98 protein-coding genes, 2 tRNA genes, 5 pseudogenes and 1 other annotated feature (2 of these 106 running past the window's edge) are annotated in these 115,343 nt (G+C 51.9%); of the genes and pseudogenes, 30 read left to right on the plus strand and 75 right to left on the minus strand.

Going from position 1 to position 115,343, the window contains the following annotated elements; translation table 11 throughout:
* From PUR_RS19995 to PUR_RS20055, 13 genes are all read right to left on the minus strand, one after another.
* On the minus strand, window positions 1-758 hold the start of the coding sequence (locus PUR_RS19995; RefSeq protein WP_179036754.1) for a polysaccharide biosynthesis protein. 1,081 nt of this gene lie to the left of the window's left edge; 758 of the gene's 1,839 nt are visible here — the first part of the coding sequence; its start codon is at window positions 756-758; its stop codon lies beyond the left edge, outside the window.
* A 58-nt stretch (window positions 759-816) separates the two neighbouring features.
* Window positions 817-1,503: a CpsD/CapB family tyrosine-protein kinase gene (locus PUR_RS20000; RefSeq protein WP_179036755.1), complete on the minus strand. Its 687-nt coding sequence runs from the start codon at window positions 1,501-1,503 to the stop codon at window positions 817-819.
* A complete protein-coding gene (locus PUR_RS20005; protein WP_179036756.1) occupies window positions 1,484-2,260 on the minus strand; it encodes a YveK family protein in 777 nt (258 codons plus the stop codon). The genes PUR_RS20000 and PUR_RS20005 overlap by 20 nt, the downstream gene beginning before the upstream one ends.
* 189 nt (window positions 2,261-2,449) lie before the next feature.
* Window positions 2,450-4,462: an S-layer homology domain-containing protein gene (locus PUR_RS20010; RefSeq protein WP_179036757.1), complete on the minus strand. Its 2,013-nt coding sequence runs from the start codon at window positions 4,460-4,462 to the stop codon at window positions 2,450-2,452.
* A 113-nt stretch (window positions 4,463-4,575) separates the two neighbouring features.
* Window positions 4,576-5,424 (minus strand): tyrosine-protein phosphatase, encoded by an 849-nt coding sequence (locus tag PUR_RS20015; protein WP_232101578.1) that lies wholly within the window; start codon window positions 5,422-5,424, stop codon window positions 4,576-4,578.
* Window positions 5,425-5,460: 36 nt separating this feature from the next.
* Window positions 5,461-6,090, minus strand: coding sequence for a ribosome biogenesis GTP-binding protein YihA/YsxC (gene yihA, locus PUR_RS20020; RefSeq protein ID WP_179036759.1), 630 nt, complete (start codon window positions 6,088-6,090; stop codon window positions 5,461-5,463).
* A gap of 21 nt (window positions 6,091-6,111) precedes the next feature.
* Window positions 6,112-8,475: an endopeptidase La gene (lon, locus tag PUR_RS20025; RefSeq protein ID WP_179036760.1), complete on the minus strand. Its 2,364-nt coding sequence runs from the start codon at window positions 8,473-8,475 to the stop codon at window positions 6,112-6,114.
* 163 nt (window positions 8,476-8,638) lie between these two features.
* Window positions 8,639-10,348, minus strand: a complete 1,710-nt coding sequence (gene lonB, locus PUR_RS20030) for an ATP-dependent protease LonB (protein ID WP_179036761.1) — start codon at window positions 10,346-10,348, stop codon at window positions 8,639-8,641.
* Between the two features lie 185 nt (window positions 10,349-10,533).
* Complete coding sequence (gene ispG / locus PUR_RS20035) at window positions 10,534-11,661, minus strand: flavodoxin-dependent (E)-4-hydroxy-3-methylbut-2-enyl-diphosphate synthase (protein ID WP_179036762.1); 1,128 nt, start codon at window positions 11,659-11,661, stop codon at window positions 10,534-10,536.
* A gap of 160 nt (window positions 11,662-11,821) precedes the next feature.
* Window positions 11,822-13,078 (minus strand): ATP-dependent protease ATP-binding subunit ClpX, encoded by a 1,257-nt coding sequence (clpX, locus tag PUR_RS20040; protein ID WP_179036763.1) that lies wholly within the window; start codon window positions 13,076-13,078, stop codon window positions 11,822-11,824.
* 11 nt (window positions 13,079-13,089) lie between these two features.
* Window positions 13,090-13,680 carry an ATP-dependent Clp endopeptidase proteolytic subunit ClpP gene (gene clpP, locus PUR_RS20045; RefSeq protein ID WP_179036764.1) on the minus strand — a complete coding sequence of 197 codons (591 nt, stop codon included), beginning with the start codon at window positions 13,678-13,680 and terminating at the stop codon, window positions 13,090-13,092.
* Window positions 13,681-13,883: 203 nt separating this feature from the next.
* Window positions 13,884-15,224 (minus strand): trigger factor, encoded by a 1,341-nt coding sequence (gene tig / locus PUR_RS20050; protein ID WP_179036765.1) that lies wholly within the window; start codon window positions 15,222-15,224, stop codon window positions 13,884-13,886.
* A gap of 118 nt (window positions 15,225-15,342) precedes the next feature.
* Window positions 15,343-16,224 (minus strand): hypothetical protein, encoded by an 882-nt coding sequence (locus tag PUR_RS20055; protein WP_179036766.1) that lies wholly within the window; start codon window positions 16,222-16,224, stop codon window positions 15,343-15,345.
* Window positions 16,225-16,422: 198 nt separating this feature from the next.
* Between PUR_RS20055 and PUR_RS20060 the strand changes: the two genes are divergently transcribed.
* Window positions 16,423-16,496: transfer RNA gene (locus tag PUR_RS20060), tRNA-Arg, on the plus strand.
* A gap of 838 nt (window positions 16,497-17,334) precedes the next feature.
* On the opposite strand, the gene pstA is transcribed toward PUR_RS20060, so the two are convergent.
* The 4 genes from pstA to PUR_RS20080 all read right to left on the minus strand — a co-directional run bounded on the left by pstA (window position 17,335) and on the right by PUR_RS20080 (window position 21,601).
* Window positions 17,335-18,216 (minus strand): phosphate ABC transporter permease PstA, encoded by an 882-nt coding sequence (pstA, locus tag PUR_RS20065; RefSeq protein WP_179036767.1) that lies wholly within the window; start codon window positions 18,214-18,216, stop codon window positions 17,335-17,337.
* The gene (gene pstC, locus PUR_RS20070) at window positions 18,217-19,158 is read right to left on the minus strand and encodes a phosphate ABC transporter permease subunit PstC (RefSeq protein WP_179036768.1); all 942 of its coding nucleotides are present in this window, start codon (window positions 19,156-19,158) and stop codon (window positions 18,217-18,219) included.
* 85 nt (window positions 19,159-19,243) lie between these two features.
* Window positions 19,244-20,101 (minus strand): phosphate ABC transporter substrate-binding protein, encoded by an 858-nt coding sequence (locus tag PUR_RS20075; RefSeq protein ID WP_179036769.1) that lies wholly within the window; start codon window positions 20,099-20,101, stop codon window positions 19,244-19,246.
* Between the two features lie 63 nt (window positions 20,102-20,164).
* Window positions 20,165-21,601: a stalk domain-containing protein gene (locus PUR_RS20080; RefSeq protein WP_179036770.1), complete on the minus strand. Its 1,437-nt coding sequence runs from the start codon at window positions 21,599-21,601 to the stop codon at window positions 20,165-20,167.
* Window positions 21,602-21,843: 242 nt separating this feature from the next.
* On the opposite strand from PUR_RS20080, the gene PUR_RS20085 reads away from it, so the two are divergent.
* Genes PUR_RS20085 through PUR_RS20095 form a run of 3 tightly spaced genes read left to right on the plus strand, consistent with a single transcriptional unit; the run spans window position 21,844 to window position 24,411 of the window.
* The gene (locus PUR_RS20085; protein ID WP_179036771.1) at window positions 21,844-22,575 is read left to right on the plus strand and encodes an ABC transporter ATP-binding protein; all 732 of its coding nucleotides are present in this window, start codon (window positions 21,844-21,846) and stop codon (window positions 22,573-22,575) included.
* Window positions 22,572-23,660, plus strand: coding sequence for an ABC transporter permease (locus tag PUR_RS20090; RefSeq protein WP_179036772.1), 1,089 nt, complete (start codon window positions 22,572-22,574; stop codon window positions 23,658-23,660). Before PUR_RS20085 ends, PUR_RS20090 begins: the two co-directional genes overlap by 4 nt.
* 58 nt (window positions 23,661-23,718) lie before the next feature.
* A complete protein-coding gene (locus PUR_RS20095; protein WP_179036773.1) occupies window positions 23,719-24,411 on the plus strand; it encodes a TetR/AcrR family transcriptional regulator in 693 nt (230 codons plus the stop codon).
* A gap of 95 nt (window positions 24,412-24,506) precedes the next feature.
* Here PUR_RS20095 and PUR_RS25875 read toward each other — a convergent pair whose 3' ends face one another.
* Window positions 24,507-24,608, minus strand: coding sequence for a sporulation protein YjcZ (locus PUR_RS25875; RefSeq protein ID WP_197970100.1), 102 nt, complete (start codon window positions 24,606-24,608; stop codon window positions 24,507-24,509).
* Window positions 24,609-24,693: 85 nt separating this feature from the next.
* Window positions 24,694-24,916 (plus strand) — a binding site (T-box leader).
* A gap of 42 nt (window positions 24,917-24,958) precedes the next feature.
* On the opposite strand from PUR_RS25875, the pseudogene PUR_RS26635 reads away from it, so the two are divergent.
* Window positions 24,959-26,826: pseudogene (locus PUR_RS26635) on the plus strand (arginine--tRNA ligase).
* 779 nt (window positions 26,827-27,605) lie between these two features.
* Here PUR_RS26635 and PUR_RS20105 read toward each other — a convergent pair.
* Window positions 27,606-27,679: transfer RNA gene (locus PUR_RS20105), tRNA-Arg, on the minus strand.
* Between the two features lie 202 nt (window positions 27,680-27,881).
* Between PUR_RS20105 and PUR_RS20110 the strand changes: the two genes are divergently transcribed.
* Window positions 27,882-28,547: a LexA family protein gene (locus PUR_RS20110; RefSeq protein WP_232101579.1), complete on the plus strand. Its 666-nt coding sequence runs from the start codon at window positions 27,882-27,884 to the stop codon at window positions 28,545-28,547.
* Between the two features lie 23 nt (window positions 28,548-28,570).
* Window positions 28,571-28,906, plus strand: a complete 336-nt coding sequence (locus PUR_RS20115) for a hypothetical protein (RefSeq protein WP_179036774.1) — start codon at window positions 28,571-28,573, stop codon at window positions 28,904-28,906.
* 88 nt (window positions 28,907-28,994) lie between these two features.
* Here the strand turns inward: PUR_RS20115 and PUR_RS20120 are convergent, their stop codons facing one another.
* Window positions 28,995-29,351 carry a hypothetical protein gene (locus tag PUR_RS20120; RefSeq protein ID WP_179036775.1) on the minus strand — a complete coding sequence of 119 codons (357 nt, stop codon included), beginning with the start codon at window positions 29,349-29,351 and terminating at the stop codon, window positions 28,995-28,997.
* A 151-nt stretch (window positions 29,352-29,502) separates the two neighbouring features.
* Here PUR_RS20120 and asnB point away from each other — a divergent pair, with 151 nt between their 5' ends.
* Window positions 29,503-31,347 (plus strand): asparagine synthase (glutamine-hydrolyzing), encoded by a 1,845-nt coding sequence (gene asnB / locus PUR_RS20125; RefSeq protein ID WP_179036776.1) that lies wholly within the window; start codon window positions 29,503-29,505, stop codon window positions 31,345-31,347.
* 224 nt (window positions 31,348-31,571) lie between these two features.
* Window positions 31,572-32,396, plus strand: coding sequence for a CPBP family intramembrane glutamic endopeptidase (locus tag PUR_RS20130; protein WP_179036777.1), 825 nt, complete (start codon window positions 31,572-31,574; stop codon window positions 32,394-32,396).
* Window positions 32,397-32,470: 74 nt separating this feature from the next.
* Here the strand turns inward: PUR_RS20130 and PUR_RS20135 are convergent, their stop codons facing one another.
* From PUR_RS20135 to PUR_RS20165, 7 genes are all read right to left on the minus strand, one after another.
* Window positions 32,471-33,307, minus strand: coding sequence for an aldo/keto reductase (locus PUR_RS20135; protein ID WP_179036778.1), 837 nt, complete (start codon window positions 33,305-33,307; stop codon window positions 32,471-32,473).
* A 225-nt stretch (window positions 33,308-33,532) separates the two neighbouring features.
* On the minus strand, window positions 33,533-33,997 hold the full coding sequence (locus tag PUR_RS20140; protein WP_179036779.1) for a cupin domain-containing protein: 465 nt from the start codon (window positions 33,995-33,997) through the stop codon (window positions 33,533-33,535).
* A gap of 115 nt (window positions 33,998-34,112) precedes the next feature.
* Entirely contained in the window at window positions 34,113-35,045 is a 933-nt protein-coding gene (locus tag PUR_RS20145) for an SPFH domain-containing protein (protein WP_179036780.1), read from the minus strand.
* A 4-nt stretch (window positions 35,046-35,049) separates the two neighbouring features.
* Window positions 35,050-35,478, minus strand: a complete 429-nt coding sequence (locus PUR_RS20150) for an NfeD family protein (protein WP_179036781.1) — start codon at window positions 35,476-35,478, stop codon at window positions 35,050-35,052.
* Between the two features lie 284 nt (window positions 35,479-35,762).
* Window positions 35,763-36,410, minus strand: a complete 648-nt coding sequence (locus PUR_RS20155) for an XTP/dITP diphosphatase (protein ID WP_179036782.1) — start codon at window positions 36,408-36,410, stop codon at window positions 35,763-35,765.
* A gap of 1 nt (window position 36,411) precedes the next feature.
* Window positions 36,412-37,170: a ribonuclease PH gene (gene rph, locus PUR_RS20160; protein WP_179036783.1), complete on the minus strand. Its 759-nt coding sequence runs from the start codon at window positions 37,168-37,170 to the stop codon at window positions 36,412-36,414.
* Between the two features lie 189 nt (window positions 37,171-37,359).
* Entirely contained in the window at window positions 37,360-38,547 is a 1,188-nt protein-coding gene (locus PUR_RS20165; RefSeq protein WP_179036784.1) for a GerMN domain-containing protein, read from the minus strand.
* Window positions 38,548-38,821: 274 nt separating this feature from the next.
* Here PUR_RS20165 and PUR_RS20170 point away from each other — a divergent pair, with 274 nt between their 5' ends.
* Window positions 38,822-39,421 carry a phosphatidylglycerophosphatase A family protein gene (locus tag PUR_RS20170; protein WP_179036785.1) on the plus strand — a complete coding sequence of 200 codons (600 nt, stop codon included), beginning with the start codon at window positions 38,822-38,824 and terminating at the stop codon, window positions 39,419-39,421.
* Window positions 39,422-39,510: 89 nt separating this feature from the next.
* Here PUR_RS20170 and PUR_RS26405 read toward each other — a convergent pair whose 3' ends face one another.
* From PUR_RS26405 to nifB, 14 genes are all read right to left on the minus strand, one after another.
* A complete protein-coding gene (locus PUR_RS26405) occupies window positions 39,511-40,098 on the minus strand; it encodes an MBL fold metallo-hydrolase (RefSeq protein ID WP_332107951.1) in 588 nt (195 codons plus the stop codon).
* Entirely contained in the window at window positions 39,986-40,522 is a 537-nt protein-coding gene (locus PUR_RS26410) for an MBL fold metallo-hydrolase (RefSeq protein ID WP_332107914.1), read from the minus strand. Before PUR_RS26410 ends, PUR_RS26405 begins: the two co-directional genes overlap by 113 nt.
* Complete coding sequence (locus PUR_RS20180; protein ID WP_179036786.1) at window positions 40,523-41,257, minus strand: class I SAM-dependent methyltransferase; 735 nt, start codon at window positions 41,255-41,257, stop codon at window positions 40,523-40,525. It lies immediately after the preceding gene.
* 235 nt (window positions 41,258-41,492) lie between these two features.
* A complete protein-coding gene (locus PUR_RS20185; protein ID WP_179036787.1) occupies window positions 41,493-43,202 on the minus strand; it encodes a glycoside hydrolase family 13 protein in 1,710 nt (569 codons plus the stop codon).
* A 233-nt stretch (window positions 43,203-43,435) separates the two neighbouring features.
* On the minus strand, window positions 43,436-44,581 hold the full coding sequence (locus tag PUR_RS20190; RefSeq protein ID WP_179036788.1) for a homocitrate synthase/isopropylmalate synthase family protein: 1,146 nt from the start codon (window positions 44,579-44,581) through the stop codon (window positions 43,436-43,438).
* Window positions 44,578-45,333 (minus strand): HesA/MoeB/ThiF family protein, encoded by a 756-nt coding sequence (locus PUR_RS20195; RefSeq protein ID WP_179036789.1) that lies wholly within the window; start codon window positions 45,331-45,333, stop codon window positions 44,578-44,580. Before PUR_RS20195 ends, PUR_RS20190 begins: the two co-directional genes overlap by 4 nt.
* Before the next feature lie 79 nt (window positions 45,334-45,412).
* Complete coding sequence (locus tag PUR_RS20200; protein WP_179036790.1) at window positions 45,413-45,973, minus strand: DUF269 domain-containing protein; 561 nt, start codon at window positions 45,971-45,973, stop codon at window positions 45,413-45,415.
* Entirely contained in the window at window positions 45,957-46,358 is a 402-nt protein-coding gene (nifX, locus tag PUR_RS20205; RefSeq protein ID WP_179036791.1) for a nitrogen fixation protein NifX, read from the minus strand. Before nifX ends, PUR_RS20200 begins: the two co-directional genes overlap by 17 nt.
* On the minus strand, window positions 46,333-47,661 hold the full coding sequence (gene nifN / locus PUR_RS20210; protein WP_179036792.1) for a nitrogenase iron-molybdenum cofactor biosynthesis protein NifN: 1,329 nt from the start codon (window positions 47,659-47,661) through the stop codon (window positions 46,333-46,335). The genes nifX and nifN overlap by 26 nt, the downstream gene beginning before the upstream one ends.
* Window positions 47,651-49,012 (minus strand): nitrogenase iron-molybdenum cofactor biosynthesis protein NifE, encoded by a 1,362-nt coding sequence (gene nifE, locus PUR_RS20215; protein WP_179036793.1) that lies wholly within the window; start codon window positions 49,010-49,012, stop codon window positions 47,651-47,653. The genes nifN and nifE overlap by 11 nt, the downstream gene beginning before the upstream one ends.
* 228 nt (window positions 49,013-49,240) lie before the next feature.
* Window positions 49,241-50,794: a nitrogenase molybdenum-iron protein subunit beta gene (gene nifK / locus PUR_RS20220; RefSeq protein ID WP_179036794.1), complete on the minus strand. Its 1,554-nt coding sequence runs from the start codon at window positions 50,792-50,794 to the stop codon at window positions 49,241-49,243.
* Window positions 50,791-52,248, minus strand: coding sequence for a nitrogenase molybdenum-iron protein alpha chain (gene nifD / locus PUR_RS20225; RefSeq protein WP_179036795.1), 1,458 nt, complete (start codon window positions 52,246-52,248; stop codon window positions 50,791-50,793). Before nifD ends, nifK begins: the two co-directional genes overlap by 4 nt.
* A gap of 141 nt (window positions 52,249-52,389) precedes the next feature.
* Window positions 52,390-53,268, minus strand: a complete 879-nt coding sequence (gene nifH, locus PUR_RS20230) for a nitrogenase iron protein (protein ID WP_124695109.1) — start codon at window positions 53,266-53,268, stop codon at window positions 52,390-52,392.
* A gap of 6 nt (window positions 53,269-53,274) precedes the next feature.
* A complete protein-coding gene (nifB, locus tag PUR_RS20235) occupies window positions 53,275-54,651 on the minus strand; it encodes a nitrogenase cofactor biosynthesis protein NifB (RefSeq protein WP_179036796.1) in 1,377 nt (458 codons plus the stop codon).
* A gap of 770 nt (window positions 54,652-55,421) precedes the next feature.
* Here nifB and PUR_RS20240 point away from each other — a divergent pair.
* Complete coding sequence (locus PUR_RS20240; RefSeq protein ID WP_179036797.1) at window positions 55,422-56,252, plus strand: TerC family protein; 831 nt, start codon at window positions 55,422-55,424, stop codon at window positions 56,250-56,252.
* Between the two features lie 184 nt (window positions 56,253-56,436).
* Here the strand turns inward: PUR_RS20240 and rlmN are convergent, their stop codons facing one another.
* The gene (gene rlmN / locus PUR_RS20245; RefSeq protein ID WP_179036798.1) at window positions 56,437-57,504 is read right to left on the minus strand and encodes a dual-specificity RNA methyltransferase RlmN; all 1,068 of its coding nucleotides are present in this window, start codon (window positions 57,502-57,504) and stop codon (window positions 56,437-56,439) included.
* Between rlmN and PUR_RS20250 the strand changes: the two genes are divergently transcribed.
* Window positions 57,488-57,787, plus strand: coding sequence for a hypothetical protein (locus PUR_RS20250; RefSeq protein WP_179036799.1), 300 nt, complete (start codon window positions 57,488-57,490; stop codon window positions 57,785-57,787). The genes rlmN and PUR_RS20250 overlap by 17 nt on opposite strands.
* Window positions 57,788-57,796: 9 nt before the next feature.
* Here PUR_RS20250 and PUR_RS20255 read toward each other — a convergent pair whose 3' ends face one another.
* The 18 genes and pseudogenes from PUR_RS20255 to PUR_RS20325 all read right to left on the minus strand — a co-directional run bounded on the left by PUR_RS20255 (window position 57,797) and on the right by PUR_RS20325 (window position 78,981).
* Window positions 57,797-60,172, minus strand: a complete 2,376-nt coding sequence (locus PUR_RS20255) for an S-layer homology domain-containing protein (protein ID WP_179036800.1) — start codon at window positions 60,170-60,172, stop codon at window positions 57,797-57,799.
* A gap of 178 nt (window positions 60,173-60,350) precedes the next feature.
* Window positions 60,351-61,502 carry a HupE/UreJ family protein gene (locus PUR_RS20260; protein ID WP_179036801.1) on the minus strand — a complete coding sequence of 384 codons (1,152 nt, stop codon included), beginning with the start codon at window positions 61,500-61,502 and terminating at the stop codon, window positions 60,351-60,353.
* A 100-nt stretch (window positions 61,503-61,602) separates the two neighbouring features.
* Window positions 61,603-68,382 (minus strand): S-layer homology domain-containing protein, encoded by a 6,780-nt coding sequence (locus PUR_RS20265; RefSeq protein ID WP_179036802.1) that lies wholly within the window; start codon window positions 68,380-68,382, stop codon window positions 61,603-61,605.
* Window positions 68,383-68,595: 213 nt separating this feature from the next.
* Window positions 68,596-68,739 (minus strand): annotated as a pseudogene (locus PUR_RS26640) (LuxR C-terminal-related transcriptional regulator); the annotation flags it as partial.
* Between the two features lie 255 nt (window positions 68,740-68,994).
* Window positions 68,995-69,482 (minus strand): annotated as a pseudogene (locus PUR_RS26645) (IS630 family transposase).
* A gap of 10 nt (window positions 69,483-69,492) precedes the next feature.
* Window positions 69,493-69,714 carry a helix-turn-helix domain-containing protein gene (locus PUR_RS26650; protein WP_442953733.1) on the minus strand — a complete coding sequence of 74 codons (222 nt, stop codon included), beginning with the start codon at window positions 69,712-69,714 and terminating at the stop codon, window positions 69,493-69,495.
* A complete protein-coding gene (locus PUR_RS26655) occupies window positions 69,711-70,052 on the minus strand; it encodes a helix-turn-helix domain-containing protein (RefSeq protein ID WP_442953734.1) in 342 nt (113 codons plus the stop codon). Before PUR_RS26655 ends, PUR_RS26650 begins: the two co-directional genes overlap by 4 nt.
* Window positions 70,053-70,134: 82 nt before the next feature.
* On the minus strand, window positions 70,135-70,896 hold the full coding sequence (locus PUR_RS20280) for a zinc-binding dehydrogenase (protein WP_179038008.1): 762 nt from the start codon (window positions 70,894-70,896) through the stop codon (window positions 70,135-70,137).
* Complete coding sequence (locus PUR_RS20285; RefSeq protein ID WP_232101895.1) at window positions 70,877-71,533, minus strand: IS630 family transposase; 657 nt, start codon at window positions 71,531-71,533, stop codon at window positions 70,877-70,879. Before PUR_RS20285 ends, PUR_RS20280 begins: the two co-directional genes overlap by 20 nt.
* Before the next feature lie 13 nt (window positions 71,534-71,546).
* Window positions 71,547-72,005 (minus strand): helix-turn-helix domain-containing protein, encoded by a 459-nt coding sequence (locus tag PUR_RS20290; RefSeq protein WP_179036613.1) that lies wholly within the window; start codon window positions 72,003-72,005, stop codon window positions 71,547-71,549.
* A gap of 58 nt (window positions 72,006-72,063) precedes the next feature.
* Window positions 72,064-72,309, minus strand: a complete 246-nt coding sequence (locus tag PUR_RS20295) for an alcohol dehydrogenase catalytic domain-containing protein (RefSeq protein ID WP_179036803.1) — start codon at window positions 72,307-72,309, stop codon at window positions 72,064-72,066.
* Between the two features lie 152 nt (window positions 72,310-72,461).
* A complete protein-coding gene (locus PUR_RS20300; RefSeq protein WP_179036804.1) occupies window positions 72,462-72,959 on the minus strand; it encodes a PTS sugar transporter subunit IIA in 498 nt (165 codons plus the stop codon).
* Between the two features lie 256 nt (window positions 72,960-73,215).
* Window positions 73,216-73,932: a MurR/RpiR family transcriptional regulator gene (locus PUR_RS20305; RefSeq protein WP_197970101.1), complete on the minus strand. Its 717-nt coding sequence runs from the start codon at window positions 73,930-73,932 to the stop codon at window positions 73,216-73,218.
* A gap of 52 nt (window positions 73,933-73,984) precedes the next feature.
* A pseudogene (locus tag PUR_RS20310) lies at window positions 73,985-74,989 on the minus strand (family 4 glycosyl hydrolase); the annotation flags it as partial.
* Window positions 74,990-75,065: 76 nt separating this feature from the next.
* Window positions 75,066-76,091 carry a PTS transporter subunit EIIC gene (locus PUR_RS26125; protein ID WP_232101580.1) on the minus strand — a complete coding sequence of 342 codons (1,026 nt, stop codon included), beginning with the start codon at window positions 76,089-76,091 and terminating at the stop codon, window positions 75,066-75,068.
* Window positions 76,027-76,647, minus strand: a complete 621-nt coding sequence (locus tag PUR_RS26130; RefSeq protein ID WP_232101581.1) for a PTS transporter subunit EIIC — start codon at window positions 76,645-76,647, stop codon at window positions 76,027-76,029. The genes PUR_RS26125 and PUR_RS26130 overlap by 65 nt, the downstream gene beginning before the upstream one ends.
* Window positions 76,648-76,883: 236 nt before the next feature.
* Window positions 76,884-77,108 (minus strand): helix-turn-helix domain-containing protein, encoded by a 225-nt coding sequence (locus PUR_RS20320; protein WP_019908812.1) that lies wholly within the window; start codon window positions 77,106-77,108, stop codon window positions 76,884-76,886.
* 217 nt (window positions 77,109-77,325) lie between these two features.
* Window positions 77,326-78,981 carry a PucR family transcriptional regulator gene (locus PUR_RS20325; RefSeq protein WP_179036805.1) on the minus strand — a complete coding sequence of 552 codons (1,656 nt, stop codon included), beginning with the start codon at window positions 78,979-78,981 and terminating at the stop codon, window positions 77,326-77,328.
* Between the two features lie 306 nt (window positions 78,982-79,287).
* Here PUR_RS20325 and PUR_RS20330 point away from each other — a divergent pair, with 306 nt between their 5' ends.
* From PUR_RS20330 to nagA, 10 genes are all read left to right on the plus strand, one after another.
* Window positions 79,288-80,610 carry a cation:dicarboxylate symporter family transporter gene (locus tag PUR_RS20330; RefSeq protein WP_179036806.1) on the plus strand — a complete coding sequence of 441 codons (1,323 nt, stop codon included), beginning with the start codon at window positions 79,288-79,290 and terminating at the stop codon, window positions 80,608-80,610.
* A gap of 266 nt (window positions 80,611-80,876) precedes the next feature.
* Window positions 80,877-81,899 (plus strand): GDP-mannose 4,6-dehydratase, encoded by a 1,023-nt coding sequence (gene gmd, locus PUR_RS20335; RefSeq protein WP_179036807.1) that lies wholly within the window; start codon window positions 80,877-80,879, stop codon window positions 81,897-81,899.
* Window positions 81,900-81,979: 80 nt separating this feature from the next.
* On the plus strand, window positions 81,980-82,909 hold the full coding sequence (locus PUR_RS20340; RefSeq protein ID WP_179036808.1) for a GDP-L-fucose synthase family protein: 930 nt from the start codon (window positions 81,980-81,982) through the stop codon (window positions 82,907-82,909).
* A 57-nt stretch (window positions 82,910-82,966) separates the two neighbouring features.
* Complete coding sequence (locus PUR_RS20345) at window positions 82,967-84,046, plus strand: mannose-1-phosphate guanylyltransferase (protein ID WP_179036809.1); 1,080 nt, start codon at window positions 82,967-82,969, stop codon at window positions 84,044-84,046.
* 51 nt (window positions 84,047-84,097) lie between these two features.
* Complete coding sequence (locus PUR_RS20350; RefSeq protein WP_179036810.1) at window positions 84,098-85,276, plus strand: O-fucosyltransferase family protein; 1,179 nt, start codon at window positions 84,098-84,100, stop codon at window positions 85,274-85,276.
* Between the two features lie 38 nt (window positions 85,277-85,314).
* Window positions 85,315-86,394, plus strand: a complete 1,080-nt coding sequence (locus PUR_RS20355) for an O-fucosyltransferase family protein (RefSeq protein ID WP_179036811.1) — start codon at window positions 85,315-85,317, stop codon at window positions 86,392-86,394.
* Complete coding sequence (locus tag PUR_RS20360; protein WP_179036812.1) at window positions 86,366-87,325, plus strand: O-fucosyltransferase family protein; 960 nt, start codon at window positions 86,366-86,368, stop codon at window positions 87,323-87,325. The genes PUR_RS20355 and PUR_RS20360 overlap by 29 nt, the downstream gene beginning before the upstream one ends.
* Before the next feature lie 195 nt (window positions 87,326-87,520).
* Window positions 87,521-88,399, plus strand: coding sequence for a MurR/RpiR family transcriptional regulator (locus PUR_RS20365; protein WP_179036813.1), 879 nt, complete (start codon window positions 87,521-87,523; stop codon window positions 88,397-88,399).
* A complete protein-coding gene (gene nagB / locus PUR_RS20370; RefSeq protein WP_179036814.1) occupies window positions 88,400-89,128 on the plus strand; it encodes a glucosamine-6-phosphate deaminase in 729 nt (242 codons plus the stop codon).
* Window positions 89,116-90,303, plus strand: coding sequence for an N-acetylglucosamine-6-phosphate deacetylase (gene nagA, locus PUR_RS20375; RefSeq protein ID WP_179036815.1), 1,188 nt, complete (start codon window positions 89,116-89,118; stop codon window positions 90,301-90,303). Before nagB ends, nagA begins: the two co-directional genes overlap by 13 nt.
* Before the next feature lie 91 nt (window positions 90,304-90,394).
* On the opposite strand, the gene PUR_RS20380 is transcribed toward nagA, so the two are convergent.
* The 9 genes from PUR_RS20380 to PUR_RS20420 form a co-directional block, all read right to left on the minus strand.
* On the minus strand, window positions 90,395-91,243 hold the full coding sequence (locus PUR_RS20380; protein ID WP_179036816.1) for a YhcN/YlaJ family sporulation lipoprotein: 849 nt from the start codon (window positions 91,241-91,243) through the stop codon (window positions 90,395-90,397).
* Between the two features lie 101 nt (window positions 91,244-91,344).
* Window positions 91,345-92,067, minus strand: coding sequence for a glycosyltransferase (locus tag PUR_RS20385; protein ID WP_179036817.1), 723 nt, complete (start codon window positions 92,065-92,067; stop codon window positions 91,345-91,347).
* On the minus strand, window positions 92,064-93,071 hold the full coding sequence (locus PUR_RS20390) for an NAD-dependent epimerase/dehydratase family protein (protein ID WP_179036818.1): 1,008 nt from the start codon (window positions 93,069-93,071) through the stop codon (window positions 92,064-92,066). The genes PUR_RS20385 and PUR_RS20390 overlap by 4 nt, the downstream gene beginning before the upstream one ends.
* Window positions 93,068-93,907, minus strand: a complete 840-nt coding sequence (locus PUR_RS20395; protein ID WP_179036819.1) for a dTDP-4-dehydrorhamnose reductase family protein — start codon at window positions 93,905-93,907, stop codon at window positions 93,068-93,070. The genes PUR_RS20390 and PUR_RS20395 overlap by 4 nt, the downstream gene beginning before the upstream one ends.
* Window positions 93,904-94,890, minus strand: coding sequence for a polysaccharide biosynthesis protein (locus PUR_RS20400; protein WP_179036820.1), 987 nt, complete (start codon window positions 94,888-94,890; stop codon window positions 93,904-93,906). The genes PUR_RS20395 and PUR_RS20400 overlap by 4 nt, the downstream gene beginning before the upstream one ends.
* The gene (gene wecB / locus PUR_RS20405) at window positions 94,880-95,974 is read right to left on the minus strand and encodes a non-hydrolyzing UDP-N-acetylglucosamine 2-epimerase (protein WP_179036821.1); all 1,095 of its coding nucleotides are present in this window, start codon (window positions 95,972-95,974) and stop codon (window positions 94,880-94,882) included. Before wecB ends, PUR_RS20400 begins: the two co-directional genes overlap by 11 nt.
* Window positions 95,975-96,037: 63 nt before the next feature.
* Window positions 96,038-97,477, minus strand: coding sequence for a glycosyltransferase family 4 protein (locus PUR_RS20410; protein ID WP_179036822.1), 1,440 nt, complete (start codon window positions 97,475-97,477; stop codon window positions 96,038-96,040).
* 281 nt (window positions 97,478-97,758) lie between these two features.
* Window positions 97,759-98,892: a CgeB family protein gene (locus tag PUR_RS20415; RefSeq protein ID WP_179036823.1), complete on the minus strand. Its 1,134-nt coding sequence runs from the start codon at window positions 98,890-98,892 to the stop codon at window positions 97,759-97,761.
* A gap of 22 nt (window positions 98,893-98,914) precedes the next feature.
* Window positions 98,915-100,012, minus strand: a complete 1,098-nt coding sequence (locus PUR_RS20420) for a glycosyltransferase family protein (RefSeq protein WP_179036824.1) — start codon at window positions 100,010-100,012, stop codon at window positions 98,915-98,917.
* A gap of 158 nt (window positions 100,013-100,170) precedes the next feature.
* Here PUR_RS20420 and PUR_RS20425 point away from each other — a divergent pair.
* Window positions 100,171-100,680, plus strand: a pseudogene (locus PUR_RS20425) (AAA family ATPase); the annotation flags it as partial.
* 206 nt (window positions 100,681-100,886) lie between these two features.
* Here the strand turns inward: PUR_RS20425 and PUR_RS20430 are convergent.
* The gene (locus PUR_RS20430; protein WP_232101582.1) at window positions 100,887-101,789 is read right to left on the minus strand and encodes an IS3 family transposase; all 903 of its coding nucleotides are present in this window, start codon (window positions 101,787-101,789) and stop codon (window positions 100,887-100,889) included.
* 29 nt (window positions 101,790-101,818) lie between these two features.
* Window positions 101,819-102,139 (minus strand): helix-turn-helix domain-containing protein, encoded by a 321-nt coding sequence (locus PUR_RS20435; RefSeq protein WP_165104217.1) that lies wholly within the window; start codon window positions 102,137-102,139, stop codon window positions 101,819-101,821.
* Between the two features lie 857 nt (window positions 102,140-102,996).
* Between PUR_RS20435 and PUR_RS20440 the strand changes: the two genes are divergently transcribed.
* From PUR_RS20440 to PUR_RS20460, 5 genes are read left to right on the plus strand one after another with little or no spacing between them, the layout of a single operon-like run.
* Window positions 102,997-103,986, plus strand: coding sequence for a hypothetical protein (locus PUR_RS20440; protein WP_179036825.1), 990 nt, complete (start codon window positions 102,997-102,999; stop codon window positions 103,984-103,986).
* A 26-nt stretch (window positions 103,987-104,012) separates the two neighbouring features.
* Complete coding sequence (locus tag PUR_RS20445; protein ID WP_179036826.1) at window positions 104,013-104,993, plus strand: glycosyltransferase family protein; 981 nt, start codon at window positions 104,013-104,015, stop codon at window positions 104,991-104,993.
* Complete coding sequence (locus PUR_RS20450; RefSeq protein ID WP_179036827.1) at window positions 104,990-105,997, plus strand: glucose-1-phosphate thymidylyltransferase; 1,008 nt, start codon at window positions 104,990-104,992, stop codon at window positions 105,995-105,997. The genes PUR_RS20445 and PUR_RS20450 overlap by 4 nt, the downstream gene beginning before the upstream one ends.
* Window positions 105,994-106,557: a dTDP-4-dehydrorhamnose 3,5-epimerase gene (gene rfbC / locus PUR_RS20455; RefSeq protein ID WP_179036828.1), complete on the plus strand. Its 564-nt coding sequence runs from the start codon at window positions 105,994-105,996 to the stop codon at window positions 106,555-106,557. Before PUR_RS20450 ends, rfbC begins: the two co-directional genes overlap by 4 nt.
* Window positions 106,554-107,495 (plus strand): NAD-dependent epimerase/dehydratase family protein, encoded by a 942-nt coding sequence (locus PUR_RS20460; RefSeq protein ID WP_179036829.1) that lies wholly within the window; start codon window positions 106,554-106,556, stop codon window positions 107,493-107,495. Before rfbC ends, PUR_RS20460 begins: the two co-directional genes overlap by 4 nt.
* 594 nt (window positions 107,496-108,089) lie before the next feature.
* On the opposite strand, the gene rfbG is transcribed toward PUR_RS20460, so the two are convergent.
* Together rfbG and rfbF are read right to left on the minus strand one after the other, a co-directional pair.
* On the minus strand, window positions 108,090-109,199 hold the full coding sequence (rfbG, locus tag PUR_RS20465) for a CDP-glucose 4,6-dehydratase (protein WP_179036830.1): 1,110 nt from the start codon (window positions 109,197-109,199) through the stop codon (window positions 108,090-108,092).
* Window positions 109,166-109,936 (minus strand): glucose-1-phosphate cytidylyltransferase, encoded by a 771-nt coding sequence (rfbF, locus tag PUR_RS20470; protein WP_179036831.1) that lies wholly within the window; start codon window positions 109,934-109,936, stop codon window positions 109,166-109,168. Before rfbF ends, rfbG begins: the two co-directional genes overlap by 34 nt.
* A 286-nt stretch (window positions 109,937-110,222) precedes the next feature.
* Between rfbF and PUR_RS20475 the strand changes: the two genes are divergently transcribed.
* Both PUR_RS20475 and PUR_RS20480 read left to right on the plus strand, forming a co-directional pair.
* Window positions 110,223-111,173 (plus strand): glycosyltransferase, encoded by a 951-nt coding sequence (locus PUR_RS20475; protein ID WP_179036832.1) that lies wholly within the window; start codon window positions 110,223-110,225, stop codon window positions 111,171-111,173.
* 24 nt (window positions 111,174-111,197) lie between these two features.
* The gene (locus tag PUR_RS20480) at window positions 111,198-113,000 is read left to right on the plus strand and encodes a glycosyltransferase (protein WP_179036833.1); all 1,803 of its coding nucleotides are present in this window, start codon (window positions 111,198-111,200) and stop codon (window positions 112,998-113,000) included.
* Window positions 113,001-113,085: 85 nt separating this feature from the next.
* On the opposite strand, the gene wsfD is transcribed toward PUR_RS20480, so the two are convergent.
* On the minus strand, window positions 113,086-114,516 hold the full coding sequence (gene wsfD / locus PUR_RS20485) for a glycan biosynthesis hexose transferase WsfD (protein ID WP_179036834.1): 1,431 nt from the start codon (window positions 114,514-114,516) through the stop codon (window positions 113,086-113,088).
* Between the two features lie 52 nt (window positions 114,517-114,568).
* Window positions 114,569-115,343: the 3' portion of an LTA synthase family protein gene (locus PUR_RS20490; RefSeq protein ID WP_232101584.1), read on the minus strand. Its footprint extends 1,124 nt past the window's final position; the window shows 775 of its 1,899 coding nt (coding positions 1,125-1,899); its start codon lies off the right edge, out of view; it ends in the stop codon at window positions 114,569-114,571.

A 115,343-nucleotide genomic window follows, 5' to 3' on the forward strand; every position in this document is an offset into this window, starting at 1 on the left:
CGCAACCGTTTAACCGAGACCTTGCCGGTGATCAAGTCATTAATCGCCGGAATAATCTTCAACTTGATGCCGGTCTGCTTGGCAATGCCGATAATCTCCGATATTTCCGTTCGGGATACAGAGGGCATCGCTATGATTATTTCATTGATTTCCTGCTCACTTACAATGCGCGGGATAGAGTGCCGGTTTCCCAACACCGGAACGCCCAAAATGGACATCCGAAGTTTGTAGGGACTGTCATCTATGAATCCTACCAATTGGGTATGGGTAAAAGAAGAACTCTTCATTTCCTTAGCAATTAGCGTGCCACAATCACCGGCACCCACGATCAGCGCACGGTTCTGCTCTTCATGGCGTCCGTTCCGTTCCTTATGAACGACCACCCTCCATAAAAAGCGGGTCCCGCCGACCAGCAGCAGGGTCGTTTCGATTACCCGCGCCTCAACTCCAAGCGGAAGACGTTCATCGAACAGCAGCAAAGAAAAGATGTAAGACAATATCGCTCCAACAAGGATGGCCTTGAGAATGGCTACGATCTCGCCAATACTCGCATATTTCCATATTCTTCGGTACAAGCCGAAGTAGTAAAGACTGCCTCCAAAGGTAAACGAAGAAATTAAGCAATATTGCAGCATTTGGCGGGAATAATTATCGGGAATATCTCCATAGAACCGCAGAAGATAGGACGTTTCAATACTAAACCACACGATGATAAGATCGATCATGAATAATAGGATAAATCGTTTGTTCGCTGTCATTTTCAGTGCCTCCGAAAAATAACATATGGTGACTATTAAAGCCTGTTTCAACCTGTGGTTAATTGCCGTAATAATAGTAATAATAGCCTTCACTGGCTTTGCGTTTAACATTATTCATAACGACGCCAAGCACTCGGCCTCCTACCCGGTCCAAGTTTGCTTTGGCTTTCACTGCGATATCGCGTTTGACTCTCCCGTAGCTTACTACCATAATCACTCCGTCGCTCTTGGAAGCCATAATCTGAGCGTCCGTGACAGCGAGCAAGGGCGGAGTATCTATGAGGATGATATCGAAACGTTGTCTCAGTTCCTGCAGAACTGCGCTCATCCGGTTGGATGCAAGCATTTCGGCTGGATTCGGCGGAATCGGACCTGAGGTAATAATCGATAAATTGGGAACTTCCGAGCCCTGAATAACCTCATCCAGGTTCGCCTGCTGCGATAATAGAGAGGACAAGCCATATCGGTTGCTTAGCGAGAAGGTCCGGTGTCCGGTTGGCTTCCGCATATCTGCGTCAATTAACACTACCTTCTTGTCCGCTTGTGCATAGGCGGCGGCCAGGTTGGCGGTAACTGTTGATTTCCCTTCCTCAGGCCCTGAGGAGGTAACCATAATGACCTGAATCTTGTCATCTACTGAGGAAAAATCAATATTTGTCCGAAGAGCCCTGAACGCTTCCGAGACGGTAGAACGCGGATTGGTGACAGTAATCAAATGACGTTGTTTACTTTGCTGCTGTGACATGTTCGAGTTCTCCCGTCTTTCTGATTTGCGTTGCGGAGACTGGCTCTCCGGCTTTCACTTCTTCCGCTCCCACTCTCGTAATCATAGCCAAGGTCGGAAGTCCGAGCACTTGCTCGATATCTGCTTCAGTCTTGAGCGTGTCGTCCATATACTCCAGCAAGAAAGCAATCCCCAAACCGATCATCAGGGATACGACAAAAGCGATAGCCAGATTCAGCATGACATTCGGTTCCACCGGACCGGGAGCTTGTACTGGATCTACTTTGGCTTCGTTAAGGATCGAAACGTTCTGCACGTTGAACAAATCTGGAATCTCTTGCTTGAATACGAGCGAGATGGCGTTAACTACCTCGGCTGCCCTTGAATAGGAATTATCACGGACTACGAGGGTCATCACCTGCGTATTATTTACGGAACTGACATTGACCTTTTTCATAAGCTCATCCGTTGTCAGATTGAACTGTGGATATTTGCTGGCAACGATGTCCAATATGGCAGGAGTCTTAATGATTTCCTTATACGTGTTGATCAATTGGATATTCGTGTTGATTTGATTGAGATCCAGTTGGGCAACCGCCGTTTGGTTAGGTGTCTGATTGACAATAATCTTGGTTGAAGCCTCATATACCGGGTTCTTGATATATACGCTGTATATTCCGGCGATACCGCACGCTAAAATAACGATTCCGACGATCAGCCACAACCGTTTCCGAATAATCCGGAAATAGTCGCGAAGATCCAATTCTTGTGATAACACGTATAATTCCCTCCAAGCTCTTCTTGAAATATTTCAAGCCTTACTTCTACGAGAAACGCCTACCCCTTCCTTTAAATAGCGGCAACCGTTTCTCGTAGAAGTAGCTGACCTGTTCTAAGCGCGAAGCTTATTATTTGCATTTGTTAAAAATACCTCCTCTCACCTGCATGAGAGGAGGCCGGTAATTACTTATTTGAAATTGATTGTACGGTAGATGATGACTGCAGCTTCGGCCCGTGTAGCTGTATTATTCGGATTAAATTTGCCGGAATTACCGATAATCAAACCTTTGCTGGCTGCAAAAGCAACCCCATCCTTGAGCGAAGAATTAATCTTCGCGGAGTCCGAGAAGACGCTGAGAGCCGTTGCGGAAGTTCCGCTGTCCTTCAAATTATGAACGGATTTGAGAGCACGGGAAATCATTGTTGCCATTTCGGCCCGTGTAATCGTGGCGTTCGGATCGAACTTCGAAGCGCCGCGTCCGTTAATGATGCCCTTCTCGGCTGCAACGGCAACATATGGCGCGAACCAGTCGGTCTTCTTCACGTCACTGAAGGTGTTAACAGCCGAGCTATTATCCAGGTTCAGCGCACGGATGAGCATCTTCGCGAACTCGGCGCGGGTAACGCCATTCTTCGGAGCGAATTTGCCGCCGCCTACGCCTTCAATCGCGCCTTTAGCGGCTACTACCTGAATTTGTCTTCCTGCCCAGGCTTGGACTTTACCGATGTCGTTGAAAGATACCTTGTTTTCAACGACTACGTAGGAAGAGAAGGTATCGCGCGGCTCAACGATGAATTCACCGTCAAGTACGCCGCCTTGGAACTGGAGAGCCCCATATACGATCTTCGTTACGGACAACAGTTCTTTATCCAACCCGTCTGTATTTTTAAGCGGAAGCTTGATCGTAATTGGCTGTTTAAATGTCGATGTCGAGACACCGCCAACCGTCAGTCCGAATTCATATACATCGGATGCCAGCTTCAAGGAAGTAACGGAAGTCGCCACAGAAGGATCGGCTTTCGTAACGGTCAATGTCACGGCTGCGTCAAACTGGGATACCGGAATCGTAATAGTCACGCCGTTAAAGGTAACCGCGATATTGGCAATGCCGTTAGCTTTGGCCGCATCGATAATCGCTTTGGAGAGTGGAACTTCCACCGTTGCTGCATTCACCGTACCGAGGTTAAGAGTCAGTGTGGTTCCTGTCTTGGCAGCGGCAAGCGCCTGAATCGCTTTGATTACATCAGCGTCAACCAAAGCCACTGTCGCTTTGCCGTTAGTTACGGTAACGAGCTTGGAGGCGTCGAATACTGCTACATCGGTAGATGGTGTTGTAGTCGTTCCACCGATAATACTTCCGCCTGGAATACTACTGCCTGGAGTGCTGTCAGTACTGTCAGCAATACCAAGCCCGAATGCACGGATATAAGCTTGGGCGAGCGCCTGTGCAGCCGGTTTTGCGGAAGGGATGGCAACGTCCAGGTTATAGAGCGCCGTCTTTACATTCGTCGGGGTAATTCCGAGGCCATAAACCGCTTGGCTAACCGTTGTTGCCTGCTGGGAACCGGTCGCATGGTTAAGAACTTTGTCATAGGCTTGTTCGAATAGAGTTTCGGAAGCGGAAGGATCATTAATAATCGCTTTCAGTTCGCTTTGTGTTTTGCCGGCCAGCAGTGTGCGGAGTTCAGCCTCAACACCGGAGGTTCCAAAGAAAAACTCTACGAAATCGTCGATGCTCAAATCATTTACTTTAGCTTTTACAGCAATATCGTCCAGCAGGTTCGCATATTCGACATTCGTCTGAATTTTGTTGATCGCGGCGTAATCACCCTGATACACATCATAGACCACGCTGGTAGCGCTTTGGAACAAATGATACGAAGTTGTCGTTTGCGTTCCGTCAAGCTGAAGTTTATTCAGAATCGGAGCAAAGATTTCCTCGTATTTTGGCTGAGAAAGAGCGTTGATATCTTTGTAAAAGGCTTCAAGCTTACTCCAATCTTCGTTTTGCAAGTTAGCGTAAAGTGTAATAAGCTTCGCCTTCACCTGAGCATTGGTTACTGTGGTTGCAGCCGAAGCCACGTTAACAAATCCCAATTGCTGAGCCAATCCTTTGCCGCTGAGCGGAAGTCCCGCTACGGATGCCGCCGCCATGCTTACCGCAAGGGTCGATACGGCCAGTTTCTTCTTCAATGTCACTCTTCATCCACCTCTTATGTATTAGTATTTGATAAATCCCAGTGCCATGTACCCATTTGTGCAAAATTTAACAAAGTCATGAATCTTATTCTATCATTATATAAAAATTTTGGTTAGCTTTTTCTGAAAAATAATCCGAAAAAATTATGACGTTTTTTTCCTGGTCTCTCAACAATTCTCTGATCTATCGGAAAATTTCCGACAATATTCTGCGCATTCTTGCGAAAATAGTCTGAAGTCTCCCCCCCTAATAGTTTGTCAATCATCTCATAGGCCTGATATAGACCAAAAGACCTAGGTCCTACGTTGTGGGCATCAGAAGCCAATACATGAATCGTATTCCGGCGGCATAATTCTAGCGACAGCTTCTGCAGCTTGCCTCCGAATACGCCCGTCAAACTCTGCGCCGTCAACTGTCCAAGAGCTCCGATTTCGACCAGTCTTTGAAGGCGTTCCGGATGAGCAGCAATCTCGGCATTGCGTTCCGGGTGGGCAATAACGGGCACGTAGCCTTGAATGACCAGCTCATGGCACAGCTCTTCCATTCGGCTTGGCACCCTTGATGAAGGCATTTCCAGCAGGATATAACGCGAGGAAGCCAGCGGCAATAATATCCCACTCTCCAAGTCATCAAGCAGATTACCGTAAACCCGAATTTCCTGGCCTGGAAGAACGTTCAGCGGTATGCCCTCCAGACGGAGCTTCTCATTCATTCTTTCTACCCCATCCAATACGCTATCTGCCGGATTCAGATATTGGCCATTGGCATGATGGGGTGTTGCGACGACGGTATGAATACCGTCCTTATGGGCATCCCGGGCCATGGCAAGAGCATCTTCCCAATCGGATGCGCCATCATCTGCAAAAGGCAGGATGTGACTATGAATATCGATCATAATCATTTTATCGACCCTTTCACTTAAAATTTGTAGAGTATTAATAAAAAAAAACAACCATTTCACTTGGAAATGGTTGCCTGATATCATCCTGCACATAGCTTACTCATTTTCGGCGTTCAGGTCCGCCTCTTCCTCCGGTTCCTCCGTGGCAATCTGACTCTCGATCAGCGCCCACAGCTCGTCTTTTCCAAGACCAAGTTCCGAAGAAAATGGAATAAAGCTTTCGCCTGGAAGCACCCCGAGCGCTTCTTTCATAATCTTGATATGCCTCGGCAGCCGGGTCTTCGGGATTTTGTCCGCTTTGGTCGCGACGACGCACATCGGGATGTCATAGTGCTTCAACCATTCGTACATCATCCTGTCGTCAGCGGTCGGCGGGTGGCGAAGATCGAGGACGAGCAGCACCAGCTTGAGGGTCTCGCGTTCGGCCAAATATTTCTCCACCATCTTGCCCCAGGCCGCACGTTGGACCTTGGATACTTTGGCGTAACCGTAACCGGGAAAATCGACATAATACATAAGATCATTAATACGGTAATAGTTCATGTGCTGCGTCTTGCCCGGAGTGGAGCTGGTGCGGGCCAGATTCTTGCGGCTAATCATTCGGTTGATCAGGGACGACTTCCCCACATTGGAGCGCCCTGCCAGAGCAATCTCCGGCAAGGCGTCTTCAGGGTACTGACTCGGGCCGACGGCACTGATGATAAACTCGGCATTGGTTACTTTCATTTGACTTCCTTTCTAAAAAACCTATTGCAAACTTTGGACGGGATGATCTGCGATCTTCGCCGCCTGTTCCACAAGCGCGTGGTGCAGCACCTGGTCCATATGGGAGACAGGCACGAATTCCACGTCATTCTTCACGCTCTCTGGAATTTCTTTCAGATCCCGCTCGTTATCTTTGGGGAGCAGGATTTTTTTGTAGCCGGCGCGGTGAGCGGCAAGCGACTTCTCTTTAAGCCCGCCAATCGGCAGCACCCGACCGCGCAGCGTAATCTCGCCCGTCATCGCCACATCCTTCGAGACTTGACGCTTCGTGAGGGCGGATACTAACGCCGTTGCGATTGTAATGCCTGCCGAAGGTCCATCCTTCGGAATCGCGCCTTCAGGAATGTGAATATGAATATCGTTCTTTTCGTAAAAATCGGACGGGATGCCAAGCTCATCCGCCTTGGAACGCGTATAGCTGAATGCGGCCTGCGCCGACTCCTTCATGACATCGCCCAGTTGACCGGTCAGTATGAGCTTGCCGCTTCCCGGCAACACCGTTACTTCAATCAGCAGCGTATCTCCGCCCACCTCTGTCCAGGCCAGGCCGGTTACCGTGCCGATTTGGTCTTCCAGTTCCGCCATACCGTAACGGTATTTGGCCGTTCCGAGGTAATCCTTGACGTCATCGGGGGAAATGCTGACGTTCTCCTTCTCTCCCGATACAATCTGCTTCGCCGCCTTCCGGCATAGCGCGGCAACCTGCTGCTCCAGGTTCCGGACGCCGGATTCCCGCGTATATTCGCGGATGACGCGGAGCAGCGTACCTTCCTCGATCGTCAGTTGGCCGTCCTCCAGCCCGTGATTCTTCTTCTGCTTCGGCAGCAGATAGCGCCCTGCGATTTGCAGCTTCTCAAGCTCCGTATAGCCGGGGATATACAGCATCTCCATCCGGTCAAGCAGCGGACGCGGAATATTGTGCACGGCGTTGGCTGTGGTCACGAACATGACGCTCGACAGATCGAACGGAATCTCCACGAAGTGATCGCTGAATGTATTATTCTGTTCCGGATCGAGAACCTCCAGCAGCGCGGCGGATGGGTCGCCGCGGAAATCGGAAGCCATCTTGTCGATTTCGTCGAGCAGGAAGACGGGATTGAGCGAACCCGCCGTCTTCATGCCCTGGATGATCCGCCCAGGCATCGCGCCCACATACGTCCGGCGGTGGCCGCGGATCTCCGCTTCATCGCGCACACCGCCAAGGGAGATGCGGACGAACTTGCGGTTCAGGGAACGTGCGATCGACCGCGCCAGCGAAGTTTTACCGACGCCCGGAGGACCGACGAGACAGAGGATCGGGCCTTTCAGCTTTTTGACAAGCTTCTGAACGGCAAGGTATTCCAGCACCCGCTCTTTCGGCTTATCCAGTCCATAGTGGTCTTCGTCGAGCACCTGCTCGGCCTTGACGATATCCAGATCGTCCTCGGTCCAGTCGTTCCAGGGAAGGCTGAGCAGCATTTCCACGTAGTTGCGAATGACGCCGCCTTCTGCGGAGCTTGCAGGCATTTTCTCAAGCCGGTCGATTTCCTTGTCGATCTTTTCCCGAACCCGTTCCGGCAGATCCTTCTCCTCGACCTGGGCACGGAGCTCCTCGGCTTCGCCGGCCCGGCCTTCCTTGTCGCCAAGCTCCTTCTGGATCGCCTTCATTTGCTCGCGCAAGTAGTATTCCTTCTGGGTCTTTTCCATTTGCTTCTTGACGCGCTGGTTGATTTTGCGTTCCAGCTCCAGTACCTCGCGCTCATTGCCCAGAATATCCAGCAGCTTCTCCAGACGCTTGCGCACGTCGATCGTCTCGAGAATTTCCTGCTTCTCCTTGATCTTCAGCGCCAGGTGGCTTGTGATCACATCGGCGAGACGTCCGGGCTCTTCGATATCCGATACCGCAGCGAGCGTCTCGGGCGTTACCTTTTTGGATAATGTAATATAATGTTCGAACTGGCTCAGCACGGTGCGCATCAGAGCGTCACTCTCGGGATCTCCGTCCGGCTGCTCGGGCAGCTCGCGCGCCATAACCTCGTAATATTCTTCATTATCGGTATAGTGAATGATCTCGGCACGTTCGACGCCTTCCACAAGGACACGGATGGTGCCGTTGGGCAGCTTCAGCATTTGCCGAACATTCGCGACTGTACCGACCCGAAAAATATCTTCCTGACCCGGCTCTTCAATATTGACTTCGGATTGTGAACAGAGGAGGATCAAATTATCTTCTACCATCGCTTTTTCCAGCGCTTTAACCGACTTCTCGCGTCCCACATCCAGATGGAGGACCATGCTGGGATACACTAGAAGACCTCTGAGCGGCAATAAAGGAAAACGACGACCTTTAGTCAGTTTGGATACCATCGCTTTCGGACCTCCAATCGCTCTCGTGTGTGTCATATCGTTGTTTTTATATTTTATCAAAAGCGGCATCAAAACACCAACGGGCCGCACAAAGCGGCCGGTTGGCGCAAAATGAGTATAAACGGGCACTTAGCATATTGACCGGTTAACCTTCGGGACGGCCTTAAAGATTGGCGCTTTCTCCCGACGCGTCCGCCTTCAGCAGCGACGGTGAGGCCGCAAAGGTCTCGCCGGCAACGGCGGGCAAGCGAATATCTTCGAGATGGGCGCCGAACAAAAGGCGGAAAGCCTCTTCCACCGTCTCGATGGGAATGACTCGCAGAGGGGACAGATCGGCGAATAGCGACTGCCAATTCTCCTTGGGCACGAGCACCGTCGTGGCGCCGGCCTGCAAGGCCGCTTCCACCTTGGCAATTACGCCGCCGACCGGCTTCACTCTGCCATGAATGCCGATCTCTCCGGTCATTGCCACCGTGTTGTCCACCGGAAGGCCCCGGATCGCGGACACGATCGCGACCGCCATCGCCACGCCGGCGGAAGGTCCGTCAATCGGCGTGCCGCCGGGAAAGTTCACATGTATATCATATTGGTCGGGCGAAAGATTCATGTTCCGGAGAACGGTCAGCACATTCTCAACCGATCCTTTCGCCATGCTCTTACGGCGTATGGTACGCGAGCCGCCGCCGATTTCCTCTTCGTCGACGACCCCGGTAACGTTCAGTCTGCCGATTCCGTTAAAGGCGGGGGCCGCCGAGACTTCGATTTCAAGCAGCGTTCCCATACCTGGTCCGTAGACCGCCAGCCCGTTTACCACCCCTATTTGCGGCTCGGAAGGAATCTTGCGCTCGGTGCGCAGCGGCAGCTGGCTGCTGCCCGCAACCCATTCCACATCGGCCGCGCTCAAAGTATCGCGATTCTCCGTGAGCGCAAGGCCTGCCGCAAGCTGAATCATATTAACCGCTTCGCGTCCGTTCGTGGCATACTGCTGCACGACGGAGACGGCTTCCGGACTTGGCTTCAGCCCGATCTTCTGAATCGCGTCCCTGGCGATTACCGAGATTTCATCCGGCAGCAGAGGCCGGAAATAAATTTCCATGCAGCGCGACCGGAGCGCAGGGGAAATCTCCTGCGGCGAGCGCGTTGTGGCGCCGACCAGCCGGAAATCAGCGGGTAGGCCATTTTGAAAAATATCGTGGATATACGCCGGCGTATTCCCGTCCTCCGAGTTGTAATAGGCGCTCTCCAGCAGAACCTTGCGGTCCTCCAGGACCTTAAGCAGCTTATTCATCTGAATCGGATGCAGTTCCCCGATTTCATCCAGGAACAGAATGCCTCCATGCGCCTTCGTAACCGCCCCCGGCTTGGGCTGAGGCACACCCGCCACGCCCATCGCTCCGGCTCCCTGGTAGATCGGATCATGCACCGAGCCGATCAGCGGATCGGCGATACCCCGCTCGTCAAAACGCGCCGTCGTCGCATCGATTTCCGTAAACCTGGAGTCCGCTTTAAAGGGGGAGAGGGGATTCTTTTTCGCCTCCTCCATTACAACCCGGGCTGCCGCCGTCTTGCCCACTCCTGGCGGACCATAGATGATGACGTGTTGGGGGTTGGCGCTGCACAGCGCCGCCTTCAGCGCCCGCAGGCCGTCCTTCTGCCCGACAATATCCTTGATCGAAGCCGGGCGGGTCTTCTCGGCCAGCGGCTTGGTCAGCGAAACCGCCCGCATCTTCCGCAGCTTCTCCAGTTCCTTGCGTGATTCCCGCTCCACCGCCGTCTTGTTCGTCTTTTGTCCCCGCAGCAAATTCCAAAAGTAAACGCCGATGACCAGCGCGAAAAATAGCTGCACGACCATCAGCAATAGACTCAGTTCCATATGTCATCCTCCCTTTCATTCACTCTGCTACTAGGTAGTATAGCCGTTTCCGTAAGGGCTAAACGCATGTAGCAGATTTAAGGCGGGACAACGTGATGGATTTGAGTCCATGAAACGATAAACGCACTTTAAAAAAACGGCCCCTCCCGCACCGGGAGAGACCGCAGCCATATGATTTATAAGAATTATTTCCCCGTCCCCATGATGGACTCATAATGAGCCTTGCGGCCGGGAATTTCCCCGGTGGCTTCATAATGGACAACAATAGCGTCGATCTCTTTCTTGAGCTCGGACAGCAAATCCGTCTCAGGAACTTTGCGGATCATCTCACCGTATCGGAACAGCAGGCCTTCGCCGCGCGCTCCGGCAATGCCGATGTCGGCTTCCCGCGCTTCACCGGGACCGTTCACCGCACAGCCCAACACCGACACCTTGATCGGCACTTTGAGCTTGGAAATATACTCTTCGACTTCATTGGCAATGGAGAACAGATCGATATCAAGCCGTCCGCAGGTCGGACAGGAAATGAGTGTCGCGGCATTCGCGATCAGGCCAAAGGTCTTCAACAGCTCGCGCGCCACTCTGACTTCCTCCACTGGATCGGCGCTGAGCGAAATCCGCACAGTATTGCCGATTCCCATGGAGAGCAGGGCGCCGATTCCCGCGGAGCTCTTCACCGTACCGGCGAACAGCGTGCCCGATTCGGTAATGCCCAGATGCAGCGGGTAAGGAATCACTTCAGCCGCCTTGCGGTAGGCTTCAATCGCCATCGGAACGTCTGAAGCCTTCAGCGACACGATAATGTCGTGAAAGTCCAGTTCCTCCAGAATTCCGATATGGTACAGAGCGCTCTCCACCATCGCTTCCGGAGTCGGGTAGCCGTATTTCTCCAGCAGGTGATTCTCAAGTGAACCGGCATTGACGCCGATGCGAATCGGAATCCCCTTATCCTTGCAGGCTTGGACAACCGCCTCGACTTTCTCGCGCCGTCCGATGTTGCCGGGGTTGATTCGTACCTTGTCGATACCGTTCTCAATCGCCAGCAGGGCCAGTTTGTAATTAAAATGAATATCCGCAACGAGCGGGATATGAATCTGCTGCTTGATTTCCTTGATGGCCGCTGCAGCCTCTTCGTTATTGACTGTGACCCGTACTAGCTGACAGCCCGCTTCCTCCAGCCGAAGAATCTCGGCTACCGTCGCTTCAACATCCGCTGTCTTGGTCGTGCACATGCTTTGGATGACAACCTCATTGTTTCCGCCAATTGTGATCCCGCCTACATTGACGGGACGCGTCTGATGTCTGAGAAACATGGTTTCTTCCCCCATAACGCCAAAGCTCCACCCCCTCCGCTCCCGCTAAGACAGACGGGGGGCGGAAGAAGGTGGAGACGTAAGGCTAATATTGTAAAGGCCGCAATACGAGAAACGGATGCTCTCCTCAAAGGAGAAGGATGCAGTCGTTCCTTCGTATTTACGCACTTTCCTCTTGTTTCTTGTCTTTCTTGAGGTTCAGTTCAGGCAGCGCCTTCTCATGAACGACCTTCTCCGTGATGACACAGTCCTTGATGTCGTCGCGGGAAGGCACTTCGTACATTACATCCAGCATAATGCTCTCGATAATGGCGCGAAGTCCGCGTGCACCGGTATTGCGCTTGATCGCTTCCTTGGCGATGGCTTCCAGCGCCTGCGGTTCGAATTTCAGCGACACATTGTCCATTTCCAGCAGCTTGGCGTACTGCTTCGTCAATGCGTTCTTCGGCTCGGAAAGAATGCGCACAAGCGTCTTCTCGTCAAGCGGCTCCAGTGTCGAGATAACCGGCAGACGGCCAACAAACTCTGGAATCAGTCCGAATTTCAGCAAATCCTCAGGCAGAACCATCGACAGATATTCGCCTGCCTTCAGTTCCTTTTGGCCGCCTTCGGATGCGTTGAAGCCGATGACCTTCTTACCGACACGGCGTTTGATCAGCTGTTCCAGTCCGTCAAAAGCACCGCCGACGATGAACAGAATGTTGGTCGTATCAATTTGAATAAATTCCTGATGCGGGTGCTTCCGTCCGCCCTGCGGCGGCACCGAAGCGACTGTTCCTTCGAGAATCTTCAGCAGCGCCTGCTGAACGCCTTCGCCGGAAACGTCGCGGGTAATCGACGGGTTCTCGGATTTACGGGCCACTTTATCGATTTCATCGATGTAGATAATGCCGCGTTCCGCTTTTTCAACATCATAATCGGCAGCCTGAATCAGCTTCAGCAGAATATTCTCGACGTCTTCGCCGACATAACCAGCTTCCGTCAAAGAAGTTGCATCCGCAATCGCAAACGGCACATTGATGATCTTCGCCATCGTCTGAGCCAGCAGCGTCTTACCGGAGCCCGTCGGACCGAGCAGCAAAATATTGCTCTTCGTCAGTTCAACGTCTTCGATTTTGCTCTGGCTGTTAATGCGTTTGTAGTGATTGTACACCGCTACGGACAACGATTTCTTGGCTTGGTCTTGGCCAATAACATATTGGTCGAGAATGTCGCGGATTTCCTTCGGCTTCGGAATATCCTTCAGATCCAGCTCCTCCTCATGTCCGAGCTCTTCTTCCACGATTTCCGTGCACAATTCGATACATTCGTCACATATATAAACGCCAGGTCCGGCTACAAGCTTGCGCACTTGTTCTTGCGATTTTCCGCAGAAGGAGCACTTCAGCTGTCCTTTTTCATCATTAAATTTAAACATTTAACCACCCCTTAGGATTTGATCGGTGAAGCCAGAACCTCGTCAATCAGGCCGTAAGCCTTCGCTTCTTCCGCACTCATGAAATTGTCGCGATCCGTATCGCGCTCGATTTTTTCAAGGGGCTGTCCGGTGCGATCTACATAAATTTGATTGAGCTTCTGTCTCGTTTTGAGAATCCAGTCCGCGTGAATCCAAATATCAGACGCCTGACCTTGAACGCCGCCAAGCGGTTGGTGAATCATCACCTCGCTGTTGGTAAGCGCATATCTCTTGCCCGGCGCCCCGGCGGTTAACAGCAGCGATCCCATACTGGCCGCCATCCCAACACAAATAGTAGATACATCTGGCTTGATATATTGCATCGTATCATATATACCCATGCCGGCTGTTACAGAACCACCGGGTGAATTGATGTACAAGTTGATGTCCTTTTCAGGGTCCTCGGCTGCCAGAAAAAGCAATTGGGCAATAACCAGATTGGCAACATCATCATCAATTGCGTTGCTCAGGAAAATGATGCGGTCCTTGAGCAATCGGGAGTAGATGTCGTAAGAGCGTTCTCCTCGATTTGTCGATTCCACAACCATTGGTACCAGACTCATGCCACCAACCTCATTTCTCTATATATAATTAGTCTTGCCTTTTCAGAAGTATTTTAACACGTTCAAAGCGCAATGTCATTTTTTCACTTCCTGAAGGCTTTTCTTTCATGAAAATAAGGCACGTACCATAAATATACGTGCCTTATCGCTTGAGTATGAGGCCCGAAACAGGCCGCTCTGGTTATAACGTATTAATCGCCGATTTATTCGGCGCTTGCTTCTTCCGATTTCTCGGCCGCTTCTTCTGCAGGAGCTTCAACTTCCTGGCTGTTCTCAACGAGGAAATCGATGGTCTTGCGAAGGGAGATCTCGTCTTTCAGGCTGTCGAGCGATCCGTTCGCCGTAAGAATACCGCGAATTTCTTCAGCGGAGCGTTTGTAAGTCTCAGCCATTTTGGAGAGCTCTTCTTCAAACTCCTCATCGGAAACCTTGATGTTCTCTTCCTTGGCGATCACTTCGAGAACCAGATTGTTGCGGACGCGTTTCTCCGCATCATTCTTCATTTGTGCGCGCAGATCGTCCTGAGTTTGGCCCGAGAAGCTGAGGAACATGTCCATGTTCATGCCTTGCTGACGGAGACGCATGTCGAAATCGCGAACCATGTTCTGAACTTCGCTGTCGATCATGGCCTCAGGGATTTCCACTTCCGCATTGGCAGCGGCTTTGTCGACAACGGCGTTTTCTTTCACGCCTTTCAGCTCTTCCGCCTTGCGGGATTCCAGTTGTTTCTTCAAGTCTTCCTTGTATTCGGCCAGCGTTTCGAACTCGCTAACGTCTTTCGCGAACTCGTCGTCCAGTTCCGGAAGCTGCTTGCGTTTGATTTCATGCAGTTTCACTTTGAATACAGCCGGTTTGCCAGCAAGATTCTCGGCTTGATAGTTCTCCGGGAAAGTCACTTCCACGTCCTTCAAATCGCCGGTAGCCATACCGATCACTTGATCCTCGAAGCCCGGGATAAAGGAGTTGCTTCCCAGCTCAAGGGAGTGACGCTCCGCTTTGCCGCCTTCAAAAGCTTCACCGTCAACATATCCGTCGAAATCGATTACGGCGATGTCGCCGCTCGCTGCCGATTCGTCTTCGATAACCGCAAGCTCAGCATGACGCTCTTGCAGGCGAGTCAGTTCAGCGTTCAATTCTTCGTCCGTCACTTCGGCTTTTTGCACGGGAACTTCAATTCCTTTGTACTGGCCGAGAGTCACTTCAGGCTTAACGGTAACTTTCGCTTTGAACTTGAAGGATTGTCCCTTGCCGAACTGCTCGATATCCACTTCAGGACGGTCTACAGGGAAGATGTCGGCTTGTTCAACCGCTTCGCCGTAAGCTTCAGGCAGCAGAATGTCGATGGCGTCTTGGTAAAGGCTCTCCACGCCAAAACGGGATTCGAAAATCGGCCGCGGCACTTTTCCTTTACGGAAACCAGGTACGTTTGCTTTCTTAACGACTTTATTAAAGGCTTTGTCGAGAGCTTGCGCTACACGCTCAGCGTCTACTTCAACTTCAAGAACGCCAAGGTTCTTCTCTATTTTTTCCCAAGTTGCTTTCATGTTATACTTTCCCCTCCAAAATTGGTTCGCATATCACGCACAGAATAACCATTATATTATATAAAAGATTATTATACTTTTCAAGTAGTGTTATGCGTTTTCGCTTCGAGATACGGGGTTACAAAGGCTTTCCCGCAAAACTGTTAAGCATCCGGTAAGCCTGTTCAAATGGAAATCGCATGCTTTCGGTGATGCCATACATCGTTCTGGTCTCTTCCTCATTTCTTGTTCCGTTCAGCGTTTCGGAAACCGTCTGATGCAGCGCTCCCGCCCATAAATCCAGCACTCCGTCTTCGCCGGTCAGTATCGAATAATAGGCCTCCGAGCCGTAGATCGACATCATAAACTGCCCCCACAGCTCCTGCGCAAAATAATACAAAGTAGGCTCATGCGTCTCCGTCTGCTCCGCGACCCGTTCCAGCACCTGGGCAACCTGCGGAGGAAAATCATCGTTCTGCAAAGGAACTTGTTCGATCTCCACCACGACGTTCTCCGAGCCTCTCTTCAGCTCAACGGCCCCTTGGACGCCCCGACGGCGAAGCGTCTGCATTGTCCGGAATTGCAGAATGGGATGAATCCCCGGTTTCTGAACCCAGTCGGTCAGGGCATAATCCACCTCTTCTCCTTCAAAAAAAGACAGCTGCTCCAGAGCAAGCAGCGTCGCTTCCGACAAAGGCTCGTGCATGACCCGGTGCAAAAGCTTGTTCGCGTAGTCCGCATCCTCCTGAAGCTTGGCTTTTGCCATCTGCCGGGCCATCTCTTGTGCGCCCATATCTTCTTCGTGAGCAGGCGACTCGCCGACATATTCGCCCTGCGATGCGTAAGGAAACGCCGCCTCCAGCCAATCCAGCAGCGATTGCCACTCCTCGTAGTGCCGCTCTTCCTGCCCCTGGCACTGCAGCAAAAATCTCAGCAGTCCGATGGCTTCTCCGTAACGCTCACTTTCCAGCATGACCGTCAGTTGGATCTGATAATAGTCCAGCGTCTTTGGAAAAAGCACGATATTTTCTTTAGCGGGGGAATTGGAATTTCGAATGAGGGCACCTCCTTCCTGATTCTCCAAAACGTCTCAGTTGATGATTATAGCATACCCTGTGATTGCTTTGTAAAAACAGGTTGAACATCCACCGGTATTATGGTATTATAATTTTTGCTTGCTTTTCAGTATTATAAGTTCCACTGCTTTAATCTTTAATATGTCCCAGTAGCTCAGTTGGATAGAGCATGCGCCTTCTAAGCGCACGGTCGGGGGTTCGAATCCCTCCTGGGACGTCAAATGCCTTCCCTCTCGGGAAGGCGTTTTTTTGCGTCCGGGGTGAGAACCCCCGAATGGGTTCGTCGGAGCGACGCATCGTAAGCTTCCGCTTCGCAGTCAGACCGTAGGGCTGTACCCCTCCTGGGACGTCAAATGCCTTCCCTTTCGGGAAGGCGTTTTTGCGTCCGGGGTGAGAACCCCCAAGGGAGGCTTCAGAGCGACCAAGGTCGTGGCTATCCGTGAGGCCCATCTGGACGTAGGAGAAACGCTCGATCTCACACAGGCAGTAGAATCATAAACGGGAAAACCTCCCTTTCATTTCCGAATAATTGGGCCGGCCCGCCTCATGAACGGGAAAAACTCCACCTTATTGGCGGCATTTTCTTCGGTTTGGGCAAAAGCGCCTGATTAAGGGGGAGAAATTCCCTCCCAGGCTTGTCAAAAGGTCCATTTCATCAAAATAAAAAGGAGAAATTCCATTTCACTCTCCCTCAGGTCCCTGGCTATCCAATAATTTGCAGCTGACCACAGTTCCCAAACGTGTACTCAGGCCAACCAAGGACAACCGCACCTCTCGGTAGTTTCCGATTCTTCATATACTTGTAGCACACCCATACTTAAAACCTCACAGGCTCTCCCATAGAACCATAACTCACCAAAGTGTTAACCGCTGGAACAGGAATCTGAGGCAGGGAAACCGGTGTAACCTTCTGCTTCATAGGAAAAGGCTGTCCCCGGTTTTAAACTGAATAGCTCCCCTTTAGATCTACAGGTTTTTTTTACCTGTCTATCTAAAGGGGAGCATATTAGTGAGAGACAGCCCTTTTTTGCGTCAAGGGATAAAGATCCCGGGAATTACCGCCCGGTCCCGCGCTTGACCCACCACAGCGGCGCGCGGAACGCCAGATTGATCAGCAGCACGACGATGACGAGCACGGCTGCGGATTTGTCGGCGATCTGCCGGGCGTCCTCGACAATCGCTTCCGATTGCACATACCATAAATGCACGGCCAGCGTCTCCCCCGGGGAGAACAGATTGAAGTCCCACATTTCCCCCGAAGTGCTGAGGCCCGCCGTCAGGATAATCACGGCCGATTCCCCGAACGCCCGGCCGGCCACCAGGCAGATACCCGTAATAATGGACGGCAGCGCGACCGGCAGAACGATTTTACGGATGCAATAAAATTTGGTCAGACCCAGCGCGTAGCCCGCCTCGCGCAGTTCGTCCGGGACGGCCCGAACCGCTTCCTCCGTCACCCGCGCCAGCATTGGCAGATTCAGCAGCGCCAGACTGACGCCGCCCCCCAGAATGGTCAGACCCAATCCGAAATACTCCGCAAATATCGCCAAACCCAGGAGTCCGAATACAATGGAAGGCACGGACGACAGCGATTCCACGCAGATCCGCAGCGCTCCGGTAAAGGCGTTGTCCGGCGCATATTCCGCCATGTAGATCCCTGCACCCAGTCCGATCGGAATCGAAATGACCAGCGAGATCAGCAGGATATAAAAAGAATTGAACAGCACGGGGCCGATGCCGCCGCCGGTATCGATCTCCTCGGGCTGGCGAATGAGGAAGGAGAAATCAAACCCAGGCAACCCTTTGCTCAAGATGGTGAACAGTAGCCAAAAAATCAGCAGCATAACCAGAGCCCCGAGGCCGTAGAAGCCGTAGGTCGCCAGCTTATCGCGCCGGATGGACCGGGCGGTTTGCCGCGAACGGGAGAATCCGTCCATCTATCCTTCCCTCCTTTTGCGTCCCAAAAACCGGACAACCAGTATCAATAAAAATGAAATCAGCAGCAGTAGAAAAGCCATCATATGCAGGGCATAGTTCCAGGTGGAGTCGAATTCCACGTTGGAAATCTGCATCACGATGTTGCTTGTCAGCACCGACGCCGGGGTAAACAATGTCTTGGCCAGCTGCGGCGTGTTGCCGATCACCATAACGACGGCCATCGTCTCACCGATCGCGCGCGTCATCCCGAGAATGACCGCTGTAAGGATGCCTCTGCCGGCCGCAGGCAGCACGACGCGCATAATGACCTGCAGCCGGGTAGAGCCGAGCGCATAGGCTGCATCACGGTATTTGCGCGGCACGGCGGTGATGGCATCGTCGCTGATCCGGGCGATGGTTGGCAGCACCATCAGCGCCAGAACGAGCGCCGCGGCCAGCAAGCCGTCTCCGAGGCTTTCCCCGCTGACGCGGCGAAGAAACGGCAGGAGGACGGTCAAACCAAGATAACCGTATACAATAGAAGGAATGCCGACCAGAAGATCAAGAACCGGACGGATCAAGCGTTTGAGCCAGGACGGCGCGATTTCGGCGGTCAGCACCGCCATGCCTACCGATATGGGAACCGAAATCAGCAGCGTGAGCGCGGTAAGCGACAAGGTGTTCACAATAAAGGCCGCCGCCCCGAATCTGTCCTCCTCTGGCGTCCAGTCGAACGAGAGGAAGAATTTTGCCGGCGCGACCTGCCCGAACAGCAACAGCGCCGTTTTGCCGATAAAGAGAATGACAAGCGCCAGCACGAAGCAAAGCGCCAATATACTGAACAAGAAATAATAGCGGGCGGCGATATTCGCAATCGAATGCCGGAGATGGCGTCCGCTGGAGACCGCCTTATTCTGAAAACTTTTTACCGCAGGGTTCGGATCATAGGATCGTTGTACCATGCTATTTCCTCCTATAAAAAACCAGCCCCGCATTCGCCGGAGGCTGGCCGTATGATGACGCTCTTCCGAAATATTTTGCCTAAATCTACTTCATCGCCGAAATCGGAATGAACTTGAGCTTTTTCAGCGAACCCTGTTGGAACTTCTTGCTTTGGACGTAATCGATAAAGGCCTTAACAGCACCGGTCGGCTGTCCCTTGGTCATGTAGTAGCCGTATGCCCAAATCTTGTAGGAACCGTTAATGACGTTTCCGGTGGTAGGTTCTACGCCGTTGAACTTGACGGCTTTCACATCGCCGCTAACGTAGACCAAATCGATATACCCGATGGAGTTCGGAGTTGTTGCAACGGCTGTCTTCATATCGCCGCTGGATCCAGCTTCTTTATAGTTTTTCTCTTTCTTCACAATTTCGCCGCCCGCCAGAGCCTTGGCCTGGTAGTTGACGCGTGTGCCCGAACCGAAAGCGCGGGTAATAACGACGATGTCCGCGTCCGAGCCGCCGACTTGCTTCCAGTTCGTAATTTTGCCGGAGAAAATGCCTTTAAGCTGTTCGGTGGTCAGGTTGTCTACACCGACATTTTTATTAACAATGGTGGCAAAAGGAATGACCGCAACCTTGTTCGCTACTTGTCCGCTGAATGCTTTAAATCCGGGAACGTCGATGCTGGCATCCCAGTCGCACGCGCCGATGTCGGCGATGCCTTTCTTGACAGCTTGCGGGCCGGTAACGGAGCCTTTGCCGGAAGCGGCGATTCTGACCTTCGGATTCAGCTTTTGAAATTCCTTGGCGGCCTGCAGCGTCAGCGGCAGCAGAGCCGTCGATCCGTTAACTGTGATTTTACCGGACAGCGATCCCGCTGCAGATGCCGCTCCCGCAAAAGATGCCGTAACAGCAAACACGGCAGCCAAAGCTGTAAACGTGATTTTTTTAAACAATTTCATGATTTATTCTCCTCTCGGCTCGAAGCCGCTATAGTATGTGTCGGTCGTCCTGCAAAAAGCGTCTTATCTCGTCAGCTGTACAGCCTTGCCGTTCTCGATTTCCACCAGCTTGCCGCCTGTGATCACAGCCAGTTTGCCGCCGTCAGCCGAAACCGAGACTTCGGAAATGTCGGCCTTGGTGCGGAACAGTTCTTGTGCCGATCCGGAGACCGGAACGGAATAAATGCGGGAAGTGCCGTCCGCCGCCGTTCCTGATGCGATAATTCCGCCGCCTGCGGCTTGCGCCCAAGTTACCTCAATATCCAGCGCAATATTGGCGGCTGTGCCGTCCGGTTTAACCGTCTTCAGTGCATTGGCAGTTTTGCCTTCCGGATCAGCGCTTAAGTAGACTACCGTCCCGTCTGCCAAAATTTCAGGGTACAGCTTGTTGTCGTCCGAGGTGGTCAAAGCGGCCGGTTTGGCATCCTTTGTAGCCAGGTCGAGCTGATACAGCTGTTCTCCCGCCTTGCTGTAATCGATCGTCAGGGAATCTTCCGTGCTGTCGGCATCATTTTTGGCTGATCCGGTAATGTTGACGATGTAAACCGCTCTCTTGCCGTCCGCGGAAATGCGCAATTCGGATTTGTTCTCAACCTTATCTGCCAGCAGTTCCTTTACGGTACCGGTATCCACTGAAATCTGCGAAATCTTCTCCTGCTTGTCCCCTTGGATATAATAGATGCTCGTGCCATCAGCCGACCATGTAAGGTCTGTCTTGGTGGCGGTATCCGTTCCGAGAGGTTTCACTGCTCCCGAAGTCAAATCGATTACGTACAGCAGGCCTGTCTCATCCGTGAAAGCGCCGTAACGCCGGTCGGCCGAAACCGAGAAATCGGAGGCTCTTTCGTCGCTGGAAAATAATCCGTAGCTGCCCGGATTCGCCGCAAACTTATAAACCTGCGCCGTTTCTCCTTCCAGGTTCGCCAGAACCGTTCCGTCTGCGGCCCAGTGGAGCGTATCGAATTCGCCTTGCGGCCGCGCTGCGCCAAGAATTTGGAGCGGGCTGCCAAACAGTTCGCCGCCAAGACCGTATACAATTGCGCTAAGTTCAACGTACAATTTGCCGCCGGATACCGTCGGAGCCGTCGTGAAATTCCGCTTCTCGCCGTCCAGCGAATAGCTCTTGGAGCCGGCCTTCAATTTGATCGTATGTAATCCTGCTCTGTCTTTCAGCACCAGGCTTCCCGACTCATTAGCGATACTTGCGCCGAGAGAAGCGGCCAGCTGGCTGATTGAATATAGCTTATATCCACCGGCGTCGACCGTTTTGAATGTAGTCTGTGCGCCGTTTACCGTCCAAGCCTTTACTCCTTCTTTGACTTTTACCGCCGCCTTGGCGGATGTTTTAACGGTAGGCGTCTTTCCGCTGCCCGGGCCTGCCGCCGCGTACACGCTTGCTTCGCCTACAGATACTAGAAGCGCCGAAGCCATAAGTACGCTAAACAACTGATTTTTTTTCAAATGGATTCACCCTTTTCATATAGGTAACTACTAATGTTATTTTCCGCCCTGGTTGTAAAATCTGTTGCCGAGAAATATTTGGTAATTATGAAGTTGTCCTCATTTTTCACGTGTTATCTGCCGGAATCCGGCACTTTTGTCAACTCAGGATTAACGCAGGAAAAAGATTTACAATCGGCGGTCTCTCGTTTATTATAGTGAGTGAGTACTCACTCATTTTAATAAAGAACGGAGAGATTCATATGAACCGGGAAGTCCCAGTGATTACGGTGAATCATATTCGCAAAGCATTCGGAAGCAAAGTTGTCCTGGAAGACATCAGCCTTGAGGTCCTCAAAGCCGAGACCTTCGGCCTACTCGGACCCTCCGGCTCCGGAAAGACGACACTGGTCAGGCTGCTGACCGGAATCGATGAAGCCGACTCAGGCGAAGTACATGTGCTGGGGGTGAAAGTTCCCAAGCTTTCGCTGCTCTCGCAAATCGGCTATATGGCCCAGTCCGACGCCCTGTACAGTGAGCTGAGCGCCAAGGAGAATCTTGAATTTTTCGCTTCGCTGTACGGATTGAAGAAAGAACAGAGAAACCGTCGAATCAAGGAAGTCATGGAGATTGTGGGTCTGGAAGAGCATCTCCGCAAAAGGGTCGATCAATACTCCGGGGGGATGAAACGCCGGCTGTCGCTGGCCATCGCGCTTCTGCACGAGCCGCCGCTGCTTATTCTGGACGAACCGACGGTCGGCATCGATCCGGTGCTGCGCTTGTCCATCTGGAAGGAGCTTAAAGCTCTGAATGAACGGGGAACGACCATAGTGCTCACGACCCATGTCATGGATGAAGCCGAAAAATGCGACCGGCTCGGCATGATCCGGGAAGGCCGTCTGCTTGCGGAGGACACTCCCGCCAACTTGCTTATGGCTACAGGCTCGTCTTCCATTGAAGAAGCATTTTTATATTACGGAGGTGTCCGTTCATGAGAATCCGCGCGCTTACGCTGCGTATTTTGCGGCAATTCATTCACGACAAAAGAACGATGGCTCTCATGTTCGCCGCCCCCCTGCTCGTTCTCAGCCTGATGAGCCTGGTGTTTGGCGGCGATGCCTATAAGCCGAATATCGGCGTGTCGGGTCAAGCGGCCGTCTTTTCGGAAGCGCTGGCCAAACATGACGCCCAGGTTGTGAAGTATAACTCGGAGGAAGACGGCGCCCTGGCACTGAAGAATGGAGAAATCGACGCCCTGATCTCAATCGACAGCGGTGCTCCGAAGGTCATTTTGGAAGGAAGCAATCCGGCGGCCAATCGGGCGGTAATGCAGGCATTGGAGCAGGTGACAAGGGACCTGGGGGCAACCGGGTCAGCTCAGTCTCAGGTTCAACAGACACAGGGACAGCAGGCGCAAGGACAGAAGATGCAGCCTTCCGCCCAGCCGCAAATCAGCTATCTGTACGGCTCCGCCGACATGAAGACCATCGACCGGTTCGGACCGATTATGATCGGCGTATTCGTCTTCTTTTTCGTCTTCCTGATTGCAGGGGTCTCCTTTCTCCGGGAACGGACGACGGGAACGCTGGAGCGCCTGCTCGCCACCCCGCTTAAACGGTGGGAAATCGTCATCGGCTATGTCTGCGGCTTCGGTATTTTCACCGTGTTTCAGGCTCTGCTCATTTCCTGGATCTCCATTCAGGTACTGGGCATTATGATGGCCGGAAGCTTCGGCTATGTTCTCCTGATTACGCTGCTGCTGTCGATGACGGCCCTGACCCTCGGTACGCTGCTGTCGGCGTTTGCCGGAAACGAGCTGCAGATGATTCAGTTCATTCCGCTAGTCATCGTGCCGCAGATTTTTCTTAGCGGATTGTTTCCGCTCGACACGCTTCCAACATGGCTTCAACAGATCGGATATGCCACTCCGTTATACTATGGGGCGCAGGCGATGATGAATGTGATGATCCGCGGGAAAGGCTGGAATTCGATTGAAAATGATGTGTATGTGCTGATCGCCTTCTCGCTTTTGTTCATGATCCTGAACGTGCTTGCCCTCCGCAAACACCGTAAAATGTAACTTGGGTTCTCCTATATGGTACGATAAGCAAACAGAAAACGTCTGGAGGGTTGCCATTATGGCAGAACATTTTTCTGCTGACAAAGATACGGAGCAGTGGGCTCTGGAGCTGCTTGCCCTTGGCGGTGATGAGAAAATGACGCCGAAGCAAGTCGCGATTTTGCAGGCGGCCGTGGATGTGTTTGCGGAAAAAGGCTATGCGGGCGCGGCGACCAGCGAAATCGCACAGAAGGCTGGGGTGGCGGAAGGAACGATTTTTCGCTATTACAAGACCAAGAAAGACCTACTGCTGTCCATTGTGGGACCGACGATGAGCCGCCTGCTCGCCCCTTTTGTCATGAGAAACTTTGGGAATTTGCTGGATAAGTCTTTTGATAGCTACGAAGACTTTCTCCGCTCCCTGATCCGAAACCGGCTGGAATTCGCCCGGAAAAATTTTAAAATCCTGCAAATCCTGATTCAGGAAATCCCCTTTCATCCAAAGCTGCGCGAGCAGTTCATGGAGGATATTATGAGCAAGGTATTCGAAAGGGTTTCCGCGCAAGTTGAGCATTTTAAGCAAAAAGGGGAAATCATTGACGTTCCGGCGCCAACCGTTATCCGCTTTACCGTGTCCGCGACCGTCGGCTACATTATGACCCGTCTGCTGCTGCAGCCGGACAAGGATTGGAACGACGAGGAAGAAATCGAGCTGCTGATCCGGTTCATCTTGCATGGAATTGCAGCAGATCCGGGAACTCGGGGCGTCTGAGAGCATACCTGCAAAGGCGGCTTATACTTCCTTATATTTTCAAAAAAAAACCCGTCAGGCCCTGTGCCCGGCGGGATTTTAACGTTACGCGAAAGTTACACCCACAGAGACTTTGTGATGATGACCAGCAAAATGAACAGTACGAGAATTGCGGTTGCGGATGTAAAACCAGCGCCATATCCTCCAGCTTCGCCCATGAAAAACTCCTCCTCTCAAGTAGAGTACGTCACCAGATTATGCAGCGACTGCCACATTCGTCTGGGGGTTTCGGCAAGTAAATGAAAACAGTCGATGATCGGGAGAGTAATGAAGGGCCTCTGATGCCCAGCGAGCCGGGATGGTGGAAGCCGGCGGCAGACCTTCATGAAGCGCACCCGGGAGACGGACTTCCGAAACGAAACCCGGTAGGAAGCCCCGGCACAGATCCGTTATCCTGCAAAGCGGCCAGACCTTCCGGTCCGGCAAGTAGAGTGGTACCGCGAGAACTCAAGTCCTCGTCTCTTTTTGAGACGCGGGCTTTTTTTATTTTCTGAAGGAGGTCGTGAGGATGTTAAACCGGTTAATTCAAACAGAGATTGAGCAAAGCGTAATACGTGTTATGGAGCGTCTGGGGGCGGAGATTCCCGAAGAGCTGTCCGTGGCTGTGGAGCGGCCCGTGAACCCGGACCACGGCGATTATTCAAGCAATATTGCCATGCAGCTTGCCAAAAAATTGCGGAGACCGCCGATTGTCATTGCTGGGCTGATTCAGGAGGAATTGGAGTCCGCGGGTCTGGCGGAGGGCTTGGTGGAAAAAGCGGAAACGGCTGCCCCCGGCTTTCTAAACGTTCATATCTGCTGGAGCGCGTGGGCCGGACGCCAATTTGCGCCGCCTCCGGCGCCGGATGAAAAGGTGGTTATTGAGCATACCTCCGTCAATCCGAACAAATCCATGCATATCGGCCATCTTCGGAATTCCTGCATCGGCGATACGCTCGTGCGCATGTTAAGAAGAATCGGCTATACGGTCGAGGTCCACAATTATATAGACGATCTGGGCAACCAGCTCGCGGATACTGTCGTCGGTCTGCTGAATGTGCCTTTGAGCGGAGAGCATGTCCGTTTCGGCGATTACTGCTGGGACATTTACTCGGCAATTAATAGAGAGTATGCAGTGAATCCGGAGATGGCGGCGAAACGCGCGAAACGCTGCATGAGCTGGAAGAAGGGACGGGAAACGTCGCCTGGCTCGGGAGCCTGGCCGCCGAACGGATCGTTCGGGAACATGTGGAGGAGATGAAGCCGTTCGGCATCGAATACGATCTGCTCGTCTGGGAAAGCAGCATTGTCAGGGAAGGCTTCTGGTCGGCGGCATTTGAGCGGCTGCGGGAGACACCTTTCTTTTATCGGGAAACCGAAGGCAAGCTTGCGGGCTGTTGGGTGCTGAAGCAGGGAACGGAACAGGGAGCACAGGATTCGGAGCATATTACGGATAAGGTGCTGGTGCGCTCGAACGGGATTTTGACCTATACGGCCAAGGATATTGCCTACCATCTCTGGAAGTTCGGACTGCTGGGTAAGGATTTCACTTATAAAAAGTTTGAAGAGGGGCTGTACACGACGACGGTAACGGGAGGAGAGCGTCTGCCGCTCGGCGGAGCCGATATCGTCATTAACGTCATTGATTCCAGGCAGGAATATCCTCAGACCATGGTCAAGGAGGCGCTGCGGGCGCTGGGATATTCCGCTCAGGCTGACAAGCTCCATCATGCTGGATACGGCGTTGTATCCTTGAGTCCCGCTTCGGCTGCCGATCTTGGCATCGACATTTCGGACGGCAAAGCCTCATACGCCATGTCCGGACGCCAGGGGATCGGCATCAAGGTGAGTGATTTGATCGGACTTGTGGAGGACAGCATTGAGCGGAACCGCGCTGATAAAAGCGGACTGCCCAGCCGCACAATCGCCATCGCCGCGATCCGCTACTACCTGCTGCGCTTCAACCTCGGAACCGAGGTGGTGTTCGATCTGCGCCAGGCGACGGAAATATCCGGCAACACCGGCGTGTATTTGATGTATTCCTATGCGCGCGCGGTCAGCGTTCTGGCCAAAGCGCCGGATACGGCCCCGGATAAGGCATCGGAAGCTTGTATTTGTATGCCGGACCCTATGGAAAAAGCCGAGGCCGCGCTGCTGCGGCAAATCGCCTTTTGGCCGGATATGCTCTACACGGCGGGACGGGAGCTGGCGCCGAATGCCATCTGCAGTTATGCGCACACGCTCGCCACCCTGTTCAATAATTTTTACTCCGCCTGCCCGATCCTAAAGGCCGAGCCGGAGCGGCAGCGCTTCAGACTGTGGCTCGCCCGGAAATTCGCCGATACGCTGAAGGACGCGCTTGATTTGCTGGGCCTGCCTGCGCCGGAACGGCTGTAAGGCTGCCGCTGACTGCGAGGTGGCCGCTTCGGGTCTGGCAGAGAAGCCGATTATGCGAGAGGTTACGATCCTCTCAACAGCCCCAATCAATGGCTCCGCCCAGTGCCGTTGTCTGTTCGACTCCGGCTCACCCGGCCGTTTTACTCTAGTTCAACCGTGTGCACTGCTCAGCCTGGATCTTACCTTGTGTAAAGACCCAGATCCATCAGCGAGAGAACACTTAGGTTCTATCGTGCACACCTTACAGGCTGGGCCTAAGCTTGTGTAAAGACCCAGATCCATCGGCGACACCACTCAGGTATCTTTGCCGTCCAACTTCGGTTCCTATCGTCCCGCATTACTCAGGTTTAAACGTCTGCACGATCTGGTTCCATCGCCCGCTCCACTTTTATGTAAAAATCGGTTTTTTAGTAGACGCAGTAACTGATTTTCGCGCGGGGAGCGGACGAAGTGGAATTCCTCCCGTTAATTTGCATAAAAAGAGCCTGCAGCAGAGATAGACTGGAATTTCTCCCGTTAAATCTGCCGATTCGGCCTGAAATGAAGTGAAATAGTTTAATAAGCTGGAGGTTTTCCCTTTAAAAGGGGAAGAAATCTATTTTAAAGGGAAATAAACGGGGGGTTTTCCAGTTAAATCAAAGGTAATACGTCCCAAGAGGGATACAGCCCAGTCGGGCTGACTGCGATGCCGTTGCTAACGATGTCTATGCTCCGACGAACCTCCGGGGGGTCTCTTCCCTGTACGCAAAAAACCTTCCCGAAGGAAGGCTTTTTGCGTACGTCCCAAGAGGGATTCGAACCCCCGACCGTGCGCTTAGAAGGCGCATGCTCTATCCGGCTGAGCTATTGGGACACAAAGTATGTATTTCAACAACGTTATCTATTATATAACGGGTGTGCTGAAGAGATCAAGTTTTGACGCGTTACAATTCTTCGAAATATTGGAGACGCGACAACGGAGATAATAAGACACACGATCAAATTATTATTGATTATGTGTCTTTTTTTGGTATAATTGATTCAACAACTTACTCGTATTATTAAAAAACAAAGGCGTGAGTACAATAAACCATGCTCAGGATATTTCCCGGTTCTATGAAATTGTCGGCGGCAATATTCGCAATTATCGAAATATTGGACAGCTCAGTCTGCAAGCCCTTGGCGATGCGCTCGGTCTGACGAAGAAGACCGTCCAGCGGTATGAGACCGGAGAAATCAAAGTAGATATGGACCGGCTGGCGGAGATCGCTTCAGCTCTGAGCGTTGAGCTTGCCGCGCTGCTGGAAGGAACGGAATCTATGCTGGGCGCGGAGCCGAGGGCAGCCGAACTGGTGCGGCTGCCTGTTGCGGGCAAGGTCTCTTTTAACAACGGCGATCTCCAGTATCGCGAAATTAAAGGCTATGAAGCCACACCCAAGGCTTGGGTGAATGAAGGCGAACATTTCTATCTTCAGGCAAAAGACGACTGTATGGCCGCCGCCGGCATTATCCAAGGCGATTTGCTGCTGATTCAAAGACAAGACAAAATAGCAGACGGCGAGATTGCGGTCGTTCTGGTTAATGGTGAACCGGCGCTTCGTCGGGTGTATTGTCAGGGCGATCATTTTATTCTTTTATCCGATAACGTCAAGCTTTCCCCCATCATACGCGAAGCCGGCGCGAGTTACGGAACCGATATCAGAATAGTCGGAAAAGTCTTAAAGTCCATAGCTACCTATTAACATTTCTAAGGAGGCGGCTAACCATGAGCGAAGCAATGTTCGAACTGATTTTAAACGAACTGAAGGAGATTAATACGGTACAGCACGAGATGAGAGTACAGCAGCAGGAAGTTCGGGCAGAGCTACAGGAAATGCGGGCGGAACGGCAGCAGATGAGAGCCGAGCATCGGACCGACTATGGCGAGCTTAAGCAGGCTCTCTTCGAGACGCTTGAGACGGTAAAGCGTATTGAAGCGGCGCAGCAAGCATTTGAGCAGGCAACCGCCAAGCAGATCATTCCGCTTGAATCCGGTCTGGAGCTCCTTAACCGCCGCCAGTTTAAGCTGGAGGTTGAAATGGATATATTGAAGAGCCGCTGATTCGCAGCAATGTTTTGCACATACATCAAGGGAGTGCTCTTTTAGCCTTGCCGGCCAAACCACACTCCCTTTAATATTTTTGGTTAATTTATGAATACTCCTGAAACCGCACCCCCAGCTGTTTTTTCAAATCCCCGAATATCAGCAGCTCCCGTTGAAATTTGTCCCGCTCCTCCTCCGGGCTCATGACCGGACTGCCTGGAAATGCGCTCGATGTCACATCGACAAAGGCGTCATGCATATTATTGTCATACCAATCGGTGGCCGTATCGGCGTCATTGGTCAAAATACGGACAATTTCGTACCCCTCTTCCCGCTTGTCTTCCACAATATAGACCAAAAGCGCAGATTCGCCCACGGCCCCCGGCAGCACCCCCACTTCGGCGCAGGGCGCTCCGTCATATTTAAGCATTCTGCGTATTTTGGCATCCTTAATATAATACATCGGTCATCCTTCCTTCCAAGCCATATTTCCCCCTCTCTAGTGTTCGGATAAGGACATACATTTTATGCCTTCCTTCGGCATATATCTGTATTAATTGGCAAAAAGATAGGGACACCACACTTAGGCTACCCACAAGAGAGGATGAACCGTCATGTGCGGAATAACCGGATTTATCCAGTGGCGCGGAGATCTGACCCAACATTCCCAGCTGCTGGTCAAAATGACTGAAACATTGGCGAACCGCGGTCCGGACGCGTCGGGTACATGGATTTCGGGCCCTATCGCATTCGGACACCGCAGACTCAGCGTTATCGATCCCGAGAACGGCGCACAACCGATGATCGCCCGCCATGAAGACCAGGTTTATGCCATTGTCTACAACGGAGAATTATATAATGCCGCCGAATTAAAAAATGAGCTGAAGCTCCGGGGGCATGAGTTCCGCACCCAGTGCGACACCGAGGTGCTGCTGCATGCTTACATCGAGTGGGGTCCGGACTGCGCCGGGAGGCTGAACGGTATTTTCGCCTTTGCCGTCTGGGACGGACTTCGTGAGCAGGTATTCTTCGCGCGCGACCGGTTGGGCGTGAAGCCGCTGTTCTTCAGCAAGGCAGACGATACCCTTATCTTCGGGTCAGAGCCGAAGGCGCTGCTTCAACATCCCAAGGTCCGCCCGGTCGTTGGACCGGAAGGGCTTGCGGAGATTTTCATTGTCGGTCCGGCCCGGACGCCGGGACATGGCGTATACAAGGATCTGTCGGAGCTTCGCCCCGGCCATGCCATGATCTACAGCCGCGAGGGTCTACGGAGTTATGCCTACTGGACGCTGGAAAGCTCTCCCCACACGGACAGTCCGGAAGAAACAGCCGCCAAGGTGCGGGATCTTCTTCAGGATACACTGGAGCGCCAGTTGGTATCCGACGTACCCGTCTGCTCCTTGTTATCCGGCGGTCTGGATTCGAGCGCGTTGTCCGCGCTTGCCGTCGACTATTATAAACGGACCGGCCAAGGACAGATGGACACCTATTCCGTCGACTATGTCGACAACGACAAATACTTCAAAAGCCATTCCTTCCAGCCGGGAGCCGACGGACCCTGGATTAAACGGATGGTTGATGAGCTGGGAACCCGCCATCATTATATACAGTTCGACACGGATGAGCTGGTGGAAGCGCTTGATAATGCGCTGTTCTCCCGCGATCTGCCGGGTATGACGGATGTCGATTCGTCGCTGTATTTGTTCTGCCGGGAAATTAAAAAAGGCGCCACGGTCGCGATTTCCGGCGAAGCGGCCGACGAAATATTCGGCGGATACCCCTGGTTTCACCGCGAAGAAATGTTGTCCTCGGGAACTTTTCCATGGGCAGTCGCTCCCAAGATGCGGTCCGGTCTGCTCTCACCCGAAATTCGGGAATGGATTCGTCCGCTCGAATATTTGGGCGACAGATACAGCGATGCGGTGGCCGAGACGCCAAAGCTTGAAGGCGAGACCGGCAAACAGGCGCAAATGCGGGTGATGTCATACCTCAATATAACCCGGTTTATGCCGACTCTGCTGGACCGTAAAGACCGGATGAGCATGGGTGTCGGTCTTGAGGTGCGCGTTCCTTACTGCGATCACCGGCTAGTACAATACGTCTGGAATATTCCCTGGGAAATTAAAACCGTAGGAGGCAGGGAAAAAGGTATCCTGCGTAAAGCTCTTGAAGGGGTGCTGCCGGACGATGTGCTGTACCGTAAAAAAAGCCCCTATCCCAAAACACATAATCCCGCCTATCTGAATACCGTACGTCAGCGGGCGCTCAGCATTCTCGACGATCCTTCTTCGCCGATTCTGCCTTTGATCAATTCCGCCAAAATCCGCGAAATTGCGGCATCGCCGGAGTCCTCCAGCAATCTGCCCTGGTTCGGTCAGTTGATGTCCGGTCCGCAGCTGTTCGCTTACCTGGCCCAGGTCGATCTCTGGCTGCGCACTTACAATATTTCAATCGAGTAGAAGCGGTCAGCCGCTAAAACAACGATCCTTTTCCAATTAAACCCGCCCGCGACCCGTAAATACCATTCATTTTTCAAAAAAACAGCCTGCAGGAAGCTATCCGTCTTAGCGCCCTGCAGGCTTAATGATTTTCCCCGCAAAAGGTGACATTTGCCGTATACCTGTTAAAGACCTTGCTCCCATTATGGAGATAGAGCATCTTCTATATGAAGGAGTTGGTATTCATGAATTCCTGCTTGTCCCCAAGCCGGAAGCCCGGAAGAAACAGGCTGACTCTGTTTCTGTCTGTCGCTTTCGGTTTTACCTGGGCCTGCTGGCTCCCGCTGCTTGCGAACAGACAGTTCGAGGCCCATCTCCCCGTCCTGCCCGGACAGTTCTACCTGGGCTCGTTCGGGCCGCTCGCCGGAGCCGCAGCGGCAGAACTGCTGCCCGGCGGCAAAGGATTCTCTGCTTGGATCAAAACGGCTTTTTCCTTCTCCTTCCCCCGAAAATGGCTGCTGACTGCAGCCGGACTTCCACTCATTTACGGGTACATTGCCATTTTGGCCCATCGCCTCTTTACCGGGAGCTTTCCGGATATGCACCGGTTCGGGCTTACCTCCGATCTCCCCGCCGGCTTTAACGTCTGGGAAACCTCACTTGTCTGGATGCTCACCTTCGGCATCGGCGAAGAGAGCGGCTGGCGCGGCTTTCTTTTGCCTGAACTGCACCGCCGCCGGTCCTTATTCGCTTCCGCCCTCATTGTGGCCGCCGTCTGGATGCTCTGGCATCTGCCCGCATTCTGGTTTAACGAAAGTTATCTCGGCATGGGCTTCGGCGTCATCGGCTGGGGAATCAGCCTGACCTACGGTTCCGTTGTACTCGCCTGGATTTGCGAGGGAAGCCGGTGGAGCATCATTCCGGTCATTCTCTGGCACGGCATCTTCGATACGCTCACAGCCGGCGATCAAGCCGGACAGGTCATGGCAATGGTCTGCAGCATGCTGGTCATTGTCCAAGGGATACTCCTGATGAAAAGACTGGGACGAACCCCCAAACTTCATGACTAATTTACAAATAAAATAAAGGATGCCTCCGTAGGCCGTGTAAAACGGCTGGAGACATCCTAGAGCTGAACTGCCTGTTAGAAATCGAAATTATCCGGGTCGGGACCGTATCGGTGGTTCTTGTTCAATCCCTCAATAGCTACAACATCTTCATCGCTAAGCGTAAAGTCAAAAATACCGGCATTCTCACGGATGCGATCGGCATGAATGGATTTAGGAATCGTAATGACACCTTGCTGGATATCCCAGCGGAGAACGATTTGGGCAGGCGTCTTTCCGTATTTTTGCGCGAGATCCTGCAGCAGCGGAATATCCAGGTTGCCCTGCAGCAGCGGGCTCCACGCTTCGAGCTGAATATTCTGATCCTGGCAGTATTTGAGCAGCTCGCGCTGGGTCAGCAGCGGATGGAATTCCACTTGATTGACCACGGGCACGACGCCGGTGTCCTCGATAATGCTGTTCAAATGATGAGTCTGAAAATTGCTGACACCGATCGATTTGACAAAACCTTCTTTTTGCAAATGAACGAGCGCTTTCCATGTCTCGCGGAACTTATCCTTAACCGGCCAGTGGATCAGATACAAGTCGATGACATCCAGACCGAGCTTCTTGCGGCTGGACTCGCAGGCCTTCAAAGTCTGCTCATATCCTTGTTCATCATTGAATACTTTGGTGGTGATAAACAGTTCCTCGCGGGACACTCCGGCTTCTTTGATGGCTTGCCCTACGCCTTCTTCATTCTTGTAAGCCGAGGCCGTATCAATACTGCGGTAGCCGATTTCAATCGCCGATTTGACCGCATGGATAACTTCATCGCCGTCTTTGGTCTGCCATACTCCAAGCCCCAGCCACGGCATCGTTACGCCGTCACTCAGAGTAGGTCCGCCGGTAAAAGGTCCATTCAACTGACTCATCGTTTTTCCCTCCAGATTCGTATATGGATTGGATTCTACAAAAGTGTTTAACCGCGTATGCTGTCCTTCTAAGCAGGATTTCCAAAATCAAGTATACCAGATGGATTACCGGCAATTCAAAATTCGGTGCTTTCTTTCATTCTTTCATATAAAAAAACGGAGCTTGCGCTCCGTTCTTACCGCAACCATTTCGCTGGCCCGGCTGGTTCCAAAAGGAACCCGGCGTTATTCCTCCGGCTTGCCGATCAGCCGGAAATCATCGTAGTGGAAGCCCGGGGCCACCACACAAGATACAAGGACCGGTTCGTCGCCGAGCGGTCTTGCGGCCTGCCATACTCCGGCGGGTACGAGTGCCTGCGGCTGCTGGCCTGCGGCGATATCGAGGCCCAGTATAATTTCCTCTACTTCGCCGGGATGTTCTTCGCTGCCGCCAAGGCTTAATGCAATCGGACCGCCCGCATGCCACAGCCAATGCTCATCCGACAGGACGGCGTGCCACTGTGAAACCTCGCCCGGGTGCAGCAGAAAATAAATAGTGGATGCCGCAGGACGGGGGCCGGAGTAGTCTTTGCCCAGGAGATCCCGGGGAATTTGAACGGATGATTGCCAAATTTCCTTAAACCAGCCACCTTCGACATGGCGCTCAAGGCCGAGCAATTCCACAAAAGGCGAAAGTTCTTTTTGCGTCACGATGGTCTTCTCTCCTTATAAATAGGTCTAGGGCCAATGACCCTACTTTAGCCGAAAAAGCCGCAATTGTAAAATAGAACCCTGTAAGACCATGCCGTGTATGACCATGCCGTGATTATTTGTCCTTTCCCGCTTTAAACACTTCGGCAATCGCGCCCACACTTCCGAGGGTCCTGACGACGTCGCTCGGCAGGAATACCTTGTTGGCCGGCCCTTTGGCGATTTCCCCCAAGGCTTCGAATGATTGATACGCCAGCACCTGCTCATCCAGCCCCGCGCTTCGGATCAGCTCAATCCGCAGCTTCTCCGCCTCCGCGACCGCCTGAATGGCCTTGGCTTGGCCGAGAGCCTCCAGCTCCTGCGCTTGCCGCAGACCTTCCGCTTGATGAATCCGCGCTTCTCGGTCTCCCTCGGCTTTCAGGATTTTGCTCTGTTTATCGCCCTCCGCGCGCAGGATCATATCCTGCTTGGCCGCTTCCGCCTCCAGAACGATGGCACGCTTGTTCCGTTCCGCCTTCATCTGTTTATCCATCGCTTCCTGAATGTCCACCGGCGGCTTGATATCAATCACCTCGACCCGCTCAATCCGCACGCCCCATTTCTCCGTCGCTTCGTCGAGGGCGAGGCGGATTTCTGTCGAGATTTTTTCCCGGCCGGACAGCGTCTCGTCAAGCTCCAGCTTGCCGATAATTTGCCGCATGGTGGCCGTGCTGATGTTCCGCACGCCGTATACATAATCGGAAATGCCGTAGGTCGCTTCTTCCGGGCCCACGACCTGATAGAAAATAATCGTATCGATCTGCACTTGAACATTGTCCTTCGTAATCACCGTTTGCGGAGGCACATTCGCCTGCTGAATCCGCAGATCGTGATAAACCCGTACCTGATCGATGACCGGGATCAGAATATTCAGACCGGGCGTCAGCAGCCGGTGGAATTTCCCCAGGCGCTCAACGACGCCAACCCGCTGCTGCGGAACGATTTTGACCGTCAGCGCGATAAATGCGACCACTACAACCAAGACTACTACAATAACCGCCAATTCCATTTTTTCATACCTCCCAGCGTTCTACTTCGATAATGGCGTTTCCCCTGCCGATCACTCTAACCTTCTCATCCGCAGCCAAATTCTGCGCCGATGTAGCGCTCCATGTATCGCCTCCGACTTTGACCTGTCCGTAGCGGCCCTGCTCAATAGGCTGAATGACGATCCCCTGCTTGCCGACAATATCGGTGCCGATGTCCTTGAATCCCCGTGAAGCGCGGAAGCGCGACACCATCGGTTTCGAGAACAGAGTAAGTCCAAGCGCGACCAAAGAGCCGGTCAGCACCTGCATCAATACAGCGTCCGGTGCGGCGAGCGACACAAGACCGGCAGCGGCGGCGCCGATGCACAGCCACAGAAGGTAAAAAGTGAGCGTCAGCATTTCGGCAACCAGCAAAATGCCGGCGGCGATGAACCAGATCATCCAACTAACCAAAGCTGTCACCTTCTTTTTCGCTTTATACTAACAATAACGAAAAGAAATCTTCTGCGTTGCATCTTTTTGCATAGCAATGAACAGCTGCTATATTCATTATATTTCTGCAGATGCGGCGTTATGATGACAACGAAATTCTTCACCATTGCGACTTCCGATGACGGGCATCGGGGGAACGAAAAAAGCCTCAAGCCTGAATTTCGCGAAAGCGACAGATTCAGACTTGAGGCCTTGCTTGAAATATCAGAAAGTATAAGCTTCGCTCTTATCTTTGTTCTGATATATTATTGTCCGGCGCCGTCCTCCGGGTGTACGGCCAATTTCTCCGTCAGGAGGCGCAGCGCCATTCCCCTATGGCTGACCGACTGTTTCTCTGCCAGCGTAAGCTCGGCCATCGTCTTCTCGAACCCCGGAAGATAGAACAAGGGATCGTAGCCGAAGCCTCCTCCGCCAGCGGGCTCGGAAGTAATCCAGCCTTCCACAGCGCCTTCGGCTGTAAGTTCTATGGCCGTGGACGGGTCGTACAATGACAGGGCGCAGACGAACCTCGCCGTACTGAGCAGCGGCTGTCCGGTATCCTCGCCCTGCTTCAGCCCCTCCAGCTCGCTTAACAGCTTGAGGTTATTGTTCTCGTCCGAGGCGCCTTCGCCCGCATAGCGGGCGGAGTATACGCCGGGGCGGCCGTCAAGCGCATCCACGCAGAGGCCGGAATCGTCGGCAAGCACAGGCAGACCGAGCGCTTCGGCGATTTGCCTTGATTTCTTCAGCGCATTCTCCGCAAAGGTCGTCCCATCCTCAACAACGTCCGGCAGCTCCGGATAATCGAACATGCTTTGTATCGTCAAGCCAAACGGCGCAAAAGCATGCTGAAACTCGCGTACCTTGCCGGCATTTTTGGTTGCGACGATAAGAATACCGTTTCCGGAGATCATGCTATACCTCCTGGCCAGGCTGGCCGAAAGGAATTTTGAGCGCGATCGGTCCCAAAGCTTCTTTCTGGGCGGTGATCAGCTCGAGAATCCCTTTTTCGCCTAGACTCAGCAGATGATCCAGCTCCTTTCGCGAGAAAGGACGCTCTTCCCCGGTTCCTTGCAGCTCGACGAATTCACCGCTTCCGGTCATAACGACGTTCATGTCGACCTTCGCTTTGGAATCCTCGTCATAATTCAGATCAAGCAGCGGACGATCTCCCACGATGCCGACGCTGATCGCCGCCAGATAGTCGGTGATGGGAAACACGCTGAGACGGTGCTGCAAGGCAATTTTGTTCACGGCAAATGCCAGCGCGACAAAAGAACCCGTAATCGACGCGGTCCGCGTACCGCCGTCCGCTTGGATGACGTCACAGTCCAGCGTGATGCTCCGTTCGCCCAAAGCCTGCAAATTCACTACCGAGCGAAGCGCCCGTCCAATGAGCCGCTGGATTTCCATGGTGCGTCCGGTCAGCTTTCCGCGCGCAGCTTCGCGCTGATTGCGCGATTGCGTCGCCCGTGGAAGCATGGAATATTCCGCCGTCACCCAGCCTTTCCCCTGGCCCTTCAGAAAGGGAGGGACTTTTTCCTCTACGGTTGCCGTGCAAATGACCTTAGTGTCCCCCATTTCAATGAGTACGGAGCCTTCGGCGTATTTATTGGTTTGGGTCGTAATCTTGAGCGGCCGGAGCCCATCGTCGTTTCGCCCGTTTGATCTCATTTTGTCTGCCTCCTACATTTGTATAGCGTAAGCTTCGTTTAAGCATCCTTTATTCTACCAAAGTGCAGGCGCAAAAGCATCTTTTCGCCCTGGCGACCCGGGCGGCGGCCCGGCAGCACCGATGCCTGATTCCGCCCGTCGCTCGCAGAGCCGGAAGCCTACAGAACAAACCGAGTCTGACCTTCCTCTTTACAACGGAAGTTCATTCACATACTGCGGAGCCGAAACGGGCTTGCCGTAATCGACATTGTCGGTGCCGGTGACCGTCTGTTTGCCATTCATGCGGACCTGAACCATGGCGTCCTCCGAATTTTGGGCCACTGTGAGCACCACAGACTCCAGCAGCTCGGCGGGCACCTGACTGCCATCATCGAACATATCGTCGTTCAGCGATACGGTAACCACGCCGTTCTGCCCCTTCTCCACCGAATCCAGCGACGTCTCTGGGGTCATAACCGTTTCCAGTCCGTCCTCCGATTCGGGGCCTTGAATCAGTTCGTTCATCGCCGCTTTAAGCGGGTCCTGTCCCGGCGTCACGAACCGGGTAACGGGTACATAATATTGAACTCCGCTTGGCGAAGCAGCCGAGAAGTAGACGGTGACGGCGCTGGAATTCATCTTAGCCGGGCCCTGAGACGGCAGATTGATTCCCAGGCTACGGGTCAGCGGACGATCGAGCGGCGTTTCCTTGAGCGGCATTTCGTTCAGCTTTTTGCCGTCAACCCACAGCTGCACTCCCTTAATTCCTTCCTGCCCGGTCAGCGTCCAGGTAATGGCCTCCAGCAGCTTCCGTTCGTCTGCCGGAGCATAGGTGCCGAAATTGCCGCCAAACTCGGCGACGGCCAGATTATGGTCCACCGTCACGCTTTTGACTTCTGTGCCTTGGGGCAGGACCCCATGAAATCCGTCAGGCAGGCCCGCTGCGTAGGCTCCTTTGTCCACCAGAGCTTCGAGCGACTGTTTCAGCACTCCGTTTTGGTCTGCCGCTGGCAGACTGAGAGCGACGGGAGCAAGCAGGCCGTTATCATTCTGCAAATATACGGTCGTGCGCGGCGCATTGGAGTCGCTATCACCTTTGGCCCCCGACTTTGCGCTGCCGCTTGCGGCGTTATTCGCCGCGGTGCTTGAATCGGCTGCGCCCCCGCCTGAATCGCTGCCGGTTGAGCCGCTGTCCGCACCGTCCTCCGCAACAGGCGCGAAGACCCCGCTATCCAGCGTGTTATCGCTTGTCTGCAGCATTTGCGCCTCCACATCGCTTGGCGGCGGGTCAATGGCAGCCGATTTTTCCGAGCCGAACCAGCCGCAGCCGGACAGCGCCAGCGGAAACGCCAGCAGGCAGGCTGCGGAAACGCCAGCCAGTTTTTTCTTGTTTATCATCTTGTTTTGCCCCTTTCATAGATAATCGAACGGTTTGTACTGCTATGTATACGAGCCCCCCGGACAAAAAATAACAACGGCTTATCCAAAAATCGCTTACGCTTGCTTTTGACGGTGTCCAGCATCCCTTTTCCGCCAGGCAACCGCTTTCCGCATAAGTCTCCACTTCTGGACAAATACTTCCTGTACACGTACAATTTGACTACGGCGCAGCATGGTAGACCATGCCGCCATAGCAACGTCCAATAACGACAACTTAACGGGGTGACTGAACATGGCCGATGCAAAAATCCCTTACAGTCTGAACAGCAAAGCCGTCGCGCAGGCAACGAGAGCTTGGCTTCACAAACGCGGGGTAAAGATCGAGGAAATTGCCGAGCTAGTCATGCTGCTTCAGCAAAAATATTATCCCAATCTAACCATGGAAGAGTGCATCCACAATATCGAGATGGTGCTCAGCAAGCGGGAAGTGCAGAACGCCGTCTTGACCGGCATCCAGTTGGACCTGCTGGCAGAAGAGGGCAAGCTGTTTCCTCCGCTGCAGGATATGATCGAGCATGACGAAAGCCTTTACGGCGTAGATGAAATATTCGCCTTTTCCATTGTGAATGTATACGGAAGCATAGGCTTTACCAACTACGGCTATATCGATAAGCTGAAGCCGGGCGTCCTGGAGAGGCTGAACGACAAGGGAACCGGGAAAGTGAACACCTTCCTGGACGATATCGTAGGCGCCGTCGCCGCTGCCGCAAGCAGCCGAATCGCCCACCGGAAGCAGGCGGAGCGTGAGCATGATCTCGGACTGCCGCATGAGCCGGAGGACAGCGAAGAGGCGGCAAGACGTTTATATGCGGAGAAGATGCAGACGGAATAAGGGCAAAACCTGGAGTTTCTACAATTAAAAAGCGGGACCGGGCAAGAGTCGCTCTTGTCCGGTCCCGCTTGTTTGTCTGCCGCATGAGATCAATAACCATCCATCTTATAAAACAGAATCTCTCCGTTCTTCTCCTCCGAGACGGCCCGGCCTCTGCGTTCCAATTCAACGAGGTGAGCCAGTGTCTCGCTCATGGCAAAACGCAGTTGATGAATGCCCGGTATCCGTCCCCGGAACAGCTCTCTGCACACCTCGAATCCGCTGCGCGGACGATCCGCCAGCAGCGACTCCGCCGCGTCCAGCCGCTCTTCGTGATGGAGCAGCAGATTGTCAATCCGGCCCGCAAAATAACCGAACGGCTCACGGTGCCCCGGAAACGCCGTCTTCACCGGCAGCTGCCGGAGCATGGACAGCCCGTCCATGAACGACCGCAAAGGCTCGGGATCACTGCCCGGAAGCAGGCTGACATTCGGGGAAATCTGGGGCAGCACGGCATCCCCGCACAGCAGCTGCCCGCTGCCCGGGTGGAAGAAGGACAGATGCCCCGCCGCATGTCCGCCGGTCTCAACCGGCAGCCACTCCCGGCCGCCCATGGCAAAAGACCGCTCCGTCTCCACATGTGAAACTTCCGGCTGCGGCGAAATCACAGGCCATATCGCGGCCTGATGCTCCCTCAGCTCCGCCACCCGCTGCTCCGGCATGCCGTGCCGGGCAAAAAACTCCGGCAGCGCCGACTCCATGACGGACGCAGGCCCCCACATCATCTCCGCCTCGGCATGCGCCCGCTTCGACATCCAGACTGCAGCCGCTGCGCTCCTGCAGCCAACCTGCCAATCCGTAATGGTCCGGATGGTGATGGGTGACAACGATCTGCTTCACAGCATTCCATGATGCTCCAAGCTCCCGATCCTCCCAGACCGCCTCCGCTTCCCGGCTTCGGGGCCCAGGATCGACCACGGTAATACCGCCGTCTTCGTCCCTGAGCAGATAGCCGTTCATCAGCAGCAGCGGCGGTGCCATCGGCACAAGCACCTGAATCAATCCGCCCTCCTGAATCTTATACCGGGCGGTTTCCTCCCGCCTGCTCTTGCCGCCGTCCATTTACGGACGCTTCCCTACGAAGATCATGCGCGGCGAGGTTTCCGCCTCATATTCATCCTCCTCGTAGCTCCCATGCACCGCTTCAAGGGAAAGACCGGCAGCCGCGAGCAAATCGCGGAACTTCTCCAGCGGGTACAGCTTCACCCGCTCATGGTATTGGCGCGGCGTCCCATCGATTTTGGACGTCAAGATGATGTCCTTCTTCACGTAGCCGTCCTCGATCCGCCGCTTCTCGTCAATCAGATTGTCGCCGTCTTCCCGGTTGGAATGCGGCACGAGATGCGCAATCACATAGGATGGATTCAGGAAATCGATGATAAACTTGCCGCCCGGTTTCAGCATCCGCCGGATTTCGCGCAGCACCTTCAGATGCTCCTCATCCTCCTCAAAATATCCGAAGGAGGTGAACAGGTTGACCACCGCATCGAAGCCTCCCTCAAGCGGCAGCTCGCGCATATCGGACCGGACCCAGGTCACGCGCTCCGCGCCTTCCTGGGCGCGCGCTTCGCGCAGCAGCGCTTCCGACAGGTCGATGCCGGTGACCTCGTAACCCGCTTCCGCGAGCGCCAGCGAATGCCGGCCCATGCCGCAGCACAGATCAAGCACTTTGGCGCCCGCCGGCAGGCTAAGCCAGCCGATCATCCGCTCGACTTCCCGCCGCGCGCCTCCGAAATCCCGGTGTTTATATACGATCAGATAGTCCTCGCCAAAGCTTTTTTCATACCATTCACTCATGTCCGGTCTCCTCCCGCAGTTCCCTTTTCATTCAGCCAATCTATGTATCTGCAAATGTACCGCTTATTTTACCCCCTTTTGCCGGCAAACTCAAAGCAGCAAGTCACTCTCACTCCATGAAAAATGCTGATAATCACTGGCGCAGATCGGTTTCCACGTCAGCCGGTCTTCCAAAAAAGCAGGTCCCCGGCGCTGCCGCCACCAGAACCTGCCCTGCAAATCTTTCGGTTAATTTCTAAACTCCCTCCGGCGCCCCCGGAATGGTTTTTATATAAACCCGCGCCTCGTACGGACGCAGCGGCAGCTTGCGGAGATCCTCGGTCTTTTCCAACGGATAATTGGAGATCAGCAGTTCCATTCCGTCCGGCGACAGATCCTGCGGCATTTCAAAGACCGGATTGCGGTCAAAAAAATTCAGAATAATCAAAAGCTGCCGATCCTCCAGCGTCCGGGTGAACGCATAAATTTCAGTATGAAGCGGCAGCAGCAGCCGGTATTCGCCATAGACGATCACCTTGTGTTTTTTTCGCAGCTCAATCAGCTTTTTGTAATAATGATAAATGGAATCAGGGTCCTTAACCGCCTTGGCAGCATTGATTTCCACATAATTCGAGTTCAGGTTGATCCAGGGCACTCCGGTTGTAAATCCGGCTCCCTCGCCATCGTCCCATTGCATCGGCGTCCGGGCGTTGTCCCGGCTCTTTTTGTGGATCGCCTTCATGATTTCCTCGTCCGAGACGCCGCTGTTGCGCCGCTCCTCATAGTAGTTGAGCGTTTCGACGTCGCGGTAATCTTCAATCGACTGAAACGCGGCATTCGTCATGCCAATCTCTTCGCCTTGGTACATGTATGGCGTCCCTTCCAGCATATGCAGAAACGTAGCCAGCATTTTGGCCGAGCAGTCCCGGTAGCGAACATCGTCACCAAACCGCGATACCGCCCGCGGCTGATCGTGATTGCACAAATAATTGGCGTTCCAGCCCCGGTTATGGAGAGTCGTCTGCCAACCGCTCATGATTTTTTTTAGCGCCAACAGATTCCATGGAACGATATCCCACTTCCCGCTGCCTGCCGAGGCGGCATCCAGAAACATATGCTCGAACTGAAACGTCATGTTCAGCTCCCGGCGTCCGTCGCCCACATACTCCAGCGCCTGCTCCGGCCCGAGGCCGGAGGTCTCCCCGACCGTCATAATATCGTAATAATAAAGCACCTTGTCATTCAGGTTTTGCAGCAGGGTGTGAACATGCTCCAGGTTGGAGAACATTTCGTAGGCCCGCACCGTCGTGGTGCCTTTTGGATTCAGGGCGTCGGGGAGCCCTTCGGCCTTGACAATATGCGCGATGGCGTCGAACCGGAAGCCGTCCACGCCTTTTTTCAGCCACCAGGCTACCATTTCATGCAGCTTATCGATGACGACGGGATTTTCCCAGTTGAGATCGGGCTGGAATCTGGAATACAAATGCAGGTAGTACTCCCCCGTCCGCTCGTCGTACTCCCACACCGAGCCGCTGAAATATGACTCCCAGTTATTCGGAGGGCCGCCGTTTCTGCCTTTTCTCCATATATAGAAATCGCGTTTCGGATTATCCTTCGACTGCCGGGATTCGACAAACCAGGGATGCTGATGGGAGGTGTGATTGAGTACCAGGTCCATCATCAACTTCATGCCCCGCGCATGGATCTCCCGAAGCATCAGGTCGAAATCCGCCATCGTTCCGAACTCCTTGCTGATGTCGCAGTAATCGCTGATATCGTAGCCGTTGTCATGGCCGGGAGACTTGTAGATGGGGCACACCCAGATGACATCCACTCCGAGATCCTTCAGATAGTCCAGCTTCGAGATGATTCCCCGCAGGTCTCCCCTTCCGTCGCCGTTCGAATCCATGAAGCTCACGGGATAAATCTGGTACACGACACTTTCCTTCCACCATTTCGGGTTCATGTCCCTGCCTCCTTGTGCGGACTGTACCCCGCTTGCGAAGTACATTTAATATATCTTAACCTTTCGCACGGAGACTAATAACAGTTCTTGAAAGCATTCAAAAAGAGGCCGATTCACAAGGACAGCTATGTCCCGTGAATCAGCCCCTTATTTCCTCCGCTAATCTGCTTCGCATGATCGCTTCCGTCCAGTCCTATTTCGGGACGATGACGTTCATGTCATCACCCGGGTTCTTACACCGCGTTTGGAGCCTGCTTCCGCTCTTCCAACAGCCATTTCACCAACAAGGATTCCGGCACATTCCCTTTGCTCGCCTCGGCATAATCCCGGACACGTACCAGCAGTCTGGCCGCCATCTCGGGGTCAGCTTCAAGTCCCTGTTTGCCAAGTACATGGGCAACGCCGCCCGTCCCGGAATGCTTGCCAAGCACAAAATTGTGCTCACGGCCGACTTCCGACGGATTGAAGGTCTGGTAAGTCTCCCTATCCTTCATCAGTCCGTCCACATGTATGCCCGATTCATGTGTGAAGGCTAGCTTGCCGACAATCGGTTTAGAGTCTCCAACGCTGCGTCCCGAAGCCGCGATTACCATATCCGCGGCAAGCTTAAGCAGCTCGGCTCGAATGGCGGTGTCGCCGCCGTACAAGTAACGCCAGGCCAGCGCCACTTCCTCCATCGGCGCATTCCCGGTGCGCTCCCCAATTCCCGCGACCGTCGTACTCGCCCACGTCGCACCCGCGGCGATGCCGCTCAGCGTGTTCGCGACAGCCAGTCCGAAATCGTTATGGCAGTGCACTTCAAGTTCCACATCCGGCGGTACAGCTCCAAGCAGGGCGCTTACCCGCTGAGCCATCTGTCCGGGATGATGTGCGGATACCGTATCCGCATAACGGAACCATCTTACGCCGCATTCCTTATAAAGACAATTGACCAATTCCACCAGAAAATCCATATCCGCACGGGATGAATCTTCCATACCGACCGACACGGTCATACCCAGTCCTACTGCATATTCCGCCGCACGAAGCAGCTTCGTTAAGCCTTCAACAGGCGTAAGCCCGAGCTTGCCGCGAAGCTGAACTTCAGAGACGGGAATGGAAACATGGCACCAATTCACTCCCGTCGCCCAAGCCTTGTCAATATCGCTTTTGAGCGCACGGTTCCAGGTCATCAGCTTGATGGGAAGACCGAGCGCGGCAATAGCCGCGATGTCCTCCTGCTCCCGTACTCCCATAGCCGGAATACCAATCTCCGCCTGCTCTACACCGCACTCCGACAGCAATCTTGCGATTTCCAGCTTTTCCGCCCTCGTGAATGAAACCCCAGCCGCCTGTTCGCCGTCCCTTAGCGTCGTGTCACATAGCTTGAGACTTTTCACGGTTTACCTCCTTCTCCGCAGCAAGCGCAATTCGGATTACGGGTAAGTCGGACACTGTAAGTGGTAAAGTCGAGTGAGTTAAAGCGATGCATAATGCCGGTATAGGCCGTTCCTACCCTTGTAATCCATTTTACGGCTTCCAGCGCAGCCAGGCAACCCGCAATACCTGAGGTTGCACCCAAAACTGGAAATCCCAAGGGCTCCCACTGAGGCTTGCTATCGGGGTACAAACACTCCAGACATGGCGTTTCTCCGGGAATCATCGTTGTAAGCGATATTTCAAAGCCGTACATCGCCGCTTCCACCATCGGCTTGCCGGCGTCCACACAGAGACGGTTCAATTCGTACCGCTCCGGAAAATCATAGCGGGCGTCGATGACAATATCGGCGCTCTCAATCCAAGGTTTAGCTTTGTCGTACTCAATCTTGGAATTGTAGCCCTCGATCTCCACCTCGGGATTGAGCCGCCGCAAATGCTCCACGGCCGTGCTCATCCGCTCCATTCCCAGGTGATCGTTATCCATCAGAATCTGCCGGTTCAAGTCCGGCATAACAATTATGCCTTCGTGCGCGAGTATCAGTTTTCCGACTCCGGCGGCTGCCAAATAAATTGCTGCCGTCCCGCCCAGGCCGCCGATACCCGCGATCATTACCGTCGCTTCTTTTAGCGCCTTCTGTCCGCTCTCTCCGAGCAGTTTCAACTGCCGTGCATACCGCTGCTGCTCCACCAATCCGGCCAATGCGTGCTCCATCGTCTTCTACCTCCGTTATCGCTCATGGTTTAATAGTTTCATATAGTATAGAATCGGAGGTGTTTCCTGACAGTGAAGTTTATCCCTCCAGACTGAGCAATCCGTGCACAGCAGTCAGTTCTTTATATTTATCCAAAAAGGCAAGACCCTCTTCTATGCAAGCAACCCCATAGGCAACCGTCTTGTCCAGGGAAGTGAACGGGAACGGAAAGCCTGCGCGGAGGCTCTTCATCACAAGGATAACGCGGCCGCTATAGAGCAGCCCGCGTCCGAAACCCTCAACGTTGATTTCCGCAGAGCTTTGAATCATCAAGCCGCAGTTCTCTTCTATCACGCCGGCGATGGCCTGGAACAATACCGGTACCTGGCGGCGGACCTCATCGGATGCGGTGCAGTTGAAGTCCGACTTAGCTTTATCCTCCGCTGATGCCAAGAACAGCTTCGCAATCTTCTCATCAGGAGTAAGGGCCGCATGCCGGCCGAAATAATCGCTTGCGCTAAGGAGATCGTTCAAACGGCGGATAAGATGAGCCGCCTTTTCAGGATCGGGGGCCGGTTTGGAACGGCGCTTCGGCAATGCCGGTTGTCTTTCAGCCGGTTGTTCATTCGCAGATGCGATTTCGTTAGCCGTTTGATCCATTAACCCCAGCTCCTTCCTCTTCCTCCGCGCGAAGCACCTTGGCCAGCCACATAGGAGGCTTGCCTTGCAGCATGTCCGCAAGCCGTTTTACCTGCTCATCAATCGGACTGCCAAATTGCACTTTGACCGGCATGATTTTGCGACGGGTCACCTTTGCCGCCGCCGAGGCTCCAATCTGCATCAGAAAGATCAGCGTGCAATCGGCAATAGCCTCGATCCGGCTGTCAATCTTGCCCATTTCATCCTGGGCTGCAATGTCGGGTATTCTGCGGAGCTCCACAAGCTCACTGCTGCTCTTTGTAATGTTATAAATGGCAAACATCGAACTTTGCCCGAAGTGGGCATTTACACGAACTCCGTCATCTGTGGCGAACGCGACTTTCACGATGCTCCGCCTCCCTTCTCATCAATAGATTGCCTGCTTTATTGGTCCACTCCATCGCACCGCGATAGCCGACGGAGACATTCATATAAGATCCAAGCTCATTCCAAATCGGGAAGCCCGCAGCCAGGAAAGCCGCTCCGATACGTTCAGCTCCTGCTATTCCGTGTGAACTGCTGATCCACAGATCGGCTCCGCTTCCCAGAACTTCGGCGTCATCCAGATCGCCGACCCATACTTCACGTTCCATTTCGGCTACTACCGGAGTTTCGTAGGAAGTAATGAGCGCTTTTTGTTCAACTCCCAGTTCATCAAGCCACTCCGATACGGAACGCAGATGATCCGGCTCAAGCGCAGCAAGCGCGGAGACGCCGGCGAACTGAAAGTGTGCATCAAGCATGCAGTCAAGCAGGTTTTCCCGCTGCCAACAGTACCGGATTGGAACAGGAACTCCGCTGATTTGATGCAGAAAATTCAGCAGCTCGTCGGATGCCTTAAGTCCCATCGTTCCCTGGAACACTTTGTAGGGCGTTCCCAGAGCGTTATGCAATCTTCTTGCCGGACGCTCCATGCTGGCGCCAAAGGCGATTGTAAGTCCCGACTGCAGGCTCTGCAGCATGGAATCCAAAGGAACACCGCCTCTGGTCAGCGGCGAGAATCCCGTAAGCAGATGCCCTGACAAAGAAGTCGAAATATCAGGAAGCGCGATAACCTCGAAGCCGAAGGAAGATACGATTTCCTTTAGCTCCATTACGTCACCGGGCGTGAGATACGAACCCGGGAGCAGCGTAATTTGGCGGGAATTCACGTTTCGCTGTCCCCTGAGACCAGCCTGCTGAATCAGTTCATCGACCATCGCTTCTACGGTTACGCTGTATCCCGATTCCAGCGATCCGCGAAAATCGGGCAGCGTTACAGAGAAGGCAAGCCCGCCGCGCATATTCCGCTCTCTCTTGTATGACTTCAGCATGCTCTGGTAATCCACTCCGGCAACATCGGTCAATTCAGTCCCGATAATCCCGATAATATCGGGGCGATGCTTGGACAGCACCGCATTCAGAGCCTCTTCTAAATTTCGGTTCGCGTCAAAAATAACGTCCATTTCCTGAAGCGCGGAGGTTTGCACCGCAATCGGTTCGCGAAAATGACGGGTTAGAAGCGCTTTGGGAAAAGCGCTGCAGCCCTGCGAACCATGGACAATCGGCATCGCCCGGTAGCAGCCCTGCATAGCCAGGACGCCGCCCAAAGACTGCCCGATTTTGAGGGGATTGACCGATACCGGTTTGCTTCGTCTCTTAACGGTCATAGTTGCCCTCCTTATCCCATGGAGCAGGCGATGACGCAAGCTTCCAGATCGGATTGACCATGGAATCTACCAGTTCCTTGGCCAGCCGAAGCAGACCTTCGTATCCCGCATAGGCTTTATGCCGCTCCTGGTTGATGTCCACAAACGGTATCTGTTCTTTCATTGCAACATACATATTCCGCCCGCCGGCAATCATAATGTCGGCTTTGCGTTCCTTCACCGTCTTGATAATGCGGCTTGCTCCGCCTTCCGGAATGTATTCCGTATCATCGCCTACCCGGTCGGCAATCCGCTGCACATCTTCATCCGAGCTTTTGTTGGTGCCTACGCCCACGACTTGAATGCCAAGTTCTTTCAGCGCCGAAATGACCGACCAGCTCTTTACTCCGCCTGTATAAAGCACCGCTTTTTTTCCTTTGAGAATTTTGCGGTACGGACGCAAATCATGAGCCAGCCTGTTCTCTTCGCGCTCTGTCAACCGGTCTACCCGGCGTTCCATTTCCCTGTCGTTCAGCAGGAAGGCCATCTGGCGCAAAGAATAGGTCGTCTCTTTCGCGCCATAGAACGATCCTTCAAAATACGGTATGCCGTACTTGGATTCCATCTGCTTCGCCAGTCCAAGCAGGGCGCGGCTGCATACGACCATATTGGCTTTCGCGCGATGCGCCCAAGTAATCTCCTTGTATCTGGCGTCGCCCGTAATGCGGGATAGAAGCGTAATTCCCGCTTGGTTCATCAACTTCTCAATGTCCCACATCTCGCCGGCGATGTTATACTCACCAATCAGGTTCACACCAAGCGGAGTCTCTTGCTCCGGTTCTCCCGTACCGATAACATATTGGAGCAGCGCATCGCCCGCGAGCCGGTTGCCGAGATTTTTGCTTCCGACAAAGCCGGGGCTGTTGACAGGCACTATCGGAATAGCCAGACGATCCGACGCCTCTTTACAGACGGCATCCATATCTTCGCCGATCAGCGCCGTAACACAGGTTGAATATACAAAGATAGCCGGAGGCGCAAAACGCCCGGCAATATAGTCGATGCTGTCTTTCAGCTTTTTTTCGCCGCCAAAAATGATGTCATTATTACTTAAATCCGTCGCAAAGCCGTATTGAGAGAGGCTGGGTCCACTCGAAAGGCTTCCCCGGCTTTCCCAACTGTTGCCGGCACAAGCGACCGGTCCATGCACGAGATGCGCAGCATCCATAATCGGAAGCAATGTAATTTGCGCTCCGTCGAAGGAGCATCCTCCAGCTGCCTCGCCCGGTTTTGGCCGTGGACAAGGCTTGGATTTGGGAGCCAGGCTCCCGCAGGCCTGATCGTCTAACTCTTCCTTTCGAATAGGCTCCATCGGATTATCATCTCCTTCGCTAAGACTCAGTGCTTCAATATTCATAACACCCGGATTAAAATAACTGAAATAAATATGGAAAGAACGACACGTTGGACCCCAATCCTCATTGTCCCGACACTGTTCCAAAAACTATCATCCATACAAATTATAACATAATTCCTCTGTAAAATAGGATGAGGGAGCAGATTTATCCAAGATAAATCTGCTCCCTTTTTTACCTATTGATTAGCGAACCAAATCACCGAAACCGGACTCGTTGTTGTCCAACTGATCGAGGACAATATTGACAATCAAGGTCAGCAGATTCAGTGCTCCTTGGTAGCCGATAATCGGATTGCGATGCATATGATGACGGTCAAAGATCGGGAAGCCTACACGGACCAGCGGTACTCCCGCATCCTTGGCGGCGAATTTAACGTGCGAGCTGCCGATGGCCAGGTCAACCGGATCGTTAAGCAGCAGCGAACGCAGGTGCCAAAGGTCTTTGCCCACATAGACAGTTGCTTCGGAACCGTAAGGACTGGATGCCAGCAGTTCTTCAACTTCAAGCTTCCACTTCTTGCCGTCGAATTCAACGTCGCCGTTCGAGCACAGAATGTGTACCGGCTCAATGCCGACTTCAAGGCAGAATCCGATAAGGCCAAGCAGCAGGTCAGGGTCGCCAGCAAGCGCAACACGTTTGCCATGCAGGTAAGGATGGCTGTCAGCGTAAGCATCAACCACGCGTCCGCGTTCTTCGGTGAGCGATGCCGGAACCGGAAGTCCAGTCAGTTCGCTGATAGCTGCGAGCAGCTTATCCGTAGCTTTTACGCCGAGCGGAGTGGACAAGGAGGAAACTTGTTGTTTCCAGGTTCCGCTGATATATTCTTGAGTCTTCTTCAGAGTATATTTTTGCAGTACGAGCGAACCCAGCGCGTTAGCGGCTTTCGGAACATCGGCAAGCTTCGTTCCGCCATAGTAGTACTCATATTCGCCGGTAGCCGGGGAATCGTAGTTGCCGCTGTGATCGCCGAGAATCGTGTACTTCGTATCGAAAGCGTTCAGGATTTTGCGGATTTCAGCAAAGTTGCCTGTGTAAGGCTCGAATCCGAGCAGTACGTTCAGCTTCTCGCCTTCTTCGCCAGTACCCGGTGCGGCAGTCAGGCCGGAACGGTCAAACAGCTGGTTCAGAATGTTCTTGATCATTGCGTCATACCCAGTAATATGCGAGCCGATGAAGCTAGGCGTGTTGGCATACGTAACAGGGAAATCTTCGGCGATAGCGCCTTTTTGACGAGCATTGCCGATAAAGGCCGTCAGATCGTCACCGATAACTTCCGCCATACAAGTGGTACATACGGCTACCATCTCCGGTTTGTACAGAGCAACGGCGTTCTCCAGACCGTCGATCATGTTGCTCATGCCGCCGAATACGGCTGCATCCTCAGTCATCGAGGAAGAAACGGCTGGCGTAGGTTCTTTAAAGTGACGGCTTAAATGGCTGCGGAAGTAAGAGTTACAGCCTTGCGATCCGTGTACGAACGGCAGTGTTTTTTCGAATCCGAGTGCTGCCATAACCGATCCGAGCGGTTGGCAAGCTTTGTGAGGATTGATAACGACCGCTTTACGTTCAAAGTTCTTTTCCATATACTCCGCAGATTGGGAGTAAGCGAGCGCTTCTGCTGTTTCCTGCTCAGTGCAAGGCGCTTCAAATTGTTTCTTGTTCTCACGCTGTTGTACATAGCGTTCTTCCGTAAACAAGGTGTTGTAGTCTGGAATGTTTATTCTTTCCTTACTCATACGCTCGCCCCCTCTGGCTGTACTTTTTCTTTCTTGTCAAACAAATTCCAAATCGGGTTGTTCACAGTCATATCCATGTCCTTGGCAAAAATCTTGAAGCCGTCGAAGCCATGGTACGGACCGCTGTAATCCCAGGAGTGCATTTGACGGAACGGAATACCCATTTTGTGGTATACGTATTTTTCCTTAACACCCGATCCCATAAGGTCGATGTTCAATTTTTGAGCGAGCTCTTCCAACTCGTAAGCTGTCGGATCGTCCATGATGATCGATCCTGTCTGCATATCAGGGAAGGTTCTTTCATAGTCGTCTTTATGAGCAAATTCGTAGCCCGTAGCAACGATTTCCATGCCCAGATCTTCGTAAGCGCCGATGGTGTGGCGGGAACGCAGACCACCGATCAGCAGCATAACTTTCTTGCCTTCCAGACGAGGTCTGTATTTGCCGATGATGGCATCCATTTGCGGCTTGTATTTGGCGATAACCTTCTCGCAGTTTTCTTGGATCGTTGCGTCGAACTTGGCAGCGATCGCGCGCAGGCTCTCGTAAGTTTTCGACGGTCCGAAGAAGTTGTACTCCATCCACGGAATACCGTAAGCTTTTTCCATATGATCAACCATGTAGTTCATGGAACGGTGGCAGTGAATCAGGTTCATCTTCGCTTTGTGGGCGATTTCCAACTCGTTCAGTGTGCCGTCGCCGGACCATTGAGCGATTACGCGCAGACCCATTTCTTCCAACAGGATACGGGAAGCCCAAGCGTCGCCGCCGATGTTATAGTCACCGATGATATTTACATCGTAAGGACCCGTTTCGGCCAAATCCGCTTTACCCATTACAAAGTCGCGGATGGCATCGTTCGCGATATGGTGACCAAGTGATTGGCTGACGCCGCGGAAACCTTCGCAACGTACAGGAACGATTGGCATTTCCAGTTCTTTGGTCATTTTCTTCGATACTGCTTCAATATCGTCGCCGATCAGACCGACCGGACATTCGGATTGAACAGAGATACCTTTAGCCAGCGGGAACATTTCCTTGATCTCGCGGCAGATGATTTCCAGCTTCTTGTCGCCGCCGAAGACGATATCCGTCTCTTGGAAATCACTTGTGATTTGCATTGCAGTGAAGTTGTCGATACCAAGCGTACCGTTCGCATAGTTACGGCGAGTACCCCAGCTGTATTGTCCGCAGCCAACCGGGCCATGGGAGATGTGAACCATATCCTTGATTGGTCCCCATACCACGCCTTTGGAACCGGCATAGGAGCAACCGCGCGGCGTCATTACGCCCGGACGGGATTTAATGTTCGATTTCAGGGAGCAACTGCAGGATTCCTTGGTTTCTTCCGTGTTAATCTGAAAGTGCTTTTTACGGTCTTTTTTCGCTTTATCGGGATAGGCTTCCAGTATGTCCTCAACTAACTTTTTGTTCGCCTCAATATCCAGTCCCATTCGTTGAGCCTCCTTTTTCATATGCAGGACTTTGCCTCCTGCGTGGCATTTGATCTTTTAATTCCATCCGGTGAATGACCGTCTCTCCACTCCATTCACCGGATAATTTCTATTGTTACGCGAAGCTCGTTCGCTTTATTATTAGTGACCAGCAGCTTCCAGCTTTTTGATGGCTGTTTCTTCGTCTTCCACCACACCGAAATCGATCAGCAGTTGTTCCAGTTCGTCCATTTCGATCGGAGTCGGAATGTTCAGCATTTCGTTGTGCAGGATTTTGTCAGCCAGTTGCTTGTATTCGTTGGCTTGGTTGTGCTCAGGGTTGTACTGAGTAACCGTCATTCTTCTCAGCTCGGCATGTTGTACAACGTTGTCGCGAGGTACGAAGTGGATCATTTGCGTGTTCAAGCGACGTGCAAGTTCCATGATCAGCTCGTCTTCACGGTCGGTGTTACGGGAGTTACAGATCAGGCCGCCCAGACGAACGCTGCCGCTTTGAGCATATTTCAGGATACCGCGTGCGATGTTGTTGGCTGCGTACATAGCCATCATTTCGCCGGAACAGACGATGTAGATCTCTTGGGCTTTGTTCTCGCGGATAGGCATTGCGAAACCGCCGCACACAACGTCACCGAGTACGTCGTAAGAGATGAAGTCCATGCCGTCATAAGCGCCTTGCTCTTCCAGGAAGTTGATGGAAGTGATGATACCGCGGCCTGCGCAGCCTACGCCTGGTTCCGGACCGCCGGACTCAACGCAGAGGATGTCGCCAAAGCCAGTTGCTACTACGTCTTCCAGTTCGAGGTCTTCAACCGAACCCAATTCAGCGGCCATGTGAAGTACTGTTTGTTGAGCTTTCGTGTTCAGGATCAGACGAGTGGAGTCGGCTTTAGGGTCACAACCTACGATCATGATTTTTTGACCGAAAGTCGTTGCCAGCTGAGCCAAAGTGTTCTGGGAAGTCGTGGATTTACCGATACCGCCTTTACCGTAAAATGCGATTTGTCTTGGTTTCTTACTCATGATTAATCATCCCTTCGATATATTAATATTTTCAAAATAAGAACCGTATTTCACACTTTCAAGAATGGCTTCCTGTATTCCGCCTTTGCGGACCAGAGGCAGCACGCCTGCTTTGTTCAACGCCGCGCGGGGCGCGTCGCCGATACCGGAGCTGAGAAGAATACGACAATCGCTGAGGATTGAGGTGATCTCTTGAAGCGTTTCGCCTTTATCTCCGTTGCAATCGGCTGTGCCGTGGCAGTAGGCCTGAATCTTCCGGATACCGACGAATTCCACTTCGGCGCCGTCCGTATCGAAAATCATAAATTCCGTCGCATGTCCGAAATGCTGGTTGACCTTGTCTCCGCCTCTGGAAGCAACCGCGACTCTAGTCTTCTTATTCTCGTCAAGAATGTTCCGACGATTCTGCTTCGAGATAACACGCTGACGGATTTTGGTGTCAAGCTCCTGCTGGAATTGTTCTCTTGCGTCGAGGTCGATTACAGGATCGGCTTCCATCGTTTCCAATTGGAAATCCTGGTTCCGGTCCTGACCGAGCAGTCCCACTGCGTCTGCACGGCATTGGCGGCAGTGGCGCATAAGCTTGGTTCCGCCCTCGCTCAGCTGCTCCTGCAGCTGGTTCAATTCCCTTGGACGGGGAGCTTTGCGACCGTCTTTCTCATACTGGCTACCCGGGGCGATAATCAGCGGCGTTACGTTATGAAGCGTCGCACCGAGTTCTTTGACTTTCTTTGATACTTCAACCAGATGATGATCGTTGACCCCCGGGATCATTATCGAGTTGACTTTGACGAGAATACCCTGCTTAGCCAATGCCTCCACGCCTTGAAGCTGGCGGCTGATCAGCATAGCGGCGGCTTCTCTTCCTTCGTACCTTACTCCTTCATCGAACACCCAAGGATAAATCTCTTTGCCTACATCAGGGTCGATCGCGTTAATCGTAATGGTCACATGATTGATGCCAAGTTCTACAATCCGATCGATGTGCCGGTAAAGCGTAAGTCCGTTGGTGCTGAGGCAAAGCATCACATCAGGCACATTCTTTCTGACTCTGGCAAACGTATCGAACGTCTTATCCGCGTTGGCAAGCGGATCTCCGGGACCGGCTATGCCGACCACCGATAGCTGCATCAATTGTGCCGCCACACCTTTTACTTTCCGCTCCGCTTGTTCCGGAGTCAGCACCTCACTGACAACCCCTGGTCTGCTTTCGTTCACGCAGTCGAATTTACGGTTGCAGTAATTGCATTGGATGTTGCAGGCGGGAGCGACCGGGATATGCATCCGGGCAAAAAACCGATGGGCTTCCTCGCTGTAGCAAGGGTGGCGACTGATGTCGTCCTCTGCTGCATTTGATAAACACGACGTCGGCTGCGGCTTCATTTTTTCCCACCTCCTTAATGTAATGAGGAGTTGTACTCCTTGCGCATGCTCCACTTCGTTCTCGCGTCGGAAGCATGCGTCAGTTTTGCGGAGCGTCAGCTCCTCAGGTGTTTCGGACCCGACTTCCGTGGGTAAGGTACAAATAGGTTAAATGTTATATAACCTATATCCGACGTGTCAGTTAACCTGACTCCAACCTTTCTTGAAAAGCTTTGCTGTACACTCATCATATTTTCAATCCCCTATATCGTCAATTAGCGCAACCACGAAAAAACCCGGTATAGTCTGGTGTTTACAGTTTCGTCAAATGAAATGTCAGATTATATAACACATATGTTTCATGGTTCCGTTTTCATAACCTATTTTCATTGAAAATCAATGTCATTTTGATTTCCTTTTACAGCGGCTTTACACAAGGATTCTCCTCAGCTTCCCTCTTGCTAAGGCAAAAGAACCCCAAATCTAGCAGCCCTTGAACTTTATATAGTAGAAAGCGACCTTGAACTTCACTCTGTTGACATTGCTTATCAACTACTATATGATCTTTTATAGGAAGAAACGAGAAAACTGAATATCCCGTAAAGGGGAGTAGCTGTTAAATAAAGTCGTCAGTACGAGAGCGTTGATATGGTTCTCCGGCTTTATTGGCAATATTTTATTGTTAGCGAGACCTTTACCATTCAGATTGAGACTTTTTTGAGTCCGATCTGCTTGGTAAAGGTCTTTTTTATATAGTTTTAGGTCATTATAAACACGAGGAGGTAACAACAATGGATTTGGGATTATTATTGGAATACGGCTGGGTACTGCTTGTGCTAGTGGGGCTGGAAGGGCTGCTCGCCGCGGATAATGCGCTGGTGCTGGCAATCATGGTGAAACACCTTCCCGAGGAAGCGAGGAAAAAGGCGCTCTTTTACGGGCTGTTCGGGGCATTCATCTTCAGGTTCGGCTCGTTGTTCGTCATTTCGTTCCTTGTAGACATCTGGCAGGTGCAGGCAATCGGCGCTATTTATCTGCTGTTCATTGCAGCCAATCACATCATCCGCAAAATCGTCGCTTCCAAAAAGCCGGTAACGGAAGAAGCTTCGGAGAGCGGCACGAAGGAAGGCGCGGACAAAAAGAAATCCGGTTTCTGGCTGACCGTCTTCAAGGTGGAGCTCGCTGACATCGCTTTTGCCGTCGACTCGATTCTTGCCGCAGTCGCCCTTGCCGTCGCGCTTCCGCCAAGCGGTCTTCCCGCAATCGGCGGACTCGACGGAGGCGTGTTCCTCGTCATTTTTGCCGGGGGCTTTATCGGACTCGTTATCATGCGCTTCGCCGCTTCGTTCTTCGTCAAGCTACTCCATTCCCGTCCGGGACTTGAGGTTGCAGCCTTCATTATCGTCGGCTGGGTCGGCGTCAAGCTGGCCGTTATCACGCTCGCGCACCCCTCGCTAGGCGTATTATCCGAGGATTTTGCTCACAGCACCTGGTGGAAAGCGACATTCTATATCGTGCTCGTACTTATCGCCGCCATCGGCTGGTTCTTGAGCAAGGATACTATTGAAGAAAATAAGGGAGAAAACCCCGTCGGAGAATTGGATAAGCAACTTGGAAAATAGGAAGCTTCCTAATTAAAGCGAGTTAAAGCGAGAAAAACAGCCCGTCTGCGCGATTATGCGCGAGCGGGCTGTTTGTCTTAGAAGAACCTCATTGGGTGAGGTGTTATTCACATGGCATATCTATGTTAATTACATGTAGTGTATGTGTAACATATCTGGCAATCAGAGAGGCCGGATGGCATTGTTAACCCAGTGCCGACTCCTTAATCTGCTTGCTTCGCAGTTGGCCGCAGGCTGCATCAATATCCGATCCCTGCTCCAGACGGGTGCTGACGCTTATTCCCTGCTTTTTCAACGTATCGAAGAAGGCCCGGACCGTCTCCCTGTCACTGCGCTGATACTGGCTGTGCTCATCCACCGGATTATAAGGAATCAGATTTACGTTGATGAGCGATCTCCGTTCGCCGATCAATTCGGCCAGCTCCAGAGCATGTTCCTTTTGGTCGTTCACGTCCCGCAGCAAAATATACTCCAGCGTCGTTCTCCGCTTCGTCTTCTCCAAATAGTAGTCTATCGCGCCCATCAGCTTCTCGATTGGAATCGCGCGATTGATCTTCATGATGCGGGTGCGAAGCTCATCGTTCGGCGCATGCAAGGAAATGGCCAGATTCACCTGAAGATTTAGGTCCGCAAATTCGATGATTTTGTCCGCAAGGCCGCTGGTCGAGACGGTGATACGGCGTCCGGCGATGTTCAGCCCCTTCTGATTTTTGATAATCAGCAGAAAGTCAACCATATTCCCGAAGTTGTCGAACGGTTCCCCGATACCCATAACGACAATATGGCTCACCGCCTCACCTTTCCCGGCCCGGTCCAGATGCAACTGGACTTGCATGATCTGCTCCACGATCTCTCCGGAAGACAAGTCCCGGTCCTTGGACAAAAGCCCGCTCGCGCAGAAGCTGCACCCGATGTTGCAGCCGACCTGGGTCGTTACGCATACGGCCAGTCCATATTTTTGCCGCATCAATACCGTCTCGATCAAATTTCCGTCCGGCAGCCGGAACAGGAACTTTACCGTACCGTCCGTCGATTCCTGCTTCACGTGTTCGGACAAAGTGCGGATTGCAAAATGCTCATTCAGCAGGCTCAAAGCCTCGGGGTGAACATCGCTCATTTCGAAAAAATCCGTTACCCGCTTCACGTACAGCCAATCCCAGACCTGCAGCGCCCGGTATTTGCGGTGTCCGCGTTCCAGCAGCCAGGCCGCCAGTTGTTCAAAGGTTAAACCGTAAATGGAAATCTTGTTCATTTATTTATCCTCTTTTCAAGGCTGTCTCCAGCCTGTCATTCAACTAAAGCTGCCAAATGGCAATCGTATATTATTGTCCCAAATTTTTTTAATTAAAACAAGAGGGATAAATCAAGAAGAAACGCCTGACGGCGTCTTTTTAAGACGCAAGTACGTTTCTCGTAGAAATAAAGACCAAAACGATAGGCGCGAAGCTAATAAGTCTTATATTTTGAAAAAAGCCGTCCGCGAAGGAATATTTCTCTCCGCTGAACGGCTTGCGACTTTCCGCTTGCTTTATTAATAGTAGATATTAATAGTACATGGATTGGCCGATGGGTTGGTCCGTTTTGCCCTGGAGCTCCACCAGCTTGATCAATACCGTAGCAGCTTCGGCCTTGGTTACGAGGTCGGCCGGATTAAACTTGCCATTCTCACCCTGGAGCAGGCCGAGCTTCACGGCAACCGCCACTTCGCCCTTGCGGCTGATCGAGGCGGCATCTCCAAATTGGTTGATGACCGGATCAGCCTGCAAATACGAGGAAATCTTGTTGTATTTGACGATGGAGGTCAGCAGCACGGCGAGCCCCTCACGGGTCAGCTTGGCGTCAGGCTGATACGCGGTCTCCGAGTCAATCCACCGGTTCTGCACAGCGAAGGAGACCGCATCATAATAAGGGCTTTCCGGGCTTACGCCGGCGACCGGTTTGCGCTCGTTTCCGTTATACATGTTGGTATAATAAGGCGTAACCGCTTTGGCCATCCAGCTCAGCCAGTCTCCGGCTGTTATCTCGGAATCGGGATTCACCTTCCCGTTCTCATCCGGTATCAGGATGCTGTATTTCACCAATGTCGACAGCGCCTGCTCGGCCGGATTCCCTTGAATATCGGAAGCGGCGGACGCTTTCTTCAATTGGCTTGGCGCCTGATACTGCGCAGTCCACTTGCCGGTAACCGCATTAATGACTTCCGGCGCACCTACGGGATCTGCCAATACCGGCGAATACACAAGCTTGATCTTCTGCTCGGTATAACCCGCGGGGGTATAGCCTCCGAAGCTTCCATACTGCAGCTTCACTTTGTATCGGTCGAAACTTTGAGCCCGCGCCTGGTCCTTAGTAACTTTCACTGCCGAAGAGTCAATCGCGGCTTTCTCAAGGTCTGATGCCCGGGGTAGGTAATAGGACTGCAACGCACCTTTGTTATCCAAAGCAAGCGTCAGACCGCCGTCGCCCACTGGAATGCCTTTATAGAAGCGAAGGAATTGAAAGCTGAAACCCGTGCCCCCGTTTAGCGCGCTGTCTCCCCGCTCGACCAGCTTCAGATTGGAGGAAGCATCGGGGTACAGGAGGTTAATCAGCGCGATTGCCTTATTCTGGGCCTGCTGCTTCGTCAGTTTGGTTCCTTTCGATGTATCCGCCTCCGAAGCGCCGGTTGGGACAGGATACTTATTTTCATTGAAACTCAGAATCTGCCCAGTAACGGCGTCCACCTCGGCGAAGGATTGGGATGGATAACCGCTGCTGAGGGACGCGTTGTCCAGCCAGTTCAGTCTCCAGATCTTACGGCTGGTATCAGCATAATCACTGCCCAGAGAACTGGATACCAGCTTTCTCGCAGCAGGAATGGAGACAACCTGCTTCACCCGTTTGGCCGCCTCATCACTCGTCAATTCTGTGGCGCCGCTTCTCGAGATAAAGCGATTGGACGCCTGCGGTACATCGCTGTATACGGCGGATGTAACCGTGCTTTCCGCGCCTAAAGCAGTCAGCCGTTTGCCTGTTAAGGCATCGATGGCAGACAGCGCCCGCTCGGTCGGCCGCCAGCCCAGAATCCAGCTGTTGGCGCCCCCATTCTTGTAGACGGGGATGTAAGCCAGTTCCACGTCAAACTGTTCGCTGAATGTCTGCTCCGCCTTGGCCTGCGCAACCGACGCGGCAGCCGCCGGGTAGCTCCAATGCTCCGGCGATTTGTTGAACTGCCTTACACTGCCGTCCGCAGCGATGGCCACGGAGACATTTTCAAGAGGAGAGGGAATGCCATTTCTTAACACCGTGAAACTAAAGCCGTATTGTACGGGACCGAAAAGTGCCGGATTACTCATATAATCAACATTGTCCTGCAGTTCCAGATCGTTAACTGACAGGGAGGGAGCAGCCTTGGCGATAAAAACTTTAGCCTTCTCCAGCGCCTCTTCCCTTGTGATCGCAGGCGGATAGTAACTCTCGTTCTGCTGCCGGTCCGGAAAATAGAGATATGTATTGATCAAATCTCCGTTAACAGCATCCACCTGGCTGTTAAAGCCATATCCGTTGTTGCCCTTCTGGTAGTTCCACTGAATGTTCCATATCATTTGATTGGACGGCGAGGGATACATATTGTTAATACCCAGTTCCACATTCGATACTTCCGCCTCCGCCAAAATGGGGAACAGCGTTTTCAGCTTAGAGAGTGCCTGCTCTTTCGTGAACTTGACCTTGGTAGGATCCGCTTCATTCGTCTGCGCAGACGCCGCGGCGCTTTGGGATTTTTCGGCAACCACGTTGGAAGAAGCAGGCTGGGCAACGGCGGCAGCGGAAGAAGAAGCCGCTCCGGCAAATCCTGCCGGCATCACAAGAGAAAACGTTACCATTCCGGTTAATGCGGTTTTGGCCGTGAATCCCGGCGTACGTTTATGCTTTTTCTTCAAAATCTCATCCTCCTTTTTTCAATTCTTTCTAATTATAAAGAGATTTTCATTTATTTTCCATATAAAATGTCCTATTAAAACAGAAAAGCTTGTTTCACCCGCACATAACAAAAAACCTTCTTCCGCCCGGGCGAGGCAGAAGAAGGCAAGACGGTCGTCCGCTTCCGAAGAAGCGTCGTCAGAAAAGCAGCGTCCGCTGCAGAAACCAGACAATACCCATCGCCGCAATCAGGCCCGAGACGGCATAGTTCACGGCGCCGTACCAGCTTTTGCGGCCAATAATAATAATCAGCGGCAGAAGAGCCAGCAGCACGGCGATTTGTCCGATTTCCACTCCAAGATTGAAAGAGAACAACGTCAGCAAAAAGTCATCACGCATCATCCCTTGCAGAACCTGCGCAAAGCCGAAGCCGTGAACAAGACCGAAGCCGAGCGCGACCAGCCATCGGCGGCGTACTCTCCTCAGCCAGATGTTCTCTATGGCAACGTAGATGATACTTGCGGCGATCAGCGGCTCGACGATCCGCTGCGGCACGTCAACGATATTCAGCGCGGCAAGCGCTATGGTGACGCTGTGGCCGAGCGTGAAAGCGGTTAGTATTTGAATATAATCCTGCTTGCGCTGCTTCAGGATAATCAGGGAGACGATAAATAACAGATGGTCGAATCCGGTCCAGATATGCATGATCCCGACTCCGGTGAATTCAGCGAGCGTCGCCAGCCAGCCGGGAATGCTATTGGAGACGGAAGATCTGCCTTCCGCCGATAATTCTTGGTGCAAAACCCGGCTTCCCTCCGTAAATACCGCGGCTGATGCCTCTTGGCCCCCGACTCGGACGGTGGCAAAATTCTGGTGCTTCGGATCAATCAAATCATAAAAAAAATTGTACCCGATATCGAAGGAATGTACGGCAGCGGGAAATTCCCCGGTCATATCGAGGTAAAGGTACTGCGCTCCTCCTCTGTTTCGCATGGAGGCTTCGGTAATTTCCGGCTTCACGGAAACGCCGCCGCTCGTTATCGTCAGGCAATCGTCAACGAGACGCTGCAATTCCTCCTTGCTCCAGCCGGGAACGCCGGTCCGGGCTTTGGCGGTTGAAGCGCCGGGCTCAATGACAAACACAGTACGGCCGCTTGTCATGTCCATCCACTGGGCGACTTCCTGAGGGTCCAAGTACAATTGATAGCGCACCGCCGAGCCGGCGGCGGATATATCGGAATACCCTATAGTGGCCAGATGAGCCAGTGCGGGCCGGATAGGCAGCAGAAACAGAACAATCAGAACGGCCAGCAGACTGCATCCGGATGATTTCAGGCTGATTACTTTCACGGTGTGCGACCTCCAAATATGGATGAAGAGCAAAGAGTCCCTTAAAGACTCTTTGCTCCTTATCTTGCTCTCGTAATAAAATATAGAATTTCGGATTGCTTTATTGACTCTTCTTCAGCGTATTAAGAATGATCTTGGCGCATTCGGCCCGAGTCGCCGAGCTGACCGGCTCGAAGCTCTGACTGGAGCGGCCGCCGATTAAACCGAGACCGTAAGCCTGCTGAACAGCTTCTTTGGCCCAGCTTGCGGCGCTGCCAATATCCTTGAACGGAGCGGGCGAAGCTCCGGCTGTCTGAAGACCGGTGTTATATTGATAAGCCCGGACAATCATAAGCGCCATCTCCTGGCGCGTTACCGCCGATGCGGGATCGAACCGTGAAGCCGTTCTTCCCTTCACAATGCCTGCCTGAACCGCAGCCGCAACTTCCTCCGCATACCAGGCTCCGCCCGAAATGTCGGTAAACGCGCCTGCGTTCCCGCCTTCAAGCTTCAGCCAACGAACGAGCATAGCCGCAAATTCGGCGCGGGTCACCTGGCGTCCGGGTTCGAATTTGTCGCCGGTCCCCTGAATTATATGCTTGGCAGTCAGCTCGCGCACGGTTTCCGCGGCCCAATGGCCGGTATTCAAATCCGTGAAGGATTTGTCGTACTCCAGCACGGCGTACTTACTGAAATGGGAAACTTGAGCAGTTATTACACCGCCGGACAACGTGCCCGGCAGATATTCAAGCTCTCCTCCATTACCTATAAAGTACACGCCAAGCAGCCTCTCATCGGCGGAAGGATCGATCCGCAACGCAAGCTTGAGCGGCTTGCCGAAGGATTTCAGCGAAAGCTTGTTGCCCTGGCTGTCGACGGCAGCCAATTCGAACTCGTAGAGCCCGCCGGCAAGCCGGATCCCGGCTCTCTCCAGTGACGATGCCTGCCGAAGCGCGGTCTGGGCAGCTTCAGCAGGAACGGAATTCGCCGAGAAGACGAGTTTCCCGCTGCTTCTCTCGCTTACCGGAAGCAGATCGCGGGCGGCCTGGAGCAGTTCAGCCGGAACGGTAGCCGTCCATTCCGATGCTTTGATGGCTACCGGAGCGCCGAGCAGCAGATCCGGAGCGGCGGCCGGAAGCACAAGCTCGCCGGTTTCTCCCGGAACTTCCAATGTGACAGACCCGGCAGCGGCTGCGGCCCTGATTGTTTCGGCTTCGACTACAGTCCGTACCAGACCGGGAGCCGCCGGACTTGGCGAAGGTGAAGGCTTGGTCCCAGGCGCCGATGTCGGCTGAGGTGTAGGCGTTGGCTCAAAGCTTTCCTCAGCGGTTACCGTCAGAAGCTGCGTTTTTGCAAACGAACCGTACTTTGCCTGAATATCAGCCGTTCCGGAACGAAGCGCTTTGATGGTACCCTTATTGTCGATTGCCGCCACAGCCGGGTTGCTGCTGCTGTACACAATCCCTTCATTCAAAAGCATCCGGCTGCCGTCGCTGTACACGGCTCTCACGACTGCAGTTCTTTCCTCGCCTTCTTTCAGAGAAGAAGGAGCCTCCAGTTCAATGCCCGTTATCGTACGGTCAGCGTCTGCCTGACCTGTACCAAACGACCAGATGTCGGAATACGCCATTCCGCCGTGGCCGTCATCCGCCGCCGCATACCAGGAATATTTGTTATCCGGGGACAGGCCGTTCCACTCCGTTTCGGCTCTTGAGCCGCTGACGGTATTGGCGCTCGAGCCAATCCGGTTCTTGGTATAGACGTTCACGCCGATATAATCTGTGGCGACCTGCTTGCTTGCCGCCATCGGCGTATAATCGATATCGAATTCATCCTTGCCCGGCTCGTCATAGTAGTTCTGGTCGTCCAGGTAAGGCGAGTAGGTATTGACATGAATTTTGCTGTTATCCAGATCAAACTGCAGCATCCGCAGGTACCCCGAACCCCCCTCGGTCGCCGATTGATAATCGGACAGCATCTCGACAACGGTCCGGCCGTCGGGAGCGTGCTTTACATTATAGGCCACGCCATGATGATGTCCGCACAGCACCATGAACACGTTGTTGTTCGGTGCAACAATATCCGTCCAGATCTCCTGTCCGTCGCCGGCGTAATCGCCGGTAGGTGTAATGTATTGATGCGTGGCGACGATAGCCTTCCGATCAGGGTACTGCTTCAGCACCTCATTGGCCCAGGCGACCGTATCTTTCTGCACATTCCACCCGAGGTACATAATAATGAAATCCTGGCCGCTTGCGGATATCAGATCGTAGTGATCGCGGTTATTGTGGAAATCGCCGCCGAAAGTCGGCTGGCTCTCGAACCGCGATTTGCCGAAATACTTGTAATACTCCTTGTAGTCGGCCTCGTTATGGTTAACATCATGATTGCCGGCCACCAGGCCGTACGGCATTCCGGCTTCCTCCAGCGTCTTCATGCTGTTGCTGGCCACAGCCCATTCATCCGCGCGGTCCCAGTCGTCGACAAGGTCGCCGGTATGGATGGAGTAGACAATCTTCTTGCTATCCTTTTGATCGACGATATAATCCATCATGGATTTATAAATGCCCGGGTACGAATCTGAATAATATTGGGTATCGCTTACCCATGCAAATGAAAAATCAACGTCGTCCGGAGATGGCAGCAAATCCTGAATAAGCACATGCACAGTTTTGCCGCGAACCATACCGCCGGCTTTCACCTTGGCCTCCAGACGGAAATCCTGTTCGCCAAGGCCCGATGCTGCCCGCTCCCATTTTCCCGTATTGTAATTCCAGGTGTACATGGTCACTTGCCGTCCCGCGAGAGAATGTCCTTCCCATACGACTTCAACTTCATCTTCGGCTGCCGGTTCTTCATCAAGAGTGAAGTCAAACCGGTGGTACGGGAACAGACCATCGGCGTCCGTTACAAAATACCGTCCGTCCTTTTGGCTTATCTTGGCTATATCATCCCCCGCAAGCTCTTTTTCGCCGGATGGCGCAAGCTCAAGCGGCGGCTCACGATCCACCGAGTTCGCATAAGCGGCTTGGGACTTGGCGCCATTAAAGTCGTAGCGGTAGCCCTTGTAAAAGGTCACGTCCAACGGGTCGCCGTTCGGATCGGACGCCTTCACGCTGAGGACCGCCTTTCCGGAGTCAACCTTCCCGCCGGCTTGTGGAGAAGGCTCGGAGGGCTTGTTCGGCGCATCGTTCTGAATCTCGAACGAAACTGAGCGTTTCGTTTCGTTGCCGGCCTTGTCCACGGCCGTTACTTCAAGCTTGTGTCCTCCTGCCGGGAGAGCGGCCGGCCGGTCCGACGGAAACGGAACTGCCGCACCGTCTACAGTCGCGGTAACGGCATCCATGCCGGATGATGCATCGGATATCGTGCCGCTCAGGGTTACAGGGCCTCTGTAACTCTTCCCTTCCTCAACCGACAGATTCTCAATAGCCGGAAGCGTGTTGTCAACGGAAGCCGGCACACTTATCGTTTGTCCGGCGGCTCCATCCAGCTTAAAGGTATGCGGACCGTCGGCCAACACAGCGGTATCAAGTTCATGCCTCACTCCGGTAAACGTTGATGCGGGCAGTTGGACCGCAAAATGAACCTCGGGCACATCATCGTTTATCGTAATCCGGTTCGTCGCATTGGCCAGACTGACAAATTTCCCGCTGCTGCTCTTGGTCTTTGCGGAGATTTGAGGAGCGGTACCGTCCCAGTTGAGGAAGCGGGCATTTTGCAGCTTATAATCGTCATTGTTGCCTTCAAGCCCCCTCGGCGATACTCCATTCCCCGACGTGAAGGCCACCGTATTTTCCCCGGGCTTGAACCAATGTCCCTCTAAAGGAACTGCCAAAGTGCTGTAATTCGACCCTGCCGGCAGGTAGCCGACAAACTCTTCATTGATATACAGACCGTTCAAGAATGAGGTAGACTGCAGATCGTTAGCTTCGAATACGATATAAGCGTCGCCGCCCGGTTCCGGTGCCGTTTCCACAGCATTGCCGTCAACCGACAGACTCAAAGTGTCTTCCGTGCCCGCGTACCCCTTCAGTGTCAGGGTTCCCCGCAGCCACTCTCCTTCTTCCACATTCAGGGACAGCTGGGCCCTCGGGGAGAATTGAAGCCGGTAAGGCCGGCCTTCCGTCTCAACTGTTGAAACGGTATTCGTGCCATCCGACGCCGTAAAATAATAGTCCACATATTCCGCGTTCAGCAGATTATAGGATTTGACGATGTCCGATACGTAAGCTTCGGCGCCCGCGCGCAGCATATTCACACGGGTATAGTCGCTTGCGCCGTTCTTTTTATAATACAGATTGACCTGTTTTATCTTTTGACTGTCGGCAACCGAAGCGGTCAGCGTAAGATCCTGCACCGGTTGAGTTCCCGCAGCGGGAATATACGTGATTACCGGCGGCTCCGTGTCAGCCGAAAGCTCAATCGGCGTTTCCGGTACTTGCCCTTCAAGCAGCGTCCCGGGCGTAGGAGTCTGGTCGTATCCCCGGCGGAACATTCTGTTGCCTCCGTCCAGCGGATATTCAAACACAACGCCCCGGCCCGTTACGGCCTCATCCTGGCTTACGCTGAACCAGGCCTGCGAAACAATATCCCCCGCGTGATGGTAAGGATAAGCCGCATCTTCGGCGATCAATATCCTGCCCTCTTCCGAGTCCGGCAGTCCGGTGCCGTCCCATAAGACAGGGAGCAGCGAAGAATCTTCAAGATTCACATTGTACAGGCTATTAAAGTTGCTTACGGGTTTTCCCCGGGTGACGGAAGTCTGCAGCCAGATCACGGCTGTTCCCTTTGAGGCCAGCACGTAGTCTTCCGTCAGATCAATCGGACTTGCCACTCCGGTCCGGGTTTCATAGACCAGCTTGTACTGGTCAAGATGGATGGGGAGGCTCGTATTGTTATAAACCTCCACAAACTCATAATCGTCATTTCCCGTATTATCCGGCATGATTTCCGTAATCAGCAGCCCGCTTTCCAGCGGATGAAGGGAGGAAACCACTTTAATTTCGTAGTCTTTGCCCTCCTTGTCCCGGCTGTCGGCGTTGTTCCGTCCGTCCGATGCCAAAATGTAATATTGCAGCCTGGAAGCGCCCGTCAGCGCCGCTTCGGGAACGACTGTCTTGTAGACGCTGTCCCCGACTGAGGCCATGGAAGATGCGGCATAGTCGGACATTTTATCCGTTTTATAATGCAAGCTCACATCTTCGACTTTCTGATCATCGCTAACCTTGACCGACAGCTCCAGCGCTTTAGGCAAAGTCGATCCCGCAGGGATCATATGACTGAGCACCGGCTTGATAAAGTCAGCGGGAAGCTCCATCCGCTGGGCGGGGACCTGGTCAGGAATGAGCGTCCCGGGTGACGGCGCTTGCTTCGATGCCAGCTTCACCATTGTCGCGGAACCGTCTTCCGCCGCCTTGTAAACCACACCGGTATGGTCCTTGCTATCGCTCACATCGGTGGAGTTGTAGCCGTCGGCGTCATTGTAGACCGCCTTGGAGATGATTTCATCCGTATCCGTGGCGATAGCCAGGCTCCGGCCGCCCGTATTGGAGAAGCCGTATCCCGGATTCAGGACAATAATCTGATCTTCCGTGTAGGAAGTGCCGTAAGTCTTGTTGAAATTAGCCAGCGTGTCGCTCGTGTTGACCACGTAGTTCCATAGCAGAACCGTTTTTTGAGGCTGCAAAATATAGTCATCGTCAATGTCAAGAACGATAGGAGAACGGTTGTCATAATACCCGTACAGCACCTTATATTCCTTCAGCGGAATCGGCCGGTTGCTGTTGTTGTAAAGCTCGATATATTCGTAGCTTTCTCCCCCGCCCGTCGCCCCGGCCGCCGTCTTGGCATTAAATATGATTTCGGAAATCAGAAGATAGGGTCCCTTTCCTCCGCCGGCTGCATCCTTAACCGTAATCGTCTCAAAGCTGTCCGGCTGCTGCGGATAGCGGGCGGTGTTCACGCCGTCGGAAGCTTCAATGTAGTATTTAACGCTCTTGGTTCCGGTCATTACGGAGGACGGTATGACACCGGAATAATCGTTCCAGCCTTCTGCGCCGCGCTCGCTGTAGGTCATGGATGTCACTGTATAGGCATCGGCTTCCTCCGCCTTATAGAACAACTTGACGCTGCCAAGCCACGTCTCGTCATATACCTGAGCCGTGACGCTTACATTCACCGGTTCAGTCTCCGCGATTGCTGCCGTATGGCGGATAAGCGGCGCTACGGCTTCCGCCGGAAGCTCCGCACGCGGAGGAACTTGTCCATTCAGCAGCGTTCCCGGTGTCGGGGTCTGCTTGGAAGACAACTTCGTCATCAGAGCCCCGCCGGCAGGATTGTAAGCATATATAACGCTTTTTCCGTTACTATCGTCGCTTTTGTCGGTGTCGCTGATGACCGAATCATTATATCTGGCCACAGAGACTGTGCCGTTATCCGAAGCTTTTCGAAGAGTCACTTTATATGTTCCCGTATTTACCAGATTTCCTGAAGGCTGGTCAAGAAAAGCGCTCTGCTCTTCCGCAAGACCCGGGTTCATGCTGTAGGCGGCATTGAACTTCGCAAGACTGCCCTGCTCTCCGTCAAGGTAACCGCGGAGCACGGCTGTCCCGTAGGGAGAAATGCTCTTGCTGCCCTTGATCGTCCACTTGTAGACCTTCGAGCCGTCAAAATTCTCAATATTCACATAATAGTCATTCAAAGAGGCCGTTTCCGCGCTATTGTTGTAGACTTCGATGTACTCCCAAGCTTTCACATCCGCACTGTTGGTATTGGGTGAATTAAACACCACTTCCGTAATCAGCAGTTTGGGAATTTCCTCCGCCTTAACGGAACGAGCCTGACCAAACCCCGATAGAGCCAATGCTCCCGCCAAACATCCCGCCAGCAACTTCTTCAAGTTTCTCCTCCAATTCTTCAATTCGAATTACACGCTCCCTCGTGTTCATCTTTAGCCTGATAAAGACTACAATTATGAACTTTAAACCTGCTTCTTTAACTGGAGATAATCGGAATGTAAAACTTGCGGATGTTTCGTCAATCGCGCGATAGGTTCGACTCGGAGACTTCCCATTGTTATTGGCGGCCACAACAAAAAACCTCCTTTCGCCCATTAGGCTAAAAGAAGGCTTAACGCATAATCGCAGGCCCCGTCTCCATCTTCAGCTACCCAAGCTTGATCAGCCCAGGCAACCGCTTGCGAACGGCCTTTTACATTCATTTTTTGCATCACGTTGGAGATGTGGTTGCGAACCGAAATCACTTTATGACATTACCATATCCAAATCCAAACTTACTGTCTTCCACTTATAAGTTTAACATCTCTAACCATGCTGTATTGAATAAAGTAGACAACCGCGAGGTGAAGCCGATGAAATGGGAAGAGATTGCCGAATGATGCTTGTGACATCGCAGATTATGTAGAATGAGTGACTACACCTTTCGCTACATTCATTTGCGGATATTCCCTCATCACTCCCGGAATGTCATCTATATATTCGGCATTTAATATTTAGAATTGAAGACATAAGCGTTCAACTGTGGCAGCGGGCGTTTCATTAATCAAACGGATAAATCCTTGAACAACTTTGCGAATTTTTTGTACCGAGTCGAAGAAGACATTATGAATTACGGATGATTTTAACCAGCCCCACAATTCTTCAATCATGTTCAAATTCGGACTATACGGAGGCAAATAAACCAAGGTGAGTTTGGCTTGATATTCTTTTAAAAAAGGCTGGATGAGGTCTGCGTGATGAATTCGTGCATTGTCCAAAATCATCACGATTCGGTCGCCTTCATACTTTTCAAGACGCGTTCCAGAAAGGACAAGAATTCTTTGGCGGTATACTGTTCTTCTTGTACGCAAAACACTTCGCCGGATTCATAATCCAGCGTCCCGATCAGCTTCGCTCCCCAATGCTTGCCGTAGGTGGGAATGATTTTTTGCTGCCCCTTGGGAAACCAGGTACGAGAAAGCGCTTGGTAATCCCGGATCATGGACTCATCTTCAAACAGAATCCGGTCGATGCGCCCAGCGAGGAGTTTTTAACTCCTGAAAGTGTTCTTTGAATTCTTCTTGTTTCTGTGGGTCTGCTTTAGCCAGTGTGTAGGTCGGCTTCGTAAAGCTAAGCTTCAAACGGTACAAAAGGTCTCGTGTCCCTCGATCCGAATACCGAATATTCCACTTTTGTTCGATCCATTTCCGAACGAGTGGAGAAGTCCAGTTCATCTGGGAAGGAAATCCTTGATCCTCGGCGTTTGATTCGTTATCACTTCATACACTTGTTGCTCTTGTTCAGCAGTTAACAAGCGATGTCGTCCTGGAGGACGTCCGATTTGTAGCCCCTGCATCCCTTGCTCTCGGTAAGCTTTGCTGTAGTTATATAAGGTCGCAACCGTTCGTCCTGTCACTTCGGAAATTCGTTCGTAGGATTCGCCAAGTAACAGCAGGAGGATCGTCTGATACCTTTCGTGCATCCGTAAATCTTTGTTTATTTTCATCGCGGCTTTGATTTCCAGAATGGCTGCTGCTTTGTGTTCTTCTGCCACACCAACTCGTACACTCATTTGTATCGTCTCCAATAATCATCGTATTGAAGACTATTATACTGGAATTTATTTCTTTGTGGGTTGTGCATGATCGCTCAACTCAATTTATTTTTCGCCGGGTATATAGTGCGAAATAATGGCTGATTAATGGCTCAATCCGTACTATGTTTTGCCGAATGAAAGAAATCGCTTCCTCATGTGTGAAAGGATTAATAAAGGATCCCTTTATGCTTAGTTCTTTTGAAAAAATGGTAAACGGCGAAACATTAATCAGAGTGTCTGGCGAGGGTACGCCGAACAGAAGGATTTGACCTCCTTTTCGAGCTGCTTTGATTGCAAGCTCCATCGATTCTTGGCGTCCCACGCATTCGATTACAATATCTGCAATATTGATCAGTTGCCGTACCGTTTCCGGACTCGTTGGCCGCACGACCTCGTTCGCCCCAAGTTCAAGAAGCCGCTCGTGTTTCTCCACCGCAGGTTCGCTGACAATAATTTTTGCCGCTCCTTGTTTTTTTATAAGCTGGAGGAACAATTGGCCAATGAAACCGCCACCGATAATGAGTACCGTATGAACCGGGCGAACATCGATTGTCTTCAATCCGTGCAAGACGCAACCGACAGGTTCTACCATCGCACCTTCAACATAGCTCATCTCGTTCGGGATACAGTAAGCGTTTACCGCAGGAACAATGCAATATTCCGCCATGCCACCGTCTCGCGTCACGCCGATTGCTTGAAGATGATCGCACAAATGGGACCGGCCGCTCCGACAATATTCACATTCGCCGCAATAAATATTCGGATCTATCGATACTCTGTCTCCTAGTACCTTGACTAGATCAAATTTCAGGATACAAATGCTTTAACTTGCCTCGTGCCTGCTCCGTGGTAAATTGCCAATCGACAGATTTCTGAATTCGGTTGCGTTCGGTTTCCCAAGCGGACACCTCGCCCTGCAATTCTTCAATAGAGGTGATTCGGCGGTTCAGGCATTGGATCGTCATTACACTGAGTTCTATCTCAGCAATGTTTAACCAACTTCCATGCTTAGGGGTATAATGGATCTCTAGCCGTTTTGCCAAAGCCAACGCCTGTTCAGGCGGAAAGGTTTCATACAAGGACGAGATCGTATGGGTATTCAAGTTATCCATCACGAGCCGAACCCGTTTCGCCTCTGGGTAGTGGACCTCCAGCAGTTCTTGGATCTGCAGAGCCCAATCGGATTTTGTGCGTCTTTCCGAAGCCTGCACGTGACGCCACCCGGCGAGCGGCTCCGTGAACAGAAACAGGCTGCAGCTGCCTTTGCGAACATACTCGTAGTCTTCTCGCAGAACCTGTCCTGGCTTCATAGGTTGCGGTGGGCGCGAATGATCGAGCAGCTGGATCGGCTGTTCATCCATACAAATGAGCGGGATTTCAGGGTCATAAGGCAGGGCATAGGTCTCTAAGACGTCTTCCATCCGAGCGACGAATTCACTGCTCGATTTGGCGGGAATGCACCATTGTTTTTCAGGTGAGGCTTAAGTTTCGTTTTTTTAAAGTCGTCCGAATGGTTTCTCGTCCGACCGATTCTAAAATATTCAGCTCAATGACTCGGCGCGTTAGCAAACGAATCGTCCAGCGCGCATACCCTTTTGGAGGCTCAGAGCAGGCTAATGCAATAATTCGGGCTTCCACCTCACCGGTGATCGGTGAAGGGCGTGCCGGTTCAGCACGGCGGCGGTAACAGAGCGTTTGCTCCAGTCCGTGGGTACAGTAGTCTCTAACGGTGTAAAAAACGGTTGCATTACTGACTCCTGAACGACTGGCAATTTCAGTCTGCTTGGGAATAGCACCTTGATTTTCATCCGAAAGAAGCAGCACGAGACAGCGGCGGCGAATGCCGGGAGATGTCGTTTCGGCATGAAGAAGTTGTTCAATTCTTTCACGTTCTTTCGGCTCAAGCCGAACCTCGTATTTTTTGTTCATTTGCTTGCCCTCCCATATTTTTCTTATAGAAAGAGCATAAAACTAGAATAAAAATAGGTCAAGGTACTAGCTTCAAGTTCGAAACTCTGGACCCCAACTCTATTACTTCGCCTGCCAGTTCATGGCCGAGCACGATCGGCGGGTTTACCACCGCAGATCCGGGATGGCCATGATAAATGTGCTGATCCGTGCCACAAATGCCGCAACTTTCGACCCGAATTCGCACCTCATGCGGCTCGAGATCCGTCGTTTCCCAATCTAGCACTTCCATATTATGCTTTCCTTTAAACACCGCTGCCCTCATGTTTACCGACTCCCCGTTATTAAACTGATTTTTTCCCAGGCCTTACCGGTTCAGAATTGAAAATCATTCCTTGTAATGTTGTAGGTCCCCTTAAGCAGGATGGTTGGTATATCTATTGTTACCGGTTGCAATATGCTCGGTCGCATATCCTCCTATTGTATAGTAACAGCGTCTCTTTGCTTTGCTGCTACTTTACCGGTCTTGTAACTGAAGCTCTTTCCGTTCAGTTCGATAAAAATAACCGGAACAGCAACAGACGGCACTTTGTCCTTGATTTGTTCGAGGTTAACCTTTAAGATCAAGTCCCCCGCTTTAACTATACTTCCTTCCTTAACATAAACATCAAAGCCTTCTCCTTTTAGCTTAACCGTATCCACGCCAAAATGGATTAAAAATTCAATCCCGGAATTGCTTTTAATGGAAAAAGCATGCTTGCTGGGAACCACTGTCGTAACGACTCCATCAACCGGCGAGAAGACTTCTCCATTCTCAGGCTGTATAGCAAATCCGTCCCCCATCATTCGCTGGGAAAATGCTTCGTCCGGCACGTGGCCCAAATCGATAATTTCTCCGGAAACAGGAACGATAAATCCATATTCTTGATCCTCCGGTTTATCCTGGAATACAAGCGCTTTAATTTTATTAAACATGAGAAATACCTCCAAATGATTTAGAGTATTTGATTTACTTTTCCTTTAAGAACCAATTTACCCTCCCTCTCTCAAGCTACTTTATTCTTATACACCGATATTATATTAAAGCGTTTACTTATGTAAATATTTTCAGAACGCAAAAAAACATGTTCTTTACAAAAGAAACACGTTTTCAGGATAAGAGTTTGTTGTTCTCATATTTCAATTATTATCGGGGTCTTCCTTTATTCTCTCCAAATATTCACCAACCAAATTACTCAAATAGCATCAGCACATTCGCATAGAAGGAAGAGGCTGACTTATTACGGTCATCCATCGTATTCATATCAACTATTTTCAAATTTATATCCGATAGTTTGGATAAAGAATTTTCCGTGTCTCCTGTAAATGAAATGATTTTAATTCCATTTCTCTTTGCCGAATGAGACAATTTCAGCAAAAAATCCGTTTCTCCCGATTTGGAAACATTGATAAACAATTTTGCCTGTACAGGGTTTACATCGTAGCTTTCAATTGACTCGGAATAGATACATTTAAATCCGAGAACGACTAATTTTCTGGTTATATATTCCGTAATAGGTGTGGAGAATCCTCCTCCGCAAGTATATATAATTTCATCATTGTGTTCCATCAACAAGTTTACAAATTCGTCTATTTTTTTGTGATCTATTAATGATAATAATTGTTCCAAATCAACACCGTAGAATTGATTATTTTTTTCGCCGGAAAATTGAGACTTTTTATCCTTCAATGTAAAATTAAGATGATAATACATATCCAGAAAGCCGGTATGGCCCAATTTTTTTGCCAAATTCATAATTGTCGTTGTAGATGTATAAAATTCCTTTGCGATGCCTCTTACCCCTATTACTTTCACATTCTCTATATTGTCGATAATATATAATAATATTTTTTCTTCCGTTTGATTCAACTGATATTTGTCTACCAGCTTATGAATATCTAACCCCATGCTTTCGCCACCCACAATAGATTGTAAAGTGGAAATGATTACTTAGTAATATCGTATTAAAGGCAATGGCTCTTGCAAGGTCAACAATATAGGAAGCATGTTCATCAATATGCAATCCGGAGCCTTCTGTAGATTGCTGTTCGATAATTTTTCTGGCTTCGCCAAATACAAACTTTTCTCTTCCATCCATGACTTCATTTGCTCGTGTATATTCTATGTTAGAATGCTGAACAACATCATCCGGGAATAAATAGTATTTCAGATAGGTGTTAGGAAAAGTGTCCGGGTCCACAGCATACACATCTTTGGCTTTAGCGAAGGTATCATTCCAGCTTGCTTCCGTGTGCTGGCTGTCTCCAACCGAAACAACATAGCCATGTTTTGCGACATGCTCTTTAATTTTCGGCTTTAAATCATTTCCGTCTTTATCGCGAATATCCGTCCACCAGCCAAAATGATTCAGTCCATAATAACGGACGGTCATATCTTTTCTGGACTCTAATCCTGAAATTTCAGCCATCCGCGCTTCAATACCTATCGGCATATCGCAAATGTTCAAAACCCTGGAATCCGGTCTCAATCTGCGGGTCGCTTCGGCAACGATCGACGCCGGGTTCGAGTAATTGAGCATCCATGCATCTGGCGAGTATTTTTCCATGTAGTCAAGGATTTCAATTACTCCGCCAATGGATCTCATCCCATAAGCTATTCCACCGGGGCCGCAGGTTTCTTGACCCAGCACACCGTATTTTAAAGGGATTTTTTCATCCAATTCGCGCATTGCGTACTTGCCGACCCGGATATGGGCCATAACAAAATCGATATCTGTGAAGGCTTCTTCCGGATCAACAGTCGCAACAAATTCAATGTCCGGCGCTTGTTCTTTTAAAATAACGTCGCATGCTCCGGCTATGATATCTTGTCTTTCCTTATCGTTATCATAGAACTTTAGTTTTCCAATAGGGAATTTGTCCAGATTATCCAACAGCATTAAGACGATACCCGGCGTAAATGTGCTTCCTCCGCCCGCGATTGTTACAGTAAACTTTTTACTCATGATTCGTCCCTCTCTCCACTTTTTTTGTATATTAAATTTAATGAATAAATTTAATACCTCTTTGATTGGTAAACGCTTAACCTGCAAGATATTTATCAACGGCATTTCTGACCCCATTGACTTTAGTTCCATAGACGACTTGAATATTTTCGCCGTTTTTAATAACGCCCGATGCTCCTGTACCTTTTAAACCCAGTTCATCAACGATACCAGCATCCGTTACCTTGATCCTTAAACGAGAGAAGCAGTTGTCAACGGTTTCAATATTTCCCCTACCTCCAAGGGCTTCCACAATAGCAGCAGCTAAATCGGTATCTTTGCCTGCGGCTATAGCTGTCTCGACGGATTTTTGGCTTGTTGTTTTCTCTTTGTAATCTTTTTTAGTGAACAATTTCACTTCATCATCTTCCCGGCCCGGGGTCTTGAGGTTAAACTTTTTAATTAAAAAGGTGAATACAACGTAATATGTCGCTAACTGAACCAATCCTATGCCAACAAATAAAGGCCATCTTGTTCTGCCGATTCCTGCAGGCAAACTAAAGGTCAGGAATTCTATGAGTCCGCCTGCCCCAAAAGCTCTAACCCCCGAGAGTACTGTAATAACCTCAAATATGCCGTCTAAAGCCGAGTGAACTACCCATAGAAACGGCGCCACAAACAAGAATGTAAATTCGATAGGTTCAGTTATGCCAACCAAAAACGAAGTTGCTACCGCTGGTATTAAAAGGGCTTTTAGCGTATTCTTTTTTTCTGGTTTCGCTGTTCTATAAAAGGCCAGAGCCGCTCCTACCAAACCGAAAACTTTAACCATGCCATATTGCAAGAACTTTGCGGATGGGTCAAACAGCTTGACAGATGGATCTGTTATCTGCGCCAGGAATATATTGTAAGCGCCCAAATACGTTTGTCCGTTTATAGTCAATTCTCCACCCATGTTAGAATAGAGGAATGGTGAATATATGAGATGGTGTAACCCTGTAGGTATAAGAAATCTGTTTAAAAATCCGTATATAAACACGCCTATCGATCCTGAGAAGTTAATGAAATCCGCTGTTGCCCGTATACCGCTGGCAGCAAATGGCCAAAATATAACTGAACACAACAGCCAGTACGGTTAAAATCGGAACTAAAACGATATATACCAGCTTGGTGTTGCCATACAATGAAATCGCTCCCGGCAACTCTTTATTGCAGAACTTGTTATGGACGAGCGCTACGGTGATCCCGAGGATCATTCCAAGGAAAACCCCCATATCAATGATTTGAAAGCCTAATACGATGGTTTGCCCGGTTCCCTGCAATTCAGAGGGATTTGTATATTTGATTAATTTCCCAGTTAACTTAAGCCACTCGTTGTTAGCACCCAGAAATGTCAAGTATGACAATAGAGCTATAAGCGCCGCTTCCGCTTTCTTTTCTTTCGCTATTCCCATCGCGATGCCAACACAGAAGACAATTCCCAAGTTGGTTAAAATAGGCCAAACCCCGCTGGCCAGAAACTTGCCGACATTAATTAAGGAACTGCCTTCACCAACAATTGTCGGATTGCTGAAAATTGTAGTAATGGCCAAAATCAAACCGACGATCGGCAAAAACAAAACCGGAACAACGATCGCTCTTGCAAAAATCTGCATACTGTTTACAACTTTATCCTTCATCAAAAGCCCCCCCTCATCATTTTCCATTCACTTTTTTGTAAGCGGTTTATTGTTTACGTTTTAAACTCTAACAAATTTTTTCCCCCGTTTAAATACAAAAACGGCATTAAAAAACAGGTTCCATCAACTGGCAACCTGTTATTAATGGTTTTCATATTTTGGTTTCCTCACGCAAACAAAAAACCTTCCCTGGCCATCGGCCAAAAGAAGGCTTAACGCATAATCGCAGGCCCCGTCTATATCTTCAGCTCCCCAAGCTTGATCAGCTCGACAACCGCTTGCGAACGGCCTTTTACATTCAATTTTTGCATAACGTTGGAGATGTGGTTGCGTACCGTCTTCTCGCTGATAAATAATAAACCGGCGATATCGCGGGTCGTTTTGTCCTGAACAAGAAGTTCAAATACTTCGCGTTCACGATGCGTTAACAAAAATTTGCTGTGATGTTCGTTCCCTTTCATGGTGGTGTCACCCCTCCTTGCCCGGGATTGTTTGGTCTAACAAGGTAAAGGGATACAGTCAAATTTATAGTATGTATTTGTAATCTTAATGGTGCTGCCTATGGGATTAAATGGGCGGCGGCGAATGCCCCACTAAAGAGCACATTATTTCGAGGCTGTCCCACGGGCCAAAAATCTAAAAATGACTTTGGGGACAGCCCCTGTTGCCAGAGCCGTTTCAGTCGGCATCAATAAGCTGCTCCATAAGATAGGCGACCTTGAAGCGCAGATTGTCGCTGGTATTTCTGATTTTGCGGCCGGTGAGCTGCTCGCATTTTTCCAGCCGGTAGACGACCGTATTCCGATGCACGAACAACTGCTTGGCTGTCTCGGCTATCTGGCAGTTGTTGTCGTGATAAGCGACCAGCGTGCGCATCAAGTCCTGCCGTTCTTTTTCATCCAGCCGGTTCAATTCTTTAAAGGTATCATTATAATATTTCTTCAGCTCTTCAACCGGCAGCATCCGCAGTAGATCCGTCAATTTCTTCACATGATAAAACTGGACGAAGCGGCGCTTCTTGCTGCTATAGGCCGTCTCCCATGCTTCAACCGCTTCCTTATAAGTGACGGGGAGGTCCGTCATTCGGTCAATCGGATTGCCAACCCCGAACGATAAAGAAAGGCCCTCCCTATGATAAAGATCGTCGCTGATTTCGGTCAGTTGTTCCCGCAGCATCCGTTCCGCATCGACAGGAGCTGTCTTATCTATTGAAATGGAGAGGATAAGCACGAACTGGTCCTTGTTGCTGAATAGCACAAACGAATGGCCCCTCGACCGAAACGCTTCCTTCAAAACCTCATACATTTCTTCCCTTTTGGACAATTGCTGCTCCTCAGAAAGCGGGAGAGTGGGCCCCCTTCTGCTCAGATCATCGTCCTGCTTGATGACAATACACAGCGAGGGCAAATTCTCTGACAGTCCGTACCGCTTGCCGCGGTGAATCAATTCCTGCTCGGAGGTCATGAACCCGTTAACGATATCCGTAAAAAGATCATTCTTATAGCGGCGCGAACGTTCCTTTACCGCCTGCTTCTTGAGCAGCTCAAAACTGATCACGTTGGCAGCCTGTTCCATAATCATGACCGGAAGCTGATGAAGCTCGGCCGATTGCTGCAGGGTCAGCAGGAAGCCCTGCGGCTGGTACGTCATTATGGGATGCGCGGCGATATAGTTTAGCGCTTCGGGAGCGGCATCTGTAAGAAAGCTTACGCTAGTGCGTTCTTCATCCGGAAGCTGACTTGCCGACTCGCGGATTTGCGGCAGCAAGTCCTGATAAGCCTGCTCCCGGAAATGCGAAGACGCCGAGATCAGATTCATTCTTTGATCCAGGAGGATGACGGGGCTGTCCAGCAGTTCCGCTAAATCGCGCACAATCTCGGGAATCCCCTGCCCCTTTAGAATCAGGCTGGAAAATTGACGGTGGCTCTTCAGCGCATTGCGCAGCGTATCAGCATGCTTGTCCAGAATCGAATCAATGGCCTGGTTAATGAGATCGCCAAGCGAAACGTTGAGCGGCAGCTCGATCAGCGGAAAACCGACCTCATTGGCGACGGCGATCGCCTCTTGGGGGATCGCAGACCAGAAACGCTTTTTAATTCCAAGTCCGACACAGCCCGCCGCCGATAATTCAGGGATAAGCGCCACAAGCTCCTCGGGACTGTCCTTTAACGCATATGCCGTTGTGATCAGCAGTTCGTCGGGTTTTACAAAATCAATAATATCCGGGGCATCCATCATATTGACGGAGCGGACAACCCGGTTCAGTCCCTGAAACCCGCATATGACTTTGGATTCGAGCAAAAATGGAATTTTCAAGAGCTCTGCTAATTTCATAGAAACCCATCCTTCCGTTTTCTCATGGCAGATTAATTAACCTCATCATTTACAAGTGAATTGCGAATCCCTAACACGTCATGTCTTAATTATACAACATAAACAAAAATTGCGGTCGTTTTTGTTCATGTTGGATAATGCCTTATGGATACCAATCGATTATAATGTGTTCACAAAGAACAAAACAAGTTACAAAAAATAACATGAAAGGTTAGCGCTAATGGAGAGCCGGCATAGAAATATTGAGCAGGATAAAATATTGAACAGGTTTGAATCTATGAAAAAAACATTGGGAGGATGACAAACGTGAACAAGACAGCAGCTAAGGTCCGCCAGCCTTTTTATAAAGGCCTGTTCTTTCAAATCATGATGTCCATTGTACTGGGTATCGCGGTTGGATATGTATGGCCGACATTCGGAATCGCTTTGAAACCGCTCGGAGACGGGTTCATAAAACTCATCAAGATGATTATTTCTCCGCTTGTCTTTGTTGTCGTAGTGCTTGGTATTGCTAAAGTGGGCAACATTAAGACGGTCGGACGGATAGGCGGCAAAGCGCTGCTCTACTTTGAGATTGTAACGACAATCGCCCTGATTATCGGCATGTTTGTCGCAAATGTAATGAACCCGGGATCGGGGATGAATGTGAATCCCGCTTCGTTGTCTGTCGACGATGTAAGCAAAGCGACCAAAAACTCCGAACTCCCTCACGGAACTGAGTTCTTTATGAACATTATTCCGGACAGTGTGGTTTCGGCATTCGCCACGAACACGATGCTGCAAGTGCTGCTTGTGTCCTGTCTCTTCGGTTTCGCTCTCGTACGGGTAGGGGGCAAGACCTCAGAGGTCATTATCGACCTACTGGAGCACCTAAGCCATGTTATTTTTCAAATTATGGGATTCATTATGAAGCTGACGACAATCGCGACCTTTGGCGCGATGGCGTTCACGGTGAGCCAGTACGGTATGCAGACGCTGATCGCCTTTGGCAAGCTGTTCCTCGCCATGACGGTGGCTTGTCTGCTCTTCCTGCTCATTCTTGAGGTGGTTATGCGGGTGTTTGTCGGCATCGGCCTGTGGAAAGCCATTATGCTTGTGCGCGAGGAAATTGTATTTGCCTTCGCAACCGGCTCGACAGAAGCCGTTATGCCGCAAATTATAAGCAAGCTGGAGAAGGCGGGCTGCCATCGTTCGGTTGTCGGACTCGTCGTTCCGACCGGCTATTCTTTTAACCTGGATGGCGCCTCCATCTACTTATCGCTGGCGCTCGTCTTCCTGGCCCAAGCAACCGGTGTTGAACTCAGCATATATGAACAACTCATACTTCTTGCCGTACTGCTGCTTACTTCCAAAGGGATGGCGGGAATTCCGGGATCGGCGTTCGTCGCCTTGTCGGCTACCGCAGCAAGCACAGGCTCTATCCCCATCGCAGCCGTTGCGCTGATGCTAGCCCCCGACCGAATTATGGGCAACTTCCGTACGACGGTCAACATTATCGGCTACACAGTGGCCACATTCGTTGTCGCCCGTTGGGAAGGGTTGTTCAACAAGGAGCAAGCTTTGCTTGCCATGCAGAGCAAACCGCATGATTCTTCCGGCATGCCGGTAACCGTTCAGGCTAATGACTAATAATCGCACATTCTAAAAATCTATTGATACGTTAACGCCTAAAAATATATTTATGAGGCGGCAGCCATCCGGTTAGGAAACAATCGGTTGTGCTGCCGCCCTTTTTTGCTGTCCTCAAGCCCAAATTCCGCCCTGTTCATACGTTTGCATACCACTCAAACGGCTGGGTGCATTCCCTTATTCTGCGGTCAGCATACAATCACCCAAACATTACCATATTTCTATTCATATACATAGACTATACCATGAAAGGGGATGAATCTTACTTGAAAAAAGCCTTAATTACCGGCGTGACAGGTCAGGACGGTTCTTATCTGGCAGAACTGTTACTGGACAAAGGTTACGAAGTCCACGGGATGGTCCGCAGAAGCAGCTCAATCAATACGGAAAGAATTGATCATCTCCTGGACAATCAATCCGGAGACCGGCCGGATTTCATTTTACATTATGGTGATCTTTCGGACCCCGGAGGATTAAGCAGGTTAATCAGCAAAATCGAGCCTTCCGAAGTCTACAATCTGGGCGCGCAGAGCCACGTCAGAGTGTCTTTCGATATTCCGGAATTCACGGGAGATGTAGACGCTCTCGGTTCGATGCGCCTTCTGGAGAGCATTCGTGATATAAACCCCGGCATCCGGTTTTATCAGGCCTCATCCAGCGAATTGTACGGCCTCGTCCAAGAAGTTCCGCAAAGTGAGCAGACCCCTTTTTATCCCCGCAGCCCTTATGCCGTAGCTAAGCTGTACGCTTACTGGATAACCGTTAACTACCGCGAAGCCTACAATCTGTATGCTTGCAACGGCATCCTGTTCAACCATGAATCGCCGCGCCGGGGCAAGACTTTCGTCACTCGTAAAATTACAACCGGCCTCGCTAACATCTTAAAAGGCAAACAGGAGCGTCTTGTGCTCGGCAATTTGGACGCCAAACGGGATTGGGGCTTTGCCGGCGATTATGTGGAAGCGATGTGGCTGCTGCTCCAGCAGGATCACCCGGAAGACTATGTAATAGCCACAGGCGAAACCCATACGGTAAGGGAATTCTGCGAGCTTGCCTTCCAGCATGCCGGGATTACGCTTGCCTGGACAGGGGAAGGCCTGGACGAAAAAGGAATTGATGCCGACACGGGACGCGTGCTGATCACGGTAGGTGAACAGTATTTTCGGCCAAGCGAGGTCGATCTGCTCCTTGGCGACCCGACCAAAGCAAAAACGAAGCTGGGCTGGGAGCCAAAAGTGTCTTTCAAGGAGCTTGTCGAAATGATGGTCAAGAGCGATCAGGGTTCCTGATCGCTTCCATCCCTGCATTTATGTAGCTTCACATCAATTATTGGCACTTAAACATCAGGTGAGAAGGGAGTCGCTTTAGCTTGGAAAAGAACAGTCTGATTTATGTAGCCGGACATAAAGGTCTTGTCGGCTCCGCTCTTGTCAGAAACCTGCTGGGCAAAGGATACAAGAATATTATCGGCAAGACGCAGCAGGAGCTTGATCTGACAAACCAGGCGGCAGTAGAACGTTTCTTTGAAGAGTCGAACATCGACTATGTATTTTTGGCGGCCGCCAAGGTCGGAGGGATCGGGGCAAACAACACATTCCCCGCAGATTATATTATGGAAAATGAGCTTATCCAGTGCAACATCATACGCAGTTCTTTTAAGAACGGGGTCAAAAAGCTTATTTTTCTGGGCAGCTCCTGCATCTATCCCAAACTTTGCCCCCAGCCTATTAAGGAGGAGTACCTCCTTACGGGGCCGCTTGAACCGACGAATGAAGCCTACGCGCTGGCTAAAATATCAGGACTCAAAATGTGCCAGTACTATAATCGCCAGTATGGAACCAATTATATCAGCGTGATGCCCACCAACCTGTATGGGCCAAATGACAACTTCGATATCAACAACTCCCACGTCATTCCTGCCATGATCGCCAAAATAGATGCAGCCAAAACGTTAAATCAGCCCAGCGTGACTCTGTGGGGTACGGGCAAGCCGCGACGGGAGTTTCTGTATGTCGACGACATGGCGGACGCCTGCGTGTTCCTGATGGAGCATTACGACGGAACAGAGTACCTGAATGTCGGTACAGGAGAGGATCTGTCCATCCGCGAACTCGCGGAAATGGTGAAAACTGTTGTCGGTTACAATGGCGAGCTGCTGTTTGATGCCGGCAAACCGGATGGAACACCGCGCAAGCTGCTGGATGTGTCCAAATTGGAGAAGCTGGGCTGGAAGGCAAAGACCGGTTTGAAAGAAGGACTTGATACAGCCTACCGCTACTATCTAGACCACGTCAAATGACTTGCTGAAGCGGCAGCCTTTGCTTTCTTAGATCTCGACTATAGGGAAGGTGAATAAATGGATAAATATGCGGTTATCATGGCCGGCGGCGCCGGACTGCGGCTGTGGCCCCTCTCCAGGGAACACAAGCCCAAGCAGTTTATCAGCGTCGAAGGAACGAGCAGCATGCTTAAGCAGACCCTTGAGCGCATTACCGAGCTGATAACGCCGGACAAATGCTATGTCATTACTAATAAAAATTATGCGGAGATAACCCGGGAAGTGCTTAAGGACATCATTCCCCTGCAAAATATTATACTCGAGCCTCTCCGAAAAAATACCGGGGCCTGCATATCGTATGCGGCCTTATTGCTGGAACGCCGATTTCATGACAGCCCGGTCTGTTTCATTCCGGCAGACAGCTATGTCAACAATAAGCATGAGTACCTTAAAGCGATCCACCAAGCGTATAGGGAGAGCTTCAACAGCTCCGCTCTGACCGTTATCGGCGTAAATCCGACATATCCGGCCACCGGCTACGGTTATATCAAAATTGATCCGAGCGAGGATACCGATCCCAGACCCCAGGTATCCCATGTTCAGCAGTTTAAGGAAAAACCCGACACCGCCACTGCCCGCACCTACGTGGAATCCGGGCATTATCTGTGGAACAGCGGTATGGTCGCAGGCAATCTGCAGGCCTTCAAGAGCGGAATTCAGCAGCATATGCCGGAACACTTCAATATCCTGTCAGCAGCGCTGGACCAGATAGATTCCCCCGGCTTCGATTCAGTGATAGAGCAGGCTTTCAGCCAGCTGCCCGATATATCTTTCGATAACGGTGTGCTTGAGAACAGCAGCAGCCTTACGGCCATTAAGGGCTACTTCGACTGGGATGATATCGGCAGTCTGGACGCACTGGGAAAATTGATGGGCCACGACAGCAGCGGTAATTCCGTCAGCGGCAGTTACGTCGGAATGGATACTCAAGATTCGATTATATTCAGCAACGATATACTTGTCACTTCCATTGGTCTCTCGAATATGATGATTATTAAGACGCAAGACGTATTACTGGTCTGTCCCAAGGAGCGGGCTCAGGATGTCAAAGCGTTCGTCCAATTGTTGAAACGTACCGGATACGGGGAGCGGACATAGAGGACCGCTTTATCCCGCCTGACGTAAAGGATACACGGAGGTGATTAGGAAATGAACCGGGTACGTTTTATGCTGATCAGAGGTTACAGTCATAGTATTTGGATGGATATACGCCAGCTGCTGGAGCAGCTTCTTGTCGCAGAACTCAGCGGCAGAATTCCTGTGGTGCATTGGGGCAGCAACAGCTTTTATAACGGAAAGGTATATACTAATGCTATTGATATGTATTTTGAACCGTTGTCTAATTATGTGATCGAAGACCTAATGAAACCAGGCTACAGCTTTTTTCCATCCGTATGGCAGTATGACAACCTGCTGATGCCTGACCCCGGGCAGGTCTCGCTGACCGAGCGGAGCATCGGGGAAATGCTGGAGAGCGATGCTGATGTCGTGGTATGCGACACGTATCCGAACAAATTGTCCGCCCTCTCTTTTATTGGGGAGGATCACCCTTTGTACGGGATGGATACGATGCATGCGTACCGCTTTTTAATGCGCAAATATTTGAAACTCAAACCGGATCTGACAAACAAGATCATGAAGTTTTTTTATACCAATTCCCTGCATGAAGGACCTATTCTAGCTGTTCATGTCCGCGAAAACTTTAGCATTAATGCATTTGAGAAGAACAGTTTAAACGAACGCTATCACGGTAACGTGTATAAGATGAAAAAACAGCCGGAGCAGAATACCAACGATGCAATTAAGCTTCACCAGATTTACCGGATTCATAAAGTGAACAAACTTAAAACGTCAAACAAGGTCTATCATAAGGAAATCCAGTATATGGTTGGCAAATTCAACATTAAAAAGATTTTCCTGCTCACGGACTGCACGGAAATTCTGGATGAATACCGGGAACGATACGGATCGATGCTTGTGTATACGGATGCGCTGCGGCATTCCTCTAATGACGTCGAAATTCCTTATCTGGAAACGCATATGCACCGCCGTCAAAACGGAATAGACGCCATACTGGACGCTTATATTGCCGCGAACTGCAGCTTCTTCATCGGCAATGGCTATTCGAATATGTCTCAGGCAGTCACGTATCTTAAAGACTGGGCCGATACCAATATCAAATTGATGTACTGGGTGCCTGAAAATTCGGGTCTAGCCAATTATGCGGTGACCGACTCCATCGTTTATCCCGACAATAAATTCGTAGGAAAATTCAAGCAGATCGCTTATAGCACGTCCCGTACATGGAAGAGGCTGAAGGATCGTTAATTCATTATAAACCACTGGATTGGAGGTGCTCCGAACGGATGCACCAGCAAAAGTTCTTGCTTATTAAGACGTGGGGGTGGGGCTTTTGGTCGGATATGGACCACCTGACCGGGCAACTGCTTGTAGCCGAGCTGACGAAACGGATACCGGTGGTGTATTGGGGGCCGCACAGCTTATACAGTGAATATATCGATACGAATGCCTTTGAATTGTATTATGAACCTGTCTCCTCATACACCATCGATGACGTGCTGCAGCCTGAACACACCTTTTTCCCGCCGATCTGGAATGCAAGCAACGCGTTGGTAGAGGATCTGGATAAGACGGCGCGGCTTCACCGCGGCATTGGCGAACTAATGGCCAGCAAGGCAGATGTGGCTGTCAGCGACGTCCATTTCTTCTCCAAGCCCCTGCTCAGGTATATTCCGAAGAGTCATTGGGCGTACGGGATGACCGGAGTACAGATCTACCGGCAGCTGATCCGGAAGTATTTGCGATTAAAGCCCGATATTGAAGCGGAAATCAACGAATTTTACAATGCGCATCTGAAGGATCATCACCCGATTCTCGGCGTTCATATCCGGGCCAGTGACAAAGTGCGCGAGGTGGAGAACCTTCAGCAGCTTAACAAGAAGTATGATGGAGAAATCCGAAAAGTATTGAAGGAAGGGAACATCGGCAAGTTATTCCTGATCACTGACTGCGATGATGCGATCGATGACTTCAACAAGCGCTATGGTTCTATAGTCGTATACACCGACTGCGTGAGAGCTCCCCGCAACTCCGTTAACGAGGCTCCCCATCTGCAGAACTTTGTCGTAAAAAAAAGAAAAGGTATCGAAATCATCAAGGATACGTATCTTGCCACCAAATGCGACTATTTTATCGGCAACGGCTATTCCAACGTCTCTTTTTTCGTCAACCGGCTGAAGGATTGGCCGGACAGCCACATTAAGCTGTTCTACAGAACTTTGAAGCAGGATAGAATAAATACCCGCAAACGGGCAAGAGCCGAATTGGCCACCAAATATTATCGGGCCAAGCAGCGCCGGGCTCATTATCCAAGTCTGTACGGAGGTGATAACCAGCATGAGCATAAACCGATTTCTCCTGATTAAACCTTGGGGGTACAGCATTTGGGCAGATGTGGATCATGTGGTTGGCCAGCTGCTCATTGCAGAGATCACAGACCGGACCCCGATTGTGTACTGGGGCATGGACAGTCTGTATTCGGAGTCAGTGACGAAAAATTCGTTCGAGTTATTTTTCGAGCCAATCAATGAACATATGCCTCATGAAGCCGTCCGGTCCGATTATTCGTATTATCCGCCCATCTGGACCAGTCATACTGTTCTGATGGAGGACCCGGACAAATTGAAATGGGAGCTGCGGGATTTACAGGACATGATCGCTAGTGACGCCAACGTGCTTGTCAGCGATGTGTATTACCATATCGGCGCTATCGCACCCTGGATTCCCGAGCGGCACCCTTTATTCGGCAAAACACCACATCAGTTATACCGGTATCTGTTCGATAAATACATTAAAATCCAACCTAGCATCATTGACGAAGCCAAGCAGTTTGTCTATGCGAATCCGCAGTTCCGTGATGAGAAACCGATCTTGGGCGTTCATATCCGGGCCAACGGCCTCGTCAGTGAAATTGGGCAGATTTATAATATCAATGATTATTACCACCCCAATATATGGAGCTTTATGAGCAATTTCGAATGCCGTCATCTGTTTCTAATTACCGACCATTACAAGTTCGTCCGCCAATTCCAAAAAATTTATGATAAGTACGAAACATTAATTGTAAGTGACAGCAGAAAAGCCTTCTTCAGAGGCAGAGTCCATCCGAACCGGTCCAATTATCCCAACAAGCGTCATAAAGGAATTGAACTCATAAAAGATACCTCGGACATTATTAAAGACACGTATCTTGCCGTTCAATGCGACTATTTTATTGGCAATGGCTATTCCAGTTTGTCGAATACGGTTCTGCGGATGAAAGACTGGCCGGAGAAAAATATCAAGCTGCTGTATTAGGCGCGACGTGAATTAAAAAATATCTTACAGCGGCCGTTTACCGGTATTCAACCGGAAAGCGGTCGTTTTGTTCTGAAAAGCCCCTCTTGCATCTCGCAAGCTTTTCCTTTATTCTATTCATGAAAATAATTTTCTTTATTTGATGCATAATAACAAAAATAATTTCAATAATCGTATTGGAATATGAGGTGGCCTATGACTCCAATCCTGCATGCACTGGAGCACGAGAAGTCCAAGCTCTCCCAAATGGAGCGCAGGCTGGCGGAGCGGATTCTTGCCTCTCCCGGCGAGATTGTCCATATGGGCATCACAGAGCTGGCGGAGCAATGCGGCATCAGCGCCGCAACAATCACACGCTTTTGCAAAGTGTTTCACTTTAAAGGCTTCCCTGATTTCAAGGTGAAGCTGGCGGCCGAAATCGCCCACGGCGATGGAGCGCCTCAGGACGGCCGTTCCTCTTACCAGGATATTATGGCGGGTAATCCGCTTTCCGTCATCGTGGAAGCGATGCAGGCAAATCACCTTGCTTCCATCCGCGACACAACGTCGCTGCTGGACATCGGGCGGCTTGAACAGACGGTGGATTTGCTCTGCCGCGCCCGGCGGGTGGATCTGTACGGCATGGCCACCTCGTCCATTATCGCGCAGGATTTCTACCAGAAGCTGATCCGGATCGGTGTGAACTGCACCGCCTTTGCCGATTCGCACATGCAGATCACCTCGGCCTCCTCCCTTTCGGAAGGGGATGTAGCTTTTGCCATTTCGTATTCCGGGGAAACGCCTGAGACGATCGACGCTCTCATCTGCGCGAAGAACAGCGGCGCATCTACGATCTCGCTTACTTCATATGGCAGCAGCTCGCTTGCCTCGCTCAGCGGGATTTCACTTTTTTCCTCCTCCCTTGAAAAGGGAATGCGCAGAGGAGACATGGCTTCGCGGATCGCCCAGCTTCACGTTATTGATATTTTATTTACCGGGATGGTCAGCAGACGGTTCGGCGATTATATTCCAAAGCTGGAACAATCGTATCGGAATGTCCGGCAATTCCGTCACAAACGGGGAGGTACAGAATAGATGAATATTATGAAGATTCATAACGACGAAGACTTCGTGCAGACAGGGGCCAATCTGGTCGCCGGCCTGCTGCAGAGCAATCCGAAAGCTGTCCTCGGACTCGCCACCGGAAGTTCGCCCATCGGCGTCTACGAACGGCTGGTTAAGATGTACCGGGGTGGTCTTGTGAGCTTTGCAAAAGCATCGTCCTACAATCTTGACGAATACGTAGGACTTCCGGTAGATCACCCGGAAAGCTACCGCAGCTTCATGAACAAGCATCTGTTCAGTCAGGTTGACATCGACCTGTCCCGGACACATGTGCCAAACGGCAATGCCGGAGATCTGGCAGCTGAGTGCCTGGCCTATGATCAAATGCTGGAAAATGAAGGTCCTGTCGATTTGCAAATTCTCGGCATCGGAAGCAACGGGCATATCGGCTTTAACGAACCGGACGCCGGTCTGAACAGCGGAACGCATGTCGTTGATTTGCTGCCTGATACGAGGGAGGCCAATGCCCGCTTCTTCCCTTCGCTTGCGGATGTTCCCCGGCAAGCGATTACGATGGGCGTCGGCAGTATCCTGAAGGCGCGGCAAATTCTGCTGCTCGTGCGCGGCGCGGAAAAGGCCGAAGCGATCCGAAACGCAGTGCAAGGACCGATTACGACCCAGTGTCCTGCCTCTTTGCTTCAGATCCATCCGAATGTCGTCGTGCTGGTTGATGAAGGAGCGGGACAATGGCTGAAGTAAATCAGGAACCGGGACATTTACTGTATGGCATCGTGCTGACTCCCGAAGGAATAGTCAAATCCGGCGTCATCGCGGTGCAGGACGGCATAATTGTATATGCAGGAGCAGCGCGGTGGCTGCCAGAAGCCTTCTCCGGTTGGCCGGAAAGCGAACGCGTGCTGGACGGCCTGCTCATTCCGGGCTTTGTCGATGTGCATGTTCACGGCGGCGCGGGCCATGATTTCATGTATGCCGACGCCCAGGGCGTTTCGGAGGCTGCCGCCTTCCATGCTTCGAACGGAACGACGACGATGCTGGCAACGACGATGACAGCATCCAAGGAAGCGATTGACCGCGTACTCGCCGTCGTCGACGCCTACCGCTCCGAAGATATGCCATATGCGCAGGTGGCGGGAGTCCATCTGGAAGGGCCGTTCATTAGCCCGAAATGGCCGGGCGCGCAGAACCCTGAGCATATTGTTCCTCCAAACGTCGAATGGCTGGAGGAATGGGAGCGCAGCTACCCCGGTCTGATCCGGCAGGTTACCCTGGCCCCTGAGCGGGAAGGTGCGGAAGCCACGATTACCTGGCTGCGCAGACGCGGGATTACGGCCGCCCTCGGCCATACCGACGCCGCTTACGAGCAGGTTATCGCCGCGGCGGACGCGGGTCTTAATCAGGCGGTGCATACGTTTAACCAGATGACTCCGCTGCATCACCGCAAGCCCGGAACGGCAGGCGCGGTCCTGTCCGACGAACGGATACGCGCGGAGGTTATCGCGGACGGCATTCACGTTCATCCAGCGGCTATCTCCATTTTGGCGCGGCTTAAAGGGCCGGAAGGTCTGATTCTGATTACCGACGCGATGTCGGCTGCCGGCCTCAGCGACGGGGAGTATGCCATCGGGGACCTGCCGGTTAAAGTTCAGGATGGTGTCGCCCGTCTTCGGGACAATCCTGATGCTCTTGCCGGAAGCACGCTTACCATGATCAAGGGCTTCCGCTATCTTATACAAGAGGCCGGCCTGACTCTTGAGGATGCGTCACGGGCAGCGAGTCTGAACCCGGCCATATCGCTTGGCATGGAGCGCAGCATCGGCACGCTGGAAGCCGGCAAGCGGGCGGATATTCTGCTGCTGGACGGCGCTCTTAACCTGCGCGGCGTATGGATTGGCGGACGCCTTCAGCAGTTCTAGTTTATTATGTATACGGCATTAACGCAGAAGTTCATTCCCAAAGGAAGAATCTCTGCGTACTGCCGTTTCGCACTTTATAGGGATAAGCTGCTTATCTGTTCATTCCGTCCCCACTGGGTGTCGGAAAGATGCGTTCTACCATCGTGCGGAATTCATTGACAAAGCCTTTCAGCGGATGACCGCTTTGCGCCTGAACGGCATAGCTGTTGACACGCTGAACGAAATCGGGATTGGCCGAGACGTACACCCGGTCGATACCCGATTCATTTTTTTTGACGACATCAGCGATCTTGGCCTTCACTTCTTTGGAAAGCATATCTTGAACGCTGGTCGCCGCGGTTCCCGTGGTCACCCCTTTGTTTGTGAAAAGCCCTCCGCGGACGGACGGAGCGGGTATCGCTGTGCCTGTTCCCGTTACACCTGTTCCCGTCAAGCTTCGGTTATTATTGGCAACAGCTCCCGGCATGCTGGTTCCCCGTGTCGGGTAATGGGTACCGACTCCGGTTCCGTAACCGGTACCGTATCCTGTTCCGTATCCAGTGCTGCCCGGCATCATGTTCGCACCCAAACCATCGACGCCTTTTGCGCGCATTCCGCCCGTCATATTATTGTCCAGCGTTACAGCTACATAAGCGCTTCGGCCAGCGGTAAGCACATTGGCAGTGCGCACCTCCTTCATAGCGGCCACGCGGTCGGCAAGCTTCTGATTCATATCCAGCCTGTCGATCATATGTCCTCCACGCGCCGAATTGACATTCAGGCGGCCATCCTGTCCATGCCGCATACCATCATTCATACGGCCATCATTCATACGGCCATCCTGTACGTTCTTCACGCCATAATTCCCAGCCGCCCCCTGGTTGGTTCCGCAGCCCGCGATTCCGACCATCCCCAACAGCAGGGCGGCGGAGACGGACAAGCCGATTCTTGATCGCAACATGCATTCACCCTCCACTCTGTTATGATTGCTGTGTAACAATCGTTAGGATGGCTCCCCTGAGGGCGGGCTATGCTGAAAGGATTTGGCATGCTGCAGCTCTATTATCCTCCCAAAGACGTGATGAGACTGCGCAGCGGCGGGCTGTATCGCTCTTTTAACGCCGACACTTCAGCCATAATCCGGTCATAATGCCTGATCGTGCCCATGCCTTCATGACGCCGGTACCCGGTTAAGGATTGGTTCAGCATCACCGGAGGATATCCGTTCAGAACCGCCCGGAACCATAAATCATAATCATGAGTAAAAGGAAGCGATTCATCGAACAAGCCGATGGCGCCGAACAGTTCCTTTTTGATCATGACCGTACAGCCGTTTACAGGATTGCCTTGCAGAAAGCAGCGCAGGAAATCAAGCTTGTTATCAAAAACCGCTCCGGCATTAAGCTGAACAAGCTGGGATGCGGCATTGATATAATTGAAGTTGGTGTAGGAAATCAGCAGTCCGTTCTGTTCCATGAACAGCGCCTGGTTTCTAATTTTATCGTGGTAAAAGATATCGTCGGAGCTGAGCCAGGCGACATAGTCGCCAGCGGCATGGAGAATACCGTGATTCAGTGCGGACGCGGTACCTCCATTGGCTTTGCCCAAATAATGAACATGCAGATGGGCAAGGAACGGAGCAATTCTGTCACTGTACTGGGTGGAGCCGTCATCGATGACAATGATCTCATAAGGAGTCAGGGATTGTAACAGCGCACTCTGTAGCGCCTGCTCAATATACGGACAATTATAAAAAGGAATAATGACCGACACTTTCGGATTCATGGCGATGCTCCTTTCCGGTTGCTGCTGCGGTAATATTCCAGAATTCCGGCAAGCGAACGCTCCAGCGGCACTTCGGGAAGCCAGTTTAAGGCGGAAGCATGCACAGTAAAAGAGCTTGCCTCTGCTTGATTTTGCGGTGCCCCCCGATCCGGGGCGTTCACTGGTTTCTGCGGGGCGTCCGAAATGGGGGCATTTACCGGCTCTTGGCCGGACTCTGTTCCCCATTCCATTGGCACATTCGCCCGGGTCAGGCTCAGCATCCCCCCCGCAACCTCACCCAGGCTGCGGGGTTTCCCCGAATCGACCCGATATACAGTACCAGGCTCCCCCTCCTTCAAGATGCAATCGTACGCCCTTACAGCATCCCGCACATCAAGAAAATCCCGCTGCGCAAGCCGGGAAGACAGCTGAAACGGCGGCTGGACAATCCCCTGTTCGCTGCGGGAGATATGTCCGGCCAGCAGCGAGCAGAAGCCGGTGGAAGGTCCGGGGCCAATCAAGTTGCAGCACTCCGCCATCAGCACCTGCTGCCCGAACAGCGTTGCCCAGGACAGCGACATAAGTTCTTCCAGCGTCTTGCTGAGGCTGTACGGATGCGCCGCCCGCTCTCCGGCTCCCGGGTTGAACTTCAGCCGCGATCCTGCCACCAGCAGACGGACCTCAGTACGGGAACGCAGCGCGTCAAGCAGATATACAGCCGCCATCACATTCGTTTCCATATATTGAACCGGGCTTTGCCACGACTCCGGTACAGAATTTTTGCCGGCTAAATGCAGCACCTCGCCCGGAACGATATCCTCTATCATCTTCTTCACGGCTTCGCCGTCGTTCAAATCGCAAATATATATTCTAACATTTTCCGGAAATAAGCGTTCCCGGTCTTCGTCCGGGATCGCCTTCCGCAGCACGGCGGTAACCTCCGCGCCTTCCGCCGCAAAATAGGCAACGGCATGACGGCCCGTAAATCCTGCGGCGCCGGTAATCAGCAGCTTTCTGCCGGTCATGAATATCTCCGGCTTTGCTGCATCCATTTCGCAAGCTCGGCAAGCATATCAGGGTAGGAAGGCAGGATAAAGGCTACGTCCGAACGCGTGCTGACCAGAGTCCGGTCCTGTACATGAACGTCATCGGGAACAATCTCGGCGTCAGTCTTGTGAAAGGCGTCCTGAATCATTCCGAGCAGCTCGTATTTGCTGACTGGCCGAGGGTGGGCCAGGTGAATCAGACCCGACACCTCAGATTCCAGCATGGTATCGATGGCTTTGGCCAGCTCCAGCGTCGTCACCCCGTTCCACATGACGCGGCGGTAGCCGGGAACCTTGCCGGACTGCGCCAGGAACCATCCCATGAGGCCGATGCCATCTTTACGAATTTCCGGCCCGATAATCGACGTGCGGATCGTCAGATGGCCGAAATCGCGAACCTCGCCGAGCGCCTTCGTAACCGCGTAAACGGAGGTTCCGTCCGGCGCATCCTCCTCCGTGTAGCCGCCGCGCGTTCCCTCGAACACGCAGTCGGTGCTGATGTGGATCAGCCGGGCGGATACAGCGTCGGCTGCACGCCGCAGACGATGGGGAAGGAAACCGTTGATGTGATAGGCTGCGATTTTATGGTCTTCCGCGGCTTGGTTAAGTACGCCCAGCGCGTTAATGATGCAGTGAGGCGAGACGATACTCACCGTTCTTTCCACAGCGGCAATATCGTCCGCATCCAGTACGAGTCCCTTGTGATCGCTTTTGTCCCGGGTGGTGTGAAAAACCTCATGCTTTCCCTGAAGGCGGAAGTAATCTGCCAGCATATGCCCCGCCATGCCGTTTCCGCCGAGGATCAGCAGCTTCATTGGAGGAAACCTCCCCGGATCAGGATATCCTTGATCTCTTGTTTGGACATCAGATTGTTCGCGGAGCTGAAACTGCTGAAGGATACCGGCTCGCAGTCTTGATACCGCGACTTCAGATAAGGCATATCAAGCGTAGGCAGTATGACAAGATATTGCTCGTCGTATACTACGGTCGTCATGCTTTCGAAATCGCTCATCAGGATTTCATTGATTTTCTCTCCGGGACGGATGCCCGTCTCGATGATTTTTACATGCTGTCTGTCAGATGCCTCGATGAGCACTTCGGCCAAATCGACAATCCGGCAGGTCGGCATGGTGATCACGAATATTTCGCCGCCCACGCTGACCTCGGAAGCTTTGAACAGCAGGGAAATTGCATCGCTAAGCGTCAGGAAGAACCGGGTCATGTTGAAATCGGTAATCCGCACCTCGCCTTTTTCCCGAATCTGCTTCATGAACAAATGGACGACGCTGCCGTTCGTTCCGAGCACATTTCCGCCCCGCACCGTGACGAACTTTGTGCTGGAGCCGAGCAGGTTCGCGTAGACGATCAGCTTCTCGCCGATGGCTTTGGTCATGCCATAGAAGTTGGACGGATTGGCCGCCTTGTCGGTCGAGATATAGATCACTTTTTTCACCTTGTTCGCTATGGCCGCTTCTATGACGTTCTGCGTACCGATGACGTTCGTCTTGAGCGCCTCGTAGGGCTGATCCTCACAGACGGGAACATGCTTCAGCGCCGCCAGATGGTACAAGTAATCCACACCTCGGCATGCCGCAATTAGAGCTTCCTTATCGCGGATATCACCGATGACGAAGCTTAAACGTCTGTCCTCGAATTCCCTACTCATGGCTACCTGGGCGGATTCGCTGCGAGAGAAAATGATAATTTCTTTCGGATTCTGCGGCAGAAGCTGCCGGATCAGCTCATGTCCCCAGGAACCGGTACCGCCGATAACCGCAATCCGTTGATTATTGAACATACAGGTTCCCTCCAAGTAAAAATTTAACTACCTTATATGAAACATCCGGAACCAGATAGCCGTCCGGAACTTCCCACTCGCGGTTCATTGAAGTCATCAGCCGGGCGCACCGCAAAATACTTTCGCTGTCCACTCCGGATACGACATTGCTTCCACAGTCCACCGTCTCCGGGCGTTCGGTCGTCCGGCGAATCGTGACGGTCGGCACATCCATCAGGCAGCATTCCTCCTGAACGGTGCCGCTGTCGGTGACGGCACAGCGCGCGTTCTTCTCCAAAGCGACAAAGTCGAAAAAACCAAACGGCTCGTAAAATTCGACGAGGCTGTGCATCTGCAGCGGAAAGGAGTCCGAAAGCTTCGACCGGGTACGGGGATGGATGCTGCAAATCAGACGGACGCCGAAGTGCTCGGCGATCAAGTTTAAGCCTTTCATGATCTCCATCAGCGGCTCCGGACGGTCAACGTTCTCGGCGCGGTGCGCAGTGACGAGAAAATATTGCCCCGGCGTAAGGTTCAACCGGTTCAAAACATCGCTGGCCGCAATTTGCGGAGCGTAATGCGTCATAACCTCATGAATCGGGTTGCCGGTGAGCATGATCCGGGCGTTCGGAATCCCCTCGGCTGCCAGATGCCGCTTGCTCTGCGGCGTATAGGGCATGTTGACGGTTGAAACGGCGTCGATGACGCGCCGGTTCTTCTCCTCCGGCACTCCGAGATCGTAGCACCGGTTGCCCGCTTCCATATGAATCACCGGAATGCCCATCCGCTCGGCCAGAATGGCGCAGAGCGCGCTGTTCGTATCGCCGAGCAGCAGGACGCGGTCCGGCCGTTCCTTGAGCAGGATCGGCTCCAGCCCGCCGAACATGGCGGCCAGTTGTCCACCAAGTCCCGCCTGCTTCTCCTGCAGCACGTAATCCGGCGCCCGCAGTCCAAGCTCCTCAAAGAAAACGCCGCTTAGACTGGCGGTAAAATTCTGGCCCGTATGCACCAGCACATGGCGGTCAGCATACTGGTCCAGAAGCGGAATAATTACGCTTAGGCGAATGATTTCGGGGCGCGTGCCCAGAATGGTCATGATTTTCATTCGTTCACTCCCCTGCTCGAATCTTGATGATGATTTAGTTTCAGGACCGGCAGCCCGGCGCAGCTACCGGCGCCGCGCCGCAGCGCTTCGGCGCTTGCGGGATGTCCGCCTCCGCCGGGACGCGCGGCGGGGGCGTTTCACCCGCCGCGCGCTCCGGGGCGGTACGGCGCGGCGGGCCAGCTTGCGCCGGAGCCGGCCGCGCCGCTTCGCTGCGCGGCGCCCCCGCGGCGAGCGCTGCGGCGCTTGCTCGGGCACCGCGCTTTCGCCCGCGGCCTTGCCGGCGGGCGGCTCCGCCGGGACCGCCTCCGCGGCCGGTCCGGTCCAGCGGAGGAGCCACGCCTCCGCCAGCCCGCGCAGGCGCTCGCGGTAGGCCGCCGGGCCGTAGAGGGCGATCACCCGGCCGCGTGACCTGGCGCCGATGGTTGCCGCCAGCACCGGCTGCGCGAGCAGAGCTTCGACGCGTTCCGCGAGCGCTTCGCTGTTCTCCGGCGGAACCAGGTCTTCACTGCAATCTACGGCCCGCATGATCTCGCCCAATCCGCCAGAATCATAAGCGACGACCGGCGTGCCGAAAGAGAGTCCTTCCATGGCGGTCATGCCAAAGCCCTCGCGGACGAGGCTCGGAACGACCAGCACATCCATGGCGCAGTAGGCCTCCGAAAGAGATTCCTCATAGCCCTCAAACCGGAAGCGGGAAGACAAACCCTCCAGCTTCACCCTGCGTTTGCAGCGGTTGTAGTATTCCTTGTCGCGAGGCTCGCCGATAACGAGGAAACGGACGTCCGGACGCTGCTGTGCCACGAGTATGGCCATATGAATAAAATGCTCCAGCCCTTTTTGCCAGATAATAAATGAAGAGATGTAGCCAACGAGCGGATTTCCGGGCTTTAAGCGCAGCTCGCGCCGACGTTCACCTCTCAGCTTGCTCCACGCTCCCGTCATCATCCCTTTGTCGTCCCAGGTAGGCGGAAGCAGTGCGATTTTACTTGCCCGCATTTCCTCCGTAAAAGAAAGAGCCGCCGTTTGCGATATGCAGATAATCTGATCGCTGAACCGGTCGATCACATTTATGCTCAGCTGAGTATTCTCGTTCTCGGTAATGATCTCGCTGATCTTCCATACCACCGGTATGCCCAGCGATTTGGCGGCAACAGCCGGCAGTACGTGCACACAGGTGCTTGTTACGATGAAGGCGGGGCGGCGTTGTTCCAGCCATACCTTCATCTCCTTGAATTCCCTGGCTTCCTGAAACGATCGGATGTCCTCCTCTAGTCCCGCATAGGGAGTATACATGCCGTACACAAGCGGAATCGGCAGCAGCTCCACCGATATTCCATGGTGGCGGGCCTGACGCGTCAGCTTACCTTCCTGAGGAGCGACAAGCAGGCAGTCAAAGTAGGAGGACAGTTCCCGGGCGAAGAACAGCAGCAGCTTTTCGGCGCCGGTTATGCTGTTGTCATTGGATACATGGGAAAAAAGGACAACGGCAGCTTTATCAGCCATTGGCGTATTGGCGCTTCCGATAGATGACCTCGGAGCAGCCGCTCACCTCCCTGTTAGGTATGGGTGCCCGGACGGTGCGGGAACCTCCTGCCGGTTCCGCCGCCCGAATAGAAAGAATCCCTTGCCGCTTTCCAAAGTTCCGTACCGGAAAGAAGTTCCCGCATGGTCCGGCGTTTATACCGGTTTCGTCTTGGCTTATCGTATGAAAGCGGCCGAGGAAGCGGATGTGACAACTGCCCGCGGCAGGAGCACAAATCGGCAGATTGGAGCCGGGCGGATGTTCATCCGAATATAGTGGTTAACAGCTGATTGACCCGCTTCGGATACGTATGATCCCGGAGTGTCCGCTCCAGCCCCTTCAGTGCAATGGCTTGACGTTCCTCCTCATGCGTCAGGTAATAATGGACTTTGTCGATCATCTCCAGCGGGGTACTGAATGTTACAATCTCTTCTCCCGGCTTGTAGAAGGTGGCTAAATCATCCCGGACATCGCTCAGCTGAAGCGTACCGCTGGCCGCAATCTCGAAGGTCCGCGGATTCGGCGAAGCCGCCGAAATTGCCAGCGTATTATTGTTGGCTACATCATCAACATGGGAACGGTGCAGATTGATTACAATTTTCGAACCGCTGTAAGCGACCGACGTTTCCTGCGGAGACATCCACTTTCCGATCTCGATCCGGTCGCCGTAAAGCGGAGCCTCCGGAAGCCGGTCCCACCAGATTCCGTTAATCACCGTATTGAATTCCATCAGCTGCGGCATAATTTCCCGGAAGAAATTGACCCGGTTCCAATACGCGGAGCCGATGAAGCTTACCTCGCGTGTTATCGACGTTCGGGAAATGGTGGGACGATAATGCGGCCGGTAAGCCGCAAACGGCAGATAATGGACCTCCGCACAGCCAAGCTGCCGGTAATATTCGATGCAATTTCGTTCCAGCGTGAATACATAATCGTAGTGATTTACGAGGCCCAACGTAAAATCGGTATAGTAGGGATCATCCGTAAGCCAGATGGCCGTACGTATGCCTATTCCCCGAATCCGGTCGATTTGTTCCAGCGGCAGATCCATTCCGTCCAGCACAAGGACCAAGTCCGGCTTGTTGGCGCAAGCCAGTTCTAACAAGTTCTGACGGACATCCGTCACCGTCACTGCCGCCGTTAGGCTTTGCAGCGATGACAGTACAGCTTCGTCCAGCGGGGAATAGGGGTAGCCTTTGCCGGAAGCGACGTACATGACATGAATATCGCGTACGGGCAGCGGCTCTTCTGGACGGCCGTCCAGAATGGCCAAACGACCGCGGAAATAACCTTCATCATAGCCGCTCTTAAAACCGTTCAGCCTCCCCTGCAGCTTCGCTTGCTCAGCCTGCGTGAGGGGAAGCGGCGGGACCGGAAGAATGAAATCCTTGCTCATCGTACACTCGCTCCTTTAATAATTAATTTCTCGCTCTCGCCTCGTCGATCACATCAAGCAGCCTTGGCAGCCGGGCCGCAAAGGTATGGTTCTGAATTGTCGTGCGAAGAGCTCTCAAGGCGAATTTCCGCCGGGCTTTTTCGTGCTTCAAATAGTATTCAATTTTAGATTCCAGTTCCTCAGGCGAGCCGAAGGTCTCCATGTCATAACCCGGCCGGTAATGTTTCGCCAAATCCTCCCGTACATCCGTAATCTGCATCGCGCCGCAAGCGCTGATCTCATAGGTTCGCGGGTTGATGGACCTTCCGGGAATTTGATACGAATTGCGGTTATCCTGTCCCGCTTCCCAGGGACGGTGAATATTGATGACGAGCTTCGAGCCGCTGTAATAATTCGCCGTTTCCTCCGGGGGAATAAAGCCTTTGTGGATGAACGGAGACAGAGTTTCGAACGTCTTAAGCCGCTCCCAGAATCCGCCGACGATAAGTGTCCGGTGCCGGATTAACATAGGGGCTAGACGGTCGAAAAGCTCGGTCCGGTTAAAAAAGGCATTGCCTATAAAAACGATGTCATAGCAATACTCCGGCCCGGTACGGCGTGGATTGAACATTCCCGGATTGACGCACAGCGGCAAATAATGCACCGATCCCGCTCCATGTGACCGGTAAAACTCCACACATCCCAGCTCGTGCGTAAACACATGATCGTAATGCCGGCAAAGAACAGCCGTATCCTGCGTAAAATAAGGGTCATCGACAAACCAGATGGCGGTGGAAATACCCCGGCTTCGGATTTCTGCGATCTGCTCCAAATGGTCATCCGGAAATACATGCAGCCCGTTCATGACCAGCACCACTTCCGGAGATTCCCGGACGGCAGTCTCCAGCATGGCCTGCGCCGGGCATACGATCAGCTCGGTAACGAGACCGGTCAGCGCCTCCGATACCCCGGCGTCGATCGCATCGAATCCCTGCGGGACATACATCAGTCTTAAGGGACGCCGGAGACCGGCAGTAACCGGATTCAACCGTTTCACAGCTTCGCACAGACCAAGATGGTAGCCCTGCCCGTAGCCGTCACGGTAGCCCTGTTTGCGCTCCTGCAATATTTTCGCTTTCACAGCCTCACCCTACCCTGTCGTAATCTGATGACAGTATAGTTATATGCTTCGGAGATATCCGCCTCATGGACAGCTGTCCGTAATGGCGATAAATTGGCAGATGCCCTCTGGCAACCGTACAAACTGGACATGTAGGCCTGGACTTGGATTTGGATTGTTCTTCGCACTCCACCCTCTATGAATATCTCCGGCTCGCCAGAGGGATCAAGCGGCCTAAAGACGGGTTCTTTTTGCGTGCGGAAAGCTACTATAATGTAGCCTCTTATATCGACGAGCTGGATGAGGAGCCTTCTCCCGGTCCAAGGATCAAAGATTCATACGGGGGGAAGTCATTGCATGAGCAGTCGCATGGCGAATCCTTCTTCGCCGCTTTCATGCACCGGTTCGGCAGCCGCGGCTTGTACATTCTGGACGAGCCCGAAGCAGCGTTGTCGCCTCTCCGGCAGATGTCGCTGCTGGTCCGCATGCATGAGCTGGTGCGAAGTGAGTCCCAGTTTGTCATCGCCACCCACTCGCCGATCCTGATGTCCTATCCGGGCGCGGATATTTGGCTGCTGGAAGAGGAAGGCATCCGGGAAGCAGCCTTGGAGGAAACGGAACATTACGCAATAACCAAGGCGTTCATGAATAACCGCGAGGGAATGCTCCGCGAGCTGCTGGGGGAATGAAGGCTTATGCGAGAGTGCCCTATAAGCTATGGAAATGGCTGCTGGGCGGCCAATGTTTTTGTGCTGGAATTGGGCAGGTGGACGGGGCTACTCAAATGGAAGTGGGGATAATGCAGAATACCTGAAATTGCGGCTAGGCCCCCTAAATCCAGAGTCATGCCCTACAATTAACAAGCGTTCGTAAAATAACTCTTTATTTCAAGGTGTTACATGGCTTTATGAAATTTCGAGGAGTCCTCCAGTGTTTTGACCCATTCGGAAAACTTCGTTGGAGGCATTAACTTCAAGCTGCCATGCATCTTACGGTTGTTGTAGAAGTCCATGTATTGATCGAGGGCCTCGTAGGCTTCGTCGAAAGTCATGAACTCTCTATTTCTGAATAGATCGCGTTCCAGCAAGCTATGGAATGACTCAATGTATGCATTCATATTCGGTGTCCGCGGCGGGATGCGTTCGTGAATCATGTCCAGGCTTTCACAGGTATCTCCAAATAACTTACTGACGAATTGCGGCCCGTTGTCTGTTCGAATCACGGGCAGGGCTTCTCTGGATTGGAGACGACTCTGTAGCGCCCGCCATAGCGTTTGAACCGCATGTTTGGCCTCACATACGGGTCCTCTGTACTGCTGGACCACGACACGGTCAAACACATCAATGATGCTAAGTACAAAAAAGAAACGCTCCTGGCCGATGATATAGCCGTACTTAATGTCCATTTGCCACAACTGGTTGGACCCGGTGACGACCCGGTTCTTGGGGAGCCGGCGTGGATGTGAGGGGAGGCGCTTATGGGGTTGTTTCAGAATCCCTAGCTCCTTACACAAGCGATACGCTTTTTTCTTGTTGAGCTTCACGCTGTACCGGTCACGAATACATTGCGCGAGAAGCTTGTAGCCATAGACATGCTCTTCGCCTTCGAGGAGCTCAAGCAGCCACTCCTTGATTTGTTCGTCACTGACTCTCTTTCCCGTAACCGTGAAGGAGTAACCTGGTACCGGACGGCCCATTTGGCCTTCTGGTGGGCGTTTTGTTGCCGGACGGGCAGCCCGTTTTTTGCGGTCGTAGTACGTCGATTCGGATAATCCAAGGATGCGCAGAACCCATGCCACCGGTTCCCCCCGCTTAATAAATAGGTCTGCTACTTCGAATTTTTCGGATAAGCGGGGTTTTTCTTTTTTAGCAGTTCTCGCAGAATCTCAAGCTCAAGCTCTTTTTCTCCGAGCACCTTCATGGCCTTTTCGTAGCGTTGCTCCACATCCTGCAGTCGCTGAAGTTCTTGCAGATGCTCGTCTGCAACCGGAATTTCTTCTGGTGGAATGGAGTCACGATGATCCCTAATCCACCCGCGTATGGTTTCTGGATGAATGTCATATATGCGGGATAACACCCCCACCTTAACTCCAGCCAACGCTTCCTTTACGATTTTAAGCCGTGCTTCCTCTTTCAACCTCTTTCCCATCCTCGTCATCTCCCCCTTATCTCCAGTTTAAATTATTGGGTGGGATGACTCCAGTTTAGTTAGGGGGCCTAGGAGATTGTGCATCTTTTGGTCGTGTAGGAATGCAAGTTCTATAACATGCCTGTGAAAATACAGGTTTTTTCCGGCTCACCCTCAGATTCAGTCAGCACAGCCTCAAATTCCTGTATAGTAGCAGGATTTCAATGTGAATAAGCGTTTTGGGTTTAAAAAAACTGCAGTTTAACCGTTTTGAAAGACACTGCACCAAATTTACAGCCAACCAGACCTCGTTACTAGATAATGTAGCGTCAATCCGCCTCTCCTAAGCCTGCAGCAATACATATTGATGTCGGGCCACCCCAAATGCTCTATTTCGAACCATTTCCGATCATAGAACAACAGGAGCCAGCAAATCTTTTTTCTATTACCGAAAGACTTGGTCAGTATGACCGTTCCAAATGTTTCATTAACTTCTCTGATCCACGCCGTTTCTTGAACATGATCGCCTACAGATAGGGTACGGGGAGGGTTTCTGTTGATGATGACGCTCAAGGTTCCCCGATTGACACCGGCCTGCTCCGCAAAGCTCTGCATGGTAAGCCCCTACTCCCGAATATAAGTTTCCATTTCACATCGGATCATAGCCACTGCTGATCAATCGAGGCAATCCCAACAAAACATTTACTATAAATCCAAATATTGGTATACAGCAATACTAATCTATTACTCTCCAGCGATCAATTAATAAACCTTTAATTTATCGGGAGTCCGAACAGGGAGACAGGCGCCGTTCCGGTATACGAATGCAATCTATATACTGCAGTATTCGGATACCAGAATAAGGAGGATGAACCATTTTGATTATCGGTACTGTAGTTAATGCGTCCGGATTAGCCCAAGCAAGACTTATGGCAAATTCAGTCAAACGGCAAATGCCTTTCGCCAAAGTTTTAGTCTGCCTGGTTGAAGAGATTCAGGCGGGAACCTTGCCGGACGTTGACTGGATTTTTACGGCCAGAGAAATTTCCGCTTACCTCGGATTTGAGGATTTTGACAACTATATATTCAAGTTTAATTCCCTCCAATGCGGCACGGCGATGAAGGGGCTGCTGTTAACCTATCTTCTTGAAGCCTTCCCGGGTGAAGAGCATATTGTCTATCTGGATCCGGAAATGTATGTGTTTAAGCCGTTTAACGAAATCGAACAAATGCTCAGTTACTATGATGTTGTATTAACCCCCCACCATTTGGAACCCTCGGTTCCTTGGGATTGTTCCCGTGAAATCGGCACGCTGCAGGACGGTACCTTTCACAGCGGTCTTGTGGCCGTGAAGAACTCCTGGGAAGGACGCAATTTCGCAAAATGGTGGATGAAGATCATTGCAGGCGATTTCAGCGGACAGCCAAGCGGAATTTTTACCGATCAGCCTTATCTGAATTTCGTACCCGCTTTTTTCAATGCGGGCGTACTGCGCCATCCGGGGTATAATCTGGCATTCTGGAATCTGCATGAGAACGGCAGAAAGCTCTATCGCGTCGGCGATGAATACTGTCTGACCAACCACACCCCTCTTTGCTGCGCGAACTTCAGCAACTTTTTGGGACTGCTGAACAGCTGCATAGACACCTATACTCCCCATGACGGGACTTATAGACAAATGTGGAACGAATATCAGCTAAATTGGGCTTGGCTATCTCTCCAGCATCCTGCCCAGCCTTGGGCCTATGACTACTTTTACAGCGGGGAGAAAATTGCAGATGAGACCAAATTACGCTATAGAGCGGCAAAAACAGACCATTATGTAGAGGCAAATCCCTTCACTCTTTCAAACCACAGTGATTTCTAATCCCGATTATGACAAGGAGGAACTCCATGATTATTTGTTCAGTGACCTGTGCCGACAACCTGCATGAGGCAAAAATGATGGCAAGAGCAGCCAAATATCATATGCCTTATGCCCGGGTTGTCATCTGTCTGATGGAACGGGAGATTCATCCGGCGGCACTTGACGTACCGTGGTTTGATGAGGTTATTGTTGCCAAAGATCTGGGGATTCCCCGGTTTGAAGGAAGCATCTTTAAATACAGTCTGCTTGAGGGGGTAACCTCCATCAAACCGGCGTTTCTTCGTTTATTATTCGACCGGCATCCTGAGGAGATGAATGTCGTATTCATGGATACCGATATCATCGCCTATGCTCCTTTCGACGATCTGCTGGCCGCCCTGGAACATCATGATATCCTGTTATGCCCTCACCGCATCGAACCAAACGGGGAGCCTCTCGGTTATCTGCAGCATGGTATTTTTAATACCGGTTTTCTGGCGCTTCGGAGATCGGAGGAAACGATGCGCTTTCTGGAATGGTGGGGACAGCGGCTGTACAGCTATTGCCATTATCACGCCCCTTTTTTTGTGGATCAGAAATGGGTGGATCTGGCGCCGGGATTGTTCAATGTTAAGGTATGGAAGCATCCAGGGTATAATGTCGCCGCTTGGAACCTGCATGAGCCCTGCCGGAAGATTGTCCGGGAAGAGAATGGACGCTATTGGCTTGAAAACAATGTTCCGTTCGTATGCTATCACTATTCCGGACTGCACGGGATGCTGCAGTATTGTATGAACGAGTGGATTCCCGACCGCGGAAACCCGTTGTACCGGCTGCTGCAGCTCTATTTGGAGGAGATTGATGCTATGGGCAAAGAGGAACTTTCCCAGGTCCCCTGGAGTTATGACTATTATCTGGACGGCAGTCCGATAACTGTCCAAGAAAGGAAAGCATACGGCAGCGATATTCAGGCATTTGAGTCAGGCCGCGATCCTTTCGGCTCCCGCGAGGGAGACGGAGGAATATGAAGGGGCTGATCGTCTGCGCCGGAAAAGGCTCCCGCCTAAGACCGTTTACGCTTACCCAACCGAAGACGCTGCTTCCTGTCGCCAATAAACCGATTCTATTCTATGCGATTGAAAAGCTGGCCGATGAAGGCATTCATGACATCGGTATCGTGATCCATCCATCCCAGGAAAAGATGATTTGCGGCGCCGCGGGCAGCGGAGAAAAATTCGGGGTATCCCTGACTTATATGTACCAGCAAGAGCCGCGGGGCATTGCGGATGCGGTCGCCGCAGCCGAGGACTTTATCGGTCAAAGTGATTTCATCCTGCTTCTCGGCGACAATTTGATCAAAGAACCGCTCAAGACGCTGGTCGACCGTCTGGAGCACTCGGCTGCCTGCATCCTGCTCACTCACGTGAACAATCCGCAGCATTTAGGTGTTGCTGAAATCAAGGGAACCCAAATTATCAAACTGGTAGAGAAGCCGCGATTCCCCAAAAGCAATCTTGCGGTGGTCGGCAGCTATGCCTTTAAACCCGGAATCTTTGATTATATTCGAGCCTTGACGCTTTCTGACCGGGGAGAGCTGGAAATAACGGACGCCATACAACGGTTGATCGACAGCGGAGAAAGGGCAGCCTATGCGATAACCTCACAGTATTGCACCGACGTAGGGACCTCAGAGCGGTGGCTTGCGGCCAACAACTGGATGATGAATGAGGTTTACGGAGAGAAGAACGACATTTCCGAGGATTCCACTTTAGTCAACTGCACGGTTCACGCTCCAGTGGTTATCGGTTCCGACTGTGTATTAAAAAACTGCACGATCGGCCCCTACGTTTCGGTCATGTCCGGAGCCCATTTGGAGGAATGCCATCTTGCGCACAGTATTCTGCTGCGGGATGTCACAATCAGCGGCACAGGCAAGGAAGTTCTTGCCGGCATTTTCGGTGATGAGGCTAGTATTATAGGCTCCTCCGCCAAAGGACCAATCGCCCCTAAGATCGGAGGAGATCAAGGATGAAGATTATTCCAAGAAGGCTGGAAGGCGTGTTTGAAATCCGGCTGTCTCCGTTTAGCGATCACCGAGGACTGTTTATGAGAACATACGACGAATCTATCTTCTCCGCTTACGATATTCATCGCCATTGGGTTCAAGAGAATCAATCGGTGACGATCCGCAAGGGAACGATCCGTGGATTGCATTTCCAATATCCCCCCAGTTCTGAGACCAAACTCGTAAGAGTCACTACCGGTGCCGTTCTTGACGTTTTTGTAGATCTGCGGAAAGACTCCCCGACCTTCGGAGAATGGGACAGTATTGAACTGTCCGAAGACAACCGGGCGATGATCTATATTCCGCGCGGCTTCGCTCACGGTTTCTGCACGCTGTGCGATCATTGCACCGTACAGTATAAAGTAGACCGGAAATTCTCTTCTGCAGAAGATGGCGGTATCCGCTGGAATGATCCATCAGTCGCTGTGAAGTGGCCTACGGAAACTCCGATTCTCTCTGAAAAAGACCAGAATCTGCCTACGCTGGATATGTTCATTTCGCAAAATAAAAGGATGGATTCGGTATGAGGTATATAGTCACCGGAGCGGGAGGATTTATCGGAAGCTCTTTGTGCGAGCAGCTTCGCCGGGAAGGCCATGAGGTGGTACGGATTTTCCGCAGCCTGCCGGAGCATGCAGCCGATTCGGCGGGAGCCTATGAGGATATTGCGGCGGATGTGCTCTCGGACAGCTTTCCGGGACTCCGCATTTGCGGGGATGCCGTGATTCATTTGGCAGCCGCCAACGATATCGTTTCCAAAGATGGCCGGGAAGGCATAAAGCTCTCTTTGATCGGGACCAAAAATGTGCTGGATTTTGCCGTAAACAACGGAATACCGCAAATGATTTTCTTTTCGACCATACAGGTGCTCGGATCGGAACTGCAAGGGTTGATCACGGAGACATCGGCTGTCCGCCCCGAGAATGATTACGCCGCCAATCATGCGGTGGCTGAACTGTATACGGAAATGTACGCAAGAAAAGGGCTGCTGCGGGCCGTCAGCATCAGGCCGACGAATGTGTACGGCCACTTTGCGTCTCCGACCATAAACCGCTGGAGTCTGGTTCCGGCCTGCTTTTGCCGGGAAGCGTTCTTCAACAAGACCATTACGATTCGCTCTTCGGGAAAACAAAGAAGAAATTTTATCAGTGTTGAAAGTGTGGCCAAGGCGACAAGCACCGTGCTGGCGAACTTCCCGGCTTCCTACGATACGCTGAATCTCGGCTCCCCATTCCATATGACCATTCTGGAAGCTGCGCAATGCGTGAAGCAGGTTCATGATGAAATGTATCCCGAGCCGGTAGAGCTGCTCGTTCAAGGGGAGGAGCCGCAGCAGGAGAACCGGTTTGAAATATCCCTGCGGAAAATGGAAGACCGGTACGGATTCAAGGAACACCTGGGAGCCGAGGATTTCCGAAAGGAGATCCGCCTCATCTTCCTCAGCCTGGACCGATTGGCTCACTGAGCATAAAAGGTCCGGGCCCCCCATATGTGAATCATTTTAAAATGCAAAGAGGAATTAAGAAGCCGGTAAGTCTTTCCGTTATTGGAAGACTTGCCGGCTTCTGTTGTTCTATTCGTCAACTCCCTTATCGATCCAGGTTAGGAAACGGTGCAATCGCTCTAACAGGAAGGGACGAGGCCAGGTTGGATGTGATTTTAGTTGAGCGTAATTGCAAAACAGCTAAAATGCAGCTTTTTTCGATCATAAACGTTTATTCACAGAGAAAACCTACGATTTTACAGGAATTTGAGGCTGTTCTGACTGAATTTGCGGCTGAACGGTAACAAACCTGCATTTTGCAGGCATGTTATACAACAGGTGTTCTCAGGCGAACAAAAGATGCACAATTTCAGGTTTTCTGCATTATTGCTTCATCATCCCCCTCTGGATGGAAATATTTTACTCCCGATAACGTTAATGAAGTTCTGCCGTAATATGTCTTTCTCTAGATATACAGAGCGGCTCGCCCCGTATCCCTACCTTAATCCCCATCTCAAATAAGGGCATCCCGGCAGCCATTTCCATGGCTTGCGGGACACCCCAATCTCTCTCGAATCAGCCCTTTACCTGCTCAAACACCCTAATCTGTGCGCGGCAGAGCTCAAGCATGTCTTCCCCATTCAAATAAGCTTTATACCAGGAAGCGGTCTGAGCCAGGGCGATATCCAGATTCCATCTGGGCCGCCAGCCCAGCCGAGCCTTTGCCTTGGAGCAGTCGAGCTTCAGCGCGGCGGCTTCATGGAGCTTACCATCAGGTACAACCTCATAAGCTGCTCCCTCTCCCCATAAACGGCAAAAACGGCTGACCACCGATTCTACGCTCTGCGCATCCTGCTCCTCCGGTCCGAAATTCCAGGCTTCCGCATATTGCACTCCGTCTTCATACAACCGCTGAGCCAGCAGGAGATAACCGCCAAGCGGCTCCAATACATGCTGCCAGGGGCGTACCGAACGCGGACTTCGAATGACCAAGGGAACTTGATTGCGAATGGCTCGGAAGCTGTCCGGGATAAGCCGTTCACCGGCCCAATCTCCGCCCCCGATTACATTGCCGGCTCTTGCGGACGCGATGGCCACTCCATGCTCCTCATACCGACCGGGGTTAAAAAAGGAATCCCGATACGAAGCGGTGACGAGTTCGGAGCAGGCTTTGCTGTTGGAATAAGGATCAAAGCCGCCAAGTTCTTCATTTTCCCTGTATCCCCAATACCATTCCTTGTTGCTGTAGCATTTATCTGTCGTAACGTTAACAACCGCCTTAATCCTTCCACCTTGGGAGTTGTTCTGGCGTACCGCTTCTAGCACATGTACCGTTCCCAGTACATTAACCGCATACGTATCCACCGGCCGCTGATAGGACTCCCTGACAAGCGGCTGTGCGGCGAGATGAAGCACGATATCGGGATCGGCATTCCGCATTGCTGTCTGAAGGCGGGCGGCATCCCGGACATCTCCCGTGATTGAAGTCAGAAGCTGACTGGCCTTGCTGCATTCGTACAGGCTGGGATCAGTCGGAGGCGCATCGGAGTAGCCGGTGACTTCCGCTCCGAGCTGATGCAGCCAAATGGACAGCCATGAACCCTTAAAGCCCGTGTGGCCGGTAAGAAACACCTTTTTACCCTTCCAGAAGTTTACTTTTTCCACGGAGCATTCCCCGATTTCCATAATTGGTCCAAATAATTCTTATCTCGTAGCGTATCCATCGGATGCCAAAAGTCTTCGAATGGATAACCCATTAAGTGGCCTTCACTGGCAAGACGCTCCAGCGGCTCCTGCTCAAATACCGTTCGGTCTCCCTCGATATATTGAAATACTTGCGGCTCGAGCACAAAAAAGCCCGCATTAATCCAAGAGTTGTCGCCTTTGGGCTTCTCCCGGAAAGCCTCAACCCGCTGTTGGTCATTAAGCTGCATCGAACCGAATCTTCCCGGAGGCTGGGTTACAGTTACCGTGGCAAGTTTGCCATGGCTGCGGTGGAATTTCAGCAGGGCGTTAAGATCAATCGAAGAGAGTCCGTCACCGTAGGTCATCATAAACGTTTCGTCTCCGATGAACTCGGCAATCCTTTTTAGTCTCCCGCCGGTCAGCGTTTCCAGCCCCGTATCCACCAGAGTGACCTTCCAGGGCTCCGCCTTCTGCTGATGGATCAACATTTCATTGTGATTGGTGTAATCGAACGTGACATCGGAATTATAGAGATAATAGTTGGAGAAATATTCTTTGATTACATTGCCTTTATAGCCCAGACAAATTACAAAGTCGTTAAATCCATAATGGGAATACAATTTCATGATGTGCCACAGAATGGGTTTTTCTCCAATTTCGATCATCGGCTTCGGCTTCAGGTGCGATTCTTCACTGATGCGCGTACCGTAGCCGCCTGCCAGAATTACTGCTTTCATCAGGATATCCCCTTTCAGGATTCACTTAAAATTATCGTTGAATTTCGCTGTTCAACACATCCATCCATTCGATTTGATCATGGTTCTCCCTCCACATCTCCTCCACTTACAATAGATTCCTGCGGAAGGATTATAGCTATGGACAATTGAACCGGGGAATCCGCATATTTTGGCCAGGTTGGGCAGAAGGATTATTCAGATTATAGGCGGACTCCGTATGCAGTTGCGAAACGGAATTCATATGATGTCTTAGTCCATATACAACGCTTAGTTAGGAGGGTTCTCCATGAGAATTCTGCAAGTTGCGCCAAATCATGAAACAGTCCCTCCCCTCAGAGATGGAGGAACGGAACGCATAATCTATGAACTTTCCCAAGAGTTGGCCCGGAGGGGACATGAAGTCATTCTCTTTGCTCCATCCGGAAGCCATATTTGGGGAACCGTAATCAACTACCCGTTTTACGGAGATGATGCCATCGGCTCTTATATAAGAGAAAATCTGCCGCAAGACATCGACATTATCCATGACCATACCTTTGATTCTGCGATTAGCCGTGTTGGAGTCAATGTTCCGTTAGTGCATACCATTCATCTGCCTGTCTACAACCCCGTTTATTTTCCAATCTATGTAAGCCGAAACGCCAGGGAATCGATAGGCGGCGGATACGGATTTGATGTGCACAACGGTATTGTTCCTGAAGAGTATGAGTTCAGCTATGACAAAGATGATTATCTGCTCTTTATGGGCAGAGTGGTCCGGGAAAAAGGAATTCTCGAAGCGATGGATCTTGCGGAAATGACCGGACAGCGGCTCATCATAGCAGGACCGATCCATGATGAAGAACTGTTTTACCAGGAGATTTCTCCCCGATTGAACTGCAATCCCCTGCTCCAATATGTCGGCCCGGTCGGCGGAAGAATTCGCCAGGATTTGTTAAAGCACGCCAAATGCCTTCTCTTTCCCATTCAGTGGGCGGAACCGTTCGGGCTTGTACTGATTGAGGCGATGGCCTGCGGGACTCCAGTACTTGCGCTCTCGAAGGGCGCCGTTCCGGAAATACTGGAGCCCTTCCCCGAGATGATGTGTGACTCAATCGAACAAATGGCAGAAAAACTTTATTATTATCAAGCCCCCTATCACCCCGATCAATTAAGATACCATGTCGAGGTAAGTTTTTCGGTATCCAAAATGGTCGACAGCTATCTCTATCTGTATCAATTAGCCATCTCAGAGTAATGGTGAAAATAGGAGGAATTGTTCATGTATGAAGGAAGTACACTGCATTTTGATGGCAGCGAATGGATTAAGTTTCAGAGAACCTGCGAAATCAGCAATACCTTTACTTATGAATTCTGGGTAAAAGCGGAAGAGGAACAAATTCTGGATGAAGAACGGAATACAGGGACGGACGGCATAGGCGGAAGAAAGTTTTTGGTGGGACCGGATTTCCACCCGGTGGGAGCTGCGGGCTGCGGAATCTCCGTGGGTACGAACGGAATCTCGGTGTTCGAACATTGCGTAAATCATCTTCCCGCAAGGCTCGTCTTTGCGCATGATTTCTCGGAATGGCAGCACGTTGCCGTCGTTTGCGACAACAAGAAGCTGCGGCTGTATATTAACGGAATCGGATTAAAGGGAGAAAGCAAGGCCACCAATGTCGAACGGATTATTCCCTCTCTCGGCCTCGGAGGACATATGTACGGCACTTTTAAGGGTCAGGTCAGGGAGTTTCGCTTATGGTCGACGGCCCGGAGCGAGAAAGAGATTCGAGCTTGCATGTTCTCGAAGCTGGACGGAGAAGAGGCCGGCCTCTATTTCTACCGCGATCCGAGCAGAGGCATTTCGGTTATCAGCGGGATCAAAAGAACCTTTGCAGCCAGCGTAATTATGCCTTCCTATAACCGCTGCCCTTTGAACTACTTCTCCCTGCTGAGTCTGGAGCGGCAGCAATTCCCGCTTCAGCAGCTGGAGGTTATTTTTCTGGATGATGGCTCTACCGATCAAACGCCTGTCGTTTATTACTCGGTGTATCCGGAATACTCGTTCATTTATGTGCAGCAGCTTAAGAGCAGAGGAAGATCCAAAATCCGCAACATCGGCACCAGCATTGCCGTTGGCCATACCCTGCTCTTTGTGGATGCCGAGATGATATGCGGGCCCGACTTTGTGATGAACCATGTCAACCACCATCAAAGCGGAGAAAACAAGGTTGTATCCGGGGCCATGCGTTCAAGACTCCTGTATACGATGACCGGTCCCGGTTATTCTTCCGGACAGAAGGCGGCAATAAGCTCATTGTATGCCGCTCACCCGATCGCCGCGCCGATCGTAGAGCGGCTGATACAGGGAGACGAGACGCCGGTGCAGCTGCTCCCCTTTGAAATGATGTTTGATCCCGGGCACCTTAACCAGTGGAGCAATCAGAATGAATTCTTTGAGAACATCCTGCAAACCTATGGCAGCAGATTTAAACTATTTCAATACGCCTGGATAAATCTGATCACGAATAATGTCTCGATGACCAAACGTTTCTATGATGAGCTAGGCGGATTCGACGAATATTTAGAGGGATTCGGTTGGGAGGACTGGGAGCTCGGATACCGCGCTGCCCGAAATGGAGCGATATTTATCCATGATGACGCGTTGGTTAACTACCACCAGGAGCATCCGGTTTCTTCAAATAACCACATCGATGCCCGCTGGAATTTCATTAAACTTTGTGAAAAGTATCCTCATGAGATAGAGATCAAATTATTCGTTCTAACCATGGTGCCAGATTTTGTGACCCTGCCTGGCCTTAACGATTATTTGTTGGATTACAACAATATCCGGGCGATATACAAGAACCGGTTCCAGTCTTTGCATCATTACCTGAACCAGACGTTTGACCTGATGATCGCAAGCCTTCGGTACAATAATTCAGTCGCGCTGCCCCTTGCCCGCCCGGCATCCTGGTATGAAGAAGAGAAAGCGGTCAACGAAGATATCGCCGCGGTCAAAGAGCTGGGCGTATTTCCAAAGCTGGTAGAGCTGTATGAGCGAGTATCCAAATACTATTATTGACCCGGTTCTTTTACATGGTGCATATCAGATGTCGGTGAAAAAAAGCCGTGACGCACAGCCGTCACGGCTTTTGGAGTTGTACGCGTCAATTATAATTGACGCGCCGGAAGCTAAGTCCAGTCAGCTTCCGGACTACCCAGACGAGCATCGTGACGGCCATCATGTCGAAGCAGACATTGAACAGAAACAAATGCTTCCCGATATCCGCGCGGCCATCGCCGAGGATCGGCACGAGGAACGCAAAGATGCCAAGTAGTCCGAGCAGCATCATCAGCTCGCAAGCCACCCGCTGCCGCCGGTCCGCGCTTCGCAGGTACTCATACAACGCCCCGGCGTAGTAAACAGCGTAGAACAAGGCAAGGAATCCCAGACTATGCGGCAGCACATTACTTTTAAGCTGGCTCCATGCACTGTAGGTATAGGCGAGAGCGCCCGGCGGCTTATTGTCCGCTTTCTCGAAATTCCCGAGATACGAAGGGCGAATCGTCATACTGTTCGCTGCCGCGTAACGCATGTTATTCAGCAGACGGCCGGGATGCTTCAGATAGAACAGCAGCACATCCTTGTGGGAAATCCGGCTGTAAAAATCGGGGACGAGCGAAGGGTCATCCTGTTTAATCGCCGTGCCGCTCTCGAAATAGTTAGTGCCCGCCAGCACCTCCAATCTTTCAGGCAGCCCCAGCTCCTTAAGGTCCCCTTTCACATCCGGCGAACCGTTCAGAATACCGTAAAATACCGTCTGATACAGGTTGATATGCTTCAAATCCTTGGGAGCGGCGGCGTACATGATGACGGAAATAAGAAAGATTGCGATAGAGAAGCGTATCGCCGCTTTGCGGAAGCCCGTAGCCCCCTGTAGCGACGCGAACCGCAGAAAGATCAACGCGAAGGCGACGCCGGTGGGCGCATTCTGGATTTTGGAGCAGGTCAGGAAGAAGATTGCCACAAAGAAGAGCCACAAGTCCTTGACCTCCCGATTCTCCTTGAAAGCAAGCCTGAGTCCCAGCGCGAAAGTCAGCAGCATGAATACGAGCGAGACCGGCTCACCGAACAGCGAATTGAAATACGCGAGATAGCCGATATCGTAAAAGACGAACAGCAGCGCTCCCGCCAGCAGCAGCCCCGTGATATAAGAGCCGCGGGCGTTATGTTTGACCAGCAGCCAGGTCGCCGCGAGCAGCAGAATACCATACACCGCAGCCAGCAGCCGGATGTCGAACCAGCTTCCATGGAACAGGCCGCCAAGCAGCCTCGGCACCAGCACGAGGAAAATCTGCGATGAGGGGTAGAACCCCCTGAACAGATTCTCGTACGCAAACCGGGAATGGCTGTAGCTGAAAAAGCGGTCTTGATAAGTTTCCGATGCGTTGTAATAATTCAATCCGATCGTGTTCATCATTCGCAGAAAGTCGCCGTTGTCGGCCACTCCAATAAATGGCCCGAGGAACAGCAGGCCGAGCAGCAGGCCGAAGCCCGCCGCCGTCGCCAGAACATGCGGTTTAAACCATCGTTTCATTATAATTTCTCTCCCAGCTTCTTCTTCATCGTTCAGCCTCTTTGCCGGACTGCTAACGTTTCGGCAGCAGCTTCACATATTCGTCGGACAGACTCATCCATTGCAAAATATACTTGTAGTCTTGTTCATACTTGGCAAAATCGGCGACCGGCCGGAGCGTCTTCAGCGAAACGGCCTCGCCGTCCTGAAAGCTCTTGCCCGGAACGAACATTATATCGTCGTTGAAAAAAGAACCTGACGGCAAATAGTACCTCATCCCAAGCACATTGCGGCGGATATTCAGCAGGTCGTGTCCGAACGGCGTAACCCCTTCCCTTTTCAGCGATATGCCCAGCAGATTGGCCAGGGTCGGCATAATATCAAGCTGCCCCCCCGTCCGTTCGACCGTCTTCCCCCGCTCCGAGCCGGGCATGTGAATAATAAGCGGAATATTGAACCGGCTGATCCGGGAATCGTATTTGACTCCAAGCGCGCCTTCCACCTGCTCCGGCGGGACGTCCTGCGGCTGAAGGCCGAAATGGTCGCCGTAGAACACCAGCAGCGTGCTGTCCCACAGTCCGTTTTGCTTCAATCCGTCAATCAGCGTGCCGATGGCATAATCGGTATAGTTAATCGCGGTCAGATAATCGCCGAGCATCGTTCCCTTGAGATTATCCGGTACGGTTATCTTCTTGAACGCATCCGGAACCTGAAAAGGGTGATGGCTTGAGGCAGTGACGAACTGGGCGTAAAAAGGCGTCCCTTTCCTCTTCAGCTCGGCCAGCTTCTGCACTCCCGTAATGTACAATTGTTCATCCGAAGCGCCGAAAGCGTTGAAAAGATCATTC

The sequence above is a fragment of the Paenibacillus sp. URB8-2 genome (genome assembly GCF_013393385.1).
In the GTDB taxonomy this organism is placed as follows: domain Bacteria; phylum Bacillota; class Bacilli; order Paenibacillales; family Paenibacillaceae; genus Paenibacillus_AQ.

Bases quoted from the DNA above. Each gene is read 5' to 3' on its own strand.
- PUR_RS20450 (WP_179036827.1), top strand. From the start codon at position 104,990: ATGAAGGGGCTGATCGTCTGCGCCGGAAAAGGCTCCCGCCTAAGACCG.
- lonB (WP_179036761.1), bottom strand. From the start codon at position 10,348: ATGGAACTGAGTCTATTGCTGATGGTCGTGCAGCTATTTTTCGCGCTG.
- PUR_RS26650 (WP_442953733.1), bottom strand. From the start codon at position 69,714: ATGAACTGGACTTCTCCACTCGTTCGGAAATGGATCGAACAAAAGTGG.
- pstC (WP_179036768.1), bottom strand. From the start codon at position 19,158: ATGGTACAACGATCCTATGATCCGAACCCTGCGGTAAAAAGTTTTCAG.
- pstA (WP_179036767.1), bottom strand. From the start codon at position 18,216: ATGGACGGATTCTCCCGTTCGCGGCAAACCGCCCGGTCCATCCGGCGC.
- PUR_RS20185 (WP_179036787.1), bottom strand. From the start codon at position 43,202: ATGAACCCGAAATGGTGGAAGGAAAGTGTCGTGTACCAGATTTATCCC.
- PUR_RS20350 (WP_179036810.1), top strand. From the start codon at position 84,098: ATGAACCGGGTACGTTTTATGCTGATCAGAGGTTACAGTCATAGTATT.
- ispG (WP_179036762.1), bottom strand. From the start codon at position 11,661: ATGTTTCTCAGACATCAGACGCGTCCCGTCAATGTAGGCGGGATCACA.
- PUR_RS20345 (WP_179036809.1), top strand. From the start codon at position 82,967: ATGGATAAATATGCGGTTATCATGGCCGGCGGCGCCGGACTGCGGCTG.
- nagA (WP_179036815.1), top strand. From the start codon at position 89,116: ATGGCTGAAGTAAATCAGGAACCGGGACATTTACTGTATGGCATCGTG.
- PUR_RS20000 (WP_179036755.1), bottom strand. From the start codon at position 1,503: ATGTCACAGCAGCAAAGTAAACAACGTCATTTGATTACTGTCACCAAT.
- PUR_RS20410 (WP_179036822.1), bottom strand. From the start codon at position 97,477: ATGGCTGATAAAGCTGCCGTTGTCCTTTTTTCCCATGTATCCAATGAC.
- PUR_RS20200 (WP_179036790.1), bottom strand. From the start codon at position 45,973: ATGGATCAAACGGCTAACGAAATCGCATCTGCGAATGAACAACCGGCT.
- rlmN (WP_179036798.1), bottom strand. From the start codon at position 57,504: ATGAACAAGATTTCCATTTACGGTTTAACCTTTGAACAACTGGCGGCC.
- PUR_RS20165 (WP_179036784.1), bottom strand. From the start codon at position 38,547: ATGATAAACAAGAAAAAACTGGCTGGCGTTTCCGCAGCCTGCCTGCTG.
- rfbG (WP_179036830.1), bottom strand. From the start codon at position 109,199: ATGGAAATCGGGGAATGCTCCGTGGAAAAAGTAAACTTCTGGAAGGGT.
- PUR_RS20290 (WP_179036613.1), bottom strand. From the start codon at position 72,005: ATGAACAAAAAATACGAGGTTCGGCTTGAGCCGAAAGAACGTGAAAGA.
- PUR_RS20295 (WP_179036803.1), bottom strand. From the start codon at position 72,309: ATGAGGGCAGCGGTGTTTAAAGGAAAGCATAATATGGAAGTGCTAGAT.
- PUR_RS26130 (WP_232101581.1), bottom strand. From the start codon at position 76,647: ATGAAGGATAAAGTTGTAAACAGTATGCAGATTTTTGCAAGAGCGATC.
- nifD (WP_179036795.1), bottom strand. From the start codon at position 52,248: ATGGGACTGGATATTGAGGCGAACAAAAAGTTAGTTGAGGACATACTG.
- PUR_RS25875 (WP_197970100.1), bottom strand. From the start codon at position 24,608: ATGGGCGAAGCTGGAGGATATGGCGCTGGTTTTACATCCGCAACCGCA.
- PUR_RS20095 (WP_179036773.1), top strand. From the start codon at position 23,719: ATGGCAGAACATTTTTCTGCTGACAAAGATACGGAGCAGTGGGCTCTG.
- nagB (WP_179036814.1), top strand. From the start codon at position 88,400: ATGAATATTATGAAGATTCATAACGACGAAGACTTCGTGCAGACAGGG.
- PUR_RS26410 (WP_332107914.1), bottom strand. From the start codon at position 40,522: ATGGACGGCGGCAAGAGCAGGCGGGAGGAAACCGCCCGGTATAAGATT.
- PUR_RS20445 (WP_179036826.1), top strand. From the start codon at position 104,013: ATGATTATTTGTTCAGTGACCTGTGCCGACAACCTGCATGAGGCAAAA.
- PUR_RS20480 (WP_179036833.1), top strand. From the start codon at position 111,198: ATGTATGAAGGAAGTACACTGCATTTTGATGGCAGCGAATGGATTAAG.
- clpP (WP_179036764.1), bottom strand. From the start codon at position 13,680: ATGAGTCTGGTACCAATGGTTGTGGAATCGACAAATCGAGGAGAACGC.
- PUR_RS20325 (WP_179036805.1), bottom strand. From the start codon at position 78,981: ATGAAATTAGCAGAGCTCTTGAAAATTCCATTTTTGCTCGAATCCAAA.
- PUR_RS20320 (WP_019908812.1), bottom strand. From the start codon at position 77,108: ATGAAAGGGAACGAACATCACAGCAAATTTTTGTTAACGCATCGTGAA.
- nifK (WP_179036794.1), bottom strand. From the start codon at position 50,794: ATGAGTAAGGAAAGAATAAACATTCCAGACTACAACACCTTGTTTACG.
- tig (WP_179036765.1), bottom strand. From the start codon at position 15,224: ATGAAAGCAACTTGGGAAAAAATAGAGAAGAACCTTGGCGTTCTTGAA.
- rfbC (WP_179036828.1), top strand. From the start codon at position 105,994: ATGAAGATTATTCCAAGAAGGCTGGAAGGCGTGTTTGAAATCCGGCTG.
- nifN (WP_179036792.1), bottom strand. From the start codon at position 47,661: ATGACCGTTAAGAGACGAAGCAAACCGGTATCGGTCAATCCCCTCAAA.
- PUR_RS20365 (WP_179036813.1), top strand. From the start codon at position 87,521: ATGACTCCAATCCTGCATGCACTGGAGCACGAGAAGTCCAAGCTCTCC.
- nifH (WP_124695109.1), bottom strand. From the start codon at position 53,268: ATGAGTAAGAAACCAAGACAAATCGCATTTTACGGTAAAGGCGGTATC.
- PUR_RS20115 (WP_179036774.1), top strand. From the start codon at position 28,571: ATGAGCGAAGCAATGTTCGAACTGATTTTAAACGAACTGAAGGAGATT.
- PUR_RS20250 (WP_179036799.1), top strand. From the start codon at position 57,488: ATGGAAATCTTGTTCATTTATTTATCCTCTTTTCAAGGCTGTCTCCAG.
- PUR_RS20385 (WP_179036817.1), bottom strand. From the start codon at position 92,067: ATGAATCCGAAAGTGTCGGTCATTATTCCTTTTTATAATTGTCCGTAT.
- nifB (WP_179036796.1), bottom strand. From the start codon at position 54,651: ATGAAGCCGCAGCCGACGTCGTGTTTATCAAATGCAGCAGAGGACGAC.
- PUR_RS20460 (WP_179036829.1), top strand. From the start codon at position 106,554: ATGAGGTATATAGTCACCGGAGCGGGAGGATTTATCGGAAGCTCTTTG.
- lon (WP_179036760.1), bottom strand. From the start codon at position 8,475: ATGGTATCCAAACTGACTAAAGGTCGTCGTTTTCCTTTATTGCCGCTC.
- rph (WP_179036783.1), bottom strand. From the start codon at position 37,170: ATGAGATCAAACGGGCGAAACGACGATGGGCTCCGGCCGCTCAAGATT.
- PUR_RS20090 (WP_179036772.1), top strand. From the start codon at position 22,572: ATGAGAATCCGCGCGCTTACGCTGCGTATTTTGCGGCAATTCATTCAC.
- PUR_RS20390 (WP_179036818.1), bottom strand. From the start codon at position 93,071: ATGACCGGCAGAAAGCTGCTGATTACCGGCGCCGCAGGATTTACGGGC.
- PUR_RS20180 (WP_179036786.1), bottom strand. From the start codon at position 41,257: ATGAGTGAATGGTATGAAAAAAGCTTTGGCGAGGACTATCTGATCGTA.
- PUR_RS20135 (WP_179036778.1), bottom strand. From the start codon at position 33,307: ATGAGTCAGTTGAATGGACCTTTTACCGGCGGACCTACTCTGAGTGAC.
- PUR_RS20415 (WP_179036823.1), bottom strand. From the start codon at position 98,892: ATGAGCAAGGATTTCATTCTTCCGGTCCCGCCGCTTCCCCTCACGCAG.
- PUR_RS20380 (WP_179036816.1), bottom strand. From the start codon at position 91,243: ATGTTGCGATCAAGAATCGGCTTGTCCGTCTCCGCCGCCCTGCTGTTG.
- PUR_RS20130 (WP_179036777.1), top strand. From the start codon at position 31,572: ATGAATTCCTGCTTGTCCCCAAGCCGGAAGCCCGGAAGAAACAGGCTG.
- PUR_RS20355 (WP_179036811.1), top strand. From the start codon at position 85,315: ATGCACCAGCAAAAGTTCTTGCTTATTAAGACGTGGGGGTGGGGCTTT.
- nifE (WP_179036793.1), bottom strand. From the start codon at position 49,012: ATGGAGCCTATTCGAAAGGAAGAGTTAGACGATCAGGCCTGCGGGAGC.
- PUR_RS20120 (WP_179036775.1), bottom strand. From the start codon at position 29,351: ATGTATTATATTAAGGATGCCAAAATACGCAGAATGCTTAAATATGAC.
- PUR_RS20400 (WP_179036820.1), bottom strand. From the start codon at position 94,890: ATGTTCAATAATCAACGGATTGCGGTTATCGGCGGTACCGGTTCCTGG.
- PUR_RS26655 (WP_442953734.1), bottom strand. From the start codon at position 70,052: ATGAGTGTACGAGTTGGTGTGGCAGAAGAACACAAAGCAGCAGCCATT.
- PUR_RS20145 (WP_179036780.1), bottom strand. From the start codon at position 35,045: ATGGAATTGGCGGTTATTGTAGTAGTCTTGGTTGTAGTGGTCGCATTT.
- asnB (WP_179036776.1), top strand. From the start codon at position 29,503: ATGTGCGGAATAACCGGATTTATCCAGTGGCGCGGAGATCTGACCCAA.
- PUR_RS20155 (WP_179036782.1), bottom strand. From the start codon at position 36,410: ATGATCTCCGGAAACGGTATTCTTATCGTCGCAACCAAAAATGCCGGC.
- wsfD (WP_179036834.1), bottom strand. From the start codon at position 114,516: ATGAAACGATGGTTTAAACCGCATGTTCTGGCGACGGCGGCGGGCTTC.
- rfbF (WP_179036831.1), bottom strand. From the start codon at position 109,936: ATGAAAGCAGTAATTCTGGCAGGCGGCTACGGTACGCGCATCAGTGAA.
- PUR_RS20360 (WP_179036812.1), top strand. From the start codon at position 86,366: ATGAGCATAAACCGATTTCTCCTGATTAAACCTTGGGGGTACAGCATT.
- PUR_RS20435 (WP_165104217.1), bottom strand. From the start codon at position 102,139: ATGGGAAAGAGGTTGAAAGAGGAAGCACGGCTTAAAATCGTAAAGGAA.
- wecB (WP_179036821.1), bottom strand. From the start codon at position 95,974: ATGAAAATCATGACCATTCTGGGCACGCGCCCCGAAATCATTCGCCTA.
- PUR_RS20195 (WP_179036789.1), bottom strand. From the start codon at position 45,333: ATGGAGCACGCATTGGCCGGATTGGTGGAGCAGCAGCGGTATGCACGG.
- PUR_RS20240 (WP_179036797.1), top strand. From the start codon at position 55,422: ATGGATTTGGGATTATTATTGGAATACGGCTGGGTACTGCTTGTGCTA.
- PUR_RS20300 (WP_179036804.1), bottom strand. From the start codon at position 72,959: ATGTTTAATAAAATTAAAGCGCTTGTATTCCAGGATAAACCGGAGGAT.
- PUR_RS20170 (WP_179036785.1), top strand. From the start codon at position 38,822: ATGGCCGATGCAAAAATCCCTTACAGTCTGAACAGCAAAGCCGTCGCG.
- PUR_RS20395 (WP_179036819.1), bottom strand. From the start codon at position 93,907: ATGAAGCTGCTGATCCTCGGCGGAAACGGCATGGCGGGGCATATGCTG.
- PUR_RS20075 (WP_179036769.1), bottom strand. From the start codon at position 20,101: ATGAAATTGTTTAAAAAAATCACGTTTACAGCTTTGGCTGCCGTGTTT.
- PUR_RS20085 (WP_179036771.1), top strand. From the start codon at position 21,844: ATGAACCGGGAAGTCCCAGTGATTACGGTGAATCATATTCGCAAAGCA.
- PUR_RS20475 (WP_179036832.1), top strand. From the start codon at position 110,223: ATGAGAATTCTGCAAGTTGCGCCAAATCATGAAACAGTCCCTCCCCTC.
- clpX (WP_179036763.1), bottom strand. From the start codon at position 13,078: ATGTTTAAATTTAATGATGAAAAAGGACAGCTGAAGTGCTCCTTCTGC.
- PUR_RS20305 (WP_197970101.1), bottom strand. From the start codon at position 73,932: ATGGGGTTAGATATTCATAAGCTGGTAGACAAATATCAGTTGAATCAA.
- yihA (WP_179036759.1), bottom strand. From the start codon at position 6,090: ATGAAAGTAACCAATGCCGAGTTTATCATCAGTGCCGTCGGCCCGAGT.